Genomic DNA, 115,343 nt, shown 5'->3' with positions numbered 1-115,343 from the left:
CCTGACGGCCCGGGTGCGCAAGGCGATGCACCGGGCTCGCATCGGCGTGCGCAAGGCCATGGTCGACTACTTCCGCGGCGACGGCTCCGACTGGGTCGCGCTGGCCGCCCTGCTGCTCTCCGTACCGGTCCTCGCGGGCTGCACCATCTGGCGCCCCGACTGGTTCGCCCCCACCGCCCTGGTCCTCCCGATCGTCGCGGGCGGGCTGCTGCTGCGCCCCGCCAGCCTGCTGGCGCTGTACGGCACCGCGGCGGTGGCGCTGATCGTGGAGGCCGCGGTGCTCGGCCCGTACGAGCGGGGCCCGGACCGGATCACGCCCGGCACGGTCCTGGTGGTCGCCGCGGTGGGCCTCCTGGGGCTGCTGATCGCGCAGTTCCGCAGCCGGGTGGGGGTGCCCTGGCGACGCGGCGGCACGATGCTCTTCGACCTGCGCGAGCGCATCCGGGTGCAGAGCGCGCTGCCGCAGCTGCCGCGCGGCTGGCACCGCGAGATGTCGCTGCGGCCGGCCGGCGGCCAGTCCTTCTCCGGCGACTTCGTCGTCGCCTCGCGCACCCACGGCGGCCACATCCTGGAGGTCGTCCTCACGGACGTCTCCGGCAAGGGCATGGACGCCGCCTCCCGGTCACTGCTGCTGTCGGGCGCGTTCGGCGGCCTGCTCGGCTCGCTGCCGCCGCACGCCTTCCTGCCCGCCGCCAACGGCTACCTGCTCCGCCAGGACTGGAGCGAGGGCTTCGCGACCGCCATCCACCTCGTACTGGACCTGGAGTCCGGGGACTACGAGCTGTTCTCCGCCGGGCACCCGCCGGCCCTCCAGCTGAGCGCGGGCAGCGGCCGCTGGGAGGAGAAGGCGGCCGAGGGGCCGCTGCTGGGCATCATGGACGGCGCCCACTTCGACCCGATCAAGGGGACGCTGCGCCCCGGCGACGTGCTGATGCTCTTCACCGACGGGCTGGTCGAGTCCGCCGACCGGGACATCGCCGAGGGCATCGACCGCCTCACCGGTGAGGCCGACCGCTACGTGACCGCCGGCTTCACCGGTGCCGCCTGGCATCTGATCGAGGCGGTCGCCAAGGACGTGCACGACGACCGCGCGCTCCTGCTGATCCGCCGGGACTGAGCCCGAGGGCGGGCGCGGGTCGCGCCGGGTCAGCCGCCCCCGCCGGCCGCGACCGGCTCGGCCTTCGCCGGTTCCTCCGTACGCGGTGCCGCGCGCCCCGGCAGGATGCGTGCCAGCCAGCCGGCGCGCCCCGCGGCCAGCGGGCCCAGTACCGCGAGGATCAGGACGTACCCGGCGATGAACGGCGACAGCCGCTCGTCCAGGCCGGCCGTCGCGGCCATCGTCGCGAGGATCAGCGCGAACTCGCCGCGGGCCAGCAGCGAGGTCGCGATGTTCGCCGCCGGCCGTGGGCCGAAGCGGTAGATGCGGGCGGCGACGAGCCCGGCGACGACGTTCATCAGCAGCGTCACCGCCACCGCTGCCAGCACCGGCACGAGGACGGTGGGCAGGTCGCCCGGGTCGATGGACAGCCCGAAGGCGAAGAAGAAGATCGCGCCGAAGGCGTCCCGCAGCGGGTGCACCAGCTCGCGTATCCGCTCGCCGGAGCTGGTGCTGCCGAGCATCAGGCCGACCATGAACGCGCCGATCGCGTCGGCGACCCCGAACACCTCCGAGACTCCCGCGATCAGCACGGCAGCGCCGAGGAAGGAGATCACCAGGAGTTCGTTGTCCCGCGTGGCGATCAGCCGGCCGACGAGCCGGGTGCCCCAGCGGGCCGCCGCGGCGAGCAGCAGCAGGAAGCCGAAGGCCTTGCCGGCGTCGACGGCGGCGGAGGTCATCGAGTCGGCACCGGAGATCACCGGCTGCAGGGCGGCGAGGTAGAGGGCGAGGAAGATGTCCTCGACCACGATGATGCCGAGGATCGGGCGGGTCTCGGGATTGCCGAGCCGGCCCAGGTCGACCAGGACCTTCGTGACGATGGCCGAGGACGAGATGCCGAGCACCCCGGCCAGCACCAGCGCCTCCGCCGTGCCCCAGCCGAGCGCGAAGCCGAAACCGAGGCCCGCGCCGACGTTCAGCGCGAGGTACGCGCCGCCGGCCAGCGCCATCTTGCGGCCGCCGGTCTTGAGGTCGTCCAGGTGGAATTCGAGGCCCAGGTAGAAGAGCAGCAGCACCAGGCCGAGCAGCGAGAGCATCTCCAGATCGTGCGGATCGGAGACGAGGACGTAGCCGGGGGTGTTCGGGCCGAGCAGGATGCCGGCCAGGATGAACAGGGGGATGGTCGGCAGGCCGATGCGGCCGCCGAGGCGGGCGAGGACGGCGGCGGCCAGGAAGGCGCCGCCCATGGCGAGCAGGGTCTCCGCGTGTCCGATGGCTCCTCCAGAGGTTCGGACGGGGCTCGGGCATAGGTCAAGGAATGGTCAAAAGAACGTATGTAATTAGTTTACCAAACGACCTTGGGAAGGGTCTGGCGATGGACCGGCCGAACCGGCCGAGGCGGTCGAGCCGGCCGCAACGGCTGCGGACATGCGAAAGGTGCGGGAGCGGCATCGCTGCCGCTCCCGCACCCTGACGGTCCGCACCCGGGCGGGCGCTCCCTGCCCGCCCGGCGCCCGCTACGCCGCCGTACCGCCCGCGCCGCGGGCCCGCGCCGTGTCGGCCGGGTCCTTCTTGAAGGCCCAGTTCATCTTCGGCTCCATCGCGAAGCGGAAGATCCGCTGCACAGGAGGCGTGCACAGCGCCGTGACCACCGCGCCCGCGATCACCGTCACCGCGATCTCGCCCAGCGGCGAGTGCAGCCACTGGTAGTCGTCGAACCAGCCCCAGAAGCGCGAGCCCTTCGCCAGGAAGCCGTGCAGCAGATAGCCGTACAGCGTGCCGGCGCCCAGCACCGTGAACCACATCCGACGCTTCGGCACCCACGCGAAGAAGCAGGTCACCAGCACCGCCGAGCAGCCGAACAGGGCCAGCGTCATGACCAGCCCCGACCACCACGGCGCGCCGAGCTCCTGCGCGCTGTCGCGGTGGTAGAACCACGCCGAGGTCATCCGGGGCGCCGCCCAGTACGCCGTCACCAGCGCGGCGGCGAAGATCGGCAGCGAGGCCCACTTCACCGCGCGGCGCTGCGCCCACCGGAAGTGCTCGGGCTTCATGAAGAGTCCGATGACGAAGAACGGCAGGAACTGCAGGACGCGCTGCAGGTCCAGGTCGTCGCCGATGTCCGGCGAGATGGAGGCCAGCATCGCGATGGTCAGGGCCAGCGGGACGGGCCAGCGCACGATCTTCCACAGCGGCGTGGTGAGCCGCCAGATGAAGAGCGCGACCAGGAACCAGGTCAGGAACCACGGGTCCAGCAGGCTGATCGGGTGGCCCGGGTCGTGGTCGGCCCAGCGCTTGAAGAAGCTGTACGCCACCTCGAAGATCACGTACGGCACCGCGACGCCGGTGATCAACCGCTGCAGCCGGTCCTTGCGCATGTCGAAGCTGCGCGAGAAGTAACCGGAGACGATGATGAACGCCGGCATGTGGAAGGTGTAGACGACCATGTAGAGCGCCTCGGCGGCACGGCTGCCGTCGGACAGCGGCTCCCAGGCGTGGCCCATGGCCACCAGGACGATCGCCAGGTACTTCGCGTTGTCGAAGAAGGGGTCGCGCTCCTTCTTCTTCGGCTTCTCCGACGCGGCCGGTGCGGACTCCGTCCGGACGGAGCCGGCCGGCGCCGCGGGCGTGCCCGGCGGCTTCTCGGCAGGCGCGGCTGCGGCGGGCGTTTCCTTGACCGGGGGGAGCGGACTTCGCTGGTCGCCGTGGAACATCTGAGGCACCTTAGTGGGGGACCGGAGAGTGCGTAAAACCGTCTTCTTACGTCGGGGGTATTTCTGCTGCTACCCGCGGAGATCGCCGGCAGGCGGGAAGAACCGGCCGTTCTCGGATCGGGCGCATTCATGCCCGTTCTGTGGGGAAAGATCCCGCTTTAGCGGTGCATATGCCTCGGCGGAGCCCCGGCGGGAATGTCCCGCTGTGTGGCGTTCCGGCCGCGTGGCGCTTCTCACGGGAACGCCATTCCGGAATTCGAATTACCGCGCGTGAAGTGGGTATACGCGGCGCACCGAGTGACCGCCCCACGGAAATGATCAGGCCGAATCGACGGCCGGAATCGGCACGTTCCCTTACGGGGTGCGGCTCATCGGGAAGAGCTGTCCGGAAGACGCGGCAGCGCCTCAAGTGCGTAAAGCCTTGGCCGATGATTCGTCACTCGTCTCCACCGGGAAGACAGTTGGTGGCACGATGGGTGCCGGCGGGGGTATGCACGGCTGCATGCTTCCAGGGCCGGTGTGGTGTTCCGACCAAGGGTGTGATCAGTTGTGGAACTTTCCCTGTCCGTGGTGCTGCTGTTGGCGATCATTCTGATCGTGCTGCTCCGCAACAAGTCGCTGAAGTGGGGGCCCGCGATCGTGGCCATACTCTTCGGCTTCTTCCTCGCGTCCACCGGCATGGCCCCGGCCGTGAACCGTTTCTTCAACTCCGTCGCGGACACCATCAACAACATCAGCTTCTGACGGGCGCGAGCTGACGGGCATGAACCGCTCCCGATCGGCGAACGGACGCTTCCGGTCGCCGAGCGGACCACTTCCGATCAGCGCGAACAGGGCACCGGACCGGCCCCGCGGCCCGGCGCCGCTCGCCTCACCGCCGGTGCCTCACTTCCGGCCGCGGGCCAGTGCATCCCGCACGGACTCCTCGCTGCGGCCCACCACGGCGCTGCCGTCGTCCGCGGTGATGATCGGCCGCTGGATCAGCTTCGGGTGCGCGGCCAGCGCCTCGATCCAGCGTTCCCGGGCGTCCGCCGTCCGCTCCCAGTCCTTCAGCCCCAGCTCCTTCGCCGCGGCCTCCTGGGTACGTGTGATGTCCCACGGCTCCAGCCCCAGGCGGTCCAGCACCGCCCGCAGCTCCGCCGCGCTCGGCGGGTCCTCCAGATAGCGGCGCACGGTGTACTGCGCGCCCTCCTCGTCCAGCAGCTGCACCGCGGACCGGCACTTCGAACACGCGGGGTTCACCCAGATCTCCATGCCCGCACCCTAGCCAGCCGGCGCGTACCCCGGGATACGCAGAAGGCCCGGCCGCGCCGTCCTGCGCGCGACCGGGCCTTCTGTCGTGGAGCGGGCGACGGGAATCGAACCCGCGTAGCTAGTTTGGAAGACTAGGGCTCTACCATTGAGCTACGCCCGCATGCGCCGGGGACCGTGGAGCGGCTCCGGCACGAAGAGCATCGTAGCGGGTCGGGGCCGTGCGCCGCACACCCCACTCGTCCCTCGGATATCTGGCAGCCGCATGGCCTGCGGGCATGTACCCTACGTGTCGCACCGACGGGGTGTGGCGCAGCTTGGTAGCGCGTCCGCTTTGGGAGCGGAAGGTCGTCGGTTCGAATCCGGCCACCCCGACCATCATGTGGCTTTCCAGCCATCCCACGATCGCATCATCCACCGCCCGACCTGCCTGAACGGGTGTTGTCAAGATCGCATTGTGGGGCGCGTCGTGCTTGCGGTTACTATGCAAGCTGCGCGTCCGTGTGCCTCTCTTCCAGGTCTCCCGGGCGCGATCCGCCGGGCCCGATACGCCACGCGCGTCTTGAAGGCCCGGGGATCTTCCAGCAGAACCCCAGAAGTCAGCCCCAAGGAGACCGAACCGTGAAGAGCGCCGTGGAGACCCTGAACCCGACCCGGGTTCGGCTCACTGTCGAGGTGCCCTTCGAGGAGCTCAAGCCCAGCCTCGACGCGGCGTACAAGAAGATCAACCAGCAGGTCACGGTGAAGGGCTTCCGCCAGGGCAAGATCCCGGCCCGCGTGATCGACCAGCGGTTCGGCCGCGGTGCGGTGCTGGAGGAGGCCGTCAACGACGCGCTCCCGAAGTTCTACACCGAGGCGGTCAACGAGGGTGAGCTGAACGTCCTCGGCCAGCCCGAGGTCGACATCACCGAGCTGAAGGACGGCGAGCTGCTGGCCTTCACCGCCGAGGTCGACATCCGCCCGACCCTGGAGATCCCGGACTACTCCGGCATCGAGGTCGAGGTCGACGCCGTCGAGGTGTCCGACGAGGACGTCGAGAAGGCGGTGGAGCAGCTCCGTGAGCGCTTCGCCTCCACCTCCGTCGTCGAGCGCGCCGCCGCCGAGGGCGACGTCGTGACGATCGACCTGCAGGCCAAGGTCGACGGCGAGGTCCTGGAGGACGGCGTCGCCGAGGGCGTCAGCTACACCATCGGCTCCGGCGAGCTGCTCGACGGCATCGACGACGCCGTCAAGGGCCTGGAGGCCGGTGGCGAGGCCACCTTCACCTCCGAGCTCAAGGGCGGCTCCGCCGCGGGCAAGGAGGCCGAGGTCACGGTCAAGGTGACCGAGGTCAAGGCCAAGGAACTGCCCGGTCTGGACGACGACTTCGCGCAGCTGGCCAGCGAGTTCGACACTCTGGACGAGCTCAAGGACGACAGCCGCAAGCGCCTTGAGCAGACCAAGAAGTACGACCAGGCCACCCAGGCCCAGGAGAAGGTCCTGGAGGAGCTGCTCAAGCTCGTCGAGGTCCCGATCCCCGAGAAGCTGCTCGCGGACGAGATCGAGACCCGCAAGCACAACCTCGTGAACCACCAGCTCGGCCAGATGGGCCTCGACCTCGCCAAGTACCTGGAGTTCCAGGGCAAGACCGAGGAAGAGTTCGACGCCGAGACCAAGGAGCAGGCGGAGAAGGGCATCCGTACCCAGTTCGTCCTCGACGAGCTGGTCAACAAGGAGAAGCTGAACGTCAGCCAGGAGGAGCTCACCGAGCACCTCATGCGCCGCGCCCAGTCCTCCGGCATGTCCCCCGACCAGTTCGCGCAGGCCGTCGTCGAGGGTGGCCAGGTGCCGATGCTCGTCGGCGAGGTCGCCCGTGGCAAGGCCCTCGCGGTCGTCGTCGAGGCCGCCACCGTCAAGGACACCAACGGTGAGGTCGTCGACCTGGACGACGCTGACGAGACTGACGAGACCGCCGAGACCGTGCAGGCCGCCGACGCCGTCGAGGACGCCACCGCCGAGGCCGCCGAGGCCAAGGACGAGCAGGCCGAGGACGAGACCAAGGCCTGAGGTCCGCCGCCCGGCCCACCAGGGCCGGGACGCGGCCGCACCGGCCGCACAGCACGCTGACGACGGGCCCGGACACGCACCGCGCGTGTTCGGGCCCGTCGTGCATCCGCGCTTCCCGACGGCCCCGGGAGCGCCCCGGGCACCTGCGCTCAGAGCGAACAGTTCTCAATGCGGGATGGCGCCCGCCGACCAGCGCGTTAGGGTCCGTAGATACGTGGGCAGGGGACTTTCCGACACCGCGCCGGGGGCGCCGACGAGGCGCCGGGTCCCGCGCCCAGAAGACGACGCTGAGACGGTCCTCGAAGCCGTCCGACAACGAGCAGGTGGACACGTGACGATCCCGATGCCTTCCGCCGCCGCTGAGCCGACCTTCGGTGGCCTCGGCGACCAGGTCTACAACCGGCTGCTCGGCGAGCGGATCATCTTCCTCGGCCAGCCGGTCGACGACGACATCGCCAACAAGATCACCGCGCAGCTGCTCCTCCTGGCCGCGGAGCCGGACAAGGACATCTTCCTCTACATCAACTCTCCCGGTGGCTCGATCACGGCCGGCATGGCGATCTACGACACCATGCAGTACATCAAGAACGACGTGGTCACCATCGCCATGGGCCTGGCCGCTTCCATGGGCCAGTTCCTGCTGAGCGCCGGCACCCCCGGCAAGCGCTTCGCGCTGCCGAACGCCGAGATCCTGATCCACCAGCCCTCCGCGGGCCTGGCGGGCTCCGCGTCGGACATCAAGATCCACGCCGAGCGGCTGCTGCACACCAAGAAGCGGATGGCGGAGCTGACCGCTTTCCACACCGGTCAGACCGTCGAGCAGATCACGCGCGACTCCGACCGCGACCGCTGGTTCTCCGCCGACGAGGCCAAGGAGTACGGCCTCATCGACGACGTCATGGGCTCCGCCGCCGGCGTCCCGGGCGGGGGCGGCACCGGCGCCTGACGGCCCGGACCACTCACCCCCAGCCGACCCAGCCCATTCGATCGCCACCAGGACGGTGAACACCCAGATGAACAACTTCCCCGGCAGCGGCCTGTACGAGCGGACCATGTCCGAGTCCGCCGGCCAGTCGCAGTACACCGGCCCGCAGGCCGAGTCGCGCTACATCGTTCCGCGCTTCGTGGAGCGCACCTCGCAGGGTGTGCGGGAGTACGACCCGTACGCGAAGCTCTTCGAGGAGCGCGTGATCTTCCTCGGCGTGCAGATCGACGACGCCTCGGCCAACGACGTCATGGCGCAGCTGCTGTGCCTGGAGTCGATGGACCCCGACCGCGACATCTCCATCTACATCAACTCGCCCGGCGGCTCCTTCACGGCGCTCACCGCGATCTACGACACGATGCAGTTCGTGAAGCCGGACATCCAGACGGTCTGCATGGGGCAGGCGGCCTCCGCCGCCGCCGTGCTGCTCGCCGCCGGTACCCCCGGCAAGCGGATGGCGCTGCCCAACGCCCGCGTGCTGATCCACCAGCCGTACAGCGAGACGGGCCGCGGTCAGGTCTCCGACCTGGAGATCGCCGCGAACGAGATCCTGCGCATGCGCACCCAGCTGGAGGAGCTGCTCGCCAAGCACTCCACCACGCCGATCGAGAAGATCCGCGACGACATCGAGCGCGACAAGATCCTGACGGCCGAGGAGTCCCTCGCGTACGGTCTTGTGGACCAGATCGTGTCGACCCGGAAGAGTTCCGTTTCCGTTTGACCGACCGATTGATCGCGCTGGTCGCGACTTGAGCCGGAGTGGCTCCCCCTTGGACCGAGTCGGCCGAGTCGGTTCAAGGGGGGCCCGCAGTGGGGGCCCGGCAAGGTACCGTCGATTAGGCAAGCACCCGGGTCCGTAGGAGCAATGCGGATCCCAGGCGAAGGGGAAGCACCTCGTGGCACGCATCGGTGACGGCGGCGACCTGCTCAAGTGCTCGTTCTGCGGGAAGAGCCAGAAGCAGGTGAAGAAGCTCATCGCGGGTCCTGGTGTGTATATCTGCGACGAGTGCATCGACCTCTGCAACGAAATCATCGAGGAGGAGCTCGCCGAGACCTCCGAGGTGCGCTGGGAGGAGTTGCCCAAGCCCCGGGAGATCTACGAATTCCTGGAGGGCTACGTCGTAGGCCAGGAGGCCGCGAAGAAGGCGCTCTCGGTAGCCGTCTACAACCACTACAAGCGGGTTCAGGCGGGCGAGAACGGCGGCGCGCGCGGCAACGACGAGGGCATCGAGCTGTCCAAGTCCAACATCCTGCTGCTCGGCCCCACCGGCTCCGGCAAGACGCTGCTCGCGCAGACGCTCGCCCGGATGCTCAACGTCCCGTTCGCCATCGCCGACGCGACGGCGCTGACGGAGGCGGGGTACGTCGGCGAGGACGTCGAGAACATCCTCCTCAAGCTCATCCAGGCCGCCGACTACGACGTCAAGAAGGCCGAGACGGGCATCATCTACATCGACGAGATCGACAAGGTCGCCCGCAAGAGCGAGAACCCCTCGATCACCCGCGATGTCTCCGGTGAGGGCGTCCAGCAGGCGCTGCTGAAGATCCTGGAGGGCACCACCGCCTCGGTCCCGCCGCAGGGCGGGCGCAAGCACCCGCACCAGGAATTCATCCAGATCGACACGACGAACGTGCTGTTCATCGTGGGCGGCGCCTTCGCGGGCCTGGAGAAGATCATCGAGTCCCGGGCCGGCGCCAAGGGCATCGGCTTCGGCGCGACGATCCGCTCCAAGCGCGAGATCGAGTCCAAGGACCAGTTCCAGGAGGTCATGCCGGAGGATCTGGTGAAGTTCGGGATGATCCCCGAGTTCATCGGCCGGCTCCCCGTGATCACCTCGGTGCACAACCTCGACCGCGAGGCGCTCCTGCAGATCCTGATGGAGCCCAAGAACGCGCTCGTGAAGCAGTACCAGCGCCTCTTCGAACTGGACGGGGTGGAGCTGGACTTCGACCGTCCGGCGCTGGAGGCCATCGCCGACCAGGCGATCCTGCGCGGCACGGGCGCCCGTGGCCTGCGCGCCATCATGGAGGAGGTCCTCCAGTCGGTGATGTACGAGGTGCCGTCCCGCAAGGACGTGGCCCGCGTCGTCATCACCGAGGACGTCGTCCAGTCGAACGTGAACCCCACGCTCGTCCCGCGCAACCGCGGCGGCGAGTCGGGCGAGCACCACGAGAAGAGCGCGTAGCCCGCACCCCGGACGGACCGCACGGCCTGCACGATCCGCACGGCCCGCACCCCGAACGCGACGAAGGGGGCTCCCGGCAGACGCCGGGAGCCCCCTTCGGTGTCACCGCTCCGGGGGTGTGACCAGCGAGGTCACTTCTTGACGCGGACGTCCTTGCGGACCTTGCCGAGCAGGTCGGCGGCGGAGTCCAGCTGCCGCGCCGAGTTCTTCTCGCCCGGCATGACCACGCCGAAGGTGCTGTAGTCGGCCCAGGCGCAGATCGGCAGCTCGGAGACCTCACCCGGCTTCGGGTCCTTGGCCTTCGCCATCTGGCACTTCACCAGCGCGCCCTCGCCGCCCTCGGGGGTGAACTCCTCGGGCGTGCCGACCAGATCGGCGTCGCTGCCGTTCTTCACCGTCTGCTTCTGCATGTACAGGAAGAAGGCGTCCAGCGCCGAACCGGGGTCGGTCATCGTCCCGTAGGAGCCCTGCAGCACCAGGCCGTCCTTCGGGTCGGCGCCGGGCGAGTAGACGCCCTGCACCGACGTCGGGTCCTTCATCGGCAGGTTCTTGGACATGCCGTCCTTGCCGGCGGAGGTCCGGCCCGAGCCCGGCACCAGCGTGTAGCCGGCCGCCTGGGAAGGCGTGGAGAGCTTGTGCGGACCGTCGTCCTCCACCCCGCCGCCCCCGCCGAACACCGCGATGGCGCCGCCCGCGATCGCGCCGACGACCACGACGGCGCCCACGATCAGGGCGATCTTCTTGCCCTTGCCGCTCCCGCTGCCGCCGCTGTCGGGCGCGGGCGGCGGGACCTGGCCGTACTGCTGCTGGCCGTACGGGGCCTGCTGCGGGAACTGGCCGGGCTGCTGGCCGTACGGGGCCTGCTGCTGCCCGTACGGCGGCTGGGGCTGGCCGTACGGCGCCTGCGGCTGGCCGTAGGGCTGCTGCTGAGGGGCCTGCGGCGGCTGGCCGTAGGGCGACTGGGGCTGACCGTAGGGCTGCTGCTGCGGGGGCACCGGGCCGCCCTGCTGCGGGTAGCCGTAGCCCGGCTGCGGGGGCTGCGGCTGCCCGTAAGGACCCGGCTGCGGGGGCTGCCCGTACGGGCCGGGTGGCGGCTGGTTGTAGCTCATGGAGCGGTTTCCCCTCGTTACGTACAGAACAACAGACAGGTTTATGCGTTGCTCACATCCTGTACGACACCAGGCACCCCTGAAGCCCCGGGGCCCAAACCGATTCGAGACTGCTACATCCGCGCCCGTACACTGAGCGGCGTGACCGAGACACCTCAGCAGAGCCCCACTGCCGGGCCGAACAGCACCCCCACCGAACTGCCGACCCAGTACGCGCCGGCCGACGTAGAGGGGCCGCTGTACGAGCGCTGGGTAGAGCGCGGTTACTTCGACGCGGACGCGAAGAGCGACAAGGATCCCTTCACCGTCGTCATCCCGCCGCCGAACGTCACCGGCAGCCTGCACCTGGGCCACGCCTTCGAGCACACCCTCATCGACGCCGTCACCCGCCGCAAGCGCATGCAGGGCTTCGAGACGCTGTGGCAGCCCGGCATGGACCACGCCGGCATCGCCACCCAGAACGTCGTCGAGCGCGAGCTCGCCAAGGAGGGCAAGTCCCGCCACGACCTGGGCCGCGAGGCGTTCGTCGAGCGTGTGTGGCAGTGGAAGGGCGAGTCCGGCGGCCAGATCTCCGGGCAGATGCGCCGCCTCGGCGACGGCGTCGCCTGGTCCCGCGAGCGCTTCACCATGGACGAGGGCCTCTCCCAGGCCGTCCAGACGATCTTCAAGCGGCTCTACGACGACGAGCTGATCTACCGCGCCGAGCGCATCATCAACTGGTGCCCGCGCTGCCTGACCGCGATCTCGGACATCGAGGTCGAGTACCAGGACGACGACGGCGAGTTGGTGTCGATCCGGTACGGCGAGGGGGAGGAGACGCTCGTCGTCGCCACCACCCGCGCCGAGACCATGCTCGGCGACACCGCCGTCGCCGTGCACCCCGAGGACGAGCGGTACAAGCACCTGGTCGGCAAGCAGATCAAGCTGCCGCTGACCGACCGCACCATCCCGGTCGTCGCCGACGCGCACGTCGACCCCGAGTTCGGCACCGGCGCCGTCAAGGTGACGCCCGCCCATGACCCGAACGACTTCGAGATCGGCCAGCGCCACGACCTGCCGAACATCGCGGTCATGGACGAGCACGCCGTCATCACCGTCCCGGGCCCCTTCCAGGGCCAGGACCGCCTGGAGGCCCGCTCCGCGATCGTCGCCGCGCTGCGCGCCGAGGGCCGCATCGTGGCGGAGAAGCGCCCGTACACCCACTCCGTGGGCCACTGCTCGCGCTGCAAGACCACCATCGAGCCGCGCCTGTCCATGCAGTGGTGGGTCAAGGTCGCCCCGCTCGCGAAGGCCGCGGGCGACGCGGTCCGCGACGGCCGGGTGAAGATCCACCCGCAGGAGATGGAGAAGCGGTACTTCGACTGGGTCGACAACCTCCACGACTGGTGCATCTCGCGCCAGCTGTGGTGGGGCCACCGCATCCCGGTCTGGTACGGCCCGAACGGCGAGGTCGTCTGCGTCGGCCCCGACGAGGAGCCGCCCACCGGCGAGGGCTGGACGCAGGACACCGACGTCCTGGACACCTGGTTCTCCTCCGGCCTGTGGCCCTTCTCCACCCTCGGCTGGCCCGAGCAGACCGAGAGCCTCGCGAAGTTCTACCCGAACTCCGTCCTGGTCACCGGCTACGACATCCTCTTCTTCTGGGTCGCCCGGATGATGATGTTCGGCCTGTACGCGATGGACGGCACCCCGCCGTTCCACACCATCGCCCTGCACGGCATGGTCCGCGACCAGTTCGGCAAGAAGATGTCGAAGTCCTTCGGCAACGCGGTCAACCCGCTGGACTGGATGGACAAGTACGGCAGCGACGCGCTCCGCTTCACCCTCGCCCGCGGCGCCAACCCCGGCGTCGACGTGCCGATCGGCGAGGACTGGGTCCAGGGCTCCCGCAACTTCGCCAACAAGATCTGGAACGCCACCCGCTTCGCGCTGATGAACGGCGCCACGGTCGAAGGCCCGCTGCCGGACGCGTCCGAGCTGTCGGCCACCGACCGCTGGATCCTCTCCCGCCTGAACTCGGTGGTCGCCGAGGTCGACGCGTACTACGAGGACTACCAGTTCGCGAAGCTCTCCGACGCCCTCTTCCACTTCGCCTGGGACGAGGTCTTCGACTGGTACGTCGAGCTGTCCAAGACCACGTTCATGGGCGGCGGCCGCGCCGCCGAGGTCTCGGCCCGCGTCCTCGGCGAGGTCCTGGACGTCACCCTCCGCCTCCTGCACCCGGTCGTCCCCTTCGTCACCGAAGCGCTGTGGACCACGCTCACCGGCAAGGAGTCCGTCGTCATCGCCGACTGGCCGACCGCTGTGCTCGTCCCCGGGGCCGACACCACGGACGGCTTCCGCGACCAGGACGCCGAGAAGGAGATCGAGACGGTCCAGCAGGTCGTCACCGAGGTCCGCCGCTTCCGCTCCGACCAGGGCCTCCAGCCCGGCCAGCGGGTCCCGGCCCGGCTGGACCTGACGGGCACCGCGCTCGCGGCGCACGAAGCCGCCATGCGCTCCCTGCTGCGCCTGCAGCCCGCGGGGGAGGACTTCGCCGCCACCGCGTCCCTGCCGGTCGCCGGCGCCACCGTCGCCCTCGACCTCTCCGGCGCGATCGACATCGAGGCCGAGCGCAAGCGCCTGGCCAAGGACCTCGCCGCCGCCGAGAAGGAGAAGGCGCAGACCACCGCCAAGCTCGGCAACGAAGCGTTCCTCGCCAAGGCCCCCGACAAGGTCGTGGACAAGATCCGCACCCGCCTGGAGACCGCCGAGGCGGACATCGTCCGCATCACCGCCCAGCTGGAGCGCCTGCCCAAGGCGTAACGGCACCGCTCGCAGCCGAGGCCCCCGGACCCTTGCACAGGGACGGGGGCCTCGCGCATGGCCGGCGAGTGGCACACGGCGCGCCCCTTGTCGACAGATACGTACTGTTTTCTCATCCCGCTCTCATCGAGCGGAGTGACGCTGGGGGCCATGAACAAACCCCTGCGACGCGTCTCCGTCTTCTGCATCGCCCTGGTCCTCGCCCTGATGGGCTGGATCACCTGGACACAGGGCGTCAAGGCGGACTCCCTCGCGGACGACGAGCACAATCCGCGGGTCACCATCCAGAAGTACTCCCGCCCGCTGGGCAACATCCTCGTCGACGGCCGCCCGGTCACCGGCTCAGCCCGCACCGACGGATCCCTCGCCTACAAGCGGACCTACACCGACGGCCCCCTGTACGCGCCGCTCACCGGCTACACCTCCCAGATCTACGGCTCCACCCAGCTGGAAGCCCTGTACGGCGACGTACTGGACGGCTCCGACAGCCGCCTCCAGTCCCCGGTGAACCTCGTCTCCCGGGAACGTGCCAAGGGGGGCGACGTGGCCACCACCCTCGACTCCAAGGTCCAGAAGGCCGGCTACGAAGCGCTCGGCAACAAGACCGGCGCCGCCGTCGCCCTCGACCCGGCCACCGGCCGCATCCTCGGCATGGTCTCCACGCCCTCCTACGACCCCGGCAAGTTCGCCGGCCAGTCCGGGGCCGACCAGAAGGCCTGGGCGAAGCTCACCGGCGACAAGGCACAGCCGCACCTCAACCGCGCACTGCGCCAGACCTATCCGCCCGGCTCCACCTTCAAGCTCGTCGTCGCCGCGGCCGCACTTGAGAACGGCCTCTACTCCTCGGTCGACGAACGCACCGACAGCCCCAACCCCTACCGGCTGCCGAACACCCGCACCGACCTCACCAACGAGAACCCCGCGGCCCCCTGCAAGGACGCCACGATCCGCACCGCCCTGCAGTACTCCTGCAACAACGTCTTCGGCAAGATGGCCGCCGACCTCGGCGAGAAGAAGGTCAAGGAACAGGCCGAGAAGTTCGGCTTCAACGACTCCAAGATCGACGTACCGGTCCGCGCGGGCAAGAGCATCTACCCCTCCGGCATGGACTCCGCGCAGACCGCCCTCTCCGGCATCGGCCAGTTCGACGACCAGGCCACCCCGCTGCAGATGGCCATGGTCGTCTCGGCCATCGCCAACGACGGCGAACTGAAGACCCCGTACGAGGTCGACAAGATCACCGACGGTGGCGGCAACACCGTCCAGGACTACGGCCCGAAGAAGTACAGCACCGCGATGTCCCAGAAGAACGCCGAACAGCTTCAGTCCGCCATGCAGACCGTCGTCGAGAAGGGCACCGGCTCCGGCGCCAGGATCGACGGCCTCACCGTCGGCGGCAAGACCGGCACCGCCCAGCACGGCGTCGACAACAGCGGCACGCCGTACGCCTGGTTCGTCTCCTACGCCGAGGACTCCCAGGGCCACCAGATCGCCGTGGCCTCCGTCGTCGAGGACAGCGACGCCGCCCGCAGCGAGATCTCCGGCGGCGGCCTGGCCGGCCCGGTCGCCAAGGCCATGATGGAGGCGGCGCTGAAGAAGTGAGAACGGGGGCGCGGAGGGCGGCGAGCGGCCCGTGGAGGCGGTCCGGGAAGGCCCTTGGCCCGTGTCGGCAGCGGTCACGCGTTCACAGTAGCGAGACCGGTGAGGGCGGTGGGGGGCGATGCGAGAGGGGTCCCAAGAGGTGCGGGAGTGGCCCCAGGAAGTGCGGGAGCGGCCCCAAGGGGTGCGGGAGCAACCCCGGGAGGGGGAATCCTCCGGGCCGTGCCGGCGACCCCGGGAGGTGGATCCTCCCGGTCGTGCTGGCGCCCGCCCACGGGAGCCGGAGGTGGATCCTCCCGGTCGTGCTGGCGCCAGCCCCCGGGAGCGGGCGGTGGATTCTCCGGGCCATGTTGCGGCCTCTTTTTATGGCAACGATTACGGAGGGTGAAAACGTGCCCGGAGTCAATCACGTATTGTGATTGTACGCCCTGTGAGGGAAAAGCGGCCTCTCTCCTAGACTGGTGATGTGAGCGAGCGCCCCCAGAACGACGACCCCGATCCGATCCCGGACCCGGAAGAGGTCTCCGACGCCTTCGAGGAGATGGTCGGAGCCGAGACGGACCGGGACCCCGACCTCGCGGTGATCGAGGCCGGCAGCCGTACGCTGCGGGCCCAGGCCGGACCGCCGACGAGTGACATCCCGGCGCGTCCCGAGGACCCCGAGGTGGACCGCGCGCTGCGCGCGGTGGAGACCGAGCTGGCGTCCCGGTGGGGCGAGACCAAGCTCGACCCGTCGGTGCAGCGCATCGCGGCCCTGATGGACATCCTGGGGGAGCCGCAGCGCTCGTACCGTTCCATTCACATCACCGGTACGAACGGCAAGACCAGTACGGCCCGGATGATCGAGGCGCTGCTCGCAGCCTTCGACCTGCGTACCGGCCGCTACACCAGCCCGCACGTGCAGTCGATCACCGAGCGGATCAGCCTGGACGGCGCCCCGATCTCCGCCGAGAAGTTCATCGAGACGTACGAGGACATCAAGCCGTACGTGGAGATGGTGGACCAGCGCGAGGAGTACCGGCTGTCCTTCTTCGAGGTGCTGACCGGGATGGCGTACGCGGCCTTCGCGGACGCGCCCGTCGACATCGCGGTCGTCGAGGTCGGGATGGGGGGCAAGTGGGATGCCACGAATGTGATCGACGGTGATGTGGCCGTCGTGACGCCCATCTCGCTGGACCACACCGATCGGCTCGGCGATACGCCGGAGGCGATCGCGGGGGAGAAGTCCGGGATCATCAAGAAGGACTCCACGGTCGTGCTCGCGCAGCAGCCGGTGGAGGCGGCGTCGGTGATGCTCAAGCACGCCGTCGAGGTGGACGCCACGGTGGCCCGCGAGGGCATGGAGTTCGGGGTGCTGCACCGCGAGATCGCGGTCGGCGGGCAGCTGCTGACGCTGCGCGGCCTGGGTGGCGAGTACTCCGACATCTTCCTGCCGCTGTACGGCGCGCACCAGGCGCACAACGCGGCCGTCGCGCTCGCCGCGGTGGAGGCGTTCTTCGGGATCGGTACGCAGCACTCCCGCACGCTGGACATCGACACCATCCGGACCGCGTTCGCCTCGGTGTCCTCGCCGGGCCGGCTGGAGGTCGTCCGCAAGAGCCCCACGGTGGTGCTGGACGCGGCGCACAACCCCGCGGGTGCCCGCGTGACCGCCGAAGCGGTGACCGAGGCGTTCGGTTTCAGCCGTCTTGTGGGCGTGGTCGGCGCGAGTGCGGACAAGGACGTACGCGGGCTGCTGGAGGCGTTCGAGCCGGTCTTCGCGGAGATCGTGGTGACGCGGAACAGCACGCCCCGTTCGATGGATCCGGACGAGCTGGCGGGCATCGCGGTCGAGGTCTTCGGCGCCGAGCGGGTCCAGGTCGAGCCGCGGCTCGACGACGCCCTGGAGGCGGCCATCACGCTGGCCGAGGAAGAGGGCGAGTACAGCGGCGCCGGCGTGCTGGTCACCGGCTCCGTGATCACGGTCGGCGAGGCCCGGCTGCTCCTGGGAAGGAACTGACATGCGCACCCTGTGTGCGAGCACCCTGATCGGCGAGTTCTTCGTGATCGGCTTCGCGGCGCTGGTCGCGATGCAGACCTCTGACCTGTCCACGGTCACGGTCTGGACGGTCAGCGGCATCGCGATGCTGCTGTCGGTGCTGCTGTGCGGCATGATCTCCCGCCCCGGCGGGGTGGCGCTCGGCTGGGTGCTGCAGATCGCGCTGATCGCCAGCGGTGTGGTCGTGCCGACGATGTACTTCCTCGGCGCGGTCTTCGCCGCCCTGTGGTGGGCCTCGGTCCACTTCGGCCGCAAGATCGACGAGGCGAAGGCCCGCTGGGCGGCCCAGGCCGCCGCCGCGGAGCCGGGCCCGGACCCGGCCTCCGCCTGAGCGTCCACGACGGGCGTCGACCGGGCGCTCCCCGTCGTCCTCCGCCGGCGGCGGGGCGGCCCGCCCTCCCCGCCGCTCAGCCGCCCCGCGTGGCCCATGTAGCCTCCTCGGCACACCCGTAACTCTCTGTACTGCAAGGAGCCCCACCGATGAGCCAGCGCACCCTCGTCCTTCTCAAGCCGGATGCCGTCCGGCGCGGCCTGGTCGGCGAGATCCTGGGCCGCATCGAGCGGAAGGCCGGCTGGACGATCGGTGCGCTGGAGCTGCGCACCCTCGACCGCGCGGTCCTGGAGCAGCACTACGCCGAGCACGTCGGCCGGGATTTCTACGAGCCGCTGGTGGCCTTCATGTCCTCCGGTCCGGTCGTTTCTCTCGTCGTCGAGGGCGAGCGGGTGATTGAGGGCGTACGCCAGTTGGCTGGTCCTACCGACCCGATCAAGGCGCCGAGCGGGTCCATTCGGGGCGACTTCGGGACAATCACCCGGGAAAATCTCATTCACGCGTCCGATTCCGAGGAGTCGGCGGAGCGCGAGATCAAGATTTTCTTCCCCGGCCTTTCCTGACGGTGCGTCAGGGCGCAGACCCGCTGCCACCTGGGGCGACCGGAGAAATTCGGTCGCCCTTCGGCATATGTACAGCCAATGGGGGAACGCATCACCCCGACACGACGTCACCATTAAGGGGGGCGGGTACGTGTTCCGTTGACAATGGCGGAGGAACCCCGCACCGCGTTCGAGCGGACGGGCCTTCCCGGACTACCATGAAGGCTTCCGCGCGTCAGCGCATCACCTCCTGCCGACCTCCAGTAAGCATTCGCTCCAGTTGGGAAGGCCAGACGTATCCTCATGGGGAACAACATGTCGTTCATCGGCCGTGACATGGCTGTCGACCTCGGCACCGCCAACACGCTGGTGTACGTCAGGGGTCGAGGGATCGTTCTCAACGAACCGTCGGTCGTGGCCATCAACACCAACACCGGCGGGATCCTCGCCGTGGGCGCCGAGGCCAAGAAGATGATCGGCCGCACCCCTGGCAACATCGTTGCCGTCCGCCCGCTCAAGGACGGCGTGATCGCCGACTTCGAGATCACCGAGCGGATGCTCCGCTACTTCATCCTCAAGATCCACAAGCGCCGGTACCTCGCCCGGCCGCGGGTCGTCGTCTGTGTGCCCTCCGGCATCACCGGCGTCGAGCGCCGTGCCGTCATCGAGGCGTCCACCCAGGCCGGCGCCCGGCAGGTGCACATCATCGAGGAGCCCATGGCCGCGGCCATCGGTTCCGGTCTGCCGGTCCACGAGGCCACCGGCAACATGGTGGTGGACATCGGCGGCGGTACGACCGAGGTCGCGGTCATCTCGCTCGGCGGCATCGTCACGGCGCAGTCGATCCGGGTGGCCGGCGACGAGTTGGACAACGCGATCATCCAGCACATCAAGAAGGAGTACAGCCTCCTCCTCGGTGAGCGCACGGCCGAGAGCATCAAGATCACGATCGGTTCGGCGTACGACCTGGACCAGGACGAGCACACCGAGATCCGCGGCCGCGACCTGGTCTCGGGCCTGCCCAAGACCGTGGTGATCTCCGCGGCCGAGGTGCGCAAGGCCATCGAGGAGCCGGTCAACTCCATCGTCGATGCGGTGAAGACGACCCTGGACAAGTGCCCGCCGGAGCTGTCCGGCGACGTCATGGACCGCGGGATCGTGCTCACCGGCGGCGGCGCCCTGCTCCGCGGCCTGGACGAGCGGCTCCGCCGTGAGACCGGCATGCCGATCCACATCGCCGAGGACCCGCTGGACTCCGTCGCGCTCGGTTCCGGCAAGTGCGTGGAGGAGTTCGAGGCCCTGCAGCAGGTCCTCGACTCCCAGCCGCGCAGATGACCACGGTCGGCGATCTGCCGTACGGCCGCCTGCCAGCCCCGTACGGCAGATCGCTGATATACAGGCACCACACACTCACCGCACTCCGGTAGTACCCCCCACCTTCATCCCCACGCCCCCCATCCCCGCCTCCCGTTTTCCGCGCAGTACCGGGCCTCCCGTTCTCCCGGCGGCACCGGTGGTACAGGCAAGTAGTACAGGCACCTTCGGACCGCCTCCTCCCGGCGGTCCCGCGTACAACTGCAAGACAGGCACACCCCAGATCCCCAGCGAGACCGGCGCGGGCCCGCAGCCGGCCGGTCCTACGAGGAAGGACACGGCCGCCGCACGTGAGGGACACACGAGAGAGCCGGCTCCTGCTGGTGCTGCTGGTCGCGATCGCGTTCGCACTGATCACGGTGGACATCCGCGGCGGCGAGCAGTCCCCGCTGCAGGGCGCCCGGCAGGTCGCGGCCTCCGCCTTCGGGCCGGTCGAGACCGGTGTCGCCTCGGTCGTGGACCCGGTCGGCAACGCCGTCGACGCGGTCCGCGACTCCGACGGCCGGCACAGCCGCATCGCCGAGCTGGAACGCCGGAACGCCGCCCTGAAAGCCAAACTCGGCTCCTCCGACCGGGACCGGGTGCGCGCCGCCGAGCTGGACAAGATGCTCAAGACCGCCGGCGCCGGCCAGTACGGCATCAAGGGCGCCCAGGTCATCGCCATAGGAGCCACGCAGGGCTTCTCCTGGACCGTCACCGTCGACGCCGGGACCAAGGACGGCATCGCCCGCGACATGACCGTACTGAACGGCGACGGGCTGGTCGGCCGGGTCACCACCGTCGGCCCGAACACCGCCACGGTCCTGCTCGCCATCGACCCGGACTTCACCGTCGGCACCCGTATGGAGAAGACCAACGAGATCGGCTTCGCCAACGGCCAGGGCGGCGGGCCGCTGCGCGTCCAGCTCCTGAACGGCAAGGCGAACGTGAAGAAGGGCGACCGGATGGTCACCTTCGGCTCCAGCGAGGGCAAGCCGTTCGTGCCCGGCGTGCCGGTCGGCACCATCACCCACGTCGGCAGCGCCAACGGTGATCTCACCCGTACCGTCCAGGTCGAGCCGTTCGCCGGCTTCTCCCGCCTGGACGTGGTCGGCATCGTGGTCCAGCCGCCGCGCGAGAACCCCCGCGACACGGTCCTGCCGCCGAAGCCCGCGAAACCCAAGCCCACCCCGACGGTCACCGTGACCGCCAAGCCCAAGCCCACCCCGAGCGGCGCCACCAGGAGCTGAGCCCGATGCGCATCAACCGGATCCTCCTCTCCACCGTCCTCGTGGCCGTGGCCCTCGTCGTCCAGGTGGGTGTGCTCGCCCGGCTCCACCTCCCCGGGGCCGTACCGGACCTGGTGCTGCTGGTCGTCCTCGGTCTGGCCATGGTCTACGGGCACGTCGCCGGGGCCTTCATCGGCTTCGGCGCCGGGCTCCTCGCCGACCTGGCGCCCCCCTCCGACCACGCGATCGGGCGCTACGCCCTCGTCCTGTGCGTCATCGGCTACGTCGCCGGGCTCACCAGGCCCGACAAGAGCCAGCACCGCTCCGCTTCGATGCCGCTGATCGTGGTGGTCTGCGCGGCCATCGGTTCGACCCTGCTGTACGCCGGCGTCGGCTCGCTGGCCGGTGACAACGCGGGCCACACCGTCGGCATCCCGCTGCTGCTGTTCACCGCCACCGTCTACGACCTCGTGCTCGCGCCCTTCAGCGTCCCGCTGGTGATGGCGCTGGCCCGCCGTTCGGAGAAGGCGCTGGCCGGGGAGAGTTCCGGCGGCACCCAGTCCGGCCCGATGCCCGGCGAGGCCGCGTACGGCTGGCTCTCCACCGGCAGCGGGCTGCGCATGAGCCGCTCCGGGCGGGGCGGCCGGACGCCGCGGATCGGCAGTCAGCGCGGCGGCCTGCTCAGCGGCCGGTCCAACAAGCCCGCACGCCTCAAGGGGGTCAAGCGACTGTGAGCCGTACACCGTTCCGGCCCCGGCCGAGGGGCCGGCGCCCATGAGCGCCCGCCCGTCGCCCGATCACCGCCCCTCAAGGAGGCGCTGCGCGCCGTGAGCAACATTCCTGAGACCGGTCGGACCTCCCGCGTCACCGTCCGCCTCGTCGCCATCCAGATACTGGTCTTCTCGCTGCTCCTCACCCTCGGCGGCCGGCTCTGGTACCTGCAGATCCGCAACGGTGACGAGTACGCCGCCGAGGCCAGCGGCAACCACGTCCAGCAGGTCGTGGACCCCGCCGTGCGCGGTTCGATCCTCGACGCCCGCGGCATCCCGCTCGCCGACAACGAGACCCGCCTGGTCGTCTCCGCCAGCCGCACCGCGCTGATGAAGATGGACGACGAGGGCAAGGCCGTACTGACCCGCCTGGCGCACGTGCTGGGCATGTCGTACACCGACGTCAAGAACAAGGTCCGGCTGTGCGACGCCAAGACCCCGCAGCCCTGCTGGAACGGCTCGCCCTTCCAGCCCATCCCGATCACGGACGAGGCCACCACCCAGCAGGCCCTGAAGATCCGTGAGAGCAGCGAGGACTTCCCCGGCATCTCCGCCGAGCCGACCGCGGTGCGCCGCTACCCGGCTCCGGCGAAGGGGCAGACCTCCCAGGTGCTCGGCTACCTCTCGCCGGTCACCGACGAGGAGATCAAGAAGGCCGAGCACACGAACTCGCCGTTCCTGCGCTCGGACATGGTGGGCCGCTCGGGCCTGGAGCGGACGTACGACAGTGCGCTGCGCGGCAAGGCGGGTGTCACCCGCTACCAGGTCGACAACCTCGGCCGGGTCATGGGCAAGGCCAAGAGCGATCCGGCCCGGCCCGGGGACAACGTCGTCACCTCGATAGACGCGCGCGTGCAGGCCGTCGCCGAGAAGGAGCTCCACGCGGCGATGGTGGAGGCACGCAAGCAGCACGACCGGAACACCGGCACGAACTACAAGGCCGATGCCGGTGCCGTGGTCGTCATGGAGAACAAGACCGGCCGGGTCGTCTCGATGGCCTCGCAGCCGGACTACGACCCGAACGCCTGGGTCGGCGGCATCTCCGCGAAGGACTACGCGAAGCTGACGGGGAAGAAGTCCAATTACCCGCTGCTGAACCGGGCGATCCAGGGGCAGGCGGCGCCCGGCTCGATCTTCAAGGTCATCTCGTCGTCGGCGGCGGTCAACGCCGGGTACGACTTCAACGGCCGGTACAACTGCTCCAGCTCGTACAACGTGGGCGGGCAGGTCTTCAAGAACTTCGAGTCCGAGAACTACGGGCCGATCAGCCTGGGCCGGGCGCTGGAGGTCTCCTGCGACACGGTGTTCTACGACCTGGCGTACAAGCAGTGGGTCAAGGACGGCGGCAACAAGCCCAAGGACCCCAAGGACTGGTTCTACAAGACCGCGCACCAGTTCGGGCTGGGCAAGGAGACCGGCATCGACCTGCCGAACGAGGTCAAGGGCCGGGTCCCGGACCGTGAGTGGAAGAAGGACTTCTGGAAGGCCAACAAGGACTCCTGGTGCAAGACCGGCAAGAAGGGCGGGAGCTACGTCGAGCGCCTCGCGTACGAGAGCTGTCTCGAAGGCATGAAGATGCGCGCCGGTGACTCGGTCAACTACTCCATCGGCCAGGGGGACACCCTGGTGACGCCGATCCAGATGGCGACGATCTACTCGGCCATCGCCAACGGCGGCACGCTGCACGACCCGACGATCGGCAAGGCGATCATCTCCGCCGACGGCAAGAAGGTCCGGGAGATCGCGCCGAAGTCGCACGGCAAGCTGCCGGACACGCCGAAGACGCTGCAGCAGATCGACAAGGCGCTGGCCGGTGTGGCCACCCGCGGTACCGCCGCGTGGCGTTTCCAGAACTGGCCGCAGAAGCAGATCCCGATGCACGCCAAGACCGGTACCGCCGAGGTCTACGGCAAGCAGACGACGTCCTGGTTCGCCACGTACACCAAGGACTTCACGATCGTCATGACGATCTCCCAGGGTGGTACCGGATCCGGTGCCTCGGGTCCGGCCGTGCGCAAGATCTACGACGCGCTGTACGGCGTGGACGCCAAGGGCAAGATCCACAAGGACAAGGCGCTGCTGTCGAAGCCGCAGGCGAACCTGCCGAAGATCGACCGGGACGGCAACATCGAGTCCGGCAAGCTGACCAAGCCCATCGTCAACGACGAGAAGAAGCCGGAAGGGGCGGTCCAGTGACCAGCAGCTACGCCATCCGGCGCTACGCCCCCGACCGCGGGGTGTGGAGCAAGCTCACCGCCCGGGACTCCGTGGTCTGGCGGCTGGACTGGATACTGCTCTTCGCCTGCCTGGCCCTCTCGCTCATCGGCGCGGTGCTGGTCTTCTCGGCCACCCGCAACCGCATCGAGCTGAACCACGGCGATCAGTATTCGTACGTCCTGAAGCACCTGCTCAACACCGGTATCGGCGTCGCGCTCGCGGCCGGCACGGTGTGGCTCGGCCACCGCACGCTGCGGGGCGCCGTGCCCATCCTGTACGGCCTCTCGCTGGTGCTGTCGGTGCTGGTGCTCACCCCGCTCGGCGCGACCATCAACGGCTCGCGGTCCTGGCTGGCCATTCCCGGCGGGCTGTCCCTGCAGCCCGCCGAGTTCGCGAAGATCACCATCACGCTGGGCATGGCGATGGTCCTCGCGGCCCGGGTCGACGCCGGCGACCGGGAGCACCCGGGGCACCGCGCCGTGATGCAGGCGCTCGGCATCGCCCTGGTGCCGATCGCGGTCATCATGCTGATGCCGGACCTCGGTTCGGTCATGGTGCTCGGTACGATCGTGCTGGCCGTCCTGCTGGCCTCCGGCTCGTCCAACCGCTGGGTCATCGGACTGCTCACCCTGGGCGTGGTGGGCTGTCTGGCGGTCTGGCAGCTGCATCTGCTGGACGACTACCAGATCGCCCGGTTCGCGGCCTTCGCCAACCCGAGCCTGGACCCGGCCGGCGTCGGCTACAACACCAACCAGGCGCGTATCGCCATCGGCTCCGGCGGCCTCTTCGGCGCCGGACTGTTCCAGGGCTCCCAGACCACCGGCCAGTTCGTGCCCGAGCAGCAGACGGACTTCATCTTCACGGTGGCCGGCGAGGAGCTGGGCTTCCTCGGCGCCGGGCTGATCATCTTCCTGCTGGGTGTGGTGCTGTGGCGCGCCTGCCGGATCGCCCGGGAGTCCTCGGAGCTGTACAGCACGATCGTCGCGGCCGGCATCATCGCCTGGTTCGCCTTCCAGGCCTTCGAGAACATCGGGATGACGCTGGGGATCATGCCGGTCACCGGTCTGCCGCTGCCCTTCGTGTCCTACGGCGGTACGTCGATGTTCGCGGTGTGGATCGCCATAGGACTCCTGCAGTCGATCAAGGCGCAGCGGCCCGTCTCCGCCTGACCTTCTGTCAGCCCGGCCCGGACGGCTGCGGCCCGGTCCCCTCCCGGGGGCGGATCGCAGCCGTCCGGGCCGCAGACGTCCGGGTGCGCCTACCCAGTTCCCGCGGACACGGACTGTGACGGGTCTTACGTGGCGGTGGCGGCGTCCGGGCGGCATGCTGTCGCGGAACAGCTTCAGCGAGACAGCAGTCCGCATCCCGAGACAGAGTTCCGTATCCGCACGCAGGCGCCCCGCATGCCGCCCCGTCAGGAGAAGTCAGCTCCCATGTTCTCGAAGGTCCTGGTCGCCAACCGTGGCGAAATCGCCATCCGCGCCTTCCGCGCCGCCTATGAGCTCGGCGCGCAGACCGTCGCGGTCTTCCCCTACGAGGATCGCAACTCCGGCCACCGTCTCAAGGCGGACGAGGCCTACCAGATCGGCGAGGCCGGTCATCCGGTGCGCGCCTACCTCTCGGTCGACGAGATCGTCCGCGCCGCGCAGCAGGCCGGCGCCGACGCCGTCTACCCCGGCTACGGATTCCTCTCCGAGAACCCCGACCTGGCCGCCGCCTGCGCGGAACGCGGCATCACCTTCGTCGGCCCCTCCACCGAGGTACTGGAGCTGACCGGCAACAAGGCGCGCGCCATCGCCGCCGCCAAGGCCGCGGGCCTCCCCGTCCTCGCCTCCTCCGCGCCCTCCTCGGACGTCGAGGAGCTGCTGGCGGCGGCCGAGACCATGGAGTTCCCGGTCTTCGTGAAGGCCGTGGCCGGCGGCGGCGGGCGCGGCATGCGCCGGGTCGCCGAACGCGACCAGCTGCGCGAGGCGATCGAGGCGGCGGCGCGCGAGGCCGAGTCGGCCTTCGGCGACCCGACCGTCTTCCTGGAGCAGGCCGTCGTCGACCCGCGCCACATCGAGGTGCAGATCCTCGCCGACACCCAGGGCAACGTGATCCACCTCTACGAGCGGGACTGCAGCGTGCAGCGCCGCCACCAGAAGGTCATCGAACTGGCCCCGGCCCCCAACCTCGACCCGGAGCTGCGCGAACGCATCTGCGCCGACGCCGTCGCCTTCGCGCGGCAGATCGGCTACACCTGCGCCGGTACGGTCGAATTCCTCGTCGACGCGCGCGGCAACCACGTCTTCATCGAGATGAACCCGCGCATCCAGGTCGAGCACACCGTCACCGAAGAGGTGACCGACGTCGACCTGGTGCAGTCGCAGATGCGCATCGCGGCGGGGGAGTCCCTGGCCGACCTGGGCCTGAGCCAGGACAAGATCGTGCTGCGCGGCTCGGCGCTGCAGTGCCGCATCACCACCGAGGACCCCGCCAACGGCTTCCGCCCCGACACCGGCCGGATCACCGCCTACCGCTCCCCGGGCGGCGCCGGCGTCCGGCTGGACGGCGGCACCAACCTCGGCGCCGAGGTCGGCGCGCACTTCGACTCCATGCTGGTCAAGCTGAGCTGCCGGGGCCGGGACTTCGCGACCGCGGTGGCGCGCGCCCGGCGTGCCGTCACCGAATTCCGCATCCGCGGCGTCGCCACCAACATCCCGTTCCTGCAGGCCGTGCTGGACGACCCCGAATTCCGCGCGGGCAAGGTCACGACCTCCTTCATCGAGCAGCGCCCCGAGCTGCTCACCCAGCGCGGCTCCGCCGACCGCGGCACCCGCATCCTGGAGTACCTCGCCGACGTCACGGTCAACAAGCCGAACGGCGAGCGGCCCGTGAGCATCGCGCCGCACGAGAAGCTGCCGCGGATCGACACGAGCGGGCCGATCCCCGACGGCTCCCGGCAGCGGCTCCGGCAGCTCGGCCCCGAGGGCTTCGCCGCCGACCTGCGCGCCCGGCCCGCGCTCGGCGTCACCGACACCACCTTCCGCGACGCCCACCAGTCGCTGCTGGCCACCCGCGTCCGTACGAAGGACCTGCTGGAGGTCGCCGGACACGTCGCCCGCACCACCCCCGAGCTGCTGTCCCTGGAGGCGTGGGGCGGCGCGACGTACGACGTGGCGCTGCGCTTCCTGTACGAGGACCCGTGGGAGCGGCTGGCCGCGCTGCGCGAGGCCGTCCCCAACATCTGCCTCCAGATGCTGCTGCGCGGCCGCAACACCGTCGGCTACACCCCCTACCCGGAGCAGGTGACCCGCTCCTTCGTGCAGGAGGCCGCGGACACCGGCATCGACATCTTCCGGATCTTCGACGCGCTCAACAACGTCGACCAGATGCGCCCCGCGATCGACGCCGTACGCGAGACCGGCACCGCCATCGCCGAGGTCGCCATGAGCTACACCGGCGACCTCACCCACCCCGGCGAGAAGCTCTACACCCTCGACTACTACCTCCGCCTCGCCGAGCAGATGGTCGACGCCGGCGCGCACGTCCTCGCCATCAAGGACATGGCCGGCCTGCTCCGCGCCCCGGCCGCGAAGAAGCTGGTCACGGCCCTCCGCGAGAACTTCGACCTGCCGGTCCACATCCACACCCACGACACCCCCGGCGGCCAGCTCGCCACCTACCTCGCCGGCTGGGAGGCCGGCGCGGACGCGGTGGACGGCGCCTCCGCCGCCCTGGCCGGCACCACCAGCCAGCCCGCGCTCTCCGCGATCGTGGCCGCCGCCGCGCACACCGAGCGGGACACCGGCATCGACCTCGGCGCGGTCTGCGCCCTGGAGCCGTACTGGGAGGCCGTACGCAAGGTCTACGCGCCCTTCGAGGCCGGCCTGCCCGCGCCCACCGGCCGCGTCTACGAGCACGAGATCCCCGGCGGACAGCTCTCCAACCTCCGCCAGCAGGCCATCGCGCTCGGCCTCGGCGACCGCTTCGAGGAGATCGAGAAGGCGTACGCGGGCGCCGACCGGCTCCTCGGCCGCCTGGTCAAGGTCACCCCCAGCTCCAAGGTCGTCGGCGACCTGGCGCTCGCCCTGGTCGGCGCCGGCGTCGACACCGACGAGTTCGCCGCCGACCCGGCGCGCTTCGACATCCCCGGCTCCGTCATCGGCTTCCTCCGCGGCGAGCTGGGCGAACCGGCCGGCGGCTGGCCCGAGCCGCTGCGCAGCCGCGCCCTCGAAGGCCGCGCCGAGGCCCCCGGCATCACCGAGCTGTCCGCCACCGAGAGCAAGCGGCTCGCCGGCACCTCCGCCGAACGCCAGGAAGTCCTCAACGAGCTGCTCTTCCCCGGCCCGGCCAAGGACTTCACCACCCACCGCGAGCGCTACGGCGACACCTCCCCGCTCTCCAGCGACCTGTTCTTCTACGGGCTGCACCACGGCGAGGAGCACGTCGTCCGGCTCGCCCCCGGCGTCCAGCTGCTCATCGGCCTGGAGGCGATCTCCGAGGCCGACGAGCGCGGCATGCGCACCGTGATGTGCATCCTCAACGGCCAGCTGCGGCCCATCCAGGTCCGCGACCGCGCCGTGGCCAGCGAGGTGCCGGCCGCCGAGAAGGCCGACCGGAACAACCCCGGCCACCTGCCGGCCCCGTTCGCCGGCGTGGTCACCCTCGCCGTCCAGGAAGGGCAGCAGGTCGAGGCGGGCGCCACCATCGGCACCATCGAGGCCATGAAGATGGAGGCCGCGATCACCGCGCCCACCGGCGGCACCGTCAGCCGCATCGCCATCTCCCCGATCGCCCAGGTCGAAGGCGGCGACCTGCTCATCGTGGTGGAGTGAGCGCGGCGCCCCCGGCACAGTGAGCACGGCGCCGGTGCGCGGTGGCCCGGTTTCCCCCGGGCGCCGCGCACCGGGCCGCCCGAGGGGTCCCCAGGAGCCGGACAGGACAGTACGTTCGCCCCATGGCGGACACCGTGCGTGAAATCGAGCGGAAGTACGAAGCCAACGGCACCGGGCTGCCCACCGGCGGCCTCCCCGACCTCACCGGCGTCGACCGGGTCGCGTCCGTCGCGGACCGCGCCACGGTCACCCTGGACGCCACCTACTACGACACCCCCGACCGGCGGCTGGCCCGCGACGGGATCACCCTGCGCCGCCGCACGGGCGGCGACGACGCCGGCTGGCACCTGAAACTGCCGGTCGCCGCGCACGTGCGCGACGAGATCCGCGCCCCGCTCGCCGCCACCGTCCCCCGCGCCCTCCGCGGCCTGCTCCGCTCCCGGACCCGCGGCGCCGCACTGGTCCCCCTCGTACGGATCACCACCCGGCGCGCGACCCGGCAGCTGCGCGCCGCCGACGGCACCGTCCTCGCGGAGATCGCCACCGATCAGGTGCGCGCCGACCGTCCGACCGGGCCCGGCCGCACCGCCGAATGGGCCGAGATCGAGGTCGAGCTGACGACGGGCGGGGACACGGCCCTCCTGGACGCGGTGGAGACCCGACTGCTGCGCGCCGGCCTCCGCCCCGCGTCGGCCGCCTCCAAAGCAGCCCGGGCACTCCACGAGACGGCCCCCGAAGGCGAACGGGAAGCGGCGGCCCCCGAAGGCGGCGCACGCAGCTCCGCGGCAACCGGGCCGCCCACCGCCGAACAGGCTGTCCTGCGCTACCTCGCCCGCCAGGTCCGCGACCTCGTCGAGCTGGACCCCGCCGTCCGCCGCGACCTGCCCGACTCCGTCCACCGGATGCGGGTGGCCACCCGCCGCCTGCGCAGCGTCCTGCGCTCGTACGCCACCGTCCTGGACCGGTCCGCCACCGACCCCCTCGGCGCCGAGCTCAAGTGGCTCGCGGCGGAGCTGGGCGTCGGCCGGGACGCCGAGGTGCTCGCCGCGCGCCTCCAGGAGGCGATGGCCGCCCTCCCCAAGGAGCTGCGCCCCGGCCCCGTACGGACCCGGCTGCGCACCTGGACGCAGGCGCACCGCAAGGGACCGCGCAAGCACCTGCTCGCCGTGCTCGACGGCGACCGCTACCTCGCCCTGCTGAACGCCCTGGACGCGCTGCTCGCCGACCCGCCGCGGGCCCGCGCCGCCGGCCGCCCGGCGGCCCACGTGCTGCCCAAGGCCGTCGAGCGGGACTTCCGGCGGCTGGCCGGCCACGTGGAGACGGCGCTCGCCGCGCTCCCGGGCCCCGACCGCGACCTCGCGCTGCACGAGGCCCGCAAGGCCGCCAAGCGGACCCGGTACGCGGCGGAAGTGGGCAGGGTGGAGCTGGGCCGGCCCGCGAAGGAGCTGGTCAAGCGGATGACACAGCTGCAGGAGCTGCTCGGCGACCACCAGGACGGCGTGGTCGCCCGCGAAGCACTGCGCGCCCTGGCCGCGCAGGCGCACGCCGCGGGCGAGAACGCCTTCGCCTACGGCGTGCTGTACGGACGCGAGGAGGCCAGGGCCACCGCCCTCGAACGGGAGCTCCCGGCCCTGTGGGACACGCTCACCGCCCCCGACCTGCGGCCGGACCGGGGCGGGCGGCGAGCTGCGGATTCGGGAACCGCCCGGAGCGCGCGTTAGGCTTGAGGGTCACCCCTGTCAGCTACGAAGGTCCGTGAGATGTCTGCCGAGTCGGTCTTCCCACAGCTCGAGGCCCTGCTCCCGCATGTGCAGAAGCCCATCCAGTACGTCGGTGGAGAACTCAACTCCACGGTCAAGCCCTGGGAATCGTGCGACGTGCGCTGGGCGCTCATGTACCCCGACGCGTACGAGGTCGGGCTGCCCAACCAGGGCGTCATGATCCTTTACGAGGTCCTCAACGAGCGTGAGGGCGTGCTCGCGGAGCGTACGTACAGCGTGTGGCCGGACCTCGAAGCGCTGATGCGCGAGCACAACGTGCCGCAGTTCACGGTGGACGCCCACCGCCCCGTCGGCGCCTTCGACGTACTCGGCGTGTCCTTCTCCACCGAGCTGGGTTACACCAACCTGCTCACCGCGCTGGACCTGGCCGGCATCCCCATGTACGCCAAGGACCGGACCGAGGACCACCCGCTGATCCTCGCGGGCGGCCACGCCGCCTTCAACCCCGAGCCGATCGCGGACTTCCTGGACTGCGCGGTGGTCGGCGACGGCGAGCAGGCCGTCCTGGAGATCACCGAGATCATCCGGGCGTGGAAGAACGAGGGCCGCCCGGGTGGCCGTGACGAGCTCCTCTTCCGCCTCGCGAAGACCGGCAGCGTCTACGTCCCCAAGTTCTACGACGTGGAGTACCTCGCCGACGGCCGCATCAGCCGCGTCGTGCCGAACCGCTCCGGCGTCCCGTGGCGCGTGTCCAAGCACACCGTCATGGACCTCGACGAGTGGCCCTACCCCAAGCAGCCGCTCGTCCCCCTGGCCGAGACCGTCCACGAACGGATGTCGGTCGAGATCTTCCGTGGCTGCACCCGCGGCTGCCGTTTCTGCCAGGCCGGCATGATCACGCGCCCCGTCCGGGAGCGAAGCATCACCGGCATCGGCGACATGGTGGACAAGGGCCTGAAGGCCACGGGATTCGAGGAGGTCGGCCTGCTGTCGCTGTCCTCCGCGGACCACACCGAGATCGGCGACGTGGCCAAGGGCCTCGCCGACCGGTACGAGGAGGACAAGATCGGCTTGTCCCTCCCCTCCACCCGGGTCGACGCCTTCAACATCGACCTGGCCAACGAGCTGACCCGCAACGGTCGGCGCTCGGGCCTGACGTTCGCGCCCGAGGGCGGCTCGGAACGCATCCGCAAGGTCATCAACAAGATGGTCTCGGAGGAGGACCTGATCCGTACGGTCGCCACGGCCTACGGCAACGGCTGGCGGCAGGTGAAGCTGTACTTCATGTGCGGCCTGCCGACCGAGACCGACGAGGACGTGCTGCAGATCGGCGACATGGCGGTCAACGTCATCGCCAAGGGCCGCGAGGTCTCCGGCCAGAACGACATCCGCTGCACGGTGTCCATCGGCGGTTTCGTCCCCAAGCCGCACACCCCCTTCCAGTGGGCCCCGCAGCTCTCCGCCGAGGAGACCGACGCCCGCCTGGAGAAGCTCCGCGACAAGATCCGCGGCGACAAGAAGTACGGCCGCTCGATCGGCTTCCGCTACCACGACGGCAAGCCCGGCATCGTCGAGGGCCTGCTCTCCCGCGGTGACCGCCGCATCGGCGCCGTGATCCGCGCGGTCTACGAGGACGGCGGCCGCTTCGACGGCTGGCGCGAGCACTTCTCCTACGACCGCTGGATGCAGGCCGCGGAGAAGACGCTGCCCGAGTACGGCGTGGACGTCGCCTGGTACACCACCCGCGAGCGCACCTACGAAGAGGTCCTGCCCTGGGACCACCTGGACTCCGGCCTGGACAAGGACTGGCTCTGGGAGGACTGGCAGGACGCCCTCGACGAAACCGAGGTCGACGACTGCCGCTGGACGCCTTGCTTCGACTGCGGAGTGTGTCCTCAGATGGATACCGAGATTCAGATCGGCCCCACGGGCAAGAAACTGCTCCCGCTCTCCGTCGTGAAGTGAGCTGATTTGCGCGCCTGTTCGGCCCGGTCACCGGAACCCGGTGGCCGGGCCGTCGTGTGCCCCGCACAATGATGTGATGCCACAGCTCATCGCACCCACGGTCCGTGTCCGGGAGTCGTTTCTGGAGGCGATGGGGGAACTGCGGGCCGAGGGGAAGGGCGGGCCCGGGGACGACACGGCGGTCGGGCGGGAGATACGGCGGTTCGGTGACGAGTGGGCGGAGCCGGCCGGCTTCGCGCGCTATCTCGACTGGCTCCGGTCGATGACCCGCGCCGACGTCGCGCGCCCGCTGGGCCTCGTGCCCTGCACCAGCCTCTGGTACGTCGAGGGCGACGCCTTCCTGGGCCGCCTCGGTCTGCGGCACGAACTGGACGAGTTCCTGCTGGAACTGGGCGGCCACATCGGCTACTACGTACGCCCCACCGCCCGCCGCCGCGGCCACGCCACCGCGATGCTGCGCGCAGCGCTGCCGGTGGCCCACGGGCTGGGCATCCGGTCCGTGCTGGTCACGTGTGACACCACCAACACCGCGTCACGTAAGGTCATCGAGGCCTGCGGCGGGATCTTCGAGGACCAGCGCGGCGGAAAGCTGCGGTACTGGGTGCCGACGCGGGCGCAACAGAGCGACGGAACATAGCAATACCGGGGGAAGCAGCGCATGTCGTACGGCGGCGACCACGCCCGCAGTCAGCACTACAAGACACGGGAGCGGGAGCCGGGCGGTGGCTGCTGCCTCGCCCAGCTGATCAAGATCCCGGTGCTGATCGTCGTCCTCCCGCTGCGGCTGCTGTGGGACGCGCTGTGCTGGATCGGCCGCCACGTCCTCGCACCCGTCGGACGCTGGGTGTACCGCTGGCTCCTCGCCCCCGTCGGGCGCGCGATCGCCTGGCTGATCAACTACCTGATCGTGGTGCCGCTGGTCTTCCTGATCAAGTACCTGATCGTGGTGCCGGCGATCTGGATCTTCCGCTGGATCCTCACGCCGATCGGGCACGCGCTGGCCTGGCTGGCGTACCACTTGCTCGTGGTGCCGGTCCGGTGGTGCTACCGGTGGATCCTCACCCCGATCGGGCACGCGCTGGCCTGGCTCGCGTACCACCTGCTCGTCGTTCCCGCCAAGGCGCTGTGGGAGTACCTGCTGTGGCCCGTCCTGCGGGCGGTCGGCGCGGCTGTCGCGTGGGCCTGGCGGATCGCCGGATACGTTTCCCGTGCCGTCGGCCGGGGCATCGCCGCTCTGTGGCGGTGGCTGGTCGTCGCGCCGCTGCGCTGGGTGTACCGCTGGATCCTCACCCCCGTGGGGCATGCGATCCGGGCGGTCCTCTGGCCGCCGGTGCGGGCCGCGCTGTCCGTGGCGCGCACCGCCGCCCGGGAAGTGCGGCAGGCGCTCTTCGGGTGACGGGGCACACCCCGGCGGGAACCGGCGGCCCGACAGACACGTACTCTAGGTAGCAGTACGACCGCACTCACGAAGGACTGACGACACTGGGCAAGCGACAGCCCGAAGGCCCGCCGCCCGCACCGGCGGTGCAGCGCATCCGACTGCGCTACACCAAGCGCGGCCGCCTCCGGTTCACCAGCCACCGTGATTTCCAGCGCGCTTTCGAGCGGGCGCTGCGCCGTGCCGAGGTGCCCATGGCGTATTCGGCGGGCTTCACCCCGCACCCCAAGGTGTCGTACGCGAACGCCGCACCGACGGGCACCGGCAGTGAGGCCGAGTACCTGGAGATCGCGCTCACCGAGCGGCGGGACCCGGCGGTGCTGCGCGCACTGCTGGACGAGTCCCTGCCGGACGGGCTCGACGTGATCGACGCGGTCGAGGCCCACACCTCGGGCCTCGCCGACCGGCTGCAGGCCTCGGTGTGGGAGCTGCGGCTGGACGGCGTGTCCGTCGCGGACGCGGAGCGCGCCGTCGAGGCGTTCCTCGCGGCCGGCGAGGTGCCCGTCGAGCGGCAGACGAAGAAGGGGATCCGCACCTTCGACGCGCGTGCGGCGGTCGCGGATCTTCGTGCCGCGGCGAGCGAGGCCGATAGGCCGGGCGCTGGTGCCTGTGCGATACTGCGGCTGGTTGTTCGGCATCTGACACCTGCCGTACGACCCGACGACGTCCTGTCCGGCCTCCGAGCTACGGCCGACCTGGCGCCGCCGGTCCCCGCAGCGGTGACCAGGCTGGCGCAGGGGCTGCTCGATGAGGAGACCGGCGCAGTGACCGACCCGCTCGCGCCCGACCGCGACGCAGCAGCCACGGCCGCCCCACCCACGGCCGCCGGGCTGACCGCCGCGACGCAGGCACCGCCTGCCGGCGGTGGAGCGGCGGACGGCGCAGCGTAGGACCGCCGTCGTCGCGTCGCCGATCAGCCAGGGAGCCACCCCGGTCCGGCGAACGAACTGACCAGGAGACTTTCGCCGGTCCCGGACACAAGGGGCCGGCGAGCGAGACTAAAGCTCCCGTGTGGCGCCCGCGCCCCGGACCGCGGCACCGCTCTTCACGCGGGCCGCGGCCGGAACCGGTCGCGGCGCCCGGGAGCGTGACGGGAGAACCGCCCGCATGCTCGAACCCATTGAGCCCAAGGAAAACCCGGAGCCCGCGGAGAGCCGCTCCGAAAACAGCACACCGAGCGACACCCTGCCGCCGCGTCGCAGGCGCCGTGCCGCCTCGCGCCCCGCGGGGCCGCCGGTCAAGGAGACCGCCGCTGCCGAGGTGACGGCCCCGCAGCCCGCCGAGGTGCCGCAGGAGGCCGCCACCAGCGTCGTGACCGGGGACGAGGCCGCGCCCGCGCGCCCCCGCCGCCGTGCCACCCGCAAGGCCACAGCGCCGGCCGGCGCGCCCCGCGCCACCGCTGCCGAGGCCGCCGAGTCGCCGGCCGAGGACGCCGCCGCGCTCGCCGCTTCCGCCGAGAGCGCCCCGCAGGCCGCTGCCGCCGAGACCCCCGCCGTCGTGACCGGTGAGGAGGCGGCCCCCGCACGTCCGCGCCGCCGCGCCACCCGCCGGGCTTCGGCCCCGGCCGGTGCGCCGCAGGCCGACGAGACCGCCGCGCCGGTCGCCGAGAAGGCCGTCGCCGTGGACCCGGAGCCGGTTGCCGTGGGCGCCGACGACGAGGCGCAGGCCGAGTCCGCCGCCGCTGCCGAGACGGCCGCCGCCGAGACCGCGGCCGCGCGGCCCGCCACAGCCGCCGCCGAGTCGGGCCCGGCCCGTTCGCGCCGCCGCGTGACCCGCAAGGTCTCCGCGCCGGCCGGCCCCCCGGCCGCCGCCGAGGAGCCGCAGGCCACCGAGACCGCGCAGGCAGCGCAGGAGACCGAGGCCGAGCAGCCCGCGGAGGCCGCCGCCGAGGAGCCGCGCGCCGCCCGTACGCGCCGCCGCGCCACCCGCCGGGCCTCCGCGCCCGCCGGTACGCCGCAGCCGGCCGAGGCCGCCGCTGCGCCGGCTCCGGCCGTGGCCGAGGAGCCGGTCGCCGCCGAGGACGAGGACGACGAGCAGACCGCTGCCGCCGCCGAGGCCGCCGCGGAGGAGGCGCGTGCCGCGGCCGTGGCCGAGGAGCCGCAGGCCACCAAGCCCGCGCGTACCCGCCGCCGCGTCACCCGTACGGTGAGCGCTCCCCAGGGCGCGCCCGCCGAGCAGCCCGCCGCCACGCAGGCGCCCGTCGCCGAGCACGTCGAGGAGCAGCCGGTGGCCGCCGCGGCGAACGCGCTGGCCGCCGAGCAGGCCCCGCCGGCCCCGGATGCCCCGCGCCGCCGTACCCGCCGCCGCGCCGAGCGCCCGGCCGAGACCCCGCAGACCGACGAGACCGCCGCGCCGGTCGCCGAGCAGCCCGCCGCCGAGCAGGCCGCCCCGGAGCAGGCGGCCCCGGAGCAGGCCACGGCCGCCGAGGCGCCGCGCCGTCGTACGCGCCGCCGCGCCGAGCGTCCGGCGGCCCCCGCGTTCGCCCAGCCCGCGCAGGAGCGCGCCACCGACGAGAACGCCGAGAACGCCGAGAACGCCGAGAAGGCTGCCAAGGAGGCCCCGGCCCGCGGCCGTCGCCGTGCCGCCCAGCCCCCGAGCGCCGTCTTCCAGGCCCCGGTCTTCACCGAGCCGATGTTCCAGACCCCGGAGACGGCCGCTGCCGCTGCCGCGGCCGCCGTCGTGGCGGAGCCCGAGGAGCCCGCGGAAGCCGGGGAACCCGAGGAAGCGGCCGCCGCCGAGCGGCCTGCGCGCCGTCGCCGGCGCCGTGGTGGCGCGGCCGACGCCGAGCAGCGGCCGGCCCCCGCCGCCGAGGAGGAGACCACCGAGGCCGAGGCCGAGGAGGAGCCGGAGGGCGAGGCCGCGCAGGGCGACGACGAGCAGGGCGACCGGCCTTCGCGCCGCCGCCGTCGCGGTGGCCGTCGCCGTCGCCGCGGTGACGCCGGGGACGGCGAGGGCTCGGACGAGTCCGGCGAGTCCGCCGAGGAGGGTTCCGAGGCGGCCGAGGAGCAGCCTGCCGAGGAGTCCGCCGAGGGCGGCGAGCAGGAAGCGGCCAAGGAGGACGCCGAGGAGCAGTCCTCCGGCGGTTCCAGCAGCAGCCGTCGCCGCCGCCGTCGCCGCCGTCGCAGCGGTGACGGGGCCGACTCCGCCGCGAACGGCGACGACCCGGAGCGTACGGTCGTCAAGGTCCGCGAGCCGCGGGAACGGCGTGGGAAGGATGCGGAGCGCGAGCCCGGTACGGGCTTCGACGAGGTCCAGTCCATCAAGGGCTCGACCCGTATGGAGGCCAAGAAGCAGCGCCGCCGCGAGGGCCGCGAGCAGGGCCGGCGCCGGGTGCCGATCATCACCGAGGCGGAGTTCCTGGCGCGCCGCGAGGCCGTCAACCGCGAGATGATCGTCCGCCAGAACGGCGACCGGACCCAGATCGGTGTCCTGGAGGACGACGTCCTCGTCGAGCACTACGTCAACAAGGAGCAGTCGACCTCGTACGTCGGCAACGTCTACCTGGGCAAGGTGCAGAACGTCCTGCCGTCGATGGAGGCCGCCTTCGTCGACATCGGCAAGGGCCGCAACGCCGTCCTGTACGCCGGCGAGGTCAACTTCGAGGCGCTCGGCATGGGCAACGGCCCGCGCCGCATCGAGTCCGCCCTGAAGTCCGGCCAGTCCGTGCTCGTGCAGGTCACCAAGGACCCGATCGGCCACAAGGGCGCCCGGCTGACCAGCCAGGTCTCCCTCCCCGGCCGGTACCTGGTCTACGTGCCCGAGGGCTCGATGACCGGCATCAGCCGCAAGCTCCCCGACACCGAGCGGTCGCGCCTGAAGCAGATCCTCAAGAAGATCGTCCCCGAGGACGCGGGCGTCATCGTCCGTACGGCCGCGGAGGGCGCCAGCGAGGACGAGCTGCGCCGCGACGTGGAGCGCCTCCAGGCGCAGTGGGAGGAGATCCAGAAGAAGGCGAAGAGCGGCAACGCCCCGACCCTGCTGTACGGCGAGCCGGACATGACCGTCCGCGTCGTGCGCGACATCTTCAACGAGGACTTCTCCAAGGTCATCGTCAGCGGTGACGAGGCCTGGGAGACCATCCACGGCTACGTCTCGCACGTCGCCCCGGACCTCTCGGACCGGCTGCAGAAGTGGACCTCGGACGTCGACGTCTTCGCGACGTACCGGATCGACGAGCAGCTGATGAAGGCGCTGGACCGCAAGGTCTGGCTGCCGTCCGGCGGCTCGCTGGTGATCGACAAGACCGAGGCCATGGTCGTGATCGACGTCAACACCGGCAAGTTCACCGGCCAGGGCGGCAATCTGGAAGAGACCGTCACCAGAAACAACCTGGAGGCGGCCGAGGAGATCGTCCGCCAGCTGCGCCTGCGCGACCTCGGCGGCATCGTCGTCATCGACTTCATCGACATGGTGCTGGAGTCCAACCGGGACCTGGTGCTGCGGCGGATGCTGGAGTGCCTGGGCCGGGACCGTACGAAGCACCAGGTCGCCGAGGTCACCTCGCTGGGCCTGGTCCAGATGACCCGTAAGCGGGTCGGCCAGGGCCTGCTGGAGTCCTTCTCCGAGCCCTGCGTGCACTGCAACGGCCGCGGCGTCATCGTCCACATGGACCAGGCGACGGCGTCCGGCGGTGGCGGCAAGCGCAAGAAGAAGGGCAAGGGCGGCAACGGCGACAAGCACGCCGACCACCAGCACGACCAGCAGCAGGACCACCAGCAAGAGAAGGCCGCCGAGGCGACCGCTCCGGCGGAGGAGCTGGAGCCCGCGCCCGTCACGGAGGCGGAGCTGACCCCCGCGGTCGCCGACGCCGACGAGTGGTTCTCCAGCCCGGCCGAGGCCGAGGCGGCCGCCGAGCGCGGCAGCCGCGGCCGGGGCCGTCGCCGCGCGAGCCGGAAGGCGTCCGCTCCGGCGGGCTCCCCGAAGGCCGCCGACGAGAGTGGCGCGATCGTGGTCCCGGCAGCCGAGGCGGCCGCCGAGGCCGCCCCGGAGAGCGCCGAGCAGGCCCGTACGGAGCCGGCTCCCGCCGCCGAGGCCGCTCCGGCGCAGGCCGAGGAGCCGGTGGCGGAGCCGGCCGCCGAGCCCGAGCCGAAGCCCGCGGCCCGTCCGGCCCGTACCCGTCGCCGGGTGACCCGCGCGGTGTCGGCGCCGGCCGGTGCCGAGGCGCCGTCCGGGACCGGTGGCGAGGGCGCGTCCGGTACAGCGGCGGAGGCCGCACCCGAGGCGGTCACCGACGCCCCGCAGGAGACCCCGGCGGAGGCCCCCGCGGCCGGCGCGTCCGAGGCGGCCGCCGAGCCGGAGACCGCCGAGGAGGCGGCCCCCGCGAAGAAGACGGCCAAGAAGTCGACGGCGAAGAAGACCGCGGCCAAGAAGGCGACGACCAAGAAGGCCGCCGCCAAGAAGGCCCCGGCCAAGAAGACGGCGAAGAAGACCGCCGCCAAGGCCGCGGAGTCTGCTGAGTCCGGGGCCGAGGCCGCCGAGAAGGCCCCGGCCAAGAAGACGGCCGCGAAGAAGACGGCGAAGAAGGCCACGGCCAAGAAGACGACGGCCAAGAAGGCCGCCGCCAAGAAGACCGCGGCCGCCGAGCAGTCCGCGCCCTCGTCGGTCTCGGCCGCAGCGGAGGACTGAGCGGTACCGGGGGTCCCGGGCCGTACGTCACGGCCCGGGACCCGGTTTGACCCCCTGGTCAAGGCCCCGTAACCTTGACCGTCGGCGTCTGTATGGCGTCACACCATCTGAGCAAACACCTCCCGGTTCCATCGGGGGAGGCCGCTCGTCCAATGCGGATCGCGCCCTTCATGGGCGCAGCGCGTCGGATAGCCGGGCCCACTGGGCCCCGGGGCGGCTGGCATCAGTGGTCCCGTTTCTAGCGAGAGAGAGTTCCGCGTGTACGCGATCGTGCGCACCGGCGGCCGTCAGCAGAAGGTTGCTGTCGGCGACGTCATCGAGGTTGACCGCATTTCCACCAGCAAGGTCGGCGACTCCGTCGAGCTCTCCACGCTGCTGGTCGTCGACGGCGAGTCCGTCACGAGCGACCCGTGGGTGCTCGCCGGCGTGAAGGTCCAGGCCGAGGTCGTGGACCACCACAAGGGCGACAAGATCCGCATCCAGAAGTACAAGAACAAGACCGGTTACAAGAAGCGGATCGGCCACCGTCAGCTGCACACCGCGCTGAAGATCACCGGCATCGACGCTCCGGCGAAGTAAGGGACTGAGGAGACATGGCACACAAGAAGGGCGCATCGTCCACTCGGAACGGTCGCGATTCCAATGCTCAGCGGCTCGGCGTGAAGCGCTTCGGCGGTCAGGCCGTCCTCGCCGGTGAGATCATCGTCCGCCAGCGCGGCACCCACTTCCACCCGGGCACCGGCGTCGGCCGTGGCGGCGACGACACGCTGTTCGCGCTGCAGGAGGGTGCTGTGCAGTTCGGCACCCACCGTGGCCGCAAGGTCGTGAACATCGTTCCGGTCGCCTGAATCCCGTAACGGGTTTTCCGGCACCGTAGAACGGTTCCTCGCGAGGGCGGACCTCGACTTCCTCCACGGGAAGCGGGTCCGCCCTTCGCGTGTTACCGAAGAACCGTAGAGACACATTCCGTACGCGCCGCGGCTCAGGACAGGGCGCTCACGTACGTACCCCCGTAGTTACTGGAGGCACCCCCCATGACCACCTTCGTGGACCGCGTCGAGCTGCACGTCGCCGCGGGTAACGGAGGCCACGGCTGTGCCTCCGTCTTCCGGGAGAAGTTCAAGCCGCTCGGCGGCCCCGACGGCGGCAACGGCGGCCGTGGCGGCGACGTGATCCTGGTCGTGGACCAGGACGTCACCACCCTCCTGGACTACCACCACCACCCGCACCGCAAGGCCACCAACGGCCAGCCCGGCGCGGGCGACCACCGCGCCGGCAAGAACGGCCAGGACCTCGTCCTGCCCGTCCCGGACGGCACCGTCGTCCTCGACCGCAAGGGCAACGTCCTCGCCGACCTGGTCGGCCAGGGCACCACCTTCGTCGCGGGCCAGGGCGGCCGCGGCGGCCTCGGCAACGCGGCGCTGGCCTCGGCCCGCCGCAAGGCGCCCGGCTTCGCGCTGCTCGGCGAGCCCGGCGAGGAGCGGGACATCGTCCTGGAGCTCAAGACCGTCGCCGACGTGGCGCTGGTCGGCTACCCGAGCGCCGGCAAGTCCTCCCTCATCTCCGTCCTCTCCGCGGCCCGCCCGAAGATCGCCGACTACCCCTTCACCACCCTGGTGCCCAACCTCGGCGTGGTGACGGCCGGTTCGACGGTCTACACGATCGCGGACGTACCGGGCCTGATCCCCGGCGCCAGCCAGGGCAAGGGCCTCGGCCTGGAGTTCCTGCGCCACGTCGAGCGCTGCGAGGTGCTCGTCCACGTCCTGGACACCGCCACCCTGGAATCCGACCGTGACCCGCTCTCCGACCTCGACATCATCGAGGAGGAGCTGCGGCAGTACGGCGGCCTGGAGAACCGGCCCCGCGTGGTCGTCCTCAACAAGATCGACATCCCGGACGGCCAGGACCTGGCGGACATGATCCGCCCCGACCTGGAGTCCCGCGGCTACCGCATCTTCGAGGTGTCGGCTGTGGCCCGCACCGGCCTGAAGGAGCTGAGCTACGCGCTCGCCGACATCGTGGCCAAGGCCCGCGCGGCGAAGCCGGTGCAGGAGGCGACCCGCGTCGTCATCCGCCCCCAGGCCGTCAACGACGCCGGCTTCACGGTCACGCCCGAGGGCGAGGGCCTGTTCCGCGTACGCGGCGAGAAGCCGGAGCGCTGGGTCCGCCAGACCGACTTCAACAACGACGAGGCCGTGGGCTACCTCGCCGACCGCCTCAACCGCCTCGGCGTCGAGGACCAGCTCCTCAAGGCCGGCGCGCGGGCTGGTGACGGCGTGGCGATCGGCCCCGAGGACAACGCGGTCGTCTTCGACTGGGAGCCGACGATGATGGCCGGCGCGGAGATGCTGGGCCGCCGCGGCGAGGACCACCGCATGGAGGCCCCCCGCCCGGCCGCCCAGCGCCGCCGCGACCGCCAGGCGGAACGCGACGAGGCCGACTCGGAGTACGAGGGCTTCGACCCGTTGGGCTGAGCCCCTGGCCGCTTCGCGGCCTCTTCCGCGTCAGGCCCGCAGCTCGCACCAGACGGTCTTCCCGCCGGTGCGCTGCGGGCCTTCGCCGTCCCGGTCGTCCTGTTCCACTCCCCACTTGTCGGCGACCGCGGCGACGAGGGCGAGCCCCCGGCCGCCCACCGCGTAGGGGCCGGGGGCCTGGGGGCCGGGCAGTACGGGGTGCGCGTCGCGCACGCCGATCACCACGCCCGCCGCCGCGTCCTCGTGCCGCCGTACGGTCACGATGCACCGCCGGTCCGGCACGTGCCGGTACACGTTGACCAGCAGCTCGGTCACGACCAGCGCCGCGGCGTCCTCGACCCGCGCCAGCCCCCAGAGCCGCAACAGTTCGCGCAGGATCCGCCGCACGTGCCGGGGGCTGTGTGCGCCGACGGTCAGTGAGATGCGGTACTCCCGCGTCGGGAACGCGGAAGTGTCGATGATGTCGGTGTCCGAAGTGTCGTTCACGGGACAAGTCTGTGCAGCGTCGATTACGCTCTGCTATGGCTTGAATGCAACTGGTCGGCTGGTTGTGTTGGGTGGGGCGAGGGGTGGCCATGGCCAATTGCAAGGCGCTCGATCCCGGAGCTTCTCCGCTCGACTACTTCGGAGCGGAGCTGCGGCGGCTGCGCGAGCAAGCCGGCCTGACGCTCGATCAGTTAGGCAAGCGGGTGTACTTGACCGGTTCGATGATCGGTCAGGTGGAAACGGCTGCGAAGATGCCCAAAGACGAGCACATTCCTCGCCTCGACGAGGCCCTGGGGGCGGAAGGCGCGCTGGTTCGCCTATGGGAGTTGGTGCGCCGCAGCAAGCTGCCGTACAAGCACCGTCGCGTAGCCGAACTCCAGTCGTCCGCCAGGCGGATCCTCGCCTATCAGCCCCAGGTGGTCTACGGACTTCTGCAGACCCCGGAGTACGCACGGGCCATTCTCGGCGTACTCGACAAGGAGGGACTCGACGCCCGCGTCGACGCGTGGCTCGGGCGGCAACGGATCCTGGAGCGCGACAAGCCGCCATTGCTCTGGGTCGTCCTGGGGGAGGGTGTCCTGCACCAGGAAGTCGGCGGCCGTGAGGTGATGCGAAAGCAACTGGCGCACCTGTTGAGTTACCGAGACTCCCGGCACGTGCACATTCAGGTATTGCCGTACTCGGTCGGTGCGCATGCGGGCCTCGTCGGTGCGTTCTCGCTGTTCTCCTACCGAGGTCAGGCGGATATCGTCTACGCCGAGAGTTACGGCGGTGCCGAGCCGACCGCCGATCCGGAATCCGCCGAGGATTGCTCGCTCCGCTACGATCATCTGCAATCTGCCGCCCTGGCGCCGAATGTCTCGGCAGAGCTGATTGCTCGTGTGAGGGAGGAGCGCTATGGCAATGCCTGCGAACCCGGACCGCCTCCGGTGGCGTAAGTCCAGCTACAGCACCAACGAGGGCGGCGAATGCGTCGAGGTCGCCGAAGTGTCGACCGCCCTCGTCGCCATCCGGGACTCCAAAGACCCCCACGGGCCCATCGTCACCGTCACTCCCGCCGCCTTCGCCGACTTCGTCGCGTACGTCCGCTGAGGAGCGGGGGATACCCAGCGGCTGACCAACTGGGCATACTCACCTGTGGGTTGACCCACGGGGGTGGTGAGGATGGCGGGGCTGCGGAGTCCGGAGGACATGCTCGGGGCTGCCGTGCTGCGGGTCAGGGAGCCGGGCGAGGGCGGGGAGATCGTCGGGGCCGGCTTCCTCATCGCGCCCGACCTCGCCGTGACCTGCGCGCACGTCGTGTCGGACGCGCTGCGCACCCCGCACAGGGAGCCGCTGCCCGAGGACGCGCGCGTCCGCGTTGACCTGCCGCTGAGCGGCGGCGGCAGCGCCGAGGCGGACGTCGAGCACTGGCTGCCGTACGGGGACGACGGCACGGGCGACGTCGCCGTACTGCGGCTGCGCGCCCCGATCGACGGGGCGCGCCCGCTGCGCATGGCGGAGGCCACCAGCGTCTGGGAGCACGCCGCACGCGTCGCCGGCTTCCCCGCCACCTCCCCCGGAGGGGTCTGGCACATGGGGCGGCTGCGGGCCGGTACCGCCGAGGGGTGGGTGCAGTTCTCGCAGGGGGACGCCCACGGCACCCCGATAGAGCGGGGCTTCAGCGGCGCGCCCGTATGGGACGAGGAGCTGGGCGCTGTCGTCGGCATGGTGGTGCGGTCGCAGCTCTCCGGGCCGCGGCAGAGCTTCCTCATCCCGACCGGCGCGCTGCTCGCCGCCTTCCCCGCACTCGCCCCCGTCCTCCGTCCCGCCTCACCGTTCCGGGGACTGGCGGCGTTCCAGGAGGCGGACGCGGAGGTGTTCTTCGGGCGCGACGAGGAGGCGGTACAAGTCGCGGAGCTGGTCAGGACCCACCCGTACGTGACCATGGTGGGGCCGTCCGGCTGCGGGAAATCCTCGCTCGCGCTGGCCGGTGTCGTACCGCGGCTGCGTGCGGCGGGCTTCGCGGTCGTCGTGGTGCGCCCCGCCGCCGGCCGCTCCCTGCTCACCACCCTCGCCTCCGAACTGGTGGCGCTGCTCGACCCGGAGCTGCGCGGTGCCGAACGGGTCGCGCAAGCGCGGGATTTGGCGCCGCTGTTGGCCGACGGCGGGTTGCCGGAGACCGTCCGGCTGGTACTGGCGGAGACCGGCGCGCGGCGGCTGCTGATCGTGGTGGACCAGGGCGAGGAGCTGTTCGCGGACGCCGGGGGCCGGGAAGCGGACACCGCGGCCCCCGTCCTCTTCCCGGCTGACCCTCCGGAGGAGTTACGCGTCCTGGTCACCCTGCGTGCCGACTTCCTGGAGGCGGCGCTCGCCCATCCGGCCACCGGGCCGGCCCTCAGCCGCACGGTCCACGCGCTCGCCCCGATGACCCGCGAGCAGCTGCGGGCGGTGATCGTCCGGCCGGTCGAGGCGATCGCGTCCGTCGCGTACGACCCGGGCCTGGTGGACACGATGCTGGACGACGCGGGCGGCGAGCCGGGCGCGCTCCCGCTGCTGGGGTTCGTCCTGGACCGGCTCTGGCGCGAGCAGGAGCGCGGGCAGCTGCGCTTCGACGCGTACCGCGCGCTCGGCGGCGTGCAAGGCGCGCTCGGGCAGCAGGCGGAGGGCATCTGGCGGGAGTGTGTGCCGGCGGCGGACGAGGACGCGGCGCTCCGGCTGCTGACCGGGCTGGTACGGGTGCGGCCCGGCGGTGAGGGCGGCCCGCTGCGCAATGTTCTGACGCGGGCGGAGGCGGGCGAGGAGCGGTGGCGGATCGCCCGCGCGCTCGCGGCGCGGCGGCTGCTCGTCCTCGGTACCGACAGCGAACGCCGGGAGACCGTCGAGCTCGCGCACGAGGCGCTGATCGGTGCCTGGCCGCGGCTGGCGGAGCGGGTGCGGGCCGACCGGGAGTTCCTGCTCTGGCGCACGGGGCTCCGCCGGGACCTGGAGCGCTGGCAGGCGGCGGGGGAGCGGACCGACCGGCTGCCGGGCGCGGACGAACTGCGGGCGGCGCAGCCGTGGCTGAGGGGCCGCCGCACCGAGCTGAGCGCGGCGGAGCTGGACTACCTGGAGCGCGGGCTGCGCCACCGGCGGGCCCGCAAGCTCCGAAGACGCAGCGCCGGGATCGCCGGGGGACTGGTGCTCGCGCTGATCGTGACGCTGGGCACGTTCCTCGTCGTGCAGTCGGAGCTGAAGGCCGAGGCGGACCGGCAGTCCCGGTCCCGGGAGCTGGCGGGTCTCTCGGTGGAGTTGCGGGAACAGGACCCGGGGTTGGCCGCCATGGTCGCGATGGCCGCGTACCGGACGTCGCCGACGCGCGAGGCCCGCAACGAACTGCTGCGCCGGTACGACGAGATGCACGGCATTACTTGGCAGATGTCCGGCACACAGGGGAGCATCGACGCGCTGGCGCTCAGCGCGGGCGGCGGGGTGGTGCTGGTGACCACCGAGCTGGGGCGGGCGACGCTCTTCCTCCGGGGCGGCGGTGAACGGACCCGGCGCATCCAGCTCCCCGTCACCAGGAACATCATCTACCCGATGGTCAGCGCGGACGGGAAGCGCATCGCCTACCTGATACGGGGCGGCTCACTGGTCTGGCACGACGTCCGGCCGGACACCGACGGCCTGATCGGCCCGGCCCACACGCTGCGCGGCGACGGGGACGACCCGGACGGCAAGGGCACGATGACGAACCCGAAGGGCATCGGCGACATCTCGCCGGACGGCCGGCGCGCCGTGACCGTGGCAGACGGCCGCGTGACGCTGTGGGACCTGGCGGCCGGCGAGCGCCGGCGGCTGCCCGCCGCGGCCCCGGACGGCCTGAGCCATGTGTGGCTCGGCCCCGACGACCGTACGGTCGTGGCCACGGCCGGGAAGGAGCAGGGGCTGGGGCTCGACTCCGACCTGCGGTTGGTGGCCGTGGACACCCGTACGGGCAAATCCCGCACGCTCGCCAAGGACGTGGCCGACACGGCCCTCTCGGGCGACGGCGGAACCGCCGTGGTCTGCTCGGAGAGCGCGAACATCACCGGCGTCCGGTACCGGTTCGTGCGCGTCGCCGACGGCCGGGAGCTGGGCAGTTACGCTCCCGACCGCGCCGCGGGCTGCGACGACTTCGCCGTGGACAGGACCGGTGGTCGGCTGGCCACGGCCACGACGGGCGAGTGGACCGTGTACGACCGGGCGCGCCGCAAGGTGCTCGGGACCACCTCGGGGGCGCAGTACGTCGCGATGGTCGGCCGACGGCTGCTCGGCGGCGCCGACGCGCCGATCGTCGTCATCGCGCACGACAGGAGCATCACCGCGACGGTGCTGAACACCCGGCCGCGGGAGCGCGTCGAGAACCCGCGGCTCCTCGGGGACGGCACCCGCATGGTCATCAGGTCGGGGAAGGGCGCCGAGCGCCGGCTCCGGCTCCTGGGAACGGCGGACAGTCGGCGGGTCCTCGCGCAGAGCCCGCCGTACGAGGAGCGCGGGATCACCCGGCCACTGGCCGCCGACGACAGGGCATACGTCGCGGCACCGTCGGTCAACAAGGGCGAGACCCTGGTCGCCGACCTGGCGGCCTACGACACCGTGCTGGTCCACGCGCTGCCGTCGCTGCGCCCGGTGGCCCGGATCAGACTCCCGTTGCCACGCCCCAACGACTGGGACGAGCGGGAGATGCCGCAGGTCTTCTTCCTCGGCGCGGACGAGCTGGTGACCCGCACCGACACGGTGGTGATGCGCTGGGACGCCAGGACCGGGCGGCGGCTGTCGCGGCTGGACCTGCGCGACCTGAAGCTGACCAAGGACGGCCCGCTGCCTTTCGACTCGCAGAGCTCGCCGCCCAGCGCGGGCTTCGACATCGGCCGCTACCCCCCGGGGGACGGTCAGGTGCTGGTCAAGGTCGCCGACGAGGGCGCCGTCCACGTGGTCGACCTGCGCCGTGGGCGGGCGGAGAAGAGGTTCGCACTGGGCAGGGACGCCGCCGCGGCCGTCGTGGACGCCGGTGGCACCCGCGCGGCCGTCCTCACCCAGGGATCGCTGATCGAGCTGTGGTCCGTGCCGTCCGACAGCCGTCCGAAGCGGATCATGGGGCCGATCGGCCCGGTGAGCGAGCAGGGCACCGGTGGTTTCGTCCACTCCTTCCTCGGCGACAGCCCCGAGCTCTTCCTCGCGGAAGGGACCTCGGCGCGCGTCTACACGGCGGACGGCGAGTACCGGACCACCTTCGACTTCGGGCGGCAGCAGTACTTCATGGAGGTGACGAGGGATGGGAAGGCGCTGCTCCGGCAGGACAACTCGTCCGACGGCGTCGACCTGGTACGGCTCGATCCGGAGGACTGGCGCCGGGAGCTGTGCCGGGTGCTGGGACAGCGCACCTTCACGGCTGCGGAGCGGGACGGCATGACGGGCGGGCCGCCGCCGCAGGTCTGCGACGGCTAGCGCGGACGGGAAAGGCAGAAAGGCCCCGCGAGGATCACCTCGCGGGGCCTTCGTGCGGCTACGGGCCGGTCCGGCGTCACACCGAAGCGCGGGCCTCCGGCTCCGGGTGCTCGCCCTGCTCCGCCGCGTCCGCGGCCTCGGCCGCCTCAGCGGGCTCCGTGGCGGGGCGTACCGGGTCGGTGGACTCGGCCGGGTCCAGCTCCATCTCCTCCGCGGCCTCCTGCGCCTCGTTGGCCTCGGTGCCCTCGTCGCGCTGGCCGGGGACGCCGGCGAGCCGGGCCTCCATCCGGATGCGGCGCTCCTCCGCGGCGGCGTACAGCTCGAGCGCCGCGGCGTTGAAGCGGGCCAGCGACGGCGGGTCGGACGGGCCGAGCAGGTGCTCCTTGAGCTCCGTACGGGCCTGCACGAGCGTGTCCAGCTCCGGGTTGCGCACGGTCTCCAGGAGGCCGGCGACGCCGTCCGCCTCGGGCGTGAGGATCGTCGCGGCACGCACCGTCGGGAAGTTCGTGCGGAACTCGTCCTCGGTCATGCCGGAGGTGTTGGCGACCGCGTACGGCTTCTCGCTGCTCAGGTAGTCGGAGACCACGCTGGAGACGTCGCTGATCAGGACGTCGGCCTGGTTGAAGCAGGCGAAGATCGCCGGGCGGGAGGTGGTGATGATCAGGTGCTCCCACTCCGGGAAGGACGCCCAGTAGGCCTCCTCCCAGGCGGCGGTCGCGGCCGCGACGGCGGCGGCGCGGCCCTCCTCAGGAGCGCTCTGGACGAGCATCCGCTCCAGCTCGTCCGCGCTGCGGCGGAAGCCGGAGGTGGTCAGCGCGGCCAGGTCGGCGGCGCGGGCCTCCAGCTCGGCGGCGGCCTCCGGGCCGGGCCGGGCGCCGGAGCGCTGGGCGTTGGCCTCGGTGATCATCGCCTGGATGCGGGCGTTGGCGGCGCCGGCCCGCGGGTCGACCGAGCCGGTCATCGGGTGCGGCTTGTAGACCAGCCGGACCTTGGGGTCGGCGAGCAGCTCGCGGACGATGTTCTCGCCGGCGAGGATCACCGAGGTGTTGCCGGGGTTGCCGTCCCAGCCCTCCCAGGTGGGGGCGTACAGCACGGTGGTGTACTCGCCCTTGGGCGCGCCCTCGTACGCCTTGATCGGCGCCAGCTGCGGGCGGCCGACCTCGACGACGTCCTTGTCCTCCACGCCGATGTCGGCGAGCTGGTAGCGGTCGCGCGCGGCGGGACCGGCCACCCACACCTCGTCGTACGCCTTGGCGTAGGGGTTGCAGGAGGAGAGCTTGTCGCTCTCGCCGTGGTTGATGAAGGCGTGCTTGATGGAGGGGATGCGCAGGATCTGCGAGGTCTTGCCGGAGTTCGCCGGGTGCAGCAGGACCTTCAGGGCCGAGTGCTCCAGGCGCATCAGGTTGGCGACCTTGGGGATGCAGACGATCGGGATGTCGGTCGCGTCGATCTTCTGCACCATGAACCGCTCGCGGAGCACGATGATCGGCTGGCCGTCCAGCTCGGCGAGCGTGCTCAGCCACATGTTGGCCTGGTACGCGGAGGTGGTGCCGCCGGAGAAGTACATGCCGACGGTCGGCCGGTACTCGGCCAGCCAGTTGTCCAGCCACTCCAGGGCGCGCTGCTCGTTGACGGCGCGCTTCTTCGGGAGCAGCCAGGTCGCGAGGTACACCGTGCCGCCGATGGCCAGGACCAGGGCGATCACGAGGCCGATGCCGCCCCACAGGGCGTCGCGGGTGATCGCGGTGACCATCATGCCGAGCGTGGTCGGCACGGAGAAGCGCAGCAGGCGGCGGCCGGTCTGGCGGGCCAGGAGGCGCGGCGGGGCCTGGGTCAGGCGCAGTGCGGAGGCGTCGATGTTACGGGTGAGGAACGGCAGCGTGCGGGTGCGGCGGACCATGACGGCGGCCGCCTGGCACGCGAAGTGCGCCACGTAGAAGATCAGCAGGCCGATGGTGAGGGGGGCCTGCTCCTTGAGCGGGTTGATGCCCTGGATGTGCAGCAGTCCGACCAGGATCAGCATGTCGCGGATGAGCTGGCGGACGGTGATGTCCAGCCGGATCTTTCCCAGCAGGGAGAGCAGCCCGGGCTGCTTGTGCTGCAGGTAGAGGTCGAGGCCGAGGTTCACCACGGACGCGGCGATGAACAGCGGTACGACGGGCAGCAGGGCACCGACGAGCTGGGCCACGAACGCGATGAGCATCGCGATCAGGGCCACGAGCTTGGGGGCTCGTCGGTTGGCGAATCCGGCGGAAGGCACGAACGGGGCTCCTGGCGGCAAGTCGGTCAGGTGGGGGGCCGGTGGGGCGGCCGAGTCCCGGCGGTGAGGCGCCGTGGGGGCGGCGGACGGGACAGGTCGACAACCGACCGTATGACTTTGCGTGCCCCGAAGACAATCTGCTGTGGCTCGCATCACCGCGAATCAGGACGATTCGCTCGGAACCAAGAGCGGCCCTTTTCCGTCTTGCGTAGGTTGCCCGTACGCATGATCGCAGGCTTCTGTGCCGACGGTCACGCGGCGTCCGGCAGACGATATGGACAAGCGGCCGATGAGCCGTCTGCCGTAGATTTCGCCCGTACGGGCGTTCATGTCCGTACACCGCACGGCATCCATATGCCGTAAGGGGCCCGCACCCGAATGCGGGCACCGTCCGTATACGGGCACCGTCCGTGTGCGGGCACCGGACGGACAGCGAGACAGGGGTAATGGTGACAGGCGCAGGGCAGGCGGCAGGCGCACGGCAGGACGTGACGGAGGCCCGGCGGATCGTGGTGAAGGTCGGCTCGTCCTCGCTGACCACCGCGGCCGGCGGACTGGACGCGGACCGGGTGGACGCGCTCGTCGACGTGCTCGCCAAGCACCAGGACAAGGAGATCGTGCTGGTCTCCTCCGGCGCCATCGCGGCCGGCCTCGCCCCGCTGGGCCTGGAGAAGCGGCCCCGCGACCTGGCCCGGCAGCAGGCCGCCGCCAGCGTCGGCCAAGGCCTGCTGGTCGCCCGGTACACCGCCTCCTTCGCGCGCTACGGCCGCCGCGTCGGCCAGGTCCTGCTGACCAGCGACGACACCAGCCGCCGCACCCACTACCGCAACGCCTACCGCACCCTGGACCAGCTGCTGGCCATGGGCGCCGTGCCGATCGTCAACGAGAACGACACGGTCGCCACCGACGAGATCCGGTTCGGCGACAACGACCGGCTGGCGGCCCTCGTCGCCCATCTCGTCCGGGCCGATCTGCTCGTCCTGCTCTCCGATGTCGACGGCCTGTACGACGGCGACCCCTCGACCCCCGGCACCTCCCGGATAGCGCAGGTCAGCGGGCCGGAAGACCTGGCGGACATCTCCATCGGCAGCGCCGGCAAGGCGGGCGTCGGCACCGGCGGCATGGTCACCAAGGTGGAGGCGGCCCGGATCGCCGCTGCGGCCGGCATCCCGGTCGTCCTCACCTCCGCCGTGCACGCCTCCGAGGCGCTGGCCGGCGGCCCGACCGGCACCCACTTCCTGCGCACCGGGCGGCGCTCCGCCGACCGGCTGCTCTGGCTGGCCCACGCCTCCACCCCGCGCGGTGCGCTGACCTTGGACGACGGGGCCGTGGCGGCGATCGTCGAGCGGCACTCCTCGCTGCTGCCGGCCGGCATCGCGGCGGTCGAGGGGAGCTTCAGCGCGGGCGAGCCGGTCGAGCTGCGGAACACCGCGGGGGAGCCCGTCGCGCGCGGTCTCGTCAATTTCGACGCCCGCGAGATCCCCCGTCTGATCGGCAGGTCCACCCACGACCTCGCACGCGAGCTGGGCCCCGCGTATGAGCGCGAGGTCGTGCACCGTGACGACTTGGTCGTACTGCACCACTGACGGCCGTCACGAGAGGGAAACAGCACAGATAAGGAGCCGTCCGAGCGGCCGAAAGACCAGCCTTTCAACGGAGACCTTCTCGAAAACGCCCCCGCGACGGGCCGCGGGCTGGTCAACTTTGATGCGGGGACGCCGAAGGGGAGCGGCGCTTCCGGCGCAGTACCAGCGCGCTACGCCGATGTGAGACAGCACCGATCGGCTCCGCACGCGCGAGCGGAGCGACACGCATAACAGGAGGCCGCCGGTGAGACGAGGGCGCCCAGGGGCGCTGCCCCGAGGGACGGCGGAGCGGACGCTGACCAGCGTGGGGACCAGCATCCGGACCGGTGACGAGACCATCGGTCCGGAGCGTGACGAACGTGCGCAGCCCGGCGGAAGGCTCAAGGAGGCACCGCTCCCACGGGAGCGGGAGGCCTCCCGGCTCTGGCACGTCACCCTCAGCGTCTCCGGTGCGGAGGCGCCGCTGAAGGAGGTCCGGCGGGCTCTGGAGCAGCTGGCCCACGACCATCCCTTTCTGCTGACCAGCAGGTACGCCAACGACCACGCGGAGATCCGCTACTGGGAGGAGGCCCGGGACCTGCACGACGCGGCGGCGGTCGCCCTGCGGCTGTGGGGCGAGCACCGCTCCTCGGCGAAGCTGCCGCCCTGGGAGATCGTCGGGCTGGAGGTCATCGACCGCGAGACCTACCACCAGCGCATCGCGGAGGGGTACGGCCCGCCGCCGGCATCACCGGTGGGGGTCCACCCGTACTGACGCGGACGTACGTGTGCGGACGCTCACGTGCGCGCAGGCCGACGCGGACATACACGTGTGCAGACACACACGCCGCGCCTACGTGCCCGCGGCTCCGCGGGCACGTAGGCGGGCGGGCCGCGCATACGGGGGCGCCGCGCCCACGGGTGCGGCGCCCGCGGGGCGTCCCGGAGTGCTGACCGGGGCGTCCCGCAGTGTGAAATACGGCATGGCCGGGGCCTGCGCCCCGGTTAGGCTGCGGGCCATGACCAGCGCATCCGACGCCACGCAGACCGCCCAGAGCTCGCCCGTCCTCGACACCGCCCGCCGCGCCAGGGAGGCGGCCGCCGTGCTCGCCCCGCTGCCGCGCACGGCTCGGGACGGCGCGCTGCTGGCCGTCGCCGACGCGCTGGTGGCCAGGACCGAGGAGATCGTCGCGGCCAACGCGGAGGACATCGCCAAGGCGCGGGCCGCCGGCACCAGCGACTCCATCGTGGACCGGCTCACCCTCACCCCCGAGCGCATCGCCGCCATCGCCGCCGACGTGCGGCACGTCGTCGCGCTGCCCGACCCGGTCGGCGAGGTCGTCCGCGGCTCGACCCTCCCGAACGGCCTGGACCTGCGTCAGGTCCGCGTCCCGCTCGGCGTCGTCGGGATCATCTACGAGGCCCGCCCGAACGTCACGGTGGACGCCGCGGCGCTCTGCCTGAAGTCCGGCAACGCCGTCCTGCTGCGCGGCTCGTCCTCCGCGTACGCCTCGAACACCGCCCTGGTCGCCGTCCTGCGCGACGCGGTGGCCGAGGCCGGGCTGCCCGCCGACGCCGTCCAGCTGGTGCCCGGCCAGAGCCGGGAGTCGGTGAAGGAGCTGATGCGCGCCCGCGGCCTGGTCGACGTCCTCATCCCGCGCGGCGGCGCCTCGCTCATCCGCACGGTCGTGGAGGAGTCCACCGTCCCGGTCATCGAGACCGGCACCGGCAACTGCCACGTGTACGTCGACAAGGACGCCGACATCGAGACGGCGCTCAAGATCCTGATCAACAGCAAGGCGCAGCGCCCGAGTGTCTGCAACGCCGCCGAGACCGTCCTCGTGCACGCCGGCATCGCGGACACGTTCCTGCCGCGCGCGCTGGCCGCGCTCACGGAGGCGGGCGTGATGGTGCATGGCGACGAGACCTGGCAGAAGGCCGGGCCCGGCATGGTCGCGCCCGCCACGGACGAGGACTGGGCGACGGAGTACCTCTCGTACGACCTCGCCGCCGCCGTGGTGCCCGACCTGGACGCCGCCGTCGCGCACATCCGCCGCTGGTCCTCCGGCCACACCGAGGCCATCGTCACCACCTCGCAGGCCGCCGCCCGCCGCTTCACCCAGCTGGTGGACTCCACCACGGTCGCGGTCAACGCCTCGACCCGCTTCACGGACGGCAGCCAGTTCGGTTTCGGCGCGGAGATCGGCATCTCCACCCAGAAGCTGCACGCCCGCGGCCCGATGGGCCTGCCGGAGCTGACCTCGACCAAGTACATCGTCACCGGCGACGGCCACGTACGCGGCTGACGGCCCGTCGAGGCGTTCCCTCTTCGGGCCGGTTTTCCTTCCGGCCGGTTTTCGCCTCGATCTCCCTGATCGAGGCGAATTCCCTGTCTCCCTGCCCAAATTGACCGTCCGCGGCTAATCTGGACGGGTGCCGGACGACGTGGGGGCCGGGCCGTTCCCGGACGGCGGCGAGCCCGACGAGCACCATCACGGGAAGCACGGAGAGGCGGACGCGCGCTCGCCCCGCGGGGGCGAGGGCGACGAGTTCGCCGCCGTGGTCTTCGACGAGGAGTTCGTCCGGTCCGCCCTCATTCACGAGCCGACCGCCGTCGAGCGGATGGTCGCCGCCGCGCAGGCCCGCGCCGAGTCCGAGGCCGGCCGGGGGCGCCCGCTGCCGGCCGGCGAAGCGGGCGGGGGGCCGGAGGGCCGAGAAGGCCCTGGAGGGCCCGCAGGAGCGCCGGACGGGCGGCAGGCCGGGGAATTCCTCGCCTACAGTCCCTACGGCCCGTACGGCGGCGCTCTGCGCCCCTATCGCGGTACGGCCCGCTGGCACCGCCCGATCGCCTGGGTTCTCGCCGTCCTGATGGGCATCGGCATGGTCGTCCTCGCCTTCACGGCCGTCTACCGAGGCGCTGCCGGCCGCACCCAGTCCCCGGCCCCGCCGCCCGCGACCACCGGCGTCGACGGCAGACCACCCACCGCCCGTATCGGACAGGCGCCCGCATCCAGCGCCGAACGCGGCGGCCCGGCCCCGCCCGTCGTACTCCCTTCGGCCTCCGCCGACTCCGGCCCGCCGTCGGCGTCCGCCGTGCCGCGCGAGCCCTGATCGTCCGCGCCGTTCCGCGCCGTCTGCGCGCCCTGTCTGACCTGCTCGGGGAAGTTGGCGCGCACCTGGGCGTTTACCTCGGCCGCCGCGGACCTACCCTTGTTGTATGACCGGGCCAGGTGACCCTCCCGAAGGGACCCCAGAGGGCGCCCCGGGCGGAGGGGAGGACGAGTACCGATCCGTCGTGTTCGACGAATCGTTCGTACGCGCTGCGCGCTTGCAGGAGTTCTCCGCCCAGGAGCGGATGGGGGACCACGCACCCGCGGTGCGCAGCCGCCACGCCTGGTCGCGCTTCGGCGGCTCCCGGCAGGCGCTGATCCTCGTGCTGCTCATAGCGCTGGCCTTCGGTACCGCGATCTACATGGGCGTCCGCCATCCGTACCGCCCGCCGAACCCCAGCCCCGCACCGCCGCTGCGCAGTACGGTCATCCCGCTCGCGCCCGTGGGCACGGTGCCCGGCGGGCGCCCCGGTGACCTGTTCGAACGCAGTCCGGCGGCCGGTTTCCGTACCGGCGCCGAGGGTGTCAACCTCCCCGTGGTGCGGCGCACCGGTGAGTTCTCCGAGAACCAGGTCATGACCGCGCTGACCACCGCCAAGGAGTACGTCGTGCGGTCCTCGCTGGACCCGGACACGCTGGCCGGCGGGCCCGCGCGAGGCGTACGGCTGCTGCTGGACACCTCGCAGCTCGACCAGTTCGACCGGAGCCTGGAGCGCCCGTCCGCCGACGGGCGGCACGCCGCGACCGGCTGGCTGGTGCGGTTCGACCCCTCGCAGGTACGGCTCGCCGATCCGCACGTACGGGTCGAGGGCACCCTCGCGGCCGAGCCGGCGGCGGGCGGCAACGCCCTGGAGATCACCGCCGACTACACCTTCGTGTACGCGGTACGCCCGGCCGACGATCGCTCCGCCGGCGGACCGGGGAACACGGCCCCGGCCGCTTCGGGCACCGCGACTTCGGGCACCGCGACGGCACCGTCCGGCTCCGGCAGGGCGGCACCGGTCGCCGACGCACGGCCCATGGGGGGCGTGACGGCGGACGAAGGCAAGGCGCATGGCGAGACGCACGCCGTCGCGCGGGAGCGAGGCGACGGCGCGTCACTCTTCACCGTCCGCCGCGAGCTGCACTTCCGCTTCGACCGGGACGACCTGCGCGACCGCCGCCTGGAGCTCCAGTCGAGCTACCTCCAGGCCGGGCCGATGTCCTGCAACTCGGGCCCGGAGAGCGCCCTGCGTCCGCTGCTCGCGGGCGAACGGGCCGGGAACGGCCGCCCCCAGGGCACCGACCCCTACGCCCACGGCTCCACCAACGCCTCGCTCTGCGGCGTCATGGCCCCGTCCGCGGAACCCAGCCCGCTGAACTAGGACGACGACGGGGCCGCCGCAAGGGCGGCCCCTACGCGCAGAGGCCGGGCAGCCTCCGAGACGGCCCGTACGCCCAGAGGCCGGGCAGCCTCCGAGACGGCCCGTAGGCCGTGGCGGTCGAGCAGCCTCGGAGGCGGCCGTGGGTGCTACCGGTCGGACGGGGCGTCAGGGCCGTCGGTCCCCTGGCGGCCCGAGCCGCCGCTCCGGCCGCTGCCGAACACCGTGTCCCGCAGCTTGCCGCCCAGGTCGCCCGCGCCGCCCGCGATGTCCCGCACCAGGCCCATCAGCGGGTCCTTGCTGTTGCGCACCGAGTCGGCGTAGTGCGTCGCGGACTCCTTGAAGGAGTCGGACACCGAGGTGTCCTTGTCCTCCTCGCGGCGCGGGTAGTGCCCGTCCATGATGCGCTGGTGGTCGCGGGACGCGGCCCACTTCTTGAGCTCGGCGGCGCGCACGGTCGTGAACGGGTGGCTGCGCGGCAGCACGTTCAGGATCTTCAGCACGGAGTCGCGCAGGTCACCGCCGCGCTCGTACTCCTCCGCCTGGGCGAGGAAGGAGTCGACGTTCATCTCGTGCAGGTGGTTGCCGCCCGCGAGCTTCATCAGGCCGCGCATCGAGGCCTGCAGGTCCTGACCGACCAACAGCCCCGCCCGGTCCGCCGACAGCTCGGACTTGCGGAACCACTCGCGCAGCCCGGTCACTATCGCCATGATCGCCACATTGCCCAGCGGGATCCACGCGACCTTCAGGGCCAGGTTCGTCAGGAACAGCAATATCGTCCGGTACACCGCGTGCCCGGACAGCGCGTGCCCGACCTCGTGGCCGATGACCGCGCGCATCTCCTCCTCGTCGAGCAGCTCGACGAGGCCCGTGGTCAGCACGATCACCGGCTCGTCCAGGCCGATGCACATGGCGTTGGGCTGCGGGTCCTGATTGACGTACATCGGCGGGACCTTCTCCAGGTCCAGGATGTAACAGGCGTCCCGCAGCGCGTCGTTGAGGTGCGTGAACTGCTGGTCGCTGACGCGCACCGAATCCGAGAGGTACATCAGCCGCAGGCTGCGCTCGGGCAGCAGGCCGCTCAGTGCCTTGAAGACGGTGTCGAACCCGCTCAGCTTGCGCAGGGCCACCAGAGCGGACCGGTCCGCGGGGTGTTCGTACGCCCGGGAGGAGATTCCCGGGAACCGCCTGCGGTCCCTGCTCGGTACGCGCTCGCTGCCGTTCGGGCCATCCGTCATTGGGGCCTCCCCCTGATTCGACTGCGTGGATTCAGAGTAGAGGACGCCACTGACAGCGCTTTGGATGCTCGGCGTACGCTGGCGGAGGAACGAATCGCCGCAGATGCCCGCAAGGGGCGGCCCGCGCACGCCGATGCCGGGGCCGTCTCGCGCGCATCGCGGCGGAGGACGCCGGCGCGGCCGGCCGGGGCCCGTGCGGCGCACGAGCCCGCACAGACCCCCACAAAGGAGCGCGACCCCTCATGGTGGACCCGAGCGTGCTGCTCGCCGTACAGACCTCCAACGCCGACGGGCCGGGCTGGATCCTGCGCGCCGTGATCATCGTCGGCGTGCTCGGCGCGATCTTCCTGGCCTGGTTCCTGCTGCGCGGCTACGGCGGCGACCAGGAGTGAGGCGGGCCGAGGCGCCGCACACGCCCCTCTGAGGAGGGCGGAAACCACCGGAAAGGTCCACTGGTGCGCCGTTCCGGCGGAGTCGGCGTGAGGCCCGGACCGGCCCGCGCTTACGATGTGAGCGAAGTCCCTGCCCGCATCAGCCCGGATTGGTTCTGCCGACGATGAGCCTGCACCCCGCCGCACACTCCGTCCTGGTCGCCCTCGCCGAGGGTGGCGAACACGGTGGCAACCACAACAGCCTCAACCCCGCGATCACCGGTGGTGGCGCCCTCGTCGCGCTGCTGCTCCTGCTGTGGATCACCACTCGCTTCAACCGGGACCGCTGAGGCGGGGACCCGTATCCCTCGACGAGCGGCGCCCAGTAGGGTCTGCACGCATGGGAGAGCAGACAGGGCCCGTGAAGCGGCGGCTCGGAGTGATGGGCGGGACGTTCGACCCGATCCACCATGGTCACCTGGTCGCCGCCAGCGAGGTGGCCAGCCAGTTCCACCTCGATGAGGTCATCTTCGTACCGACGGGACAGCCGTGGCAGAAGAGCCACAAGGCGGTGTCCCCGGCCGAGGACCGGTATCTGATGACGGTCATCGCGACCGCGTCCAATCCGCAGTTCTCCGTCAGCCGCATCGACATCGACCGCGGCGGCAAGACGTACACCATCGACACCCTTCGGGATCTGCGCACCGAGCACACGGATGCGGATCTCTTTTTCATCACCGGCGCCGACGCGCTCGGTCAGATCCTGACCTGGCGGGACGCGGAGGAGCTGTTCTCGCTCGCGCACTTCATCGGGGTGACCAGGCCCGGCCATGTGCTGGCCGACCCCGGCCTGCCCGAGGGCGGGGTCTCGCTGGTCGAGGTGCCGGCCCTGGCCATCTCCTCGACCGATTGCCGGGCGCGCGTCGCCCAGGGGGAGCCGGTCTGGTACCTGGTGCCGGACGGCGTGGTGCGCTACATCGACAAGCGCCGTCTCTACCGGGACGACAGCCACCGCCACGACCGCGACGACGACCGCTGACGACGACCGCCGACGGGGCCGACGGAAAGAGGGCACCGGTGAACGACCGACAGGATCCGTACGCGCCACGGGATCCGTACGCCCAGGACCCCTACGAGGGGGCCCAGGGCCGGCAGAACGCGTCCGGGTACGCCTACGACGCGTATGGGCAGCCGGTGTACCAGGAGACGCCGAGCCAGTACGACCCGTACGGCGCGCCGTACGGGCACCCCCAGGGCCAGGGCTACGACCCGCAGTACGACCAGGCCCAGGGCTACGGCCAGGGTGCTTACGAGCAGGGCCACGGCCAGGGACACAGCCAGGGACACGGCCAGGGACACGGCCAGGGCTACGACCCGTACGGCGGCTACCAGCAGCCCGCGCAGCAGGCCCAGCAGACGCAGCAGCAGGCCTGGGTCCCGCAGCAGCCGCAGTACGGGCAACAGGAGTACGTCCGGCAGCAGTCCTACGAAGCGCAGACTCCCTACGAGCCGCAGCCTTCGTACGAGCCGCAGACCCCGTCCGAGGGTCGGCCGGCGTACGAGGCGGCCCCTTCGGGCACGCCGCAGGACCGGCCGGCCGGCACCGGTGGCCGCGCCGACGGTGCGGACCGCGTCGCCGGCGAGGAGTACCGCACCGAACAGTTCTCGTTCATCGAGGAGCAGGACGAGGAATCCGAAGACGTCATCGACTGGCTGCGCTTCACCGAAAGCCGTACCGAACGGCGCGAGGAGGCCAAGCGCCGCGGCCGCAGCCGCATCATCGCGCTGACCGTCGTCCTCGCCCTGCTGGCCGTGGGCGGCGTCGGCTACCTGTGGTGGGCCGGCAAGCTCCCGGGCCTGGGCGGCGCCGCCACCGGGGACGCGGCCACCGCTGCGGGCCAGAAGCGCGACGTGCTGCTGGTCCACCTCCGGCAGACCGGCAGCGACGAGAGCTCGACGGCGCTGCTCGTGGAGAACGAGACCACGCACAAGGGCACCACCGTCCTCCTCCCCAACAGCCTCGCGATCACCGGGGACGACGGCCAGGCCACCACCCTCGGCAAGTCCGTGCAGGACGCCGGCACCGAGCCGACGCGCGACTCCCTGAACACGCTGCTGGGCGCCGACATCAAGGCGAGCTGGCGACTGGACACGCCCTACCTGGAGAACCTCGTCGAGACGGTCGGCGGCATAACCGTGGACACCGACACCACCGTGCCGGGCGCCAAGAAGGGCGACGACCCACTGGTCAAGGCGGGCAAGGGGCGCGTACTGAACGGCCAGGCCGCCGTCGCGTACGCCACCTACCGGGGCCCGGGCGAGCTGCAGACCAAGCAGCTGGCGCGCTTCGGGCAGGTGATGCAGGCCACCTTGAAGAAGATGTCCAGCGACGCGGACGGCGCGACCGCCACCGTGAAGTCCCTCATGCAGGTCCTGGACCCGCCGCTCACCGTGGGTCAGCTCGGCAGCTCCCTCGCGCAGCGCGCCGAGCTCGCCAAGACGGGTGCCTACCGGACGACGGTGCTGCCCGTGCAGCAGGACGGCACCCTCAGCGCACGGACCGCCTCCGACGTGGTCAAGGACGTCCTGGGCGGCAAGGTGAAGAAGACCGATCCGAGCGCGACCGCGCGGGTCAGCGTCCGGAACGCCTCCGGCAGCCAGAAGGCGGTCGGACAGGCGCAGGCCACGCTGGTCAACGGCGGCTACTCCTTCGTGGACGGCGGCACCGCGGCGGGCTCCCTGTCGGCGTCCCGGGTGACGTACGCGGACGAGGCCTACCGGCCGCGCGCCGAAGAGGTCGCGAAGACGCTGGGCCTGCCGACGAGCGCGGTGAAGAAGGGCAAGGTCGCCTCGAACGCCGACATCACGGTGCTGCTGGGCAACGACTACAAGGGGTGAGCGTGACGGGTGGGGGCCGGCTTCGGCAGCGGCCCCGCGCCCGCCGCTCCGCCCCGTTCGCGGCCTGACCAGCGCCGATCGCCGTTTGTCCACAAGCCGGCCGGGGTGTCAGCGGTCCGTGAGACCCTTGAGGGGTACTTGACTGCTGACTCGGCCGCGGTCGGCGGGCCTTCCCGCGGACGGGGCCGGGCAGCACCGCCACCGACCCGGAAGTTTGGCTTGTGACCGCCACGGACCGCTCCATCGAGCTCATCAACGCCGCCGCCCAGGCGGCCGCCGACAAGCTCGCGCACGACATCATCGCGTACGACGTCAGCGACGTCCTCTCGATCACCGACGCCTTCCTGCTGGCGTCGGCGCCCAACGACCGCCAGGTCAAGTCGATCGTCGACGAGATCGAGGAGCGGCTGAACAAGGACCTGGGCGCCAAGCCGGTGCGCCGCGAGGGCGACCGCGAGGCCCGCTGGGTGCTCCTGGACTACGTCGACATCGTCGTCCACGTCCAGCACAGCGAGGAGCGCGTGTTCTACGCCCTGGAGCGGCTCTGGAAGGACTGCCCCGAGCTGGAGCTTCCCGAGGACGCCAAGGCGACCCGCGGCAAGGCCGCGGCGCACGCCGAGGAGACCGCCGCCGAGCAGGACGGAGAGCTGCGCTGAACGGCACGAAGGGGGGCCGCGGCCGCAAGATCGTCCTGTGGCGGCACGGCCAGACGGCGTGGAACCTGGAGCGCCGCTTCCAGGGCACCACGGACATCGAGCTCACCGAGGTGGGTGTCGAGCAGGCGCGCCGCGCCGCGCGGCTGCTCGCCGCCCTGAAGCCGGACGCGATCATCGCGTCCGACCTCAAGCGGGCGCGCCGCACGGCCGCCGAGCTGTCGGCGATCACGCGCTTGGACGTGGTGCACGACGAGGCGCTGCGCGAGACGTACGCGGGCGCCTGGCAGGGCCTGACGCACGACGAGATCATGGCGGCGTACGGCGAGCAGTACGCCGCATGGAAGCGCGGCGAGCCGGTGCGCCGTGGTGGCGGCGAGCTGGAGACCGAGGTCGCGGACCGCGCGGCGCCGCTCGTGCGGCTGGCGGCGGACAAGCTGCCCGACGACGGCACCCTGGTCGTCGTGAGCCACGGTGGCACGATCCGTACGACGATCGGCCGGCTGCTGGGCCTGGAGCCGCACCACTGGGAGGGCCTGGGCGGCCTGTCGAACTGCTGCTGGTCCGTGCTGGGCGAAGGAGCGCGCGGCTGGCGCCTGCTGGAGCACAACGCCGGCACCCTCCCCGAGCCGGTGTTGGGCGACGACGACTGACCTTTGGAGGACCGGTCGGCGGTGGCTCTCCGGGGGCCGTCCGACGGCCGGCCGGACCCGGATTTCACATCTGGGCAGGTCGCAGGCTAAAGTTCTTCTTGTTCGCGGCGCCGCCGGGGAAAACCCCGGAGGAGCGGAACAAGACCCGGGGCTATAGCTCAGTTGGTAGAGCGCCTGCATGGCATGCAGGAGGTCAGGAGTTCAATTCTCCTTAGCTCCACAACCCGGATGATCCCGCCCTCTGGCGGAGACGGAGAGCGATTCTCCGCCTCGCCAGGAGGCGGGATCACTGCTGTTTCCGGGCTTTGAGGGCGCGTTCGTTGCCGTGCGCGCCGTTGTGAGCGCCCGCGCTATGGCTTGTACGCGTCCGTGCGACGACAGCGGGTGGCCCGCCGACCGGTGAGACTGCGGGCCTGACCTGGTCCGCGGTCCGTGGCAGAATCGGACGGCGCCGGCAGGGGAGGAGAGAACGCGATGCCCACGAGCATCATCGAGGAGGTCCATGACCTGCTCGGCGTTGCCACCTCCGCGCTGCAATGCCCTTCCTGCGGCTCGCCGCACGTGGCGCAGATGCTGGGCGACAACGGTGGAATCTCGTTCGTCTGCACGGCCTGCGGCCACAGCTGGAGCTGACTGATGGGGGCACACAGCCGGAAGTGCGACTGGTGCGCCAGCGGTACGCCCATCGTGCGCGACATGGAACCGCCGAACCCCGACTTCCAGTACTGGTGCGAGGAATGCGCCCGGGCGCTGATCATCAAGGGCGACCCCATCGAGACCTACCGTGAGCTGGACGGCGAGCCCATCTACGGCCGCCTGCTCGACGAGCACTGCACGCTGAAGCGTTTCTACTCCTTCGCCACCGCCTGAAAGACGCCGCTGTGGCGCCCTCTGAAAGCCTGTCACCTCCCGCTTTCGCAGGCGCACAACCGCGCTCGGGATACCGCATTGGTCCCGCATGACCGTTTCTCCATAACTTCGGCGCACAACATGCGCCCTGAGCTGCTTTCAGCTCGGACACCCCGGACCGGACCGGTCCACTCAGCTATGTACGGCCTGTTGGCGATTGGCCGGAAAAACGCCGTTAGGAGCAGAACTCCGGCCGTAGTGTGAGGCGTTGTCATACACAGAGCTGTCGCCGCGGAACGGTCGGCGGCGCGGGGGAGCGACGGGGGCCGCACAGTGACAGACACAGCCATGGGGGACGCACGGCAGACGAAGACCGAGGCGGAGCGAGCAGAAGAGCCCAAGGTGGCCGGACTCACGCCTTTCATCGACGCGCTGCGCGTGCCGCCCGTCATCGAGCCGGGCCGCAGGGAAGCGGTGCGCGGCATCACCATCGAGCAGCGCGCCGCCTGGGCGCGGCTGCACTCCGAACTCCCGCCCACCAAGGTGTGGACGTACGACGGACACTATCCGGGGCCGACCATCGACGTGCCCCGGGGGCGCCTCCTGCGCGTCTCCTGGACGAACAGCATCACGGGAACCCTCCCGGTGACCGCGGCTCAGCAAGCCGCATCGACGGAGCACCCGGCACCGGCGGACGAGCCGGGCAGCAAAGGGGCCCAGCCCATCGAAGGCGTCGACAAGCTCCCGCCCTGGACGACGGCCCATCTGCACGGCGCCCGGACGAACGGTGGCAACGACGGTTGGCCGGAGAACGGCATCTCGCCCGGGGACGCCCAGCTCGCGGAGTATCCGAACGACCAGCCGGCGACGGCGTTGTGGTACCACGACCACGCCATGGACATCACCCGGTGGACCGTCTTCGCGGGGCTGGCCGGCCTGTACGTCGTGCGGGACGAGGAGGAGGCCGCGCTCCGTCTGCCGTCGGACGAGCGGGAAATCCCGCTCATCATCCAGGACCGCAACTTCGACACGGACGACGACGGTCACCTGACGGGCCGCCTGCTCCACAAGACCCTGATCGTGGCGAAGGAGAACGACGGCACCCCCGTCAGTGCCCCCTTCTTCGGCCCGTACACCCTGGTGAACGGCACGGTCTGGCCGCACCTGGACGTGGACGCGTGCTGGTACCGCTTCCGCGTGCTCAACGCCTCCAATGCCCGTGTCTACGGGCTGCAACTGCTCGACGAGGAGACGCAGAAGCCGGTCACCGGCGCGGTGTACCAGATCGGCACGGACAGCGGTCTGCTGCCGCGCCCGGTCCCGGTCGACGACCGCCTGGCGGTCGCACCCGCCGAGCGCGTGGACCTGCTCATCAACTTCGCCGCACTGCACGGCAAGGTGCTCCGGCTGATCAACACCATCCCGAACCCGGCCGCGCCCAAGGTGACGTATCCGCAGGTGATGCAGTTCCGGGTGAGCTCGGACACGGTGAAGGACACGTTCGTCCTGCCCGAGGTGATATCGCCGCACTTCGAGCGGATCACCAAGGACAACGCCCCGAAGCACAAGGAGCGCCTCATTCTGCTCACTCCGGTCACCGAGGTCACCAACGGCCACCCGGAGATGTGGGAGATGCACGAGGTCGACCCGAGCATGGTCAAGATCCCGTCCGAGGGGGTCGTGCAGATCAAGGGGCCCGACGGGCGGGTGCGGACGTATCAGCGCGGCGCCCGGACCTTCGACGACGCCCTCAGCTTCATGGTGGAGTTCGATACCTGGGAGCAGTGGAGCTTCCTGAACCTCGGCGTCGCGGCCGCTCACCCGATGCACATCCACCTCGTCGAGTTCCAGGCGCTCAGCCGCGACCGCTACCCTGCGCCGCCGAACGGCACCTTCGACCCCGACCTGGGCGGTACCCGCGCTCCGCTGGAGTACGGCGGTGACATCCCGATAACCCCGGGCGACCAGGGCTGGAAGGACACCATCCAGGTGCCCGCCGGTCAGATGGTCAACGTCATGGGGCGCTTCCATGGCGCGAAGGGCCGCTTCATGTACCACTGCCATCTGCTGGAACACGAGGACATGGGGATGATGCGCCCGTTCGTGGTGATGCCTCCTGAGGTGCTGGCGTTCCATCACCACCACCCGGGCGGCGGAGGCCACGACCACGGGGAGCACTGACCCCGGGCACCCCGGTCCGGCGGAGCAGGACGGCGGTCAGCAGCAGGAGCACGACACCGGCGATCGGGTAGACGCCCGAGAGCAGCAGTTGGCCGCCGTTCTGGTGCAGTTCCGCGTGGCTGTGGGGCCGGTGCGGTACCCACCACAGAGCGAAGGAGGCGAAGAGCAGCCCGAGCGCCCCGGTCGCCGCCCAGAGTCTGCGGCCCGCCCGAGTGGCCCGGCCGCCGCGGCGTACGGCCTCGGTGCCGAGCAGGATCAGCATCGGTACGGCCCACACCCAGTGGTGCGACCAGGAGACCGGGCTGACCAGCAGCGCGGTGGTGGCGCAGACCACGGCAGCCCAGGCGCGCTGTCCCCGCAGCAGGGCGGTGGTGGCGAGCGTCAGCCCGGCGATCGCCGCCACCGCCGCCGCGGCCGGCCACCACAGCCCGGTGTCGGGGGTGTGCAGCAGCCGGGCGAGGACACCGCGTAGCGACTGGTTCGCGGTGATCTCCACATCGCCCGGCCGGTCGGAGGCGAAGACGATCTCGGTCCAGAAGCGGACCGAGTCGCGGGGCAGGGCCAGGGCGGAGAGGAGCACGGTGCCGAGGAAGGTCAGGACCGCGACGCAGGCCTGGCGCAGCCAGGGGTTCCAGGTGCCGCGCAGCCCCTGCCCCGGACGGCGCAGCTGACGGGCGCGCAGCAGCCCGGCGAGCGCGAGCCACACGGCGAAGAGGGCCGGCGTGAGCTTGATCCCGGCCGCGATGCCGATGCCGATACCGGCCCAGCGGTGAGTGTCCCGGCGGGTGACGTCCCAGAGCACGAGCACGGCGAGGAGGAGGTTGATCTGCCCGTAGCGCAGCGTGGTCCACACCGGCTCGCACCACACGAGCAGTGCGGAGAGCGCGAGGGTCACGGTGGCCTGTCGGGCGCGCGGGGCGCGGGCTCCGGGGGCGGTCGACGGCAGGCCGGTCAGCCGCAGGGTCAGGTGCACCACGGCGACCAGGAGCAGCAGGTTGCCGAGGGTGGCGAGCGTGCGCATCTCCGGTACGTGGAGGAAGGTCAGCGGCACGAAGAGCAGGGAGGCGAAGGGCGGATAGGTGTTGGGCAGCCGCGCGGAGGTGGCGAGCATCTCGTAGAGGTCGCCACCGGTGCGGGCGGTCCAGCCCTCGGCGCGGTAGACCATCAGATCCAGCATGGTCACGCCCGCCAACCGCTGGGCGATCCAGAAGACCGTGAAGGAGAGCACGCAGGCCAGGGCGGCCACCAGGACGCGGCGGTGCGCGCCCGGGAGAGGGGACGGACCGCGGCGTCCGGCGGACTGGTCGAGCTTCGGCGCGGTCACGTTCCAGGCCCCCGGTTGCTTTCGAGCACGGACGATCGACAGTACCTCTGCCGACCGCCCGGACGGGTGCCGCGCGTGGCCCGCGCCGGCCTCCAGGAGGCCCGGCGGACTGCGCACGGCGGAGGGTCGGGAAAGCGATTTGGCAAAGGCCCGGGGCAGCCGTGTAATGTAGTCGATGTCGCCGCGAGGGAAACCCCGCGAAGACCACAACAGAACACGGGGCTATAGCTCAGTTGGTAGAGCGCCTGCATGGCATGCAGGAGGTCAGGAGTTCAATTCTCCTTAGCTCCACAGTGATCAGAGCGGGCCGTCCGAAGAGGACGGCCCGCTCTGTCGTGCATGCACCTTTCCCGTCACGCTCTCGGTCGCCGCTCGTACTCGCCGACGCCTGTGGGCGCCCGACCGGCCGACCGACCGGGCGGCTCGGCCGCGGACGCGCGACCTGCTCCTCCGCATGTGTCGCGCGTCACCCGTAGTGCATCGCTGTCGGCGGTCACGGTTTCTCCAGGCGGAGCGCCAGGGCGGGGCAGCGGCGTACGGCGCGCTGGGCGCGGGCCCGCAACGCTCCGGGGAGCGCGTCGTCGGAGAGCACGGGGAAGCCGTCCCGGTCGAGGCTCACGGCCTCGGGGAGCAGCCCGGCGCACAGCCCGTGCCCCTCGCACAGCGTCCAGTCCACCGCCAGCCGCTCTCCGGCAGCCTCCGGGGCCCCGGAGCCCTCTCCCGCGCCGTTCGCCCCGCCACCGGCCTCCTCGGGCGGCAGCGGCAGCAGCTCGGTGGTGGGCCGGCCGCAGCCGTCGCCCAGGACGTGCGCGGCGAGGTCGTCGGGGAAGGCGGCGAGCGCCGACAGTACGAACCGCGCCGAGCCGTCGGGGTGTTTGCAGGCCCCCCGCCCTCGTACACCGCGCGCCGCCGCCCGCACCGCCTCCAGGGCCGGCTGCCCGCCTCCGCCCAGCGCTTCCGCGAGCACACCGGCCAGCGACGGCAGGCCCAGCCGGCACGGCCCGCACTGCCCCGCCGACTCCGCCGCCAGCCACTGCGCGATCCGCAGGGTCTCGCCGAGCGGGCACGTCCGACCGGACAGCGGCAGCACCGCGCCGGCGCCCAGCGCGCCGCCGCGGGCCGCCAGCGCCTCGCGGGAGAGCGGCGTCCCGTACGCGGTGGCGGGGTCCAGCCAGGCGCCGTGGTACCCGCCGATGAGCACGCCGGGCGGCCCCGGCTCGGCGCCGCAGGCCTGCAGGACGTACGGCAGCGGCACGCCGCTGGGCGCCTCGACGACCGTGGGCGTGGGGACCGCGCCGGAGACCGTCAGCAGGATCGTGCCCGGCTCGCCGGGCAGGCCGGTGCTGGAGTACCGGTCGGGGCCGAGGCGGGCGGCGACGGCGAGTTGGGCGAAGGTCTCGGCGTTGGACAGCAGCGTCGGGGCCCCGCCGAGGCCGGACTCGGCGGCGCGTGCCCGGCGGCCCGGCGGTACCGGCGGCCCGCCCTCGGCGGCCCTGATCAGCGCGGACGCCTCGCCGGAAACCAGGCGCTCGGGCGAGCGCACCACCTGCGCGCGCAGCGCACGCCCGCGTCGTCTGCGCGCCAGGCCGCGTTCCGCGAGGGCCTCGCGCACGGAGTTCTCGGCCGTGGCCTTGGTCACGCCGACCACCATCAGGCGGGCGCCGAGCGCCGCGGCGGCCAGCAGCGCGCCGTCCAGGACGAGGTGGGGGGCGCGGCACAGCAGCACGGTGTCCTTGCGGCAGGCGGGCTCGCCCTCGCAGCCGTTGACCACGACGACGGGGCGTACTCCGCGGCGGGCCGAGGCCTCGGCGACCGCCGTCAGCTTCCGCGCGAGCGGGAACCCGGCGCCGCCTCGGCCCCGCAGCGCCACGGCATCGGCGACGGCGGCCAGCTGCTCCCCGGTCAGCGCGGGCAGCGAGCCGTGGAGCAGGAGGTGCTGTTTGCGGTCCAGCCGTTCCGCGTCGTCGAACCCGGCGCACAGCCGTGGCAGTCCGAGCACCTGCACACCGGGCACATCGGGCAGCGGTCCGCCGCCCGCATACGGGGCCAGCGTGGCGACGGTCACGAAGTCCGGCCGTTCGGTGCGTACGGATGTGCCGCACTTTCGGGGTGCACTCCGGGGACCACGGGCTGCACGAGGGTGGGCGGTCCGGCCCACTCGGGGGCGTAGGGCGCGGTCCCGAGGCCGGCGTACGGGAGATGCTCCGCGTGCACCTCGCCCGGCGCGAAGTCGCTGTCCGGGAGGGAGCCGTCGTGGGGTGCGTACGGTGCGGAGACGTACGGCAGCCTCTCCGTGGGGGCGTCCGCCAAGGCCCACGAAGAGACCTCTTGCGTCTCGCCTACGGAAGTGTTCGTCGGCGCCGCCTCTTGGGCGGCCGGCTGCGCCTCGAAGGCGGCGGAGTGCGTACCCGTACGTCGCACCGCTCGGTGTCCGGTCCGGAGCCTGCCCGTCCTCCGGGAGCGCGGCGGCCACGAGAAGGGCAGTTCCCGCCGCCACGTGAGGTACGGGAACTCCGTGCACGGGGTGAACAGCAGGCGGGTCGCCAGTGCCCCCATGACCGCGGCGAGGCACAGCACGTATCCCGTCGTGACCCAGCCGGCCGGCGCACGGCCGGACTTGAGTCCGTGCACGAGTGCCAGGCACCACGCGGCGTACGCGCTGGTGTGCAGGGCCCGCCAGCGCCCGGATGTCCGCCCGCGGCCGGCGAACGCGCTGCGCAGCGCGCCGGTCGCGGCGGCCAGCACCATGAGCAGCCCGGCCAGCGTGCCGAACCCGATGAGCGGTGCGGTGCCGGGCGCGACGGGGCCGGGGAGCATCACGGAGGTGAAGGGGAGGAACGCGTCCAGGAAGCGGGCGTGCGCCTCGGCCACCTTGACGGCGATGTGCAGCACCAGGAAGCCGAGCGAGGCGGTGGCGAGTGCCCGGTGGACGCCCTGTGCGAGGAGCCTGGTGTGCGGCGCCAGCACCGTACGGCCGGTCGAGAGCAGGCCCCAGACCACGGCGGAGGTGAGCGAGACGAGCGTGAGTACCCCGGCGGTGAGGTCGAAGAACGCGCGGAAGGCGGGTGCCACGGCGAGGAGCGGGAGTGCCAGCAGGGCGCCGGCCCCGGTGGTGAGCGCGGGGCGCGGCTTCCGGAGGCGCTGGGGGAGGCGGAGTGTGTGGGGGAGGCGGGGACGGCGGGTGCGCGCCGCTCGGCGCGCCGTCCGGCCCGATAAGAGTGGCATGGCCGGAAAGCTAGAGGCGGTCGCACGAGTGGGCGGGAGGGTTGGCGTATCCCGCCCGTACGGCGCGGCCCGCTGCTAACGTCGGTCCCTTCGCGCCCGCACACCCGCTCGGCCGCTCCTTGTCCCCTCGCGAACACCACTGCCTGAGTCGGTCAGTTGGTGATCGTTCCGTGGTGATTTCTTATCCGTCCTTGGGTGCTTCTTGGCCATCTCATGCCCCTGACGTGAACAGTTCATCGAAAGAGTGACGCAGCGCGCGAGTGACGCCACCGCGTACGCCGCGCGCCATCGCGGAGACCGCGTGCACCGCACGCGACGCGTCGCATCGCAGGGGGTTCCATGAGATCAAGACGCTCCGGAGCGCGCCGCAGACGAGCCGGACTGGCCGTGACGGTGACGCTGCCGCTGGCCGCCGGTGCGCTGGCGCTCGGCACGCCCGTCGCCGGCGCCGCCGGGCACGACGGCCGGGACGCACTGCACGGCACGAAGCCGCAGTGGGCCACGCAGCAGGCCGACCGTGGCAGCACCAAGGGGACCGACCGGGTCACCGCCCGGGTGTTCCTGGCCGGACGGGACGCGAAGGGCCTCGCGGCCTATGCCAGGGCCGTCTCGGACCCGTCCTCGGCCTCGTACGGGAAGTACCTGAGCGCCGACCGCGCCCAGACGCGTTTCGGCGCCACCCGCGAGCAGGTGTCCGCCGTCACCCACTGGCTCACGGGCGCCGGCCTGAAGGTCACCGGGAAGGACCGCCGCTCCATATCCGTGACGGGCACCACCGCGGCGGCCGAGCAGGCCTTCGCCACGGACCTCCACAACTACCGCAAGGGCGGGCACACTTACCACGCCCCCTCGCGCACGGCCTCGGCCCCCGAGTCGCTGCACGGCGCGGTCCTCACGGTCACCGGCCTGGACAACGCACCCCACATGGCGCAGCACCACACCCAGCTGCCGCCGCCCGGCCCGATCTTCCGCAATTCCGGCCCGTTCTCCAGCTACTACGGCTCCAGGACGGACAAGAGTCTGCCCTCCGCCTACGGGGCGAAGCAGCCGTACGCGGTGAAGGGCTACACGGGCAAGCAGCTGCGCGCCGCCTACGGGGCGGGCAGGCGCACCGGCAAGGGCGTCACGGTGGCCATCACCGACGCGTACGCGTCGCCGACCATCGCCGCCGACGCGCGCAAGTACGCCGACCGCAACGGCGACGCCGGCTACACGAAAGGCCAGCTCTCCCAGGTGCTGCCCAAGAAGTACTCGCACATCGAGGAGTGCGGCGCGGCCGGCTGGTACGGGGAGGAGACCCTCGACGTGGAGGCGGTGCACGCGGTCGCCCCCGAGTCCGACATCGTGTACGTGGGCGGTGCGTCCTGCATGGACGACGACCTCCTGGACTCCCTGGGCAAGATCGTCGACGGGCGCCTCGCCGACATCGTCTCCAACAGCTGGGGCGACATCGAGGCCAACGAGACCCCGGACGTGGCGGCCGCGTACGACCAGATCTTCCAGATGGGCGCCGTCGAGGGCATCGGCTTCTACTTCTCCTCGGGCGACAACGGCGACGAGGTCGCCAACACCGGCACCAAGCAGGTCGACACCCCCGCGAACTCCGCGTGGGTGACCGCGGTGGGCGGCACGGCGCTGGCCGTCGGGAAGGGCGACAAGTACCTCTGGGAGACCGGCTGGGGCACGCAGAAGGCCAAATTGGCGGCCGACGGTGGCAGCTGGCAGGACTTCCCCGGCACCTTCACCTCCGGGGCCGGTGGCGGCACCAGTAAGACCGTCGCGCAGCCCTTCTACCAGCGCGGCGTCGTACCGAACGAGCTTTCGAAGGCGAACGGCGGCACCCCGATGCGCACCGTTCCCGACATCTCCGCGGTCGCCGACCCGAACACCGGCTTCCTCGTAGGCCAGACCCAGTCGCTCCCGGACGGCTCGCTCGCCTACGACGAGTACCGCATCGGCGGCACCTCATTGGCGGCACCGGTGATCGCGGGCGTGCAGGCGCTGGCCCAGGAGGCGCGGCACGGCGTCGCGATCGGCTTCGCCAACCCCGCCATCTACCAGCGGTACGGCACCTCCGCGTACCACGACGTCACCGATCACCCGCTGGGTGCCGGACGGGACCTCGCGGTGGTCCGGGTGGACTACGTGAACGGCTTCGACGCCGGCGAGGGCACCACCACCTCGCTGCGCAGCCTCGGCAAGGACAGCTCGCTGCACGCCGTCGTCGGCTACGACGACGTCACGGGCGTCGGCACGCCGGGCAGGGGCTACGTGGGCTCCTACCGGCCCTGAGAGCCCGTGTGCCGGGCCGCTGTCCGGTCCGGCATGTGGGACGGGGCCCGCGCGAGGGAATCCTCGGCGCGGGCCCCTGGCGGCCTGCGGTACCCTGACGCCATGCGTGCCGTACGCCTTCTGCTTAGCGGGCCGCGCTGATCAGTACCGACCGGACCGGAGACTGCGAGGTCCGAGTCGGAATCGGCGCGGCGTCCCCTCCTGTGCGAGGGGCCTTTTTGTTTCCGGCGCCGACCGGCAAGAAGGTGCCCGCAAGGGGTGCGTTTCCGCAGGCAGAGACGATCGATGGAGCTTTGAGGACGATGAGCGAGACGACCACGGCCGCCGAGGCGGCGGCCCCGCACCGCTATACGGCCGCGCTGGCCGCGGACATCGAGGCACGCTGGCAGGACTTCTGGGACGAGCACGGCACCTACGAGGCGCCGAACCCCAGCGGTGACCTGGCCGGCGATCCGCAGCTGGTGGCCAAGCCGAAAAAGTTCATCATGGACATGTTCCCGTACCCCTCGGGTGCGGGTCTGCACGTCGGCCACCCCCTGGGCTACATCGCCACCGACGTCTACGCCCGCTTCCAGCGCATGACGGGCCACAACGTCCTGCACACCCTGGGCTTCGACGCCTTCGGCCTGCCCGCCGAGCAGTACGCCGTCCAGACGGGTACCCACCCGCGGGTCTCCACCGAGGCCAACATCGTCAACATGAAGGCGCAGCTGCGCCGCCTGGGCCTGGGCCACGACCAGCGCCGTTCGGTCGAGACGATCGACCCGGCGTACTACAAGTGGACCCAGTGGATCTTCCTGCAGATCTTCAACTCCTGGTACGACGCCGACGCCCGGAAGGCGCGCCCGATCGATGAGCTGGTGGCCCAGTTCGAGTCGGGTGAGCGCGAGACCCCCGACGGCCGCGCGTGGGCCGACCTGAGCGCCCTGGAGCGCGCCAACGTCCTGGGCGAGTACCGCCTGGCGTACGCCTCGGACGCGCCGGTCAACTGGTGCCCCGGCCTGGGTACCGTGCTGGCCAACGAGGAGGTCACCGCCGAGGGCCGCTCCGAGCGCGGGAACTTCCCGGTCTTCAAGGCCAAGCTGCGCCAGTGGAACATGCGCATCACGGCCTACGCGGACCGCCTGCTGGAGGACCTGGACGGGCTGGACTGGCCCGAGGCGATCAAGCTGCAGCAGCGCAACTGGATCGGCCGCTCCGAGGGCGCGCGTGTCGACTTCCCCGTGGGCGACCAGCGCATCACCGTCTTCACCACCCGCCAGGACACCCTGTTCGGCGCGACCTACGTGGTGCTGGCCCCCGAGCACGAGCTGGTCTCCGGGCCGGACTCGATCGTCCCGGACGCCTGGCCCGAGGGCACGCACGACGTGTGGACCGGCGGGTACGCCACCCCGGCCGAGGCCGTCGTCGCGTACCGCAAGCAGGCCGCCGCCAAGTCCGACGTGGAGCGCCAGGCCGAGGCCAAGGACAAGACCGGCGTCTTCACCGGTGCGTACGCGACCAACCCGGTCAGCGGCGAGCGCGTCCCGGTCTTCATCGCCGACTACGTCCTGATGGGCTACGGCACCGGCGCGATCATGGCGGTGCCGGCGCACGACAGCCGTGACTTCGCCTTCGCGCGCGCCTTCGAGCTGCCCATGCGCTGCGTCGTCGAGCCCTCGGACGACCGTGGCACCGACCCGTCGACCTGGGACGACGCGTTCTCCTCGTACGACGCGAAGATCGTCAACTCCTCGGACGACACCATCTCGCTGGACGGCCTGGGCGTCACCGAGGCCAAGGCGAAGATCACCGAGTGGCTGGCCGCGCAGGGCATCGGCGAGGGCACCGTGAACTTCCGGCTGCGCGACTGGCTGTTCAGCCGGCAGCGCTACTGGGGCGAGCCCTTCCCGATCGTGTACGACGAGGACGGCGTCGCACACGCGCTGCCCGAGTCGATGCTGCCGCTGGAGCTGCCCGAGGTCGAGGATTACTCCCCGCGCACCTTCGACCCGGACGACGCCGACACCTCCCCCGAGACGCCGCTGTCCCGGAACGAGGAGTGGGTCAACGTCGACCTGGACCTGGGTGACGGCAAGGGGGTGCGGCGCTACCGCCGCGAGACCAACACCATGCCCAACTGGGCCGGCTCCTGCTGGTACGAGCTGCGCTACCTGGACCCGAACAACGACGAGAAGCTGGTCGACCCGACCGTCGAGCAGTACTGGATGGGCCCGCGCGAGGGACAGCCGCACGGTGGCGTCGACCTGTACGTGGGCGGCGCCGAGCACGCCGTGCTGCACCTGCTGTACGCGCGCTTCTGGTCCAAGGTGCTGTTCGACCTGGGTCACATCTCCTCGGCCGAGCCGTTCCACAAGCTGTACAACCAGGGCATGATCCAGGCCTTCGTCTACCGGGACAAGCGCGGCATCGCCGTCCCGGCCGCCGAGGTCGAGGAGCGCGACGGCGCGTACTACTACCAGGGTGAGAAGGTCAGCCGCGTCCTGGGCAAGATGGGCAAGTCCCTGAAGAACGCCGTCACCCCGGACGAGATCTGCCAGGAGTACGGCGCGGACACGCTGCGGCTGTACGAGATGGCGATGGGTCCCCTGGACGTCTCCCGTCCCTGGGACACCCGCGCCGTCGTCGGCCAGTACCGTCTGCTGCAGCGCCTGTGGCGCAACGTGGTGGACGAGGCCACGGGCGAGGTCACCGTCGCGGACGTCGAGCCGGACGAGGACACCCTGCGCGCCCTGCACAAGGCCATCGACGGCGTCCGCCAGGACATGGCCGGCCTGCGCTTCAACACCGCGATCGCCAAGATCACGGAGCTGAACAACCACCTGACGAAGGCGGGCGGCAGCGTGCCGCGCTCCGTCGCCGAGCGCCTGGTGCTGCTGGTCGCGCCCCTGGCCCCGCACATCGGTGAGGAGCTGTGGCGCAAGCTGGGCCACACCGACTCCGTGGTGCACGAGGACTTCCCGGAGGCCGACTCGGCGTACGTCGTCGACGAGACCGTGACCTGCGTCGTGCAGATCAAGGGCAAGGTCAAGGCCCGCCTGGAGGTCTCGCCGTCCATCTCGGACGCGGACCTGGAGGCGGCGGCGCTGGCCGAGCCGGCGGTCGTGGCCGCACTGGACGGCGCGGGCATCCGCAAGGTCATCGTCCGAGCACCGAAGCTGGTCAACATCGTTCCGGCCTGATCCGGACCCGGTGCGCGCCCGCGCGGTGGGCACGCACCGGGGAAATCCACTAGGGGCAGGTTGGGGGTTCTTGGGGAACCCTTGACCTGCCGGGGCCGTTTACCGTGGGAGAAAGGAAGCCGTCCGCCGGCCGGCCGAGTCCACGTGAGGGAAGCCCATGACCACCGTGCTCGTGATCCTCGCCCTGCTCTTCGTGCTGTTCGTCGCGGCAGGGGTCTTCGTGACGGTCAAGGCCGTCTCGGCGGCCAAGCGCGGTGTGGACCGTACCGTCGCCCAGGCCCGCCGCACCGTCGAGGACACGACGCTGCACGCCCGCCGGTACACCCAGCCCGGCCCCGCCGGACAACTGGCCGAGCTGCGGCACTCCCTGCGCACCTCGATGCGCGCCACCCAGGAGGCGCTGCGTACCGCCTCCTCAGAGGACCAGTCGCTGCAAGAGGCGCTGAACCTCTTCGGGCGGCTCAGCGCGCACGGCCATGAGCTGGACAACGAACTCAAGCGCCTGGAGCGCGAGCCGGACCGTGCGCGCATCGCCGCATGCCTCCCCGAGTTGCGCGACCGCGTGGAGCGCTGCACGCACGCCGCGGATTCGCTGCGCTGGGCGGCCCAGGACCGGGCGCGGAGGTTCGCCGACGACGACCTGCGGGCGCTGACCGGGCAGATCGACATGGAGGCCGGCGCACTGCGGCACTGGACCCCGGCGCCGGGCGCCCGTGAGACCGCGCACGACCCGGGTACGGGTGCCGCCGTACCGGATCCGCTCGCCGCGTGGCCGCCGCCGGAGCAGTCCGATGCGTCGGCGGACCGAGCCGAGGAGAGCCCGCGGGCCATCAACGCCCGCGACCCACGCATACGGGCCCCGTACCCCTGGCAGAAGTCGGCCCGTCCGGAGAACACGGGCTGACGCGGGCGTCGTGAAGATTGGCTGTGGCGCATCGCTCGGGAGTGGGAGAAGATCTTGAAAGAGGGCCCGCACTGTCGGGCTCCGGGATCCCCGGATAACCTCCCCTTCATGTCCCGCCATGTCGCGATCGTCACCGATTCAACGGCCTACCTGCCGCGGGCGGCGCTGGAGCGCCACGGCATCACGGCAGTGCCGCTGACCGTCGTCCTCGGCGACGAAGCCCTGGAAGAGGGAACGGAGATCTCGGCCAGGTCGGTCGCGCAGGCGCTGCAGAAGCGCAAATACGTCACCACCTCCCGCCCCGCTCCCGAAGCGTTCGCCGAGACCTACCGCGAGGTCGCCGCGGCCGGCGCGAGCGGCATCGTCTCCCTCCACCTCTCCTCGGAGTTCTCCGGCACGTACGACGCGGCGGTACTGGCCGCCAAGGAGGCGCCGGTCCCGGTACGCGTCGTGGACACCGGCATGGTCGCCATGGCGCTGGGCTTCTGCGCCCTGGCCGCCGCGGAGGTCGCGCAGTCCGGCGGGGACGTCGACGAGGCGGTCGCCGCGGCGGAGAAGCGCGCCGAGGGCACCTCCGCGTACTTCTACGTCGACACCCTGGAGTATCTGCGCCGCGGTGGCCGCATCGGCGCCGCCCAAGCGCTGCTGGGCTCCGCCCTCGCGGTCAAGCCCCTGCTCCAGCTGACCGACGGACGTATCGAACTGCTGGAGAAGGTCCGCACCGCTTCCAAGGCCATCGCACGCCTGGAGGAGATCGTGGCCGAACGGGCGGGTACGGATCCGGTCGATGTCGCGGTGCACCACCTCGCGGCGACGGAGCGCGCCGACGCGCTGGCCGATCGCCTCCGCGCCCGCGTACCGGGCCTGACCGACCTGCACGTCAGCGAGGTGGGCGCGGTGATCGGCGCCCACACGGGGCCGGGGCTGCTCGGGGTCGTGCTCTCGCCGCGATAGACGGCTCGCCTCACTCGATCGAGGGTCCGGGTTATCCACAACTCCGGGGTTTTCCACGGAATTCGACGGTGATCGTCGAGATTCTCGAAAAGTCTCTAGCGTCGTCGACATGACTTCGCGATCTCACGCCAACGTCCGTGTCCCCGCCCCCGACTCCGCCCCCGGCTTCGGCTCCGACTCCGATCCCGACCCCGCCCCTGACTCCGCCCCCGACCCCGGCTCCGAGCGATCCGAGCGACCGGATCGTCCGCCCAACCGTCCGGCGGGCCGTCCACCGGACCGCCCGCCGGACCCACCACCGTCCTCGCCCCCCTTCCCCTCCTCCTCGGGCCGCCGCCCGCCGTCTTCGACGGTGCGTGCGACGCCGGTGCCGCCCCGCTGGCGGATCGCACTGCAGGAACGCCTGCCGTTATGGGTCCAACTGCGCTGCGGCACGGATCCCAAGGCGCTCGGCGCGCTCGCCGTCGTGCTGCTGATCGCCGTGGCCTACGCCGTCCACCACTTCTGGTCCGCGCGACCCGAGACCGTCCGGGCGCCGGCCGCCCACCACGCCTCCGCGCCGGCCCCGAGCGGTGTCCTCAACGCGACCGGCGTGCCGGCCGCTGCCCCGGCCCGCCGCATCGTCGTGGACATCGCCGGCAAGGTGCGCCACCCCGGCATCCACCGCCTCCCGCAGGGCGCCCGGGTCGCCGACGCGCTGCGTGCCGCGGGCGGAGTGCTCCCCGGGACGAGCACCCGCACGCTGAACCGTGCCCGCCTCTTGGTGGACGGCGAGCAGATCGTCGTCGGGGCGCGGCCCGTCGCCCCGACGGGGCCGGACGGGCAGGCCGCCACCGGAGCTGCCGGCGCTCCGGGTGCGACCGGTACCGCGGGTGCTTCGGGCGCACAGGGTGATTCGGCCTCGGGCGCGGTCACCGGTGCGGGTGCAGCCCCTGCCGGGCCGGTCAGCCTGAACTCCGCGACCCCCGAGCAGCTCGACACCCTCCCCGGCGTCGGTCCCGTACTGGCCCAGCACATCATCGAATTCCGCACCCAGCACGGTGGTTTCGCCTCCGTCGACCAACTGCAGGAGGTCAACGGCATCGGTGATCGCCGCTTCGCCGACCTGCGTCCCTTGGTCCAGCCATGACCACTCCACGCGCCTCGGCATCCACATACGGCCCGGTGGAGCCACATACGGGAACGTCGGCCGCGCAGCACCCAGGAGCACCGGCCGAGCCACGCCTCGGAGACCCGGCCGAGCCGGATCCGGCAGCCCCGGACATCGGCCCGGAGGTGCGACAGCCGGCGGCGACATCGAGCGAAGGCCCCGCCGACCTGCGGCTGGTGGCGCCCGCGCTCGCCGCCTGGGGAGCCGCGGCGCTGGCCCTGGACGCCCCCGCCCTTCCGCTCGTCCTGGTGACCGCCGGCGCCTTGACTCTGGCGGGGCTGGTCCTCTCGCGGGCCCTACGCCGTCGCACGGGAACGCTGGTCGCGGTGGCCGCCGTACTGCTCTGCGCGGTGGCCGGTGCGGTCTCGGCGGCACTCCAGGGCGCCGATCTGAGGCGCGGCCCGGTGCCCCGGCTGGCTGATCAGTACGCCCGAGCCACCGTCGAGCTGGAGGTGACCGAGGACCCGCACCTGGCCCGGCAGCGGGTACGCGGTGCTCAACGGATGCCGACGGTCGTCGTGTTCGCCGCCGAGGTACGACGCGTCACCGCACCGGGCGGTGCGGCGACCCTCACCCGTACCCCTGTCCTGGTCATCGTCCCGCAGCGGGACCGGCAGGACGAGCGGGGGCCACGGGGTGCGGAGGGCGCGGACAGCGAACAAGGCGGACCGGCCGGGCAAAGCCGAGGGGGCGGCCGGGGTACGGCTGCCGCCGACTCCTGGCGAGCCCTGCTGCCTTCGACACGCGTTCGAGTCGAGGCCCGGTTCGCGCCGCCGCTGCCGCCCACCGACCGCGCGGCCGCGGTGCTGCGCGTGGCGGCTGACGCGCCACCACCGCAACGCATCGGCGGCCCCACGCCCCTGCAGCGGCTCGCGGGCTCTCTCCGGGCAGGCCTGCGCGACGCCTCCGAGGACCTGCGCCCCGATGCCCGCGCGCTGCTCCCGGGGCTCGTCGTGGGCGACACCTCCCGTGTGACGCCGGAGCTGGACGACGCCTTCAGAGCCACCGACCTGACGCATCTGCTCGCCGTGTCCGGCAGCAACCTCACCATCGTGCTCGCCCTGCTCATCGGCCCGCCGCATCTTGCCGTACGCGCCGAACGACGTGGCATCGCGCCCCGGCTGGGCCTCTCGCTGCGGACCACGGCGGTGATCGGCGGCGCGGTTGCGCTCGCCTTCGTGGTCGTGTGCCGGCCGGACCCCAGCGTGCTGCGCGCCGCCGCCTGCGGCCTGATCACCCTGCTCGCCATCGGCTCCGGACGCCGCCGGACACTGCTCCCCGCGCTCGCCGCCGCCGTCCTGCTGCTCGTCCTCTACGACCCGTGGCTGGCGCGGAGTTACGGCTTCCTGCTGTCCGTACTGGCCACCGGCGCGCTGCTCACCCTCGCGCCCCGCTGGAGCACCGCCCTTCAACGCCGGCGCGTACCGCCCCGCCTCGCCGAGGTGATCGCCGCGGCCGCCGCGGCGCAGGCCGTGTGCGCACCGGTCGTCGTGGTGCTCGCCGCCCGTGTGGGGCTGGTGGCCGTGCCCTGCAACCTGCTCGCCGAGGTGGCCGTGGCGCCGGCGACCGTGCTCGGCTTCGCGGCACTGGCCGCTGCGCCGCTCCTGCCACCGCTCGCCACCGCGCTCGCCTGGTGCGCGGGGTGGCCCACCGGATGGATCGCGGTGGTCGCCCGCACGGGAGCCGAGCTGCCCGGCGCCGAGTTCGGTTGGCCGGGCGGCTGGTCCGGGGGCCTTCTGCTCGCGGTGGCCATCACCGTCCTGGTGCCGATCGCCCGGATTGTGCTGCGGCGTCGTGAGCTGTGTGTCGTCTGCGCCCTGTTGCTGGTCGTCCTCGTCGTCCGGCCCGTACCGCTGAGCCGCCTGGTCACCGGCTGGCCGCCGCCGGGGTGGCGACTGGCCGTGTGCGACGTCGGCCAGGGCGACGGCCTGGTGCTCGCCGCCGGCCCCGGCAGCGCACTGGTCGTGGACACCGGCCCCGACCCCCGCGCCATGGACCGCTGCCTCCAGGAACTGGACGTACGCCGGATCCCGCTGCTCGTCCTCACCCACTTCCACGCCGACCACGTCGACGGCCTCCCCGGAGCGCTTCGGGGCCGCAACGTCGGCGCAGTGGAGACCACCACCCGGGATGACCCGCCGGACCAGGCGGCGTTCGTACGGAAGACGGCAGCCGCCCATGGCGTACCGGTGGTCCGGGCCGTGCCGGGGGAGCGGCGTCGGACGGGCCCGGTGACCTGGGAGGTCCTCTGGCCCCCTGCCCCGACGACCGGGACGGCCCCGACGACCGGGACGACTATGGCGGCCCCGATGGCGTCGACGGCCCCGTCGGCTCCGTTCTCGGCCCTGGGCGCCCCCTCGACTTCGGGAGCACCCCCGCCCCCAGCCGGGTCCTCGCTCCCGCCCCCGTCCCCGCCCGCCGGCCAGACCGCGGACAAGACCGCCGGCGAGGCCGCCGTGCCGGCCACCGGGTTCATGCCCGAAGGGCCCAACAACGCCAGCGTCGCGCTCCTCGTGCGGACCGCCGGCCTGACCGTTCTCCTGCTCGGCGACCTCGAACCACCGGCTCAACAGGAACTGTTCGCCGCGCACCCGAACCTTCGGGGCATCGATGTGCTCAAGGTCGCGCACCACGGCTCCGCCTACCAGGACCCCGCGTTCATGGGGGCGTTGGCACCCCGGCTCGCGCTCATCAGCTGCGGTGCCGGCAACCCGTACGGGCACCCGGCCCCCAGTACGCTCGCCGCGCTGCGCATGCAGGGCGCCAGGGTGTTGCGTACGGACACCGACGGCGCGATCGCTGTGACGGGCAGCGGGACCACCGGCCTTGCGGGCGTGACCAGCAACGGCCGACGCCGGTATCCGGTACACCGGCGTACGGTGCCGCCACGCGGGAGGCGTGGCCGGACGGGCGTCAGGGACGGCATACGGAGACCGACAGGCTCCGGCCGTCGGCGCAGGGCACGTGTTTGTACATCCGCATGACGTTCTTCGCGGTGTCGGAGTTCAGGTAGGTCAGGAACTTCGCGGCGAGCGAGCCGTCCGCCGGATGCCCGTAGGTGTAGAGGAACTCCACGGTCCAGAAGGGGTATTCATGCTGCTGTCCCCACTCGATGTCGGGCTCCTGCCCGTTCAGCCGGATGGCGACGATGTGCGGCCGCTTGGCTGCCGCGTAGGTCTCGGCGTAGCCGATCGCGCCCGCCACCCGGCCCACCGTGTCGAGCAGCCCGGTCGTGCTGTTCACCTCGCAGCGCGTCACGCGCGCCCGCCTGTCCCGGTCCTTGTCGGTGCAGTCGTACGACGACACCACGCCCGTCTCCGAATGGTGCAGCACGGTCGTCTCGAAGGCCCGCCGGGTTCCGGAGTCCGCGTTGCGGCCGACGACATGGATGGCGAGGTCGTTGCCGCCGACGTCCTTCCAGTTGGTGTAGGTGCCGTCGTAGATCTTCCGTACCTGGTCGAGGGTGAGGTCGTCGATGCCGGTGCGCTCGTTGACGACCATGCTCAGCAGGATGACGCCGACCCGTTCGCCCTGCAGGCGGCTGTAGACCGAGGGGGCGGGCACGTCGGACATGGTGAGGAAGGAGGGGCTGCCGGAGCGTGCGGTGCGCCCGGCCTGGTTCAGGTTGGCCAGGCCGGAGAGGCTGCCGCTCCTGGCGACTTCGATCTTGGCGCCGGGGCAGCGTGCCTGGTACTGCCGGGCGATCTCCTGCATCGGGGGAGCGAACGCGGTGGAGCCGTCGACGGTCAGCCGCCCGGTGGCGCACTCGGCGCGGGCGGGCACGGCAGGGGTGCTGAGCAGCAATCCGCCGAGGAGGCCGACCAGGACGATGAAGAGGCCGCCGAGAGCGAGGCTGGGCTTGCGGGGGCCCCAGCGTTGGGTGTTCCGGCGGATCCGGCCGCCGCTGAGGAAGCCACCGACGACGACGTCGCCGCCGGGTCGCGTCCGGCCGCGCGTATCAGGGCCCTCGCCCGTGCCGGAGAGCAGTACGAGCAGCTTGAAGTGGTTACGGGTGTTGAGGGGGACCTTCGGTATGTGCAGGCGGTTGCCGCTGTACCGCAGGCCGGCGCCGGGCCGGGTGAGCATGCCGATCAGGTCGGCCGGGTTGGCGTCCGGTACCTCCACGCCGATGACCGTGCGGCCGGTGAACTCGACGGTCAGGGGTTCCTGGTAGTCCTGCCGGACGATGTCCTTGCTGCCGTCGTTCTCGATCCGCAGCAGGGCCAGCGTGGCGTCGGTGATCTCCTGTTCCTGTCTCAGGAGTCTCAGCTGTACCAGGCTGTGGGCGTCCTGGGGGTTCATGCCGATCGGGGTGTCCATCTGGACGCGGTAGCCGATGCGCTTGCGTCCGGGCAGGAAGCGCTCGACGGCCCACACCACGGCGGTCGCCACGAGTCCGGCCAGGGCCAGGATGGTCTCGGTGTCCGGCATGGGCATGGCAACCTCGCACGGGAGAAGGACTGCGTCCGGAGTGACGTCTGGAGTGATACGTGGCGTGACGTCTGGAGGGATGTGTCGCATGACGTCTGGGGTGACGTGTGGCGTGATGTCTGGGGTGATGCTCGCAATGTAGAGAGGCGCCGCAGCGACAGCACACGCTTCGGCAAGCCTTCACCAGAGGTTCAACCGTCGGCTGTCGGGGACGGCGGAGCCTGGAGCGGCGGTAGGGCCAAGGTCATGGCCGGGGCCGGAGCCGGGGCCATGCCGGGGGGGCGACCAGGGCCGGGGCCCGGATACTCGGTCCGGGACGGGGTCCGGACCGGCGACCAGGGCGGGGCTCGGACCGGCGATCGGGGTGGAACCCGGATCTGTAGACTCCAGAATATGAGGATGAGTGAGGGCGTCGAGTGGGGTCTGCACTGCTGCGTGACGCTGGCCTGGCTCGGCGACGACCGGCCCGTGTCCACCGCGAGGCTGGCCGCCTTCTTCGACCTGCCGACCGCGTATTTGAACAAGCGCCTACAGGCGCTCGTTCGGGCCGGGATCCTCGCCTCGACGCCGGGAGCGCGGGGCGGCTTTCGGCTCGCCCGGCCGCCGGAGACGATCACGCTCATGGACGTGGTGGTCGCGGTCGAGGGGCCGGACGAGGCCTTCCGGTGCATGGAGATTCGACGGCAGGGGGCCGGGGCCGAACTGCCGGAGCGCGACTTCCGGCAGCCGTGCGGTATCGCCACGGCGATGCGTCGGGCGGAGCTGGCCTGGCGCCGTGAGCTGGCGGGACAGACCCTCGCCGACATCCTCGCCGCGGCTCCGGCCGCATCGGCGGACCGTACGCGCCGCTGGTTCGCGCTGGAAAGGACGGGCAGCTGATGGAGGCGCAGGCGGGGACGGGAACGGGGGCGGGGACAGCGCCGGAATCGGGACCGGACGTCGACGGTTATTTGCGGCGGATCGGGGGTGAACGGCCTGCCGTGCCCGACGTCGAGGCGTTGCGGCGGCTGCATCGGCAGCATCTGCGCACCGTGCCGTTCGAGAACCTCTCGATCCATCTCGGTGAGGAGATCGTCCTCACCGAGCAGGCGCTGCTGGACAAGATCGTCCGGAAGCGTCGCGGTGGCTTCTGCTACGAACTCAACGGTGCGTTCGCGATGCTGCTGACCGCGCTGGGGTACGACGCCGAACTGCTGTCCGGGCGGGTTCACGGCCCGGACGGGCGGCTGGGCATCCCGTACGACCACGCGGCCGTACGTGTCCGCACGGCTGACGGGCCGCTGCTGGCCGACGTCGGGTTCGGGCGGCACAGCACGTACCCGCTGCGGCTGGACACGGCCGAGGAACAGGTCGACCCGGGCGGGATCTTCCGCTTCGTGGCGACGGACGAGGGCGACCTCGACGTACTACGGGACGGAGCGCCGCAGTACCGGCTCGAACTGCGACCGCGGGTGCTCGCCGACTTCGAGGCGGGCTGCTGGTGGCAGACGACCTCGCCGAAGGCGCACTTCACGCAGTCGCTGGTCTGCTCGCGGCTGACCGACGACGGTGGGCGGATCACGCTCTCGGACCGTACGTTCGTGAGCACCGCGTCCGATGGCAGCCGGACGGAGCGTGAGATACCCGAGAGTGAGCTGCTCGCCGCCTACCGCACCCACTTCGGCATCAGGCTGGACCGGGCCCCGGTGGCTCCGACATCTCGCGAGGCGTAGCCCTGGGAGGTGTCGGAGCCGCGGTAGGCACAGTCACGCGAGGCACAGTCCCGCCCGCGAGGCCACAGTCCCGCGAGGCATGGGCCTGGGCTGCCTGTCGCCCGCCAGCCATGATCCGACGGCTGTGATCCGCCAGCCATGATCCGCCAGCCGCGATCCGCCAGCTGTGATCCGGCGGCCATGATCCGCCAGCCGTGGTCCGCCAGCCGTGATCCGCCAGCCGTGATCCGGCGGTCGTGATCCGGCGGCCGTGGTCCAGCCATGATCTGACGGAGGTGAGTCGGCGGGCGGGGCAGGTTGCGGCGGGTCGGGTGGTCTGTGCTGCGGGCCGGTGTCGCTCAGGGGCGTGCTCGTGGGCGGGGCTTCGGGCGGGGCCGTTCAGGGGGTGTTCGGCTCGGAGCGTTCCGGTTCCAGCCAGCCTTCGTACTCGGTGGCCAGCTTGTCCAGGGCGGCCGGGTCGCACGTGGACTCGGGGTCCTCCAGGACGACCAGCCACTGGGCGTCCTCGGCGTCGTCCTCGCCGGCCAGGGCGTCCCGGACGAGCTGCGGCTCGTGGGGCACGCCGTACTCCTCGGTCAGTACCTCGGCCACTTCCTCGGCGGCGTCCCGGTCGGGCAGTACCAGTACATGTCGCACATCGCTCACCCCGCCATTCTCCGACAGCGGAGATCGTCCGGCCGGGGTGGTGGTGGCGGCGGTCGTGGGCCGGAGTGTCGGTGGCGCGTGGGATGCTGGTTGGCGATGGCCAGGAAGACAGCAAACGACGATCCCCTCGCCCCCGTCACGATCGCCGTGGGGCAGGAAGAGCTGCTGCTCGATCGTGCGGTGCAGCAGGTGGTGGCGGCAGCTCGGGCCGCGGACGCGGACACCGACGTGCGCGACCTCACCCCCGACCAGCTGCAGCCCGGCACGCTGGCCGAGCTGACCAGCCCGTCGCTCTTCGCCGAGCGCAAGGTCGTGGTCGTGCGCCAGGCGCAGGATCTCTCCGCCGACACGATCAAGGACGTCAAGGCGTACCTCGGGTCGCCGGCCGAGGAGATCACGCTGGTGCTGCTGCACGCGGGCGGCGCCAAGGGCAAGGGGCTGCTGGACGCGGCGCGGAAGGTCGGGGCGCGCGAGGTCGCCTGCCCGAAGATGACCAAGCCCGCCGATCGGCTGTCGTTCGTGCGGGGGGAGTTCCGTACGGTGGGGCGCTCGGCGACGCCGGAGGCGTGCCAGGCGCTGGTCGATGCCATCGGTAGTGACCTGCGGGAGCTGGCGTCGGCGTGTGCGCAGCTCGCGGCGGATGTCGAGGGCACGATCGACGATGCGGTGGTCGCGCGGTACTACACCGGCCGGGCCGAGGCCTCCAGCTTCACGGTGGCCGACCGGGCGGTGGAAGGGCGCGCGGCCGAGGCCCTGGAGGCATTGCGCTGGGCGGTCTCGACCGGCGTCGCGCCCGTAATGATCACCAGTGCGCTGGCGCAGGGTGTCCGCGCTATTGGCAAGCTCGCCTCGGCGCCGCGCGGCGCCCGGCCCGGGGATCTCGCGCGGGAGCTGGGTATGCCGCCGTGGAAGATCGACCGGGTGCGGCAGCAGATGCGCGGCTGGTCGGCGGACGGCGTGGCGGTCGCGCTGCGTGCGGTCGCCGAGGCCGACGCGGGCGTGAAGGGCGGCGGCGACGACCCGGAGTACGCGCTGGAGAAGGCCGTCGTCACGATCGCCCGCGCGGCCCGCTCCCGGCGCTGAGCACGGCCCTGGCGGGCCGGAGACGCCGACGACGGGGGCGCGGGGCGGGGGCCGCGCCGAGCTGGCGCCGGCCAGGCCGGCAGCGGCCAGACCGGCAGCGGCCAGGCCGGCAGCGACCAGGCCGGTAGCGGCCAGGCCGGCAGCGACCAGGCCGGTAGCGACCAGGCCGGCAGCGGCACTGCGGCGGTCATGCCTCCCGGCATGCCGGTGGCCATCCCGGTCGGCCTCGGGGCCTGGGTTCCGGGGTCCCGGGGTCCCGGGCCCCGGAACCCGGAACCCAGGGTTCAGCTCTTCAGCTTCTTGAGGGTTTCTGTGGCACTGGTGCGGAGCATGTCGGCGACCTCTTCGGAGCTGGGGCGGTCGGCGCTGTTGCCGCTGGAGTAGCTGGACCAGGCCGTCTCGTACGTCAGCCAGCCGTCCCGGACGCCGAGCACGACGTACGTGCTCTTGCTGTCGGTGGATTCCTGGCGGCTCACCAGGTACGCCTCGTCGCCGATGCCCTGGACGGGCGTGACCTTGTAGTCGGTCGACGACTCCTGCTCCTCGTACGACCGGTACTGCGCCGCGAACTCGGGGCCCGGGTCGGTCTTCTTGTGCAGGAACGCCTTCGTATAGACGAGATTCGTGGAGTAGTCGTCGCTGCCCGCGTCCTCCGGCACCAGGTCGGCGTTGCACCACATGGAGTCCAGGGCGGGGTCCTGATGGCCGCTGGCCGTCGGGTTCTCGCCCGCGCTGGCCGACGTGCTGCTGTCCTCCATCTTGTAGCGCGCGTCCTCGAACGGCGCCCAGGAGGTCGACCCGCAGAGGTCGGCCTTGTAGGCGTAACCGCGCAGGTCGGGGCTGGGTTCACCGCTGAAGCCACCGGTCGAGAAGACCACGCCGACCCAGACGGCCGAGGCGACGACGGCTCCGCCGATGGCCCAGAGCCAGGCGGGCAGGCCCTTGCCGCCGCCGGAGGCACCGGCCGGGGCGCCGCCGTAGCTCCCGGGCGCGCCGACGGGGGCGCCACCGGACATGGTCGGGGCGCCGTGCGGTGCGGGATAGTCGTAGCCGGCCGGCGGCTGGGCGTACGGGTTCGGCTGCGGCGGCTGACCGTAAGGATTCGCTGCCTGCGGTGCCTGCGGTGCCTGCGGTGCCTGCGGGCCTTGGTGCTGTTGCGGTACCTGGGAGGGCGGCGGTGGTGGGCCCTGAGGCGCCGGTCCCTGGGGAGGCTGTGGCGGCTGCTGGGCGTACGGGTTGGGCTGTTCCCCCGAGTTGGACATGAGCGGCAGGGTATCCGACAGAAATCGGCCACCGCTGCCCTGCCCATGGCCTGGAACGAGGCCGAAGGGCCTGGCCGGAGGGCGGGCGGCAAGTGGGGGCGGTATGAGGTAGCCGGGCTGGACCGAACGCACACCGCCCTTCCCGAGGCCCGTTCCCCGTCCCCTGAACCTCGCACCTCGCACCCCGGACCTCGCACCCTCGTCCCCCCGAACCCCGCCCTCAACGGCAGAAATCCCGCCCTCAACGCCAAAACCCCCGCCCTCAACGCCGAAGACCCCGCCCTCAACGCCGAAGACCCCGCTCGGCCCTGGGGAAGGGCTGGGCGGGGTCTTCGGGATGTTTCCGGTGCGCCGCACCCGCGTGGCGAACGCAGGCCGCGTGCGGCGCGGGGTGCCGGGGAGGAGCGGAGAGAGGGGCCGCTGGGCCCTCACCGGCGGTGAAGCTGGGTGGCTGCCGTGCAGGTCAGGACGGGCCAGGACCTGGAACGGCGGCCGCGAGACCGTGGCGGCCTCGCTGAAGCACTGGAAGGTCAGCCCTTGAGGGACGCGACCTTCTTCGCGAGCGCCGACTTCTTGTTGGCGGCGGCGTTCTTGTGGATGACGCCCTTGCTGACGGCCTTGTCGAGCTTCTTGGCGGCCTCGGCCTGGGCGGTGGTGGCCTTCTGCAGGTCACCGGCCTCCACGGCCTCGCGGGTGCGACGGATCGCGGTCTTCAGAGTCGACTTGACAGCCTTGTTGCGCTGACGAGCCTTCTCGTTGGTCTTGATCCGCTTCATCTGGGACTTGATGTTCGCCACGAAAGAGCCTTTTCAGGTTCGTTGGATTCCGGGTGGGCGAGCCGCAGCTCGTCCGGGACCGGGCTTTCTGCGTGTCGCGTACATGAGAGGGCACGAAACACGGTGGACCAGGCTACCAGCAGGGGGAACGGCCGCCCAAACCGGACCGGAGTCCGTCCGAACCGGACCGGAGAGTCCGCCCGAACCGGACCGCAGTCCGGCCCGAACCGGACCCGCCTCGCGCGGGAGGGGCCCGGAGGGCCCGGCTGTCGTCCCCGCCCTCCGGCCCGCCCGAAACAGTTTGAGGCCGCAGCTCATGGGACGATAGGGAGGACGAAATACCCGAGTCCCGCCTACCGCGTTTTCTGACCCGCGTTCTCTGAATGGACCTCTGCGTGCCCGCGACCCCTACGAACGTGCCGGAGCCGAGCCGTACCGACCCGGCTCTCATCCGTAACTTTTGCATCATCGCGCACATCGACCACGGCAAGTCGACGCTTGCCGACCGGATGCTCCAGCTGACGGGAGTCGTGGAGCAGAGGCAGATGCGCGCGCAGTACCTCGACCGCATGGACATCGAGCGTGAGCGGGGCATCACGATCAAGTCCCAGGCGGTCCGGCTGCCCTGGGCCCGTACGGATGAGGAGAATGGGCAGACTCATATCCTCAACATGATCGACACCCCGGGGCACGTCGACTTCACGTACGAAGTCTCGCGGTCGCTCGCCGCGTGCGAGGGGTGCATCCTGCTCGTCGACGCCGCCCAGGGCATCGAGGCGCAGACCCTCGCCAACCTGTACCTGGCGATGGAGCACGATCTGCAGATCATCCCCGTGCTCAACAAGATCGACCTGCCGGCGGCGCAGCCCGAGAAGTTCGCGGCGGAGCTGGCGAACCTCGTCGGCTGCGAGCCCGAGGACGTGCTGAAGGTCTCGGCGAAGACCGGCGTGGGCGTGGACGAGCTGCTGGACAAGGTCGTGCGGGACGTGCCCGCGCCGGTGGGCGTGAAGGACGCGCCGGCCCGCGCGATGATCTTCGACTCGGTGTACGACGCGTACCGCGGCGTCGTCACGTACGTGAAGGTCGTCGACGGCACGCTCAACAAGCGCGAGCGCATCCGGATGATGTCCACCGGCGCCGCGCACGAGCTGCTGGAGATCGGCACGAACTCGCCGGAGATGAAGGCCGCGGACGGCCTGTCGGTCGGCGAGGTCGGTTACCTGATCACGGGTGTGAAGGACGTCCGGCAGTCCAAGGTGGGTGACACGATCACCCAGCTCAACAAGGGGGCGACGGAGGCGCTCGGGGGCTACAAGGATCCGAAGCCGATGGTGTTCTCCGGGCTGTACCCGCTGGACGGATCGGACTACCCGGAGCTGCGCGAGGCGCTGGACAAGCTGCAGCTGAACGACGCGGCGCTGGTGTACGAGCCGGAGACCTCGGCCGCGCTGGGCTTCGGCTTCCGCGTCGGCTTCCTCGGCCTGCTGCACCTGGAGGTCATCCGGGAGCGGCTGGAGCGCGAGTTCGGGCTGGAGCTCATCGCGACCGCGCCGAACGTGATCTACGGCGTGACCATGGAGGACGGCACCGAGCACGAGGTGACCAACCCCAGCGAGTTCCCCACCGGAAAGATCGCGGAGGTGCAGGAGCCGGTCGTCCGGGCCACGATCCTGACGCCGAGCGAGTTCATCGGCGCCGTCATGGAGCTCTGCCAGAACCGCCGCGGCAACCTCCTCGGCATGGACTACCTGTCCGAGGACCGGGTCGAGATCCGGTACACCCTGCCGCTCGCCGAGGTCGTCTTCGACTTCTTCGACCAGCTCAAGTCCAAGACCCGCGGTTACGCGTCGCTGGACTACGAGCCCACCGGCGAGCAGGTCGCCGACCTGGTCAAGGTCGACATCCTGCTGCACGGCGACCAGGTCGACGCGTTCTCCGCGATCTGCCACAAGGACAAGGCGTACGCGTACGGCGTCCGCCTGGTCTCCAAGCTGCGCGAGCTGATCCCGCGGCAGGCCTTCGAGGTGCCGGTGCAGGCCGCCATCGGCAGCCGGGTGATCGCCCGCGAGACCATCCGCGCCATCCGCAAGGACGTCCTCGCCAAGTGCTACGGCGGCGACATCTCCCGTAAGCGGAAGCTGCTGGAGAAGCAGAAGGAAGGCAAGAAGCGGATGAAGATGGTGGGAAGTGTGGAGGTTCCGCAAGAGGCCTTCATCGCGGTCCTGTCCTCGGACTCCGACGGTGACTCCAAGGGCAAGAAGTAACGCCGCAGAGTGATCGCCGCGCGTCGGCGGGGCACCGCTGAGCGGTGCAGGGCGTCCGTTCCCGGTCGGGGCGGGCGCCCTGCGCTTTTCGGCCCCGCCGCCGGTCATCGGGTGCGCGCCGGCCTGCTGGAGAGTTCCTTCGGTCCGATTCGGGCGAAGTGTCGAGAAGGGTGACGCCGGTCACCTACCGTGAGTGCGTGAGCGCTCACCCTCGGGTGGCCGCGGGTCGGTTCGGGCGTCGGCGCGCGGGGGAAGACGGCTCTGAGGGCCGTCGTGCGGGGGCGCCACGCAGGCCGGCGCACACCGATCGGTCACAAGGTGAACGAGTGTGAGGCAGGCCCTTACATGGGGGCGCCACGCGCTCTAGTCTGATCCTGCTCGAAGGTTACTCGCGAGTCACCAGCAATGAAGCGGGCCCCGGAGGAACACGTGACGGACAGCCAGTCGTTGATCGAGAACCGGCCACCTTCCGTGGCGACGCTCTTCCTGGAGCGGGTCGCGGCCACCCCCGAGGGCGAGGCCTACCGGTATCCCGTGCCCCCTGCCTCAGGCCAGGGGCCGGACGACTGGAAGTCGCTCACCTGGGCCGAGGCCGCACAGCGCGTGTACGCCACCGCCGCCGGCCTCATCGAGCTGGGCGTGGGCCCCGAGGAGCGGGTCGCGCTGGCCTCCAGTACGCGGGTGGAGTGGATCCTCGCCGACCTCGGCGTGCTCTGCTCGGGCGCGGCCACCACGACCGTGTACCCCAGCACCAACGCCGACGAGACGGCGTACATCCTCGCCGACTCCGGCAGCCGGATCATGATCGCCGAGGACGCCGCGCAGCTGGCCAAGGCCCGTGAGTGCCGCGCCGACCTGCCGGACCTCGCGCACGTCATCGTCATCGACGAGGCGGCGGCCGTACCGGCCGAGGGCGACCCCGAGGGCTGGGTGCTCTCGCTCGCCGAGCTGGAGAAGCGCGGCGCCGCCTACCTGGAGAAGAACCCCAGCTGCGTGAAGGAGCGGGTCGCCGCGCTCCGCGCCGACCAGCTGGCCACGCTGATCTACACCTCCGGTACGACGGGCCGTCCCAAGGGCGTCCGGCTGCCGCACGACTGCTGGTCGTACATGGCCCGCGCGATCCAGGCGACCGGCCTGGTCAACGAGGAGGACGTGCAGTACCTCTGGCTGCCGCTGGCGCACGTCTTCGGCAAGGTCCTCACCGCGGGCCAGATCGCCCAGGGGCACGTCATCGCCGTGGACGGCCGGGTCGACAAGATCATCGAGAACCTGCCGGTCGTCCGGCCGACCTACATGGCCGCCGTGCCGCGGATCTTCGAGAAGGTCTACAACGGCGTGGCCGCCAAGGCCCGCGAGGGCGGCGGCGCCAAGTACAAGATCTTCCAGTGGGCGGCCGGCGTCGCCCGCGAGTACGCCAAGGTCTCGCAGGACAACTTCCGGCGCACCGGCAACGCCTCGGTGCCGTTCGGGCTCGCCGCCAAGCACCAGGTCGCCGACAAGCTGGTGTACGCCAAGCTGCGCGAGGCGTTCGGCGGGCGGCTGCGCGCCGCGGTCTCCGGCTCGGCGGCGCTCGCGCCCGAGATCGGCTACTTCTTCGCCGGCGCCGGCATCCACATCCTGGAGGGCTACGGCCTGACCGAGTCCAGCGCGGCCAGCTTCGTGAACCCCGGCGAGGCGTACCGCACCGGCACGGTCGGCAAGCCGCTGCCCGGTACCGAGGTGCGGATCGCCGAGGACGGCGAGATCCTGCTGCGCGGCCCCGGCATCATGCAGGGCTACCACGGGCTGCCGGAGAAGACGGCCGAGGTGCTGGAGTCCGACGGCTGGTTCCACACCGGCGACATCGGCGAGCTGTCTGCCGACGGCTACCTGCGGATCACCGACCGCAAGAAGGACCTGATCAAGACCTCCGGCGGCAAGTACATCGCGCCCGCCGAGGTCGAGGGCCAGTTCAAGGCGGTCTGCCCGTTCGTCTCCAACGTCCTCGTGCACGGCGCCAACCGGAACTTCTGCACGGCGCTCATCGCCCTGGACGAGCCGACCATCCTCACCTGGGCCAAGGAGCACGGCCTCGCGGGCAAGGACTACGCCGCCGTGGTCGCCACCGAGCAGGTCCGCGAGCTGATCGACGGATACGTCGAGCGGGTCAACGAAGGGCTGCAGCGCTGGCAGCAGATCCGCAAGTTCCGCATCCTGCCGCGCGACCTGGACATCGAGCACGGCGAGGTCACGCCCAGCCTCAAGGTCAAGCGCCCGGTCGTCGAGCGGACCTTCAAGGACCTGCTGGACGACATGTACGCGGGGACCCGCGAGTCCTGAGCCGCGCCGCGCGCCGGGGGCCGGGGGCCGCCCGTACGGTGGCGGGCCCCGGCGCGGCCGGCGTCACGGGCGTCCGTGGCGCAGCGCCCGTACCGTTTCCTCCAGTGCGGCCATCCGTGCGTGCAGCTCGCCGGCCTCCAGCTGGTCGCTGGTGGCCAGCGCCTCCTCCATGGCGGCGATACGGTCCGCCAGCTCCTCCATGCGGTCCCGGTCCTGCTGGCGCAGCCTGCGCAGCTGGCGGCTCTTCTGGTGCAGTTCGAGGAACACCTTCACCTTGGCGCGGAGCACCCAGGGGTCGAAGGGTTTGGTGAGGTAGTCGGCCGCTCCGGTGGAATAGCCGCGGAAGGCGAAGCCGGAGTCGGCGTCCGTCCCGGTCAGGAAGATGATCGGGATGTGCTTGGCCTGGTCGAGCCGCTTGATGTTGGTGGCGGTCTCGAAGCCGTCCATGCCGGGCATCAAGATGTCCAGCAGGACCACCGCGAAATCTTGCCTGAGCAGTGCTTTCATCGCTTCCTCGCCGGACCGCGCGCGGACAAGCGGTTCACCGAGTGAGCGCAGCACGGCTTCCAGCGCGGCGAGGTTCTCTTCCATGTCGTCGACGAGGAGGATCCCCGCCCGGTCGTCGCTGTGGGTGCTGGTGACGTGGGTCATGACTGGCCTTCTGAACTGGTGTGCTCCTACGGACTTAGGTCTTCTTCGCCCCTGCCGGCCGCTTCCTTCGGAGCCGTTTCGTCTTCCCGGCCCGCGGGTGGCCCGGCGTCGGAGGACGGCGCGGGCGCGCGGTACTTGGAGAGCAGATCGACCGCGACGTTCAGCAGCCGGTCCACGTCGAGGGGCTTGGGGAGATAGTCGTTGGCGCCTGTCTCCAGGGACTTCTCGCGGTCGCCCGGCATCGCCTTGGCCGTGAGGACGACGACCGGGAGATCGGCGTACCGGGGCGTGCGCCGGATGGCGCGGATCGTTTCGTACCCGTCCATTTCCGGCATCATGATGTCCATCAGCACGAAGTCGATGCCGGGGTTCTTGCCGAGCATCTCGATCGCCTCGCGGCCGTGCTCGGCGTAGATCACGCGCATGCCGACCCGGCTGAGGACGTTCGTCAGCGCGAAGGCGTTGCGGATGTCGTCGTCGACGACCAGCGCCTGCGCGCCCGACAGCAGCTCGCCGGTGGCGCCCTTGGCCCACTGCTCCACATTGGAGACGGCGGGCCAGGAGCCCTCCTCCGGGGACCCGCCGGGCGTGGGGACCAGCGGCTGGGGGAGCTCCGGCGGCGCGTCGGCGACCGCTTCCTCGGCGGGGGCGGGGGCGGGCGGCTGCTCGACGGCCTCCGCGGTGCCCCGGCACCTGATGGGGATGCGGAAGACGAAGGTGGAACCGGCGCCGGGCTCACTCGCGGCCGTGAGGACGCCACCCAGCAGGCCCGCTATCTCCCTGCTGATGGACAGCCCGAGGCCCGTGCCGCCGTACTTCCGGTTGGTCGTGCCGTCCGCCTGCTGGAACGCTTCGAAGATGACCGGCAGCTTCTCGGCCGCGATGCCGATGCCGGTGTCGGTGACCGTGAAGGTGACGGTCTCGTCGGCCGCCACGTCCACCCGCAGATCGATCTTGCCCTTGGGGGTGAACTTCAGGGCGTTGGAGAGGAGGTTCCGCAGCACCTGCTTGATCCGCTTCTCGTCGCTGTAGAGCTCCTTGGGCACGGCTTCGGTCACCGAGACCTCGAAGGCCAGGCCGCGGTCCAGGGTGAGCGGGCGGAACGTGTCGTGGACGTAGTTGAGCAGTTTGATCAGCGGGACCCGGGCAGGGAAGACGTCCATCCGGCCGGCCTCGATCTTGGAGAGGTCGAGGATGTCGTTGATCAGCTGGAGCAGTTCGGAGCCGGAGCGGTGGATCATCGCCGCGCTCTCCACCTCGTGCCGGCTGAGGTGGCCGTGCTCGTTGTCGATGAGCATCTGGGCGAGGATCAGCAGCGAGTTCAGCGGATTGCGCAGCTCGTGCGACATGTTCGCGAGGAACTCCGTCTTGTACCGCGAGGAGCTGGCCAGCAGCGCGGCCTTCTCCTCCAGCGCGGCGTTGGAGCGCTGCAGCTCGGCCTGGCGGCGCTGCAGCTCGCCCGTGCGCTCCTGGAGCTGCCGGGCCAGCCGCTGGGACTCGCTGAGCAGCGATTCCGTACGGGAGTTGGCGACGATGGTGTTGATCGCGACGCCGATGGTGTTCACGAACTGGTCGAAGAAGGCGAGGTGGACGTCGGAGAAGCGGGAGAAGGACGCCAGCTCGATCACACCGAGGGTCTGGTCCTCGAAGAGCACGGGGATGATCACGACGGTGGTCGGGGCCGCCTCGCCGAGCCCGGAGTCGACCTTGATGTAGTCGGCGGGCACCTCCTCCACCAGGATGCGCTTCTTCTCGATGGCCGCCTGACGCACCAGGCCGTGGCCGTGCGAGCCCGGGGTGTCGATGCTGGCGTCGTGCGCCGAGCCGTACCCCGCGATGAAGTCCAGGCGCAGCTCGTCGGTCTCCGAGCTGGCCAGGAAGAACGCGCCGTACTGCGCGTTCACCAGCGGCGTCAGCTCGCGCAGGATCAGGTCGGCGACCTCCACCAGGTCGCGGTGGCCCTGCATCAGGCCGGCGAGCCGGGCGAGGTTGGCGTCCAGCCAGTCCTTGGCGCGGGTGGTCTCGCGGAGGTTGGAGACCATCATGTTGATGTTGTTCTTGAGCTCGTCGACCTCGCCGCGGGCCTCGACCGTGACGTTGCGCGTCATGTCCCCGGAGGCCACCGCGCTGGTCACCTCGGCGATCGCGCGTACCTGGGTGGTGAGGTTCAGCGCCAGTTCGTTGACGCTGGTGGTGAGGGACTTCCACGTGCCGTAGACGCCCTCGACCCGGGCCTGGCCGCCGAGCTGGCCCTCGCTGCCCACCTCGCGGGCCACCCGCGTCACCTCGGAGGCGAACGAGGACAGCGTGTCCACCATGGTGTTGAGCGTGGTCTTCAACTCCAGGATCTCGCCGCGCGCATCCACGTCGATCTTCTGCGACAGATCACCCTGCGCCACGGCGGTCGCCACGAGGGCGATGTTGCGTACCTGAGTGGTGAGGTTGGAGGCCATGAAGTTGACGTTGTCGGTGAGGTCCTTCCAGACCCCGGACGCGCCGCGGACCTGCGCCCGGCCGCCGAGATTGCCCTCCGTGCCGACCTCGCGGGCCACCCGCGTCACCTCGTCGGCGAAGGCGCGCAGCTGGTCGACCATGCCGTTGACGGTCTCCTTCACCTCCAGGATCTCGCCACGCGCGTCCACCGAGATCTTCTTCGACAGGTCGCCGTCCGCGACCGCGGTGGTGACCTGGGCGATGTTGCGTACCTGGGAGGTGAGATTGGAGGCCATGAAGTTGACGTTGTCGGTGAGGTCGTTCCAGACCCCGGACGCGCCGCGGACCTGCGCCTGACCGCCGAGGTTGCCCTCCGTGCCGACCTCGCGGGCCACCCGGGTGACCTCGTCGGCGAAGGCGGAGAGCTGGTCGACCATCGTGTTGATCGTCGTCTTCAGCTCCAGGATCTCGCCCTTGGCCTCCACCGTGATCTTTTTGCCGAGGTCGCCCTCCTTCACCGCCGTCGCCACAAGGGCGATGTTGCGGACCTGGGTGGTGAGGTTGTCCGCCATGAAGTTGACGCTGTCGGTGAGGTCCTTCCACATCCCCGACACCCCGCGCACCTGCGCCCGGCCGCCGAGCCGCCCGTCCGTACCGACCTCCCTGGCCACCCGGGTGACCTCGTCGGCGAACGCGGAGAGCTGGTCGACCATCGCGTTCACGGTCTCCTTGAGCTCCAGGATCTCGCCGCGCGCGTCGACCGTGATCTTCTGGCTGAGGTCACCGTTGGCCACCGCCGTGGTCACCTGGGCGATGTTGCGTACCTGGGAGGTGAGGTTGGAGGCCATGAAGTTGACGTTGTCGGTCAGGTCCTTCCAGACCCCGGAGACCCCGGGCACCTGCGCCCGGCCGCCGAGCCGCCCCTCGGTACCGACCTCCCTGGCCACCCGGGTGACCTCGTCGGCGAACGCGGAGAGCTGGTCCACCATCGTGTTGACCGTCAGCTTCAGCTCCAGCAGCTCGCCGGTCGCCTCGACCGTCACCTGACGCGTCAGATCACCGCGCGCCACCGCCGTCGTCACCGCCGCGATGTCCCGGACCTGCGCGGTCAGCCGCGCGGCCATCGTGTTGACCGCCTCCGTGACGTCCCGCCAGCTCCCGGACAGCCCGCCGACCTTGGCCCGGCCGCCCAGCCGCCCTTCGTTGCCCGACTCCCGGGCCACCCGCGTGACCTCACCGGTGAACAGCGAGAGCTGATCGACCATGGAGTTCACCGCGCGGCCCAGCTGGCAGCGGTCGCCGCGCAGCCTGCGATGGCCGTCGTGCAGCTCCACGCGCTGCGTCAGATCACCGCCCGCCACGGCGTTCAGCACTTTCGTCGCCTGGGCGGCGGGGAAGACCAGGGCGTCGATGATGTCGTTGGTCGCGAGCACGGAGGTGACCCACGTGCCCTGACCGGGGCTGGCCGCCATCCGCTCGTCCAGCCGTCCCTGCCGGATCAGGTCCGAGCGGAGCCGTACCAGTTCGTCGGAGTGATGCTGCGTACGGATGACGATGTCGTTGAACGCCCCGTGCAGATCGGCGAGGACGCCGTCGTGCGCCACGGAGAGCCGGGCACGGAAATTTCCTGAGGACATCGAGAGGAGTGCGGAGAGCAGCGGCTTGAGGTCGGCTGCGCGCACCCAGTCGGTGCCTGCCTCCTGCGGAACGCGGGGCACTGCGGAATCCACCGACATAACGACCCACTTCAGTAACTCGGTGCGAATGGGTGAGCTCAGTCTGTCACCCTGGCGATGGCGCAATCGGCGCTATTGCGGAACTGCTCGGGAGTGCTCAATGGGGACGACAACTCCGTCGGAAACCGACGTGGTGCGCAGGCGGACCGGGGCGCGGCCCGACGCCCTGCCCGTCCGGGAGCGCACCGGGCCCGCGGGCGACACGGCGGGTGGTCGACAACGCGCCGACGGCGCGTCCGCGGACGAGGGCTCCCGTACCGTCGGGCTGCCCGGCTCACCCATCGCGGCGCGCGCCGCCCGGCAGTTCGTCCGTACGACGCTGACCGACTGGACCACCCGCGAGCTGCCCGGCGCGCAGTACCTCACCGAACGCCTCGCCGACGAGGCCGAGCTGCTCGTGAGCGAGCTGGTCACCAACGCCGTCGTGCACGCCGGGACCGCCGTCGAGCTGCTCTGCCGGGTGGACGAGGACGGCCCGCACACCGCCGTGGTCGTCGAGGTCTCCGACCACCACCCGGCCCGCCCCGTGCGCGGCCGGCACGACGCCGTCACCGCCGAGGGCGCGGGGCGCGGACTGCAGCTGGTCGGCGCGCTGGCCGACGCCTGGGGCATCACCTACCGGCGCACGCTGAAGACCGTGTGGTTCCGGGTGACGGCGGACTCACCGGAGACGGTGTACGAACCGCCGGTGGAGGTCTTCGACGCGGACCGGGCGGGGCCGGGCGGGCAGGCCACCGTCCTGATGTCGCCCGGGCCGCAGCGGGCCGCGCTGCGCCGCTGCGAGGTCGAGCGGCTCAACCACGGCGCGCTGTCCTTCCTCGCCGAGGCCTCCGACCTGCTCAGCGGGCAGCTGGACGCGGACCAGGTGGCCGCGCTGGTCGCGCAGCTGATCGTGCCGCGGATGGCCGACTGGTGCGCGGTGTGGCTGGACGACGGCGGGGACGCCGGCGTGCCCCGCCTGGCCCGCGTCTGGCACGCCACGGAGAGCCGCATCGACGGCCTGCGCGAGCTGCTGGTGAAGGACCCGCCGGTGCTGACCGGCCGGGGCGCCGACGGCCAGAGCACCGGCGCCGGGCCCTGGCCGTGGCCCGGCGAGCCCAGCGGCTTCGGCTCCGGCGGCGCGGCCCTGGCCTGCCCGCTGGTCTCGGGCGTCCGCCGGCACGGCACGCTGCTGATCGGCCGGGCCGGCCTCGTGCGCTTCCCCGACGAGGTGGTCTCGCTGATCGAGGACCTGGCGGGCCGGGTGGCCCGGGCCATCGCCACCGCCGACGCCTACAGCCGCCAGGAGCGCATCAGCCGGGTGCTGCAGCGCAGGCTGCTGCCGGGCCGGCGCGCCGACGTGCCGGGCGTCGCCTCGGCCGTCGTGTACGAACCGCGCGAGGGCGCCTGGGCCGGCGGCGACTTCTGGGACCTCTTCCAGGCGGGCCCGGGCCGCTGGTGCTTCATGCTCGGCGACGTCTGCGGCAGCGGCCCGGAGGCGGCCGCCGTCACCGGCCTGGCCCGCCCGGTGCTGCGGCTGCTGGCCCGCGAGGGGTACGGCGTCGGCGAGGTGCTGGACCGGCTGAACCGCACGGTCGCGATGGAGGCCGCCGACTCCGTCGCCGCGGTGGCCGCCGCGGTGGTCGAGGCCGGCTCCGAGACGGAGTCGCAGCCCGGCTACCGGGAGGAGAGCGAGCAGGCACGCTTCCTCTCCCTCCTCTACGGCGAGATCGTGCCGCACGAGGGCGGTGGCGGCGGCGCCCGCTGCACGATCGCCAGCGCCGGTCACCCCCTGCCGCTGGTCCTCGGCACGGACGGCACGGTCCGCGCGGTCGCCGGGCCGCAGATGCTGCTCGGCGTCCTGGAGGACACGGCGTACGAGAGCGAGTCCTTCGATCTCGCGCCAGGGGAGACGCTGCTGTGCGTCACCGACGGCGTGACCGAGCGCCGCGCGGGCGGGCTGCTCTTCGACGACGAGGACGGCCTCGTGCGGGCCCTCGCGGAGTGCGCGGGGCTGGGCGCGGACGGCGTCGCCGAGCACCTCAGGAGCCGGGTGCACGCCTTCGCGCCGACCCCGCCCGACGACGACCTGGCACTGCTGGTCCTCCAGGCGGTACGGCCGTAGCCCCCGCGGCGGAAGGCGGCACTCCCCGAGTACCGGACAATGGATCCATGCCTTCTGCACTCCCCGACGGTGAGCCCCTGCCCGAGGACGGGGCGCTGCCCGCCTCCGCCCTGGCCGGAGCGGGCGAGCGGCCCCTCGGGTTCTATCTGCACGTGCCGTACTGCGCGACCCGCTGCGGCTACTGCGACTTCAACACCTACACCGCGAACGAACTGCGCGGCTCCGGCGGCGCCCTCGCCTCCCGCGAGAACTACGCGGACACGCTGATCGAGGAGATCCGCCGGGCCCGCAAGGTCCTCGGCGCTGACCCCCGCCGGGTCGAGACGGTCTTCGTCGGCGGCGGCACGCCCACCCTCCTCCCGGCCGCCGACCTCTCCCGCATGCTCGCCGCCATCCGCGACGAATTCGGCTTCACGCCGGACGCGGAGATCACCACCGAGGCGAACCCGGAGTCCGTCGACCCGCGCTACCTCGCCGAGCTCCGCGCCGGCGGCTTCAACCGGATCTCCTTCGGCATGCAGAGTGCCCGGCAGCACGTCCTGAAGATCCTCGACCGCACGCACACCCCGGGCCGCCCCGAAGCCTGCGTGGCCGAGGCCCGCGCCGCCGGCTTCGACCACGTCAACCTCGACCTGATCTACGGCACGCCCGGCGAGTCCGACGACGACTGGCGGGCCTCCCTGGACGCGGCGGTCGGCGCCGGCCCCGACCACGTGTCCGCGTACGCGCTCATCGTCGAGGAGGGCACCCAGCTCGCCCGCCGCATCCGCCGCGGCGAGGTCCCGATGACGGACGACGACGAGCACGCCGACCGCTACCTCATCGCCGAGGAGACCCTGACCGCCGCGGGCTTCAGCTGGTACGAGGTCTCCAACTGGGCCACGTCCGAGCCGGCCCGCTGCCGCCACAACGAGCTGTACTGGACCGGCGCCGACTGGTGGGGCGCGGGCCCCGGCGCGCACAGCCACGTCGGCGGCGTCCGCTGGTGGAACGTGAAGCACCCGGGTGCGTACGCGCAGGCCCTCGCGGAGGGCCGCACACCCGGCGCCGGCCGCGAGGTCCTCGCCGCCGAGGACCGCCGCGTCGAGCGCATCCTCCTGGAACTGCGGCTGGCGGCGGGCTGCCCCTTGGAGCTGCTGCGCCCGGCGGGCCTCGCGGCGGCGGAGAAGGCCCTCTCCGACGGCCTCCTGGACCCCGGCCCGTACGAGGCCGGACGTGCCGTGCTGACACTGCGGGGGCGGCTGCTGGCGGACGCGGTGGTGCGGGATCTGGTGGACTGATCACTCGCGGGAGTGAATCGTGTGCTTTCCCTGCGGACGGGCCTACGCTGGTGCCTAGGTTGCTGTCGTATCTGGACGATGGCGTGCAGCGGAGGACCACGGAGATGACAGCTGTGGAGGACCGGCCGATCACTCACCCCCTCGTCGCGTTCTTCGAGGAACTTGAGGTTCCCGAGGGATTCAAGGCGGAGCTCCTGCGGGGGGAAATTGTGATGATGGCCGGGCCGGATCTGGTGCACAACCGGATCGTGCTGAGGGTTCTGCGGCAGATCCCGGAGCAGAGGTGGGACTGCCTCCAGACACAGGACATCGACCTGCTGAGCGAGACCAGTGAGCCGCAGCCGGACCTCGTCGTGCTGGATCGCGACGCCGGGCCGGAATCGGGCCGACTGCTGCCGGCCGGGGTGGTCACGATGCTGGTCGAGGTCGTCTCCAAGAGCAGTGTCGAACGCGACTACGGTGTCAAGCGTTCGATCTACGCCGCAGGCAAGATTCCTGCTTACCTGATCGTCGACCCGATCATGGGCCAGTGCGTCCTGCTCACCGAGCCGACCGGCAGTGGCGAGGACGCCGACTACACGGTGCAGCGCATCACCAAGTTCGGCGACCCCGTGCCGCTGGACCTGCTCGGCGTCGAGTTGGACACCAGCAAGTTCCAGCGGCTCCCCGGCGTCAGGCCCCACTCCCGGCCGTAACAAAGTCGATCAGCTCCTCCACCCGTCCCAGCAGCGCCGGCTCCAGGTCCTTGTACGACCGCACCGAGCCGAGGATGCGCAGCCACGCGGCCCCCGTGTTCTCCGGCCAGCCGAGCGCCCGGCAGACGCCCGTCTTCCAGTCCTGGCCGCGCGGGACCGACGGCCAGGCCGGGATACCGACGGACGCCGGCTTCACGGCCTCCCAGATGTCGATGTACGGATGGCCGACGACGAGGACGTTCGCGTCCGTGACCGAGGCCGCGATGCGGGACTCCTTCGAACCCGGTACCAGGTGGTCCACGAGGACGCCGAGGCGGGCGTCCGGCCCCGGGGAGAAGGACCGGACGATCGAGGGAAGATCGTCGACGCCCTCCAGGTACTCCACCACCACGCCCTCGATGCGCAGGTCGTCCCCCCACACCCGCTCCACCAGCTCCGCGTCGTGGCGGCCCTCGACGTAGATGCGGCCGGCGCGGGCGACCCGGGCGCGGGCGCCGGGGACGGCGAGGGAGCCGGAGGCGGTGCGCTGCGGACCCTGGGGGCGTGCGGGTGCGGCAGAGGGGCGTACGAGCGTGACGACCTTGCCCTCCAGGAGGAAGCCGCGGGGCGTCATCGGGAAGACCCGGTGTTTGCCGAAGCGGTCCTCCAGGGTGACCGTCGGGCCCTCGGCGGTCTTCTCGCAGCGGATGACGGCCCCGCAGAAGCCGGTCGTGACCTCTTCGACGACGAGATCGGGCTCGGCGGGCACCTCGGGCGCGGGACGCTGCTTCTTCCACGGCGGGGTCAGGTCGGGCCCGTACTGTCTGCTGCGCATTCGACAGACGATATGCGGGGCGGGCGTCCCCCGGGCGGGCTAGTGGGGCGACACGCCGAAGCGGCGGGCCAGCTCGTCGCGCTGGGCGCGGACGAAGCGGGCATCCACGACGGCGCCGTGCCCCGGGACGTACCGCGCGTCCTCGCCGCCGAGGGACAGCAGCCGGTCCAGCGCCGCCGGCCAGCAGGCGGGCAGCGCATCGGGCCCGGCCTGCGGTTCACCCGACTCCTCGACCAGGTCACCACAGAAGACGACCTCCGGCTCGTCCGGCCCGCACCGCACGCAGACCGCCAGGTCGTGCGCGGTGTGCCCGGGCCCGATGTTCGCCAGCAGGACGCGGCGGTCGCCCAGGTCGAGGGTGCGCTCCCCGCAGACCGCGTGGTCGGGGACCACCAGGGTGTCCACGGCCACCGCCGTCGCCTCCGGGTCGGCCCCGTTCCGTACCGCGTCGCCGGCCAGCGCCTCCGGCTCGCGCCGCAGCAGCTCGCCCAGCCCGGTCGCCCCGAAAACCGTCACGCCCGCGAACGCCGCGGTGCCCAGCACATGATCGAAATGCGGATGCGTGAGGACGATGTGGGTCACCTCACGGCCCAGGACGTCGCGCACCTGACGGCGCAGCTCGGCGCCCTCGCGCAGCCCGGACCCGGTGTCGATCAGGAGGACGCCGGTGGTGCCGGCCACTACTCCCACGGTGGCGTCCCAGCCCGGCAGCCGGCGTCGCGCGACCCCGTCCGCAAGCCGCTCCCACCCTGCCTCTTCCCAAGTCGTGCGCATACCGCGACGCTAGCCCGTATACCGGGAAATCGCCCGCGGTCGCCCGGCTGACCTGGGCCGATCCCGGGGACACGGACCGGCCTCGGCGCGATACGGTGGCCCGCCGGGCGGCGAGCCGTGTCGCCCGGCCTTGCCCCGGCCGTGCTACCCGGCCGTACACTGGACGGGGTTTGGCACTCGGACAGGGCGAGTGCCAGGGGTGGCCACCGGGCCGCCCCGGACGGACGGCCGTGAACGGCTCGGCAAGAGCGTGGGACTGGAGGTGTGCGCGATGCTCAGCGAACGCAGACTCGAAGTGCTGCGTGCCATCGTCCAGGACTACGTCGGCACCGAGGAGCCGGTCGGCTCCAAGGCGCTCACGGAGCGCCACCAGCTCGGCGTCTCGCCGGCCACCGTCCGCAACGACATGGCCGCGCTGGAGGAGGAGGGCTTCATCGCCCAGCCCCACACCAGCGCCGGCCGCATCCCCACCGACAAGGGCTACCGCCTCTTCGTCGACAAGCTGGCGGCCGTCAAGCCGCTCTCCGGCCCCGAGCGCCGGGCGATCCACAGCTTCCTCGACAGCGCGGTGGACCTCGACGACGTCGTGGCCCGTACGGTGCGGCTGCTCGCGCAGCTGACCCGGCAGGTCGCGGTGGTGCAGTACCCCTCGCTGACCCGGTCCACCGTCCGGCACGTGGAACTGCTCTCGCTGGCCCCGGCCCGGCTGATGCTCGTCCTGATCACCGACACGGGGCGGGTCGAGCAGCGCATGATCGACTGCCCCGCGCCGTTCGGCGAAACGTCTCTGGCGGACCTGCGGGCGCGGCTCAACAGCCGTGTCGTGGGGCGCCGGTTCACCGACGTGCCGCAACTGGTGCAGGACCTTCCCGAGTCCTTCGAGACGGAGGACCGGGGCACGGTCTCGACAGTGCTGTCGGTGTTGCTGGAGACTCTGGTGGAGGAGACCGAGGAGCGGCTGATGATCGGCGGAACCGCCAATCTCACGCGCTTCGGTCATGATTTCCCGCTGACGATCCGGCCGGTGCTGGAAGCACTTGAGGAGCAGGTCGTGCTTCTCAAGCTGCTGGGAGAGGCCAAGGATTCGAGCATGACCGTGCGTATCGGGCATGAGAACGCTCACGAAGGCCTCACTTCCACATCGGTCGTCGCCGTCGGCTACGGTTCGGGCGACGAGGCAGTCGCCAAACTCGGCGTGGTCGGACCGACCCGCATGGACTACCCCGGAACGATGGGAGCGGTACGCGCAGTGGCACGTTACGTCGGACAGATCCTGGCGGAGTCGTAAGTGGCCACGGACTACTACGCGGTCCTCGGCGTCAGCCGCGACGCCTCGCAGGACCAGATCAAGAAGGCTTTCCGGCGGCTGGCGCGCGAGCTGCACCCGGACGTGAACCCGGATCCCAAGACCCAGGAGCGGTTCAAGGAGATCAACGCCGCTTACGAGGTGCTGTCGGACCCGCAGAAGAAGCAGGTCTACGACCTCGGCGGCGACCCGATGTCCCAGGGCGGCGGCGCCGGCGGGGCCGGCGGCTTCGGCGCGGGCTTCGGCAACTTCTCCGACATCATGGACGCGTTCTTCGGCACGGCGTCGCAGCGCGGGCCGCGCTCGCGCACCCGCCGCGGCCAGGACGCCATGATCCGGCTGGACGTGGAGCTGCACGAGGCCGCGTTCGGTACGACCAAGGACATTCAGGTCGACACCGCCGTGGTGTGCACGACCTGCTCCGGCGAGGGCGCCGCGCCCGGCACCTCCGCGCAGACCTGTGACATGTGTCGCGGGCGCGGTGAGGTCTCGCAGGTCACCCGGTCCTTCCTGGGCCAGGTCATGACCTCGCGGCCCTGCCCGCAGTGCCAGGGCTTCGGCACGGTCGTGCCGACCCCGTGCCCCGAGTGCGCGGGCGACGGCCGCATCCGGTCCCGCCGCACGCTCACGGTCAAGATCCCGGCCGGCGTGGACAACGGCACCCGCATCCAGCTCGCGGGCGAGGGCGAGGTCGGCCCCGGCGGCGGTCCGGCCGGTGACCTGTACGTGGAGATCCACGAGGTCGCGCACCCGGTGTTCCAGCGGCGCGGCGACGACCTGCACTGTACGGTCACGATCCCGATGACCGCGGCGGCGTTGGGTACGAAGTGCCCGCTGGAGACGCTGGACGGCGTACGCGACGTCGACATCCGGCCCGGCACCCAGTCCGGCCAGTCCATCCCGCTGCACGGCTGCGGCATCACGCACCTGCGGGGCGGCGGCCGCGGCGACCTGGTCGTCCACGTCGAGGTCCAGACCCCGACCAAGCTCGACCCGGAGCAGGAGGAACTGCTCTCGCGCCTCGCCAAGCTCCGCGGCGAAGAACGCCCCACGGGCCAGTTCCAGCCGGGCCAGCAGGGCCTGTTCTCGCGCCTGAAGGATGCGTTCAACGGGCGGTAGGCGGCTTGTCGGGGGTCCGGGGGTTGTTCCCCCGGGCAGGCACGGTCAGCCGGGCCAGCAGGGCCTGTTCTCGCGCCTGAAGGACGCGTTCAACGGGCGGTAGTCGGTGTGCCGGTGGTCCGGGGTTGTTCCCCGGGTGAGCACGGCAACGGGCGCCGGGCGGCTTGCCGGGGCGCCGGAAGGACACAGTCGCGGCACGGCCGCCCCGATTCGGGGGGCGGCCGTGACGCGTGACACGATGTGGGCATGCCCACCGCGCTGACCGAGCTGAGCGCTCACCCGATCGTGCAAGCTCCCATGGCCGGCGGCGCCTCGTGTCCCGAGCTGGCCGCCGCCGTCGGCGCGGCCGGCGGCCTGGGTTTCCTCGCCGCCGGGTACAAGACCGCCGACGGCATGCGCCAGGAGATCGAGCGGCTGCGCGGCATGACCGGCCGGCCCTTCGGCGTGAACCTCTTCATGCCGCAGCCGGCGCTCGCCGAGGACGCGGCCGTCGACGCCTACCGCGAGCGGCTCGCGGGCGAAGCCGACCGGTACGGGACCACGCTCGGCGACCCGCGTGGCGCCACCGACGACGACTACGAAGCCAAGCTCGCCCTCCTCCGCGAGGACCCGGTACCGGTCGTCTCCTTCACCTTCGGCTGCCCCACCGCCGAGACCGTGGACTCCCTGACCCGCGTGGGCACCTGCACCGTCGTGACCGTCACCACGGCCGCCGAGGCGCGGGACGCGCAGGAGGCCGGCGCCGACGCCGTGTGCGTCCAGGGCACGGAGGCGGGCGGCCACCAGGGCACCCACCGCGACGACCCGCAGCGCGACGGCAACGGCGCGGGCGTCGGCCTGCTCACGCTGATCGCCGAGGTCCGCGAGGCCGTGCGGCTGCCCGTCATCGCCGCCGGCGGCCTGATGCGCGGCGCGCAGATCGCCGCCGTACTGGCGGCCGGCGCGGTGGCCGCGCAGCTCGGTACCGCCTTCCTGGCCTGTCCCGAGTCCGGCGCCCACCCGCTGCACAAGCAGGCGCTGACCGACCCGCTGTACGCGCGCACGGAGCTGACCCGGGCGTTCTCCGGACGCCCGGCCCGCGGGCTGGCCAACCGTTTCCTGCGGGAGCACGGTCCGTACGCCCCGGCCGCCTACCCGGCCCTGCACCACCTCACCTCGCCGGTTCGCAAGGCCGCGGCGCAGGCCGGCGACCCGCAGGCCATGAGCCTGTGGGCGGGCCAGGGCCACCGGCTGGCCCGGCAGCTGCCCGCCGCCGAGCTGGTGGCGGTGCTGGCGGCCGAACTGGCCGCGGCCCGCGCCCCATCGGCCCCCGCCCCTTCGACCCCTGCCGGCACCGCCGGACCCGGACCCTTCGGGAGTGCTTCGTGACCGCCCCGGTCTTCCTCGTCGACTCGCTGGCCGGTGCCGCGCCGGGCGCGGCCCTCACCCTGGACGGCCCCGAGGGGCGGCACGCGGTCTCCGTGCGGCGGCTGCGCGTCGGTGAGGAGATCGTGCTGACGGACGGCGCGGGCACGGGCGCGTACGGGACGGTCGCCGCCGTCGAGGGCAAGGACCGGCTGGACGTCGCCGTGACGGACGTACGGACCGAGCAGGCACCGCGGCCGCGCCTCACGGTCGTACAGGCGCTGCCCAAGGGCGACCGCGGCGAACTGGCCGTGGAGACCATGACCGAGACCGGCGTGGACGCGATCGTGCCGTGGCAGGCCTCGCGCTGTGTGACGCAGTGGAAGGGCGAGCGGGGCACCAAGTCGCTCACGAAGTGGCGCAACACCGCCCGGGAGGCCGGGAAGCAGGCCAGGCGCCTGACGTTCCCGGAGGTCGCCGCGGCGGCGTCCACGAAGGACGTGGCGGAGCTGCTGCGCGGTGCCGCCCTCGCCGCCGTGCTCCACGAGGAGGGCAGCGAGCCGCTGGCCCGGGTCGAACTCCCCGCGGACGGCGACATCGTGCTCGTCGTCGGGCCCGAGGGCGGCGTGTCGCCCGAGGAGCTGGAGCTGTTCGCGGCGGCCGGCGCGAAGCCGTACCGGCTGGGCGCGAGCGTGCTGCGCACCTCCACCGCCGGCACGGCCGCCACGGCGCTCCTGCTGGGCCGCACGGGCCGCTGGGACTGACCGCAGCGGAGCCCTTACGATCCCGGGGCTCGGACCAGCCGGCCCCGGGTGTCAGATCGGTCTCAGATCAGGGTGGCGCTGAGCGTGATGTTCTTGACGCCCGCCAGGGCCTGGCTGACCGGGCAGTTCTTCTTGGCGTCCTCGGCGGCCGCCTGGAAGTCGTCCTCGGACAGGCCGGGGACCTTGGCTTGCACGGTCAGCGCGATGGCGGTGATGCCCTCGCCCGGCTGGAAGGTGACGTCGGCTCGGGTGTCGACGCTCTCGACGGTGTAGCCCTTGCCGGCCAGGCCGTGCGAGAAGGCCATGGAGTAGCAGGAGGAGTGGGCCGCCGCGATCAGCTCCTCGGGGCTGGTCGTGCCGTTCGGCTGCTCGGCGCGGGCCGGCCAGTTCACGTCGTACGTACCGATGTTGGAGGAGGCGAGGGCGACCTGGCCCTTGCCCTCCATGAGGTTGCCTTCCCAGTGGGTGTTGGCCGTGCGCGTCGTTGCCATGAGGGTCGCTCCCGTAGGTGACGGAACCTGGTTGTCCGCGGCCAGGGTAGTGATGATCGGCGTGGCCGGGGGCGTGGCGCGCGGAGTTGGCCGGAGCGGGCCTGTCGGGCCGCGCGGCGGCGATGGCACGCTGCGGGGCATGACGGGACGCGTGCGGGGCCGTTGGTTACGGGCGTTTGCAGCGGCGGGTGCCGCCGGTGCGGTGGCCGCCGGGACAGCGGCGTGTGAGCCCACGGGGTACTCCAACACATCGGCGATTGCGGTGACGACGGACCGGCAGGGGACCCGGGCGCTGGAGTGGGAGAGCGTCCAGGTGCGCTGGCTGAGCTGTACGGCGTCGGCGCCGAACGGCGGCGAGCCGGCGCCCAGGGGCACGGCCGGTGCCACCCCCGTGACGACGGGTGGCCAGGCCCGGGTCAACTGTCAGGGCCAGAGCGTCAGCGGGGAGCGGATCACCATCACCGGCTATGTGACCAGGGAGGTCTACGGCCGGTGCGTGGAGGGCAGTGACCTGGTCGCGCGGGTCGGGGACCGGGTGGTCTTCCGTACGAACACCATCGGCAACTGCAACGCCCCGACCGCCGGCGGCACCGCGAGCCCCAACGCCGGCTCGTCCTCCCGCCCCGCCCGCGACGACAACAGTGGGGGCGGCGGCCAGGACGACAACAGCGGTGGCGGAGGCCAGAACAACAACAGCGGCGGCGGGGGCGGCAGCGACGACAGCGGTGGCGGCAGCGACAACGGGGACGACAACGGGAACGGCAACGGCGGGGGCGGCGGCCAGAACAGCGACGATCACCACGACGACGGCTGGAACGGCGACGAGCACGGCGACGACTGCCCCGACGGCGACCACCACGGCGACCAGGGCGACGACGACCAGGACAACGGGCACGACGACGGCAAGTGGCACGAGGACGACCGGTGGCAGAACGGCAAGGAGGGCAAAGAAGATAAGGAGAGCAAGGACGGCAAGGACGGCAAGGACGGTAAGGACACCGAGGACGACCAGGACGACCAAGGCGACCAGGGCGACGGCGCCAAGGCACGGGCCGACGTGCGGGCGGCACGCTGGTGACGGTGGTCGGGTCCTCGATCGGTACGATGCGGATCGTACGAGCCGACGACCCGTGAGGAGCGCACCGGTGGCGGGAGAACCGCAGGCCGACTGCCTGTTCTGCAAGATCGTGGCGGGCGACGTGCCCGCGACGATCGTCCGAGAGACCAAGACGACCGTCGCCTTCCGCGACATCAACCCCCAGGCGCCGACCCACGTCCTGGTGATCCCCAAGGTGCACCACCCGGACGCCGCGTCGCTGGCCGCCGCCGAGCCGCAGATCGCCGCCGACGTACTGCGCGAGGCGGGCGAGGTCGCGGCCGAGGAGAAGATCGACGGCACCGGCTTCCGCATCGTCTTCAACACCGGCTCCGGCGCCGGCCAGACCGTGTTCCACGCGCACGCCCACGTGCTCGGCGGCCGCGGCCTCAACTGGCCCCCCGGATAACGGCCGACGGAGCGGATCAGCACCTTGTCCGTACGCGAACTGGTCGTCCTCGGCACCGCCAGCCAGGTGCCCACCCGGCACCGCAACCACAACGGCTACCTGCTGCGCTGGGACGGTGTGGGCCTGCTCTTCGACCCCGGCGAAGGGACGCAGCGCCAGATGCTGCGGGCCGGGGTCGCCGCGCACGATCTGAACCGGCTGTGCGTCACGCACTTCCACGGCGACCACAGCCTGGGGCTGGCCGGGGTGATCCAGCGGATCAACCTGGACCGGGTGCCGCATCCGGTCACCGCGCACTACCCCGCGAGCGGGGCGCGCTTCTTCGAGCGGCTGCGTTATTCGACGGCGTACCGGGAAACCGTGCGGCTGCGCCAGGAGCCGGTGTCCGGGGACGGCGGCACGCTCGCCGAGACGCCGGCCTTCACGCTCACCGCGCGCCGCCTCTCGCACCCGGTCGAGTCGTACGGCTACCGCCTCCAGGAGCCGGACGGGCGGCGGATGCTGCCCGAGCGGCTGGCCGCGCACGGTATCGCGGGCCCCGAGGTGGGCCGGCTGAACCGGGAGGGCTCGGTCGTCCGCGCCGACGGCCGCACGGTCACCCTGGAGGAGGTCAGCGAGGTACGGCCGGGGCAGTCGTTCGCGTTCGTGATGGACACCCGGCTGTGCGCCGGCGCGCACGAGCTGGCGGCGGGCTGCGACATGCTCGTCATCGAGTCCACGTTCCTGGCCGGCGACCGGCAGCTGGCCGAGGAGCACGGCCATCTGACGGCGGGCCAGGCGGCCATGGTCGCGCGTAACGCGGGCGTCCGGCACCTGGTGCTCACGCACTTCTCACAGCGGTACGGGGACCCGACGGAGTTCGAGCGCGAGGCCCGCGGAGCCGGTTACGACGGCGAACTGACCGTCGCCCGGGACCTCATGCGGGTGTCGCTGCCCAAGCGTCGCCCCGGCCCGGACGGCGGCCCCGCCGCGGGTTCCGCCGCCCCGGCCCCGGGTCAGGGCAGGTAGTACATCGGGTTCGGCAGCTTGAAGGTGCGGTCGGCGTAACCGCCCTTCAGGTCCGAGTGCTGGTCGCCGAAGTTGGCCACGATGTCGTAGCCCTGGGACTCGATGTGCTTGCGGGTGCCGGACTTGTACTCGATCGTCGAGCAGCCGGCGCCGCAGGGCAGGTAGGCCGGCGGGTTCTGCTTGTCCTTGAGGTAGACGTGGCCGCGGTCCAGCGGCACGTCGTAGCCGACGTTCTTGAGGTTGCGGACGCTCCAGTCGCGCTGGGCCTCCTTGCGGCCGGTGACGAAGAAGACCTCGTAGCCCTTGGCGCGGGCGTGGTTCACCAGCGCGTCCATCCCGAAGACCGGGTCCATGTCGTGGCTCTTGAGGTACGCGTCCTGGGCCTTCTCGTCGAAGGCGAAGCCGATCTCCAGCTCGAAGTTGTAGGTCAGCAGGGTGGTGTCGTCCATGTCGAGGACGATGGCGGGCTTGGCCGAGTCGTGGTGGTGGCGCGCGACGCCGTCCAGGTACCGCTGGGCCTTCGCCTCGATGGAGCGGACCTGGCGGGCGTAGTTGCTCTTGGGGGAGGCGTAGTGCTCCCCGTCGGCGGTCACGGTGTCGCCGTAGTACGCCTTGATCCGGTCCTGCACCTGGGTGAGGTTCGGGATCTCCTTGTCCGAGTGCGGGACGGAGTGCTCGGCGGTGGCCTGGCCGACGCCGAACGCCGTGGTGGCGGCGACGGCCGCGGCCGCGGCGAGGGCGCCCAGGCGCGCGCGGAAACGCATGTACTTCTCCTGCGGGGTGCGGCGGAAAGGGGGACCCCGGTAGATCTAGCAGGCGTTGCTTCTGCGTATCTACGCGCGGAGATTAAATGCTTGGCAAAGCATGGCGAGGGCGGATGCGGGGGGTGGGTGCGGGGGAGGGGGAGCGGTCAGCGCCACTCAGGGGTGCCCGCGCCCGGCGCGCCCGGCGCGGCGGCCTCGATCTTCGTGCGCGCCTCGGTCATGACGGCGACGATCCGCCGCTCGTGCTCCGCGCTGAGCCGGACGACCGGGACGGAGGCGCTGATCGCGTCGGTCGCGGGGGAGTCGTACGGGGCGTACCGCAGCGCGAAGCCGAAGCCGGCGATGCCCGCCACGCCCTCCTCGCGCTCGATCGCGTAGCCGCGGGCGCGGGTCCGGGCCAGATCGGCCACCAGGGCCGTCCGGTCGGTGAGCGTCCGCTCCGTCAGCGGCTCCAACGGGCCGGCTGGCAGCGGCAGTTCGTCGTCCCGGCGCTCGGCGAGCAGTGACTTGCCCAGCGCGCTCGCGTGGGCCGGCAGCCGCCGCCCCACCCGGCTGATCGTTCGCAGGTACGCGTGGGATTCGCGGGTGGCGAGGTAGACCACGTCCGGGCCGTCCAGCCGGGCCAGGTGCACGGTCTCGCCCAGCGCCTCGGACGCCTCGTCCAGGTACGGGCGCGCGGCCCGTACCCGGGGGTCGGTGTCGAGGTAGCTGGTGCCTGCCAGCAGGGCGTGGATGCCGATGCCGTACAGCGAGCCGGTGGTGTCGGTGCGCACCCAGCCGCGGTCGATGAGGGTCTGCAGCAGCGCGTACATGCTGCTGCGCGGCACGCCCAGCTCCTCGGCCAGCTCGCGCAGCCGGGCCGGGCGGTCGCCGCGGGCCGCGAGCGCCTCCAGCAGCTCGACGGTGCGGGCCGCCGACTTCACCTCGCGGACCCCGCCGCCCCTCTCCGACATGGGCCGATGGTAGCCGCGGCGGCCGGCGAGGGCTCCGCACGGGTGCGCCGGCGAGGGCTCCGCAGGGGTGCGGGGCCTATTGACGGCGGTGGTGCGCATCTCTAGCCTCCATTCTCATCCGTGGACGCCATCTACATATGGAGACAGTCCTCATGTCGGACCCGACGGTCACCGAACGGCTGCGCACGGGCATGGCCCGCGGCGTGCTGTCCTTCCCGCTCACCTCCTTCACCGACGACGGCGCGCTGGACCTGCCCGCCTACCGCGACTACCTCGCCGGCCGGCTCGCGGCCGGGCCCGGCGCGCTCTTCCCGGCCTGCGGCACCGGCGAGTTCTTCTCCCTGGACGAGACCGAGTACGGCCAGGTGATCGGCGCCGCGGTGGCGGCGGCGGGCGGTCGGCTCCCGGTCGTCGCGGGCGTCGGCTACGGCTGGCCGCAGGCCGTCCGGTTCGCCCGTATCGCCGAGGAGGCCGGGGCCGACGCCGCGCTGCTCATGCCGCACTACCTCGTCAAGGCCCCGCAGGACGGCCTGGTCGCCCAGGTGCGCGAGGTCGCCGCCCGCACCCGGCTGCCGCTGATCGCCTACCAGCGCGACCACGTCGCCTTCACCGCGGCCACCGTCCGCCGGATCGCCGAGATCCCCGGCGTCATCGGCCTCAAGGACGGCCACAGCGACCTGGACCGGCTGCAGCGCCTCAAGCTCGCCGCACCCGACGGCTTCCTCTTCTTCAACGGCGCCGCCACCGCCGAACTCCAGGCCCGCCAGTACGCGAGCCTGGGCGTCACCGCGTACTCCTCCGCCGTGCACGCCTTCGCGCCCGAGATCTCCCGCGCCTTCTTCACGGCGCTCGGCGAGCGCGACGACGCCACCGTCGAGAAGCTGCTGGCCGGTTTCTACATCCCCTTTGTAGAGCTGCGGGACCGGGTGCCCGGGTACGCCGTGTCGCTCGTCAAGGCCGCGGCCCGGCTGCGCGGCCTGCCCGTCGGCCCCGTACGCGCCCCGCTCACCGACCCCTCGCCCGCCGACCTCGCCGACCTCGCCGCGCTCCTGGAGCGCGGCCTCGACCTGGTAGGAGCCACCCGATGACCCGTACGGAACTCACCATCGGCGAAGTGCGGCTCACCCCGATCCTGGTCGCCGACCCGCCGCTGCTGAACACCCAGGGCGTGCACCAGCCCTACACCCCCCGGCTGATCGTCGAGGTGGTCACCGAGGGCGGCGTCACCGGTCTCGGCGAGACCTACGGCGACACCAAGTACCTCGACCTCGCCCGCCCGCTGGCCGACGCGCTCACCGGCCGCTCGGTCACGGACCTGAACGCGCTGTCCCTGCTGGCCGCCGAGGTCTGCGGCGACTCGCCGGCGGCGACCGCCGCCGACGCGGTGGACGTCGGCGGCCTGCGCGGCGTCCAGACCGCCGACAAGCTGCGCCTCTCCGTCCTCTCCGGCTTCGAGGTCGCCTGCCTGGACGCGTGGGGCAAGGCCGCCGGGCTGCCCGTGCACGCCCTGCTCGGCGGCAAGGTCCGCGACCGCGTCGACTACAGCGCCTACCTCTTCTACCGCTGGGCCGAGCACCCCGGCGGCCGCGGCGAGGCCGACGACTGGGGCGCCGCCGTCGACCCGGCGGGCGTCGTCGCACAGGCCCGCAAGCTCGCCGACACCTACGGCTTCGGCTCCTTCAAGCTCAAGGGCGGAGTCTTCGAGCCGAAGGAGGAGATCGCCGCCGTCCGGGCGCTCGCCGAGGAGTTCCCCGGCCGGCCGCTCCGCCTCGACCCCAACGGCGCCTGGTCCGTGGAGACCTCCCTCATGGTCGCCGAGGAACTGCGGGACGTCCTCGAATACCTGGAGGACCCGGCCGGCACCACCGACCGGATGGCGCAGGTCGCCGCCCGTACGGACATCCCGCTCGCCACCAACATGTGCGTGACGACCTTCGACGAGATAGCCGAGGCGTTCACCCGCGGCGCCGTCCAGGTCGTCCTCTCCGACCACCACTACTGGGGCGGCCTGCGCAACACCCGTGAACTGGCGGCCATCTGCCGCACCTTCGGCGTCGGCGTCTCCATGCACTCCAACACCCACCTCGGCATCAGCCTCGCCGCCATGACCCACGTCGCGGCCACCGTGCCCAACCTCCACCACGCCTGCGACAGCCACTACCCCTGGCAGACCGAGGACATCCTCACCGAGCGCCTCACCTTCGAGAACGGCGCCGTCGCGGTCACCGACACCCCGGGGCTGGGCGTCGAGCTGGACCGCGACCGCCTCGCCGCGCTGCACCGGCGCTGGCTCGACGACGACGGCAGCCACCGCGACCGGGACGACGCGGCGGCCATGCGGCTCGCCGACCCGGAGTGGACGACGCCGGCCGTGCCCCGCTGGTAGCCCCGGCCCCCGCGGGGGCCTGAGCGCGGGCGACCGTTTTCGGCCGGGTACACGTTCTCGTCCAGGGGCGAGGCCTCTGGGCGGGAATGCGCCGGGCGCGTACGGTATGGGTCCCGCACGTGATCGTCGAAAGGGGCTGCTCCCATGGCGCAGGAAGTACGCGGAGTCATCGCATCGGGGAAGGGTGAGCCGGTGCGGGTGGAGACGATCGTGGTGCCGGATCCGGGTCCGGGTGAGGCCGTGGTGCGGGTGCAGGCGTGCGGGGTGTGTCATACGGACCTGCATTACAAGCAGGGTGGTATCAGTGAT

At 71.6% G+C, this 115,343-nt stretch carries 87 protein-coding genes, 4 tRNA genes and 1 pseudogene (1 of these 92 running past the window's edge); 70 read left to right on the top strand and 22 right to left on the bottom strand.

The annotated features are described in order from the left end of the window. A protein-coding gene (locus IF20_RS21520; RefSeq protein WP_052866902.1) for a PP2C family protein-serine/threonine phosphatase crosses the window boundary here: on the top strand, positions 1–1,117 show its 3' portion. 26 nt of this gene lie to the left of the window's left edge; the window shows 1,117 of its 1,143 coding nt (coding positions 27–1,143); the start codon falls outside the window, past its left edge; it ends in the stop codon at positions 1,115–1,117. A gap of 29 nt (positions 1,118–1,146) precedes the next feature. Here the strand turns inward: IF20_RS21520 and IF20_RS21515 are convergent, their stop codons facing one another. Together IF20_RS21515 and IF20_RS21510 are read right to left on the bottom strand one after the other, a co-directional pair. Next, positions 1,147–2,343, bottom strand: a complete 1,197-nt coding sequence (locus IF20_RS21515) for a cation:proton antiporter (RefSeq protein WP_052866901.1) — start codon at positions 2,341–2,343, stop codon at positions 1,147–1,149. Positions 2,344–2,613: 270 nt separating this feature from the next. Continuing rightward, positions 2,614–3,810, bottom strand: a complete 1,197-nt coding sequence (locus IF20_RS21510; RefSeq protein WP_052866900.1) for an acyltransferase family protein — start codon at positions 3,808–3,810, stop codon at positions 2,614–2,616. Between the two features lie 549 nt (positions 3,811–4,359). Here IF20_RS21510 and IF20_RS21505 point away from each other — a divergent pair. Continuing rightward, positions 4,360–4,554 carry a hypothetical protein gene (locus tag IF20_RS21505; protein WP_052866899.1) on the top strand — a complete coding sequence of 65 codons (195 nt, stop codon included), beginning with the start codon at positions 4,360–4,362 and terminating at the stop codon, positions 4,552–4,554. 141 nt (positions 4,555–4,695) lie between these two features. Here IF20_RS21505 and IF20_RS21500 read toward each other — a convergent pair whose 3' ends face one another. Both IF20_RS21500 and IF20_RS21495 read right to left on the bottom strand, forming a co-directional pair. Next, positions 4,696–5,064 carry an arsenate reductase family protein gene (locus IF20_RS21500; protein WP_052866898.1) on the bottom strand — a complete coding sequence of 123 codons (369 nt, stop codon included), beginning with the start codon at positions 5,062–5,064 and terminating at the stop codon, positions 4,696–4,698. An 86-nt stretch (positions 5,065–5,150) separates the two neighbouring features. Next, a tRNA-Gly gene (locus IF20_RS21495) sits at positions 5,151–5,224 on the bottom strand. A gap of 138 nt (positions 5,225–5,362) precedes the next feature. On the opposite strand from IF20_RS21495, the gene IF20_RS21490 reads away from it, so the two are divergent. The 5 genes from IF20_RS21490 to clpX all read left to right on the top strand — a co-directional run bounded on the left by IF20_RS21490 (position 5,363) and on the right by clpX (position 10,278). Beyond that, a tRNA-Pro gene (locus IF20_RS21490) sits at positions 5,363–5,439 on the top strand. A 243-nt stretch (positions 5,440–5,682) separates the two neighbouring features. Beyond that, positions 5,683–7,107, top strand: a complete 1,425-nt coding sequence (gene tig / locus IF20_RS21485; RefSeq protein ID WP_052866897.1) for a trigger factor — start codon at positions 5,683–5,685, stop codon at positions 7,105–7,107. A gap of 343 nt (positions 7,108–7,450) precedes the next feature. Further along, positions 7,451–8,053, top strand: a complete 603-nt coding sequence (locus tag IF20_RS21480; protein ID WP_030614813.1) for an ATP-dependent Clp protease proteolytic subunit — start codon at positions 7,451–7,453, stop codon at positions 8,051–8,053. 67 nt (positions 8,054–8,120) lie between these two features. After that, positions 8,121–8,813: an ATP-dependent Clp protease proteolytic subunit gene (locus IF20_RS21475; RefSeq protein WP_030614811.1), complete on the top strand. Its 693-nt coding sequence runs from the start codon at positions 8,121–8,123 to the stop codon at positions 8,811–8,813. Positions 8,814–8,988: 175 nt separating this feature from the next. Then, positions 8,989–10,278 carry an ATP-dependent Clp protease ATP-binding subunit ClpX gene (clpX, locus tag IF20_RS21470; protein WP_052866896.1) on the top strand — a complete coding sequence of 430 codons (1,290 nt, stop codon included), beginning with the start codon at positions 8,989–8,991 and terminating at the stop codon, positions 10,276–10,278. A 131-nt stretch (positions 10,279–10,409) separates the two neighbouring features. Here the strand turns inward: clpX and IF20_RS21465 are convergent, their stop codons facing one another. Next, the gene (locus IF20_RS21465) at positions 10,410–11,387 is read right to left on the bottom strand and encodes a hypothetical protein (protein WP_052866895.1); all 978 of its coding nucleotides are present in this window, start codon (positions 11,385–11,387) and stop codon (positions 10,410–10,412) included. 141 nt (positions 11,388–11,528) lie between these two features. Between IF20_RS21465 and IF20_RS21460 the strand changes: the two genes are divergently transcribed. The 20 genes from IF20_RS21460 (at position 11,529) to obgE (ending at position 42,311) form a co-directional block, all read left to right on the top strand. Beyond that, complete coding sequence (locus IF20_RS21460) at positions 11,529–14,192, top strand: valine--tRNA ligase (RefSeq protein WP_052866894.1); 2,664 nt, start codon at positions 11,529–11,531, stop codon at positions 14,190–14,192. 150 nt (positions 14,193–14,342) lie between these two features. Continuing rightward, the gene (locus IF20_RS21455) at positions 14,343–15,794 is read left to right on the top strand and encodes a peptidoglycan D,D-transpeptidase FtsI family protein (RefSeq protein ID WP_052866893.1); all 1,452 of its coding nucleotides are present in this window, start codon (positions 14,343–14,345) and stop codon (positions 15,792–15,794) included. A 463-nt stretch (positions 15,795–16,257) separates the two neighbouring features. Further along, positions 16,258–17,790, top strand: a complete 1,533-nt coding sequence (gene folC / locus IF20_RS21450) for a bifunctional tetrahydrofolate synthase/dihydrofolate synthase (RefSeq protein ID WP_052866892.1) — start codon at positions 16,258–16,260, stop codon at positions 17,788–17,790. 1 nt (position 17,791) lies between these two features. Then, positions 17,792–18,160, top strand: a complete 369-nt coding sequence (locus tag IF20_RS21445; protein WP_052866891.1) for a DUF4233 domain-containing protein — start codon at positions 17,792–17,794, stop codon at positions 18,158–18,160. A gap of 149 nt (positions 18,161–18,309) precedes the next feature. After that, complete coding sequence (ndk, locus tag IF20_RS21440; RefSeq protein ID WP_052866890.1) at positions 18,310–18,723, top strand: nucleoside-diphosphate kinase; 414 nt, start codon at positions 18,310–18,312, stop codon at positions 18,721–18,723. Positions 18,724–19,017: 294 nt separating this feature from the next. Continuing rightward, positions 19,018–20,037, top strand: a complete 1,020-nt coding sequence (locus tag IF20_RS21435) for a rod shape-determining protein (protein WP_030249658.1) — start codon at positions 19,018–19,020, stop codon at positions 20,035–20,037. Positions 20,038–20,366: 329 nt separating this feature from the next. Further along, the gene (mreC, locus tag IF20_RS21430; RefSeq protein ID WP_052866889.1) at positions 20,367–21,305 is read left to right on the top strand and encodes a rod shape-determining protein MreC; all 939 of its coding nucleotides are present in this window, start codon (positions 20,367–20,369) and stop codon (positions 21,303–21,305) included. Positions 21,306–21,310: 5 nt separating this feature from the next. Beyond that, complete coding sequence (mreD, locus tag IF20_RS21425; protein WP_052866888.1) at positions 21,311–22,018, top strand: rod shape-determining protein MreD; 708 nt, start codon at positions 21,311–21,313, stop codon at positions 22,016–22,018. Between the two features lie 93 nt (positions 22,019–22,111). Further along, positions 22,112–24,250, top strand: coding sequence for a penicillin-binding protein 2 (mrdA, locus tag IF20_RS21420; RefSeq protein WP_052866887.1), 2,139 nt, complete (start codon positions 22,112–22,114; stop codon positions 24,248–24,250). Continuing rightward, positions 24,247–25,440, top strand: coding sequence for a rod shape-determining protein RodA (gene rodA / locus IF20_RS21415; protein ID WP_052866886.1), 1,194 nt, complete (start codon positions 24,247–24,249; stop codon positions 25,438–25,440). Before mrdA ends, rodA begins: the two co-directional genes overlap by 4 nt. Before the next feature lie 264 nt (positions 25,441–25,704). Next, complete coding sequence (locus IF20_RS21410; RefSeq protein WP_052866885.1) at positions 25,705–29,088, top strand: pyruvate carboxylase; 3,384 nt, start codon at positions 25,705–25,707, stop codon at positions 29,086–29,088. Positions 29,089–29,210: 122 nt separating this feature from the next. After that, positions 29,211–30,809: a CYTH and CHAD domain-containing protein gene (locus IF20_RS21405; protein WP_052866884.1), complete on the top strand. Its 1,599-nt coding sequence runs from the start codon at positions 29,211–29,213 to the stop codon at positions 30,807–30,809. A 39-nt stretch (positions 30,810–30,848) separates the two neighbouring features. Continuing rightward, positions 30,849–32,774 (top strand): TIGR03960 family B12-binding radical SAM protein, encoded by a 1,926-nt coding sequence (locus tag IF20_RS21400; protein ID WP_052866883.1) that lies wholly within the window; start codon positions 30,849–30,851, stop codon positions 32,772–32,774. 76 nt (positions 32,775–32,850) lie between these two features. Then, complete coding sequence (locus tag IF20_RS21395) at positions 32,851–33,411, top strand: GNAT family N-acetyltransferase (RefSeq protein WP_052866882.1); 561 nt, start codon at positions 32,851–32,853, stop codon at positions 33,409–33,411. Positions 33,412–33,432: 21 nt separating this feature from the next. Then, positions 33,433–34,170 (top strand): hypothetical protein, encoded by a 738-nt coding sequence (locus IF20_RS21390; protein WP_052866881.1) that lies wholly within the window; start codon positions 33,433–33,435, stop codon positions 34,168–34,170. Positions 34,171–34,298: 128 nt separating this feature from the next. Beyond that, complete coding sequence (locus IF20_RS21385) at positions 34,299–35,102, top strand: TIGR03936 family radical SAM-associated protein (RefSeq protein ID WP_052866880.1); 804 nt, start codon at positions 34,299–34,301, stop codon at positions 35,100–35,102. A gap of 217 nt (positions 35,103–35,319) precedes the next feature. Then, positions 35,320–39,837: an Rne/Rng family ribonuclease gene (locus IF20_RS21380; RefSeq protein WP_052866879.1), complete on the top strand. Its 4,518-nt coding sequence runs from the start codon at positions 35,320–35,322 to the stop codon at positions 39,835–39,837. A 258-nt stretch (positions 39,838–40,095) separates the two neighbouring features. Continuing rightward, positions 40,096–40,416, top strand: a complete 321-nt coding sequence (gene rplU / locus IF20_RS21375; RefSeq protein WP_030249628.1) for a 50S ribosomal protein L21 — start codon at positions 40,096–40,098, stop codon at positions 40,414–40,416. Positions 40,417–40,430: 14 nt separating this feature from the next. Further along, complete coding sequence (gene rpmA / locus IF20_RS21370; protein ID WP_052866878.1) at positions 40,431–40,685, top strand: 50S ribosomal protein L27; 255 nt, start codon at positions 40,431–40,433, stop codon at positions 40,683–40,685. A 186-nt stretch (positions 40,686–40,871) separates the two neighbouring features. Then, positions 40,872–42,311, top strand: coding sequence for a GTPase ObgE (gene obgE / locus IF20_RS21365; RefSeq protein ID WP_052866877.1), 1,440 nt, complete (start codon positions 40,872–40,874; stop codon positions 42,309–42,311). 30 nt (positions 42,312–42,341) lie between these two features. Here obgE and IF20_RS21360 read toward each other — a convergent pair whose 3' ends face one another. Beyond that, positions 42,342–42,797: an ATP-binding protein gene (locus IF20_RS21360; RefSeq protein ID WP_234426759.1), complete on the bottom strand. Its 456-nt coding sequence runs from the start codon at positions 42,795–42,797 to the stop codon at positions 42,342–42,344. Positions 42,798–42,886: 89 nt separating this feature from the next. Here IF20_RS21360 and IF20_RS21355 point away from each other — a divergent pair, with 89 nt between their 5' ends. The 3 genes from IF20_RS21355 (at position 42,887) to IF20_RS21345 (ending at position 48,245) form a co-directional block, all read left to right on the top strand. Next, positions 42,887–43,735, top strand: coding sequence for a helix-turn-helix domain-containing protein (locus IF20_RS21355; protein ID WP_052866876.1), 849 nt, complete (start codon positions 42,887–42,889; stop codon positions 43,733–43,735). Further along, entirely contained in the window at positions 43,701–43,889 is a 189-nt protein-coding gene (locus IF20_RS21350; protein ID WP_052866875.1) for a DUF397 domain-containing protein, read from the top strand. Before IF20_RS21355 ends, IF20_RS21350 begins: the two co-directional genes overlap by 35 nt. 99 nt (positions 43,890–43,988) lie before the next feature. Beyond that, positions 43,989–48,245, top strand: a complete 4,257-nt coding sequence (locus IF20_RS21345) for an nSTAND1 domain-containing NTPase (protein ID WP_052866874.1) — start codon at positions 43,989–43,991, stop codon at positions 48,243–48,245. A 76-nt stretch (positions 48,246–48,321) separates the two neighbouring features. Here IF20_RS21345 and IF20_RS21340 read toward each other — a convergent pair whose 3' ends face one another. After that, on the bottom strand, positions 48,322–50,505 hold the full coding sequence (locus IF20_RS21340) for a hypothetical protein (protein ID WP_234426758.1): 2,184 nt from the start codon (positions 50,503–50,505) through the stop codon (positions 48,322–48,324). A 446-nt stretch (positions 50,506–50,951) separates the two neighbouring features. Here IF20_RS21340 and proB point away from each other — a divergent pair, with 446 nt between their 5' ends. The 5 genes from proB (at position 50,952) to IF20_RS40045 (ending at position 56,544) form a co-directional block, all read left to right on the top strand. Continuing rightward, a complete protein-coding gene (gene proB / locus IF20_RS21335) occupies positions 50,952–52,091 on the top strand; it encodes a glutamate 5-kinase (protein WP_456113438.1) in 1,140 nt (379 codons plus the stop codon). A gap of 244 nt (positions 52,092–52,335) precedes the next feature. After that, on the top strand, positions 52,336–52,845 hold the full coding sequence (locus IF20_RS21330) for a hypothetical protein (protein WP_052866872.1): 510 nt from the start codon (positions 52,336–52,338) through the stop codon (positions 52,843–52,845). A gap of 244 nt (positions 52,846–53,089) precedes the next feature. Then, complete coding sequence (locus IF20_RS21325) at positions 53,090–54,376, top strand: glutamate-5-semialdehyde dehydrogenase (protein ID WP_052866871.1); 1,287 nt, start codon at positions 53,090–53,092, stop codon at positions 54,374–54,376. Between the two features lie 127 nt (positions 54,377–54,503). Next, complete coding sequence (locus tag IF20_RS21320) at positions 54,504–55,181, top strand: SCO2584 family spore wall biosynthesis protein (protein WP_052866870.1); 678 nt, start codon at positions 54,504–54,506, stop codon at positions 55,179–55,181. Between the two features lie 106 nt (positions 55,182–55,287). Beyond that, a complete protein-coding gene (locus tag IF20_RS40045) occupies positions 55,288–56,544 on the top strand; it encodes an SCO2583 family membrane protein (RefSeq protein WP_052866869.1) in 1,257 nt (418 codons plus the stop codon). A 146-nt stretch (positions 56,545–56,690) separates the two neighbouring features. On the opposite strand, the gene IF20_RS21310 is transcribed toward IF20_RS40045, so the two are convergent. After that, on the bottom strand, positions 56,691–57,779 hold the full coding sequence (locus IF20_RS21310) for a M48 family metallopeptidase (RefSeq protein ID WP_052866868.1): 1,089 nt from the start codon (positions 57,777–57,779) through the stop codon (positions 56,691–56,693). 242 nt (positions 57,780–58,021) lie between these two features. Here IF20_RS21310 and IF20_RS39295 point away from each other — a divergent pair, with 242 nt between their 5' ends. The 10 genes and pseudogenes from IF20_RS39295 to IF20_RS21275 all read left to right on the top strand — a co-directional run. Then, positions 58,022–58,171, top strand: a complete 150-nt coding sequence (locus IF20_RS39295; protein WP_199896698.1) for a hypothetical protein — start codon at positions 58,022–58,024, stop codon at positions 58,169–58,171. Between the two features lie 164 nt (positions 58,172–58,335). After that, positions 58,336–58,500, top strand: coding sequence for a hypothetical protein (locus IF20_RS39290; RefSeq protein WP_199896697.1), 165 nt, complete (start codon positions 58,336–58,338; stop codon positions 58,498–58,500). A gap of 50 nt (positions 58,501–58,550) precedes the next feature. Beyond that, positions 58,551–59,189 (top strand): nicotinate-nucleotide adenylyltransferase, encoded by a 639-nt coding sequence (gene nadD, locus IF20_RS21305; RefSeq protein WP_052866867.1) that lies wholly within the window; start codon positions 58,551–58,553, stop codon positions 59,187–59,189. Between the two features lie 38 nt (positions 59,190–59,227). Beyond that, positions 59,228–61,048: an LCP family protein gene (locus IF20_RS21300; RefSeq protein ID WP_052866866.1), complete on the top strand. Its 1,821-nt coding sequence runs from the start codon at positions 59,228–59,230 to the stop codon at positions 61,046–61,048. A 221-nt stretch (positions 61,049–61,269) separates the two neighbouring features. Next, positions 61,270–61,704: a ribosome silencing factor gene (gene rsfS / locus IF20_RS21295; RefSeq protein ID WP_052866865.1), complete on the top strand. Its 435-nt coding sequence runs from the start codon at positions 61,270–61,272 to the stop codon at positions 61,702–61,704. After that, the gene (locus IF20_RS21290) at positions 61,701–62,354 is read left to right on the top strand and encodes a histidine phosphatase family protein (RefSeq protein WP_052867143.1); all 654 of its coding nucleotides are present in this window, start codon (positions 61,701–61,703) and stop codon (positions 62,352–62,354) included. The genes rsfS and IF20_RS21290 overlap by 4 nt, the downstream gene beginning before the upstream one ends. Positions 62,355–62,501: 147 nt before the next feature. Continuing rightward, positions 62,502–62,574: transfer RNA gene (locus IF20_RS21285), tRNA-Ala, on the top strand. A 254-nt stretch (positions 62,575–62,828) separates the two neighbouring features. After that, positions 62,829–62,987, top strand: a complete 159-nt coding sequence (locus IF20_RS38020) for a hypothetical protein (protein WP_110944404.1) — start codon at positions 62,829–62,831, stop codon at positions 62,985–62,987. A gap of 3 nt (positions 62,988–62,990) precedes the next feature. Then, complete coding sequence (locus IF20_RS21280; RefSeq protein ID WP_052866864.1) at positions 62,991–63,224, top strand: hypothetical protein; 234 nt, start codon at positions 62,991–62,993, stop codon at positions 63,222–63,224. Positions 63,225–63,551: 327 nt separating this feature from the next. Then, a pseudogene (locus IF20_RS21275) lies at positions 63,552–65,285 on the top strand (multicopper oxidase family protein); the annotation flags it as partial. Here IF20_RS21275 and IF20_RS38015 read toward each other — a convergent pair. After that, on the bottom strand, positions 65,251–66,708 hold the full coding sequence (locus tag IF20_RS38015; protein ID WP_407702533.1) for a glycosyltransferase 87 family protein: 1,458 nt from the start codon (positions 66,706–66,708) through the stop codon (positions 65,251–65,253). The pseudogene IF20_RS21275 and the gene IF20_RS38015 overlap by 35 nt on opposite strands. A gap of 218 nt (positions 66,709–66,926) precedes the next feature. On the opposite strand from IF20_RS38015, the gene IF20_RS21270 reads away from it, so the two are divergent. Beyond that, positions 66,927–66,999, top strand: a tRNA-Ala gene (locus tag IF20_RS21270). Between the two features lie 202 nt (positions 67,000–67,201). Here IF20_RS21270 and IF20_RS21265 read toward each other — a convergent pair. Together IF20_RS21265 and IF20_RS21260 are read right to left on the bottom strand one after the other, a co-directional pair. Next, the gene (locus IF20_RS21265; RefSeq protein WP_234426757.1) at positions 67,202–68,773 is read right to left on the bottom strand and encodes an NADH-quinone oxidoreductase subunit NuoF family protein; all 1,572 of its coding nucleotides are present in this window, start codon (positions 68,771–68,773) and stop codon (positions 67,202–67,204) included. Beyond that, the gene (locus IF20_RS21260; protein ID WP_052866862.1) at positions 68,770–69,933 is read right to left on the bottom strand and encodes a hypothetical protein; all 1,164 of its coding nucleotides are present in this window, start codon (positions 69,931–69,933) and stop codon (positions 68,770–68,772) included. The genes IF20_RS21265 and IF20_RS21260 overlap by 4 nt, the downstream gene beginning before the upstream one ends. Before the next feature lie 339 nt (positions 69,934–70,272). Here IF20_RS21260 and IF20_RS21255 point away from each other — a divergent pair, with 339 nt between their 5' ends. From IF20_RS21255 to IF20_RS21230, 6 genes are all read left to right on the top strand, one after another. Beyond that, the gene (locus IF20_RS21255; RefSeq protein ID WP_052866861.1) at positions 70,273–72,225 is read left to right on the top strand and encodes a S53 family peptidase; all 1,953 of its coding nucleotides are present in this window, start codon (positions 70,273–70,275) and stop codon (positions 72,223–72,225) included. 302 nt (positions 72,226–72,527) lie between these two features. Then, positions 72,528–75,407: a leucine--tRNA ligase gene (gene leuS, locus IF20_RS21250; RefSeq protein WP_052866860.1), complete on the top strand. Its 2,880-nt coding sequence runs from the start codon at positions 72,528–72,530 to the stop codon at positions 75,405–75,407. Between the two features lie 157 nt (positions 75,408–75,564). Further along, complete coding sequence (locus tag IF20_RS21245; RefSeq protein WP_052866859.1) at positions 75,565–76,311, top strand: hypothetical protein; 747 nt, start codon at positions 75,565–75,567, stop codon at positions 76,309–76,311. Between the two features lie 108 nt (positions 76,312–76,419). Further along, a complete protein-coding gene (locus tag IF20_RS21240; protein WP_052866858.1) occupies positions 76,420–77,265 on the top strand; it encodes a DegV family protein in 846 nt (281 codons plus the stop codon). A gap of 352 nt (positions 77,266–77,617) precedes the next feature. Next, positions 77,618–78,394, top strand: a complete 777-nt coding sequence (locus IF20_RS21235; protein WP_052866857.1) for a helix-hairpin-helix domain-containing protein — start codon at positions 77,618–77,620, stop codon at positions 78,392–78,394. Continuing rightward, positions 78,391–81,399, top strand: a complete 3,009-nt coding sequence (locus tag IF20_RS21230; protein ID WP_110944402.1) for a ComEC/Rec2 family competence protein — start codon at positions 78,391–78,393, stop codon at positions 81,397–81,399. The genes IF20_RS21235 and IF20_RS21230 overlap by 4 nt, the downstream gene beginning before the upstream one ends. On the opposite strand, the gene IF20_RS21225 is transcribed toward IF20_RS21230, so the two are convergent. Beyond that, on the bottom strand, positions 81,329–82,846 hold the full coding sequence (locus IF20_RS21225; protein WP_052866856.1) for a PstS family phosphate ABC transporter substrate-binding protein: 1,518 nt from the start codon (positions 82,844–82,846) through the stop codon (positions 81,329–81,331). The genes IF20_RS21230 and IF20_RS21225 overlap by 71 nt on opposite strands. 393 nt (positions 82,847–83,239) lie before the next feature. On the opposite strand from IF20_RS21225, the gene IF20_RS21220 reads away from it, so the two are divergent. Further along, the gene (locus IF20_RS21220; RefSeq protein WP_052866855.1) at positions 83,240–83,725 is read left to right on the top strand and encodes an RrF2 family transcriptional regulator; all 486 of its coding nucleotides are present in this window, start codon (positions 83,240–83,242) and stop codon (positions 83,723–83,725) included. After that, the gene (locus tag IF20_RS21215; RefSeq protein WP_052866854.1) at positions 83,725–84,558 is read left to right on the top strand and encodes an arylamine N-acetyltransferase family protein; all 834 of its coding nucleotides are present in this window, start codon (positions 83,725–83,727) and stop codon (positions 84,556–84,558) included. Before IF20_RS21220 ends, IF20_RS21215 begins: the two co-directional genes overlap by 1 nt. 378 nt (positions 84,559–84,936) lie before the next feature. Here the strand turns inward: IF20_RS21215 and IF20_RS21210 are convergent, their stop codons facing one another. Continuing rightward, entirely contained in the window at positions 84,937–85,203 is a 267-nt protein-coding gene (locus IF20_RS21210; protein WP_052866853.1) for a hypothetical protein, read from the bottom strand. 96 nt (positions 85,204–85,299) lie between these two features. Between IF20_RS21210 and holA the strand changes: the two genes are divergently transcribed. After that, complete coding sequence (holA, locus tag IF20_RS21205) at positions 85,300–86,286, top strand: DNA polymerase III subunit delta (protein ID WP_052866852.1); 987 nt, start codon at positions 85,300–85,302, stop codon at positions 86,284–86,286. Between the two features lie 284 nt (positions 86,287–86,570). On the opposite strand, the gene IF20_RS21200 is transcribed toward holA, so the two are convergent. Then, complete coding sequence (locus IF20_RS21200; RefSeq protein WP_234426756.1) at positions 86,571–87,548, bottom strand: hypothetical protein; 978 nt, start codon at positions 87,546–87,548, stop codon at positions 86,571–86,573. 530 nt (positions 87,549–88,078) lie between these two features. Then, the gene (gene rpsT / locus IF20_RS21195; RefSeq protein ID WP_030249540.1) at positions 88,079–88,345 is read right to left on the bottom strand and encodes a 30S ribosomal protein S20; all 267 of its coding nucleotides are present in this window, start codon (positions 88,343–88,345) and stop codon (positions 88,079–88,081) included. Positions 88,346–88,719: 374 nt separating this feature from the next. Here rpsT and lepA point away from each other — a divergent pair, with 374 nt between their 5' ends. Both lepA and IF20_RS21185 read left to right on the top strand, forming a co-directional pair. Further along, positions 88,720–90,588, top strand: a complete 1,869-nt coding sequence (lepA, locus tag IF20_RS21190) for a translation elongation factor 4 (protein WP_110944401.1) — start codon at positions 88,720–88,722, stop codon at positions 90,586–90,588. Between the two features lie 405 nt (positions 90,589–90,993). Then, positions 90,994–92,907, top strand: coding sequence for an AMP-dependent synthetase/ligase (locus IF20_RS21185; protein ID WP_407702532.1), 1,914 nt, complete (start codon positions 90,994–90,996; stop codon positions 92,905–92,907). Between the two features lie 63 nt (positions 92,908–92,970). On the opposite strand, the gene IF20_RS21180 is transcribed toward IF20_RS21185, so the two are convergent. Together IF20_RS21180 and IF20_RS21175 are read right to left on the bottom strand one after the other, a co-directional pair. Beyond that, positions 92,971–93,558, bottom strand: coding sequence for a response regulator (locus IF20_RS21180; protein WP_052866850.1), 588 nt, complete (start codon positions 93,556–93,558; stop codon positions 92,971–92,973). 26 nt (positions 93,559–93,584) lie between these two features. Then, positions 93,585–97,628, bottom strand: coding sequence for a HAMP domain-containing protein (locus IF20_RS21175; RefSeq protein ID WP_407702543.1), 4,044 nt, complete (start codon positions 97,626–97,628; stop codon positions 93,585–93,587). A gap of 199 nt (positions 97,629–97,827) precedes the next feature. Between IF20_RS21175 and IF20_RS21170 the strand changes: the two genes are divergently transcribed. The 3 genes from IF20_RS21170 to IF20_RS21160 all read left to right on the top strand — a co-directional run bounded on the left by IF20_RS21170 (position 97,828) and on the right by IF20_RS21160 (position 101,806). Next, the gene (locus IF20_RS21170; RefSeq protein ID WP_110944399.1) at positions 97,828–99,831 is read left to right on the top strand and encodes a SpoIIE family protein phosphatase; all 2,004 of its coding nucleotides are present in this window, start codon (positions 97,828–97,830) and stop codon (positions 99,829–99,831) included. Between the two features lie 47 nt (positions 99,832–99,878). After that, positions 99,879–101,111, top strand: a complete 1,233-nt coding sequence (hemW, locus tag IF20_RS21165; protein WP_052866849.1) for a radical SAM family heme chaperone HemW — start codon at positions 99,879–99,881, stop codon at positions 101,109–101,111. A gap of 104 nt (positions 101,112–101,215) precedes the next feature. Then, positions 101,216–101,806 carry a Uma2 family endonuclease gene (locus IF20_RS21160; RefSeq protein ID WP_052866848.1) on the top strand — a complete coding sequence of 197 codons (591 nt, stop codon included), beginning with the start codon at positions 101,216–101,218 and terminating at the stop codon, positions 101,804–101,806. On the opposite strand, the gene IF20_RS21155 is transcribed toward IF20_RS21160, so the two are convergent. Then, positions 101,784–102,620, bottom strand: coding sequence for a DUF3097 domain-containing protein (locus IF20_RS21155; RefSeq protein ID WP_052866847.1), 837 nt, complete (start codon positions 102,618–102,620; stop codon positions 101,784–101,786). The two genes, IF20_RS21160 and IF20_RS21155, sit on opposite strands and share 23 nt — an antisense overlap. Positions 102,621–102,659: 39 nt before the next feature. Continuing rightward, the gene (locus tag IF20_RS21150; RefSeq protein ID WP_052866846.1) at positions 102,660–103,394 is read right to left on the bottom strand and encodes an MBL fold metallo-hydrolase; all 735 of its coding nucleotides are present in this window, start codon (positions 103,392–103,394) and stop codon (positions 102,660–102,662) included. A gap of 271 nt (positions 103,395–103,665) precedes the next feature. On the opposite strand from IF20_RS21150, the gene hrcA reads away from it, so the two are divergent. The 4 genes from hrcA (at position 103,666) to IF20_RS21130 (ending at position 107,927) form a co-directional block, all read left to right on the top strand. Then, on the top strand, positions 103,666–104,682 hold the full coding sequence (gene hrcA / locus IF20_RS21145) for a heat-inducible transcriptional repressor HrcA (RefSeq protein ID WP_052867139.1): 1,017 nt from the start codon (positions 103,666–103,668) through the stop codon (positions 104,680–104,682). Then, positions 104,683–105,819 carry a molecular chaperone DnaJ gene (gene dnaJ, locus IF20_RS21140; RefSeq protein WP_052866845.1) on the top strand — a complete coding sequence of 379 codons (1,137 nt, stop codon included), beginning with the start codon at positions 104,683–104,685 and terminating at the stop codon, positions 105,817–105,819. A gap of 246 nt (positions 105,820–106,065) precedes the next feature. Continuing rightward, entirely contained in the window at positions 106,066–107,187 is a 1,122-nt protein-coding gene (locus tag IF20_RS21135; RefSeq protein WP_052866844.1) for a nitronate monooxygenase, read from the top strand. Further along, complete coding sequence (locus IF20_RS21130; protein WP_052866843.1) at positions 107,184–107,927, top strand: 16S rRNA (uracil(1498)-N(3))-methyltransferase; 744 nt, start codon at positions 107,184–107,186, stop codon at positions 107,925–107,927. Before IF20_RS21135 ends, IF20_RS21130 begins: the two co-directional genes overlap by 4 nt. Positions 107,928–107,989: 62 nt before the next feature. Here IF20_RS21130 and IF20_RS21125 read toward each other — a convergent pair whose 3' ends face one another. Then, the gene (locus IF20_RS21125) at positions 107,990–108,418 is read right to left on the bottom strand and encodes an OsmC family protein (protein WP_052866842.1); all 429 of its coding nucleotides are present in this window, start codon (positions 108,416–108,418) and stop codon (positions 107,990–107,992) included. Positions 108,419–108,680: 262 nt separating this feature from the next. Between IF20_RS21125 and IF20_RS21120 the strand changes: the two genes are divergently transcribed. From IF20_RS21120 to IF20_RS21110, 3 genes are all read left to right on the top strand, one after another. Next, entirely contained in the window at positions 108,681–109,496 is an 816-nt protein-coding gene (locus tag IF20_RS21120; RefSeq protein ID WP_052866841.1) for a hypothetical protein, read from the top strand. A gap of 67 nt (positions 109,497–109,563) precedes the next feature. Then, positions 109,564–109,923 carry a histidine triad nucleotide-binding protein gene (locus IF20_RS21115; protein WP_052866840.1) on the top strand — a complete coding sequence of 120 codons (360 nt, stop codon included), beginning with the start codon at positions 109,564–109,566 and terminating at the stop codon, positions 109,921–109,923. A 24-nt stretch (positions 109,924–109,947) separates the two neighbouring features. Beyond that, the gene (locus IF20_RS21110) at positions 109,948–110,931 is read left to right on the top strand and encodes a ribonuclease Z (RefSeq protein ID WP_052866839.1); all 984 of its coding nucleotides are present in this window, start codon (positions 109,948–109,950) and stop codon (positions 110,929–110,931) included. Here IF20_RS21110 and IF20_RS21105 read toward each other — a convergent pair. Continuing rightward, positions 110,919–111,695 carry an HAD family acid phosphatase gene (locus IF20_RS21105; protein WP_052866838.1) on the bottom strand — a complete coding sequence of 259 codons (777 nt, stop codon included), beginning with the start codon at positions 111,693–111,695 and terminating at the stop codon, positions 110,919–110,921. The two genes, IF20_RS21110 and IF20_RS21105, sit on opposite strands and share 13 nt — an antisense overlap. Positions 111,696–111,841: 146 nt before the next feature. After that, positions 111,842–112,648: an IclR family transcriptional regulator gene (locus IF20_RS21100; RefSeq protein WP_052866837.1), complete on the bottom strand. Its 807-nt coding sequence runs from the start codon at positions 112,646–112,648 to the stop codon at positions 111,842–111,844. A 152-nt stretch (positions 112,649–112,800) separates the two neighbouring features. Between IF20_RS21100 and IF20_RS21095 the strand changes: the two genes are divergently transcribed. From IF20_RS21095 to IF20_RS38010, 3 genes are all read left to right on the top strand, one after another. Next, complete coding sequence (locus IF20_RS21095; RefSeq protein WP_052866836.1) at positions 112,801–113,736, top strand: 5-dehydro-4-deoxyglucarate dehydratase; 936 nt, start codon at positions 112,801–112,803, stop codon at positions 113,734–113,736. After that, complete coding sequence (locus tag IF20_RS21090; RefSeq protein ID WP_052866835.1) at positions 113,733–115,034, top strand: glucarate dehydratase family protein; 1,302 nt, start codon at positions 113,733–113,735, stop codon at positions 115,032–115,034. The genes IF20_RS21095 and IF20_RS21090 overlap by 4 nt, the downstream gene beginning before the upstream one ends. Positions 115,035–115,178: 144 nt before the next feature. Next, positions 115,179–115,343, top strand: a 165-nt coding sequence (locus IF20_RS38010; protein WP_199896696.1) for an alcohol dehydrogenase catalytic domain-containing protein, incomplete at its 3' end; no start/stop codon positions are given.

Source organism: Streptomyces niger (genome assembly GCF_000718305.1).
Classification (GTDB): Bacteria; Actinomycetota; Actinomycetes; order Streptomycetales; family Streptomycetaceae; genus Streptomyces; species Streptomyces niger.
The sequence above is the reverse complement of the archived record's forward strand: the minus strand, read 5'-3'. Positions and strand labels throughout refer to the sequence as shown.

What these genes read in the sequence shown, in the direction of transcription:
- IF20_RS21175 (WP_407702543.1), bottom strand. Translation starts at nt 97,628, where the DNA reads ATGTCCTCAGGAAATTTCCGTGCCCGGCTCTCCGTGGCGCACGACGGC.
- IF20_RS21180 (WP_052866850.1), bottom strand. Translation starts at nt 93,558, where the DNA reads ATGACCCACGTCACCAGCACCCACAGCGACGACCGGGCGGGGATCCTC.
- hrcA (WP_052867139.1), top strand. Translation starts at nt 103,666, where the DNA reads ATGCTCAGCGAACGCAGACTCGAAGTGCTGCGTGCCATCGTCCAGGAC.
- ndk (WP_052866890.1), top strand. Translation starts at nt 18,310, where the DNA reads ATGAGCCAGCGCACCCTCGTCCTTCTCAAGCCGGATGCCGTCCGGCGC.
- IF20_RS21380 (WP_052866879.1), top strand. Translation starts at nt 35,320, where the DNA reads ATGCTCGAACCCATTGAGCCCAAGGAAAACCCGGAGCCCGCGGAGAGC.
- IF20_RS21405 (WP_052866884.1), top strand. Translation starts at nt 29,211, where the DNA reads ATGGCGGACACCGTGCGTGAAATCGAGCGGAAGTACGAAGCCAACGGC.
- IF20_RS21220 (WP_052866855.1), top strand. Translation starts at nt 83,240, where the DNA reads ATGAGGATGAGTGAGGGCGTCGAGTGGGGTCTGCACTGCTGCGTGACG.
- IF20_RS21185 (WP_407702532.1), top strand. Translation starts at nt 90,994, where the DNA reads ATGAAGCGGGCCCCGGAGGAACACGTGACGGACAGCCAGTCGTTGATC.
- IF20_RS21410 (WP_052866885.1), top strand. Translation starts at nt 25,705, where the DNA reads ATGTTCTCGAAGGTCCTGGTCGCCAACCGTGGCGAAATCGCCATCCGC.
- IF20_RS21160 (WP_052866848.1), top strand. Translation starts at nt 101,216, where the DNA reads ATGACAGCTGTGGAGGACCGGCCGATCACTCACCCCCTCGTCGCGTTC.
- IF20_RS21240 (WP_052866858.1), top strand. Translation starts at nt 76,420, where the DNA reads ATGTCCCGCCATGTCGCGATCGTCACCGATTCAACGGCCTACCTGCCG.
- IF20_RS39290 (WP_199896697.1), top strand. Translation starts at nt 58,336, where the DNA reads ATGAGCCTGCACCCCGCCGCACACTCCGTCCTGGTCGCCCTCGCCGAG.
- IF20_RS21125 (WP_052866842.1), bottom strand. Translation starts at nt 108,418, where the DNA reads ATGGCAACGACGCGCACGGCCAACACCCACTGGGAAGGCAACCTCATG.
- IF20_RS21150 (WP_052866846.1), bottom strand. Translation starts at nt 103,394, where the DNA reads ATGCGCACGACTTGGGAAGAGGCAGGGTGGGAGCGGCTTGCGGACGGG.
- IF20_RS21400 (WP_052866883.1), top strand. Translation starts at nt 30,849, where the DNA reads ATGTCTGCCGAGTCGGTCTTCCCACAGCTCGAGGCCCTGCTCCCGCAT.
- leuS (WP_052866860.1), top strand. Translation starts at nt 72,528, where the DNA reads ATGAGCGAGACGACCACGGCCGCCGAGGCGGCGGCCCCGCACCGCTAT.
- IF20_RS21100 (WP_052866837.1), bottom strand. Translation starts at nt 112,648, where the DNA reads ATGTCGGAGAGGGGCGGCGGGGTCCGCGAGGTGAAGTCGGCGGCCCGC.
- IF20_RS21155 (WP_052866847.1), bottom strand. Translation starts at nt 102,620, where the DNA reads ATGCGCAGCAGACAGTACGGGCCCGACCTGACCCCGCCGTGGAAGAAG.
- obgE (WP_052866877.1), top strand. Translation starts at nt 40,872, where the DNA reads ATGACCACCTTCGTGGACCGCGTCGAGCTGCACGTCGCCGCGGGTAAC.
- IF20_RS21345 (WP_052866874.1), top strand. Translation starts at nt 43,989, where the DNA reads ATGCTCGGGGCTGCCGTGCTGCGGGTCAGGGAGCCGGGCGAGGGCGGG.
- mreD (WP_052866888.1), top strand. Translation starts at nt 21,311, where the DNA reads ATGCGCATCAACCGGATCCTCCTCTCCACCGTCCTCGTGGCCGTGGCC.
- IF20_RS21090 (WP_052866835.1), top strand. Translation starts at nt 113,733, where the DNA reads ATGACCCGTACGGAACTCACCATCGGCGAAGTGCGGCTCACCCCGATC.
- IF20_RS21445 (WP_052866891.1), top strand. Translation starts at nt 17,792, where the DNA reads ATGCGCACCCTGTGTGCGAGCACCCTGATCGGCGAGTTCTTCGTGATC.
- hemW (WP_052866849.1), top strand. Translation starts at nt 99,879, where the DNA reads ATGCCTTCTGCACTCCCCGACGGTGAGCCCCTGCCCGAGGACGGGGCG.
- IF20_RS21215 (WP_052866854.1), top strand. Translation starts at nt 83,725, where the DNA reads ATGGAGGCGCAGGCGGGGACGGGAACGGGGGCGGGGACAGCGCCGGAA.
- IF20_RS21350 (WP_052866875.1), top strand. Translation starts at nt 43,701, where the DNA reads ATGCCTGCGAACCCGGACCGCCTCCGGTGGCGTAAGTCCAGCTACAGC.
- IF20_RS21515 (WP_052866901.1), bottom strand. Translation starts at nt 2,343, where the DNA reads ATGGGCGGCGCCTTCCTGGCCGCCGCCGTCCTCGCCCGCCTCGGCGGC.
- IF20_RS21170 (WP_110944399.1), top strand. Translation starts at nt 97,828, where the DNA reads ATGGGGACGACAACTCCGTCGGAAACCGACGTGGTGCGCAGGCGGACC.
- IF20_RS21475 (WP_030614811.1), top strand. Translation starts at nt 8,121, where the DNA reads ATGAACAACTTCCCCGGCAGCGGCCTGTACGAGCGGACCATGTCCGAG.
- proB (WP_456113438.1), top strand. Translation starts at nt 50,952, where the DNA reads ATGGTGACAGGCGCAGGGCAGGCGGCAGGCGCACGGCAGGACGTGACG.
- IF20_RS39295 (WP_199896698.1), top strand. Translation starts at nt 58,022, where the DNA reads ATGGTGGACCCGAGCGTGCTGCTCGCCGTACAGACCTCCAACGCCGAC.
- IF20_RS21095 (WP_052866836.1), top strand. Translation starts at nt 112,801, where the DNA reads ATGTCGGACCCGACGGTCACCGAACGGCTGCGCACGGGCATGGCCCGC.
- nadD (WP_052866867.1), top strand. Translation starts at nt 58,551, where the DNA reads ATGGGAGAGCAGACAGGGCCCGTGAAGCGGCGGCTCGGAGTGATGGGC.
- IF20_RS21225 (WP_052866856.1), bottom strand. Translation starts at nt 82,846, where the DNA reads ATGCCGGACACCGAGACCATCCTGGCCCTGGCCGGACTCGTGGCGACC.
- IF20_RS21280 (WP_052866864.1), top strand. Translation starts at nt 62,991, where the DNA reads ATGGGGGCACACAGCCGGAAGTGCGACTGGTGCGCCAGCGGTACGCCC.
- IF20_RS21310 (WP_052866868.1), bottom strand. Translation starts at nt 57,779, where the DNA reads ATGACGGATGGCCCGAACGGCAGCGAGCGCGTACCGAGCAGGGACCGC.
- IF20_RS21135 (WP_052866844.1), top strand. Translation starts at nt 106,066, where the DNA reads ATGCCCACCGCGCTGACCGAGCTGAGCGCTCACCCGATCGTGCAAGCT.
- IF20_RS21455 (WP_052866893.1), top strand. Translation starts at nt 14,343, where the DNA reads ATGAACAAACCCCTGCGACGCGTCTCCGTCTTCTGCATCGCCCTGGTC.
- IF20_RS40045 (WP_052866869.1), top strand. Translation starts at nt 55,288, where the DNA reads ATGACCGGGCCAGGTGACCCTCCCGAAGGGACCCCAGAGGGCGCCCCG.
- IF20_RS21255 (WP_052866861.1), top strand. Translation starts at nt 70,273, where the DNA reads ATGAGATCAAGACGCTCCGGAGCGCGCCGCAGACGAGCCGGACTGGCC.
- IF20_RS21260 (WP_052866862.1), bottom strand. Translation starts at nt 69,933, where the DNA reads ATGCCACTCTTATCGGGCCGGACGGCGCGCCGAGCGGCGCGCACCCGC.
- IF20_RS21435 (WP_030249658.1), top strand. Translation starts at nt 19,018, where the DNA reads ATGTCGTTCATCGGCCGTGACATGGCTGTCGACCTCGGCACCGCCAAC.
- IF20_RS21230 (WP_110944402.1), top strand. Translation starts at nt 78,391, where the DNA reads ATGACCACTCCACGCGCCTCGGCATCCACATACGGCCCGGTGGAGCCA.
- IF20_RS38020 (WP_110944404.1), top strand. Translation starts at nt 62,829, where the DNA reads ATGCCCACGAGCATCATCGAGGAGGTCCATGACCTGCTCGGCGTTGCC.
- IF20_RS21395 (WP_052866882.1), top strand. Translation starts at nt 32,851, where the DNA reads ATGCCACAGCTCATCGCACCCACGGTCCGTGTCCGGGAGTCGTTTCTG.
- IF20_RS21480 (WP_030614813.1), top strand. Translation starts at nt 7,451, where the DNA reads ATGCCTTCCGCCGCCGCTGAGCCGACCTTCGGTGGCCTCGGCGACCAG.
- IF20_RS21105 (WP_052866838.1), bottom strand. Translation starts at nt 111,695, where the DNA reads ATGCGTTTCCGCGCGCGCCTGGGCGCCCTCGCCGCGGCCGCGGCCGTC.
- rpmA (WP_052866878.1), top strand. Translation starts at nt 40,431, where the DNA reads ATGGCACACAAGAAGGGCGCATCGTCCACTCGGAACGGTCGCGATTCC.
- IF20_RS21200 (WP_234426756.1), bottom strand. Translation starts at nt 87,548, where the DNA reads ATGTCCAACTCGGGGGAACAGCCCAACCCGTACGCCCAGCAGCCGCCA.
- IF20_RS21390 (WP_052866881.1), top strand. Translation starts at nt 33,433, where the DNA reads ATGTCGTACGGCGGCGACCACGCCCGCAGTCAGCACTACAAGACACGG.
- IF20_RS21465 (WP_052866895.1), bottom strand. Translation starts at nt 11,387, where the DNA reads ATGAGCTACAACCAGCCGCCACCCGGCCCGTACGGGCAGCCCCCGCAG.
- IF20_RS21355 (WP_052866876.1), top strand. Translation starts at nt 42,887, where the DNA reads ATGGCCAATTGCAAGGCGCTCGATCCCGGAGCTTCTCCGCTCGACTAC.
- IF20_RS21510 (WP_052866900.1), bottom strand. Translation starts at nt 3,810, where the DNA reads ATGTTCCACGGCGACCAGCGAAGTCCGCTCCCCCCGGTCAAGGAAACG.
- IF20_RS21325 (WP_052866871.1), top strand. Translation starts at nt 53,090, where the DNA reads ATGACCAGCGCATCCGACGCCACGCAGACCGCCCAGAGCTCGCCCGTC.
- IF20_RS21500 (WP_052866898.1), bottom strand. Translation starts at nt 5,064, where the DNA reads ATGGAGATCTGGGTGAACCCCGCGTGTTCGAAGTGCCGGTCCGCGGTG.
- IF20_RS21245 (WP_052866859.1), top strand. Translation starts at nt 75,565, where the DNA reads ATGACCACCGTGCTCGTGATCCTCGCCCTGCTCTTCGTGCTGTTCGTC.
- holA (WP_052866852.1), top strand. Translation starts at nt 85,300, where the DNA reads ATGGCCAGGAAGACAGCAAACGACGATCCCCTCGCCCCCGTCACGATC.